The organism is Polynucleobacter sp. AP-Titi-500A-B4 (assembly GCF_018688095.1).
Taxonomy (GTDB): domain Bacteria; phylum Pseudomonadota; class Gammaproteobacteria; order Burkholderiales; family Burkholderiaceae; genus Polynucleobacter.
This window is the reverse complement of record NZ_CP061311.1, coordinates 894232-1009574: the sequence shown is the minus strand read 5'-3', so window position 1 is coordinate 1009574 and position 115343 is coordinate 894232. Positions and strand designations below refer to the sequence as shown.

110 protein-coding genes, 8 tRNA genes and 1 riboswitch (2 of these 119 only partly in view) are annotated in these 115343 nt (G+C 45.9%); of the genes, 47 read left to right on the top strand and 71 right to left on the bottom strand.

The window, feature by feature from the left end; genetic code table 11:
* Positions 1 to 21: the 5' end (the start) of a YdiU family protein gene (locus FD968_RS05235; protein ID WP_215367812.1), read on the bottom strand. 1446 nt of this gene lie to the left of the window's left edge; only the first 21 of its 1467 coding nucleotides appear in the window; it begins with the start codon at positions 19 to 21; the stop codon falls past the left edge of the window.
* A 56-nt stretch (positions 22 to 77) separates the two neighbouring features.
* On the opposite strand from FD968_RS05235, the gene FD968_RS05230 reads away from it, so the two are divergent.
* Positions 78 to 560 (top strand): PaaI family thioesterase, encoded by a 483-nt coding sequence (locus FD968_RS05230; RefSeq protein ID WP_215367810.1) that lies wholly within the window; start codon positions 78 to 80, stop codon positions 558 to 560.
* 18 nt (positions 561 to 578) lie between these two features.
* Here the strand turns inward: FD968_RS05230 and FD968_RS05225 are convergent, their stop codons facing one another.
* Together FD968_RS05225 and FD968_RS05220 are read right to left on the bottom strand one after the other, a co-directional pair.
* The gene (locus tag FD968_RS05225; protein ID WP_215367809.1) at positions 579 to 1436 is read right to left on the bottom strand and encodes an NRDE family protein; all 858 of its coding nucleotides are present in this window, start codon (positions 1434 to 1436) and stop codon (positions 579 to 581) included.
* Between the two features lie 18 nt (positions 1437 to 1454).
* Positions 1455 to 2453, bottom strand: a complete 999-nt coding sequence (locus FD968_RS05220) for a folate-binding protein YgfZ (RefSeq protein ID WP_215367807.1) — start codon at positions 2451 to 2453, stop codon at positions 1455 to 1457.
* A gap of 20 nt (positions 2454 to 2473) precedes the next feature.
* Here FD968_RS05220 and mltG point away from each other — a divergent pair, with 20 nt between their 5' ends.
* The 6 genes from mltG to FD968_RS05190 all read left to right on the top strand — a co-directional run bounded on the left by mltG (position 2474) and on the right by FD968_RS05190 (position 7466).
* The gene (gene mltG, locus FD968_RS05215; RefSeq protein WP_215367805.1) at positions 2474 to 3541 is read left to right on the top strand and encodes an endolytic transglycosylase MltG; all 1068 of its coding nucleotides are present in this window, start codon (positions 2474 to 2476) and stop codon (positions 3539 to 3541) included.
* Position 3542: 1 nt separating this feature from the next.
* A complete protein-coding gene (tmk, locus tag FD968_RS05210) occupies positions 3543 to 4181 on the top strand; it encodes a dTMP kinase (protein ID WP_215367803.1) in 639 nt (212 codons plus the stop codon).
* The gene (locus FD968_RS05205; protein ID WP_251367653.1) at positions 4182 to 5324 is read left to right on the top strand and encodes a DNA polymerase III subunit delta'; all 1143 of its coding nucleotides are present in this window, start codon (positions 4182 to 4184) and stop codon (positions 5322 to 5324) included. It abuts the gene before it with no gap.
* A gap of 54 nt (positions 5325 to 5378) precedes the next feature.
* The gene (locus FD968_RS05200; RefSeq protein WP_215367801.1) at positions 5379 to 6170 is read left to right on the top strand and encodes a TatD family hydrolase; all 792 of its coding nucleotides are present in this window, start codon (positions 5379 to 5381) and stop codon (positions 6168 to 6170) included.
* Positions 6170 to 6871, top strand: coding sequence for an ankyrin repeat domain-containing protein (locus FD968_RS05195; RefSeq protein WP_215367799.1), 702 nt, complete (start codon positions 6170 to 6172; stop codon positions 6869 to 6871). Before FD968_RS05200 ends, FD968_RS05195 begins: the two co-directional genes overlap by 1 nt.
* Before the next feature lie 73 nt (positions 6872 to 6944).
* Positions 6945 to 7466: an ion channel gene (locus FD968_RS05190; protein WP_215367797.1), complete on the top strand. Its 522-nt coding sequence runs from the start codon at positions 6945 to 6947 to the stop codon at positions 7464 to 7466.
* On the opposite strand, the gene FD968_RS05185 is transcribed toward FD968_RS05190, so the two are convergent.
* The 5 genes from FD968_RS05185 to hyi form a co-directional block, all read right to left on the bottom strand.
* Positions 7463 to 8455, bottom strand: a complete 993-nt coding sequence (locus FD968_RS05185) for a DUF3108 domain-containing protein (RefSeq protein ID WP_251367652.1) — start codon at positions 8453 to 8455, stop codon at positions 7463 to 7465. The two genes, FD968_RS05190 and FD968_RS05185, sit on opposite strands and share 4 nt — an antisense overlap.
* 11 nt (positions 8456 to 8466) lie before the next feature.
* A complete protein-coding gene (locus FD968_RS05180; RefSeq protein WP_371817749.1) occupies positions 8467 to 9036 on the bottom strand; it encodes an HNH endonuclease in 570 nt (189 codons plus the stop codon).
* Between the two features lie 87 nt (positions 9037 to 9123).
* Entirely contained in the window at positions 9124 to 9711 is a 588-nt protein-coding gene (locus FD968_RS05175; protein ID WP_215367795.1) for a YqiA/YcfP family alpha/beta fold hydrolase, read from the bottom strand.
* Between the two features lie 13 nt (positions 9712 to 9724).
* Positions 9725 to 10624, bottom strand: a complete 900-nt coding sequence (gene glxR / locus FD968_RS05170; RefSeq protein ID WP_371817748.1) for a 2-hydroxy-3-oxopropionate reductase — start codon at positions 10622 to 10624, stop codon at positions 9725 to 9727.
* Between the two features lie 24 nt (positions 10625 to 10648).
* Positions 10649 to 11428: a hydroxypyruvate isomerase gene (gene hyi / locus FD968_RS05165; protein WP_215367793.1), complete on the bottom strand. Its 780-nt coding sequence runs from the start codon at positions 11426 to 11428 to the stop codon at positions 10649 to 10651.
* Between the two features lie 152 nt (positions 11429 to 11580).
* Between hyi and FD968_RS05160 the strand changes: the two genes are divergently transcribed.
* Together FD968_RS05160 and FD968_RS05155 are read left to right on the top strand one after the other, a co-directional pair.
* Positions 11581 to 12186: a hypothetical protein gene (locus tag FD968_RS05160; protein ID WP_215367791.1), complete on the top strand. Its 606-nt coding sequence runs from the start codon at positions 11581 to 11583 to the stop codon at positions 12184 to 12186.
* Positions 12187 to 12195: 9 nt separating this feature from the next.
* A complete protein-coding gene (locus FD968_RS05155; protein WP_215367789.1) occupies positions 12196 to 13029 on the top strand; it encodes a M48 family metallopeptidase in 834 nt (277 codons plus the stop codon).
* Between the two features lie 60 nt (positions 13030 to 13089).
* Here FD968_RS05155 and FD968_RS05150 read toward each other — a convergent pair.
* The 4 genes from FD968_RS05150 to gltX form a co-directional block, all read right to left on the bottom strand.
* Positions 13090 to 13166, bottom strand: a tRNA-Asp gene (locus FD968_RS05150).
* 42 nt (positions 13167 to 13208) lie between these two features.
* Positions 13209 to 13284 (bottom strand) — tRNA-Glu (locus tag FD968_RS05145).
* 34 nt (positions 13285 to 13318) lie between these two features.
* A tRNA-Ala gene (locus FD968_RS05140) sits at positions 13319 to 13394 on the bottom strand.
* Positions 13395 to 13472: 78 nt separating this feature from the next.
* A complete protein-coding gene (gene gltX, locus FD968_RS05135) occupies positions 13473 to 14870 on the bottom strand; it encodes a glutamate--tRNA ligase (protein WP_215367787.1) in 1398 nt (465 codons plus the stop codon).
* 64 nt (positions 14871 to 14934) lie between these two features.
* Here gltX and FD968_RS05130 point away from each other — a divergent pair, with 64 nt between their 5' ends.
* Entirely contained in the window at positions 14935 to 15900 is a 966-nt protein-coding gene (locus FD968_RS05130) for an Hsp33 family molecular chaperone HslO (RefSeq protein ID WP_215367785.1), read from the top strand.
* A 3-nt stretch (positions 15901 to 15903) separates the two neighbouring features.
* Here FD968_RS05130 and ftsB read toward each other — a convergent pair whose 3' ends face one another.
* The 4 genes from ftsB to FD968_RS05110 are packed head-to-tail and all read right to left on the bottom strand — an operon-like array spanning position 15904 to position 20104.
* Positions 15904 to 16209, bottom strand: a complete 306-nt coding sequence (gene ftsB, locus FD968_RS05125) for a cell division protein FtsB (RefSeq protein ID WP_215367783.1) — start codon at positions 16207 to 16209, stop codon at positions 15904 to 15906.
* A gap of 14 nt (positions 16210 to 16223) precedes the next feature.
* On the bottom strand, positions 16224 to 17510 hold the full coding sequence (gene eno, locus FD968_RS05120; RefSeq protein WP_215367782.1) for a phosphopyruvate hydratase: 1287 nt from the start codon (positions 17508 to 17510) through the stop codon (positions 16224 to 16226).
* A gap of 59 nt (positions 17511 to 17569) precedes the next feature.
* Entirely contained in the window at positions 17570 to 18433 is an 864-nt protein-coding gene (kdsA, locus tag FD968_RS05115) for a 3-deoxy-8-phosphooctulonate synthase (protein WP_215367780.1), read from the bottom strand.
* 9 nt (positions 18434 to 18442) lie between these two features.
* On the bottom strand, positions 18443 to 20104 hold the full coding sequence (locus FD968_RS05110) for a CTP synthase (RefSeq protein ID WP_215367778.1): 1662 nt from the start codon (positions 20102 to 20104) through the stop codon (positions 18443 to 18445).
* Between the two features lie 94 nt (positions 20105 to 20198).
* On the opposite strand from FD968_RS05110, the gene FD968_RS05105 reads away from it, so the two are divergent.
* Both FD968_RS05105 and FD968_RS05100 read left to right on the top strand, forming a co-directional pair.
* On the top strand, positions 20199 to 20405 hold the full coding sequence (locus FD968_RS05105; RefSeq protein ID WP_371817747.1) for a superinfection immunity protein: 207 nt from the start codon (positions 20199 to 20201) through the stop codon (positions 20403 to 20405).
* A 190-nt stretch (positions 20406 to 20595) separates the two neighbouring features.
* On the top strand, positions 20596 to 23181 hold the full coding sequence (locus FD968_RS05100) for a bifunctional aconitate hydratase 2/2-methylisocitrate dehydratase (RefSeq protein WP_215367776.1): 2586 nt from the start codon (positions 20596 to 20598) through the stop codon (positions 23179 to 23181).
* An 83-nt stretch (positions 23182 to 23264) separates the two neighbouring features.
* Here the strand turns inward: FD968_RS05100 and FD968_RS05095 are convergent, their stop codons facing one another.
* From FD968_RS05095 to FD968_RS05085, 3 genes are read right to left on the bottom strand one after another with little or no spacing between them, the layout of a single operon-like run.
* Positions 23265 to 24029 (bottom strand): spermidine synthase, encoded by a 765-nt coding sequence (locus FD968_RS05095; RefSeq protein ID WP_251367651.1) that lies wholly within the window; start codon positions 24027 to 24029, stop codon positions 23265 to 23267.
* Positions 24030 to 24039: 10 nt separating this feature from the next.
* Positions 24040 to 28077 (bottom strand): phosphoribosylformylglycinamidine synthase, encoded by a 4038-nt coding sequence (purL, locus tag FD968_RS05090; protein WP_215367774.1) that lies wholly within the window; start codon positions 28075 to 28077, stop codon positions 24040 to 24042.
* 21 nt (positions 28078 to 28098) lie between these two features.
* The gene (locus FD968_RS05085) at positions 28099 to 28767 is read right to left on the bottom strand and encodes an ABC transporter ATP-binding protein (RefSeq protein WP_371817756.1); all 669 of its coding nucleotides are present in this window, start codon (positions 28765 to 28767) and stop codon (positions 28099 to 28101) included.
* Between the two features lie 8 nt (positions 28768 to 28775).
* On the opposite strand from FD968_RS05085, the gene FD968_RS05080 reads away from it, so the two are divergent.
* Complete coding sequence (locus FD968_RS05080) at positions 28776 to 29435, top strand: arylesterase (RefSeq protein ID WP_215367770.1); 660 nt, start codon at positions 28776 to 28778, stop codon at positions 29433 to 29435.
* A gap of 9 nt (positions 29436 to 29444) precedes the next feature.
* Here the strand turns inward: FD968_RS05080 and FD968_RS05075 are convergent, their stop codons facing one another.
* The 9 genes from FD968_RS05075 to ispD all read right to left on the bottom strand — a co-directional run bounded on the left by FD968_RS05075 (position 29445) and on the right by ispD (position 38722).
* Complete coding sequence (locus tag FD968_RS05075) at positions 29445 to 30908, bottom strand: peptidylprolyl isomerase (protein ID WP_215367768.1); 1464 nt, start codon at positions 30906 to 30908, stop codon at positions 29445 to 29447.
* A gap of 120 nt (positions 30909 to 31028) precedes the next feature.
* A tRNA-Val gene (locus tag FD968_RS05070) sits at positions 31029 to 31104 on the bottom strand.
* 116 nt (positions 31105 to 31220) lie between these two features.
* Complete coding sequence (gene lon, locus FD968_RS05065) at positions 31221 to 33653, bottom strand: endopeptidase La (protein WP_215367766.1); 2433 nt, start codon at positions 33651 to 33653, stop codon at positions 31221 to 31223.
* 190 nt (positions 33654 to 33843) lie between these two features.
* A complete protein-coding gene (gene clpX / locus FD968_RS05060; protein WP_215367764.1) occupies positions 33844 to 35202 on the bottom strand; it encodes an ATP-dependent Clp protease ATP-binding subunit ClpX in 1359 nt (452 codons plus the stop codon).
* 33 nt (positions 35203 to 35235) lie between these two features.
* Positions 35236 to 35865 carry an ATP-dependent Clp endopeptidase proteolytic subunit ClpP gene (gene clpP / locus FD968_RS05055; RefSeq protein ID WP_215367762.1) on the bottom strand — a complete coding sequence of 210 codons (630 nt, stop codon included), beginning with the start codon at positions 35863 to 35865 and terminating at the stop codon, positions 35236 to 35238.
* Between the two features lie 32 nt (positions 35866 to 35897).
* Entirely contained in the window at positions 35898 to 37235 is a 1338-nt protein-coding gene (tig, locus tag FD968_RS05050; protein ID WP_215367760.1) for a trigger factor, read from the bottom strand.
* A 57-nt stretch (positions 37236 to 37292) separates the two neighbouring features.
* Positions 37293 to 37379: transfer RNA gene (locus FD968_RS05045), tRNA-Leu, on the bottom strand.
* A gap of 79 nt (positions 37380 to 37458) precedes the next feature.
* Entirely contained in the window at positions 37459 to 37962 is a 504-nt protein-coding gene (gene ispF / locus FD968_RS05040; RefSeq protein ID WP_215367758.1) for a 2-C-methyl-D-erythritol 2,4-cyclodiphosphate synthase, read from the bottom strand.
* 10 nt (positions 37963 to 37972) lie between these two features.
* Positions 37973 to 38722, bottom strand: a complete 750-nt coding sequence (gene ispD / locus FD968_RS05035; protein WP_215367756.1) for a 2-C-methyl-D-erythritol 4-phosphate cytidylyltransferase — start codon at positions 38720 to 38722, stop codon at positions 37973 to 37975.
* 23 nt (positions 38723 to 38745) lie between these two features.
* Between ispD and mfd the strand changes: the two genes are divergently transcribed.
* A complete protein-coding gene (gene mfd / locus FD968_RS05030) occupies positions 38746 to 42288 on the top strand; it encodes a transcription-repair coupling factor (RefSeq protein WP_215367754.1) in 3543 nt (1180 codons plus the stop codon).
* Between the two features lie 32 nt (positions 42289 to 42320).
* Positions 42321 to 43229, top strand: coding sequence for a phosphoserine phosphatase SerB (gene serB, locus FD968_RS05025; protein WP_215367752.1), 909 nt, complete (start codon positions 42321 to 42323; stop codon positions 43227 to 43229).
* A gap of 5 nt (positions 43230 to 43234) precedes the next feature.
* Here the strand turns inward: serB and FD968_RS05020 are convergent, their stop codons facing one another.
* The 7 genes from FD968_RS05020 to FD968_RS04990 all read right to left on the bottom strand — a co-directional run bounded on the left by FD968_RS05020 (position 43235) and on the right by FD968_RS04990 (position 50878).
* Positions 43235 to 44419 carry an acetyl-CoA C-acyltransferase family protein gene (locus FD968_RS05020; protein WP_215367750.1) on the bottom strand — a complete coding sequence of 395 codons (1185 nt, stop codon included), beginning with the start codon at positions 44417 to 44419 and terminating at the stop codon, positions 43235 to 43237.
* 80 nt (positions 44420 to 44499) lie between these two features.
* Positions 44500 to 45858 carry a 30S ribosomal protein S12 methylthiotransferase RimO gene (gene rimO, locus FD968_RS05015; protein ID WP_215367749.1) on the bottom strand — a complete coding sequence of 453 codons (1359 nt, stop codon included), beginning with the start codon at positions 45856 to 45858 and terminating at the stop codon, positions 44500 to 44502.
* Positions 45859 to 45860: 2 nt separating this feature from the next.
* Positions 45861 to 46421, bottom strand: coding sequence for a polyhydroxyalkanoate synthesis repressor PhaR (gene phaR, locus FD968_RS05010; RefSeq protein ID WP_215367747.1), 561 nt, complete (start codon positions 46419 to 46421; stop codon positions 45861 to 45863).
* Positions 46422 to 46539: 118 nt separating this feature from the next.
* A complete protein-coding gene (locus FD968_RS05005) occupies positions 46540 to 47280 on the bottom strand; it encodes a 3-ketoacyl-ACP reductase (RefSeq protein ID WP_215297202.1) in 741 nt (246 codons plus the stop codon).
* A gap of 50 nt (positions 47281 to 47330) precedes the next feature.
* Positions 47331 to 48953: a class I poly(R)-hydroxyalkanoic acid synthase gene (gene phaC / locus FD968_RS05000; RefSeq protein WP_215367745.1), complete on the bottom strand. Its 1623-nt coding sequence runs from the start codon at positions 48951 to 48953 to the stop codon at positions 47331 to 47333.
* Positions 48954 to 49071: 118 nt separating this feature from the next.
* A complete protein-coding gene (pgeF, locus tag FD968_RS04995; protein ID WP_215367743.1) occupies positions 49072 to 49842 on the bottom strand; it encodes a peptidoglycan editing factor PgeF in 771 nt (256 codons plus the stop codon).
* The gene (locus FD968_RS04990; protein ID WP_251367650.1) at positions 49835 to 50878 is read right to left on the bottom strand and encodes an RluA family pseudouridine synthase; all 1044 of its coding nucleotides are present in this window, start codon (positions 50876 to 50878) and stop codon (positions 49835 to 49837) included. The genes pgeF and FD968_RS04990 overlap by 8 nt, the downstream gene beginning before the upstream one ends.
* A 20-nt stretch (positions 50879 to 50898) precedes the next feature.
* Between FD968_RS04990 and FD968_RS04985 the strand changes: the two genes are divergently transcribed.
* Positions 50899 to 51786, top strand: a complete 888-nt coding sequence (locus tag FD968_RS04985) for an outer membrane protein assembly factor BamD (protein WP_215367741.1) — start codon at positions 50899 to 50901, stop codon at positions 51784 to 51786.
* Positions 51787 to 51856: 70 nt separating this feature from the next.
* On the opposite strand, the gene alr is transcribed toward FD968_RS04985, so the two are convergent.
* Positions 51857 to 52957: an alanine racemase gene (gene alr / locus FD968_RS04980; protein WP_215368037.1), complete on the bottom strand. Its 1101-nt coding sequence runs from the start codon at positions 52955 to 52957 to the stop codon at positions 51857 to 51859.
* A gap of 74 nt (positions 52958 to 53031) precedes the next feature.
* Between alr and lplT the strand changes: the two genes are divergently transcribed.
* Positions 53032 to 54351, top strand: a complete 1320-nt coding sequence (gene lplT / locus FD968_RS04975; protein WP_215367739.1) for a lysophospholipid transporter LplT — start codon at positions 53032 to 53034, stop codon at positions 54349 to 54351.
* 13 nt (positions 54352 to 54364) lie between these two features.
* Here lplT and FD968_RS04970 read toward each other — a convergent pair whose 3' ends face one another.
* The 8 genes from FD968_RS04970 to scpA are packed head-to-tail and all read right to left on the bottom strand — an operon-like array spanning position 54365 to position 63489.
* Positions 54365 to 54886, bottom strand: a complete 522-nt coding sequence (locus FD968_RS04970; protein ID WP_215367737.1) for a DNA polymerase III subunit psi — start codon at positions 54884 to 54886, stop codon at positions 54365 to 54367.
* Positions 54883 to 55410 (bottom strand): ribosomal protein S18-alanine N-acetyltransferase, encoded by a 528-nt coding sequence (gene rimI / locus FD968_RS04965; protein ID WP_215367735.1) that lies wholly within the window; start codon positions 55408 to 55410, stop codon positions 54883 to 54885. The genes FD968_RS04970 and rimI overlap by 4 nt, the downstream gene beginning before the upstream one ends.
* The gene (tsaB, locus tag FD968_RS04960) at positions 55410 to 56141 is read right to left on the bottom strand and encodes a tRNA (adenosine(37)-N6)-threonylcarbamoyltransferase complex dimerization subunit type 1 TsaB (protein WP_251367649.1); all 732 of its coding nucleotides are present in this window, start codon (positions 56139 to 56141) and stop codon (positions 55410 to 55412) included. The genes rimI and tsaB overlap by 1 nt, the downstream gene beginning before the upstream one ends.
* A 38-nt stretch (positions 56142 to 56179) precedes the next feature.
* Entirely contained in the window at positions 56180 to 56647 is a 468-nt protein-coding gene (locus FD968_RS04955; protein WP_215367734.1) for a VOC family protein, read from the bottom strand.
* Positions 56648 to 56662: 15 nt separating this feature from the next.
* On the bottom strand, positions 56663 to 58699 hold the full coding sequence (accC, locus tag FD968_RS04950; protein WP_251367648.1) for an acetyl-CoA carboxylase biotin carboxylase subunit: 2037 nt from the start codon (positions 58697 to 58699) through the stop codon (positions 56663 to 56665).
* Positions 58700 to 58714: 15 nt separating this feature from the next.
* A complete protein-coding gene (locus FD968_RS04945) occupies positions 58715 to 60247 on the bottom strand; it encodes an acyl-CoA carboxylase subunit beta (protein WP_215367732.1) in 1533 nt (510 codons plus the stop codon).
* 10 nt (positions 60248 to 60257) lie between these two features.
* Positions 60258 to 61283, bottom strand: a complete 1026-nt coding sequence (gene meaB, locus FD968_RS04940) for a methylmalonyl Co-A mutase-associated GTPase MeaB (RefSeq protein ID WP_215367730.1) — start codon at positions 61281 to 61283, stop codon at positions 60258 to 60260.
* A 22-nt stretch (positions 61284 to 61305) separates the two neighbouring features.
* Positions 61306 to 63489, bottom strand: coding sequence for a methylmalonyl-CoA mutase (scpA, locus tag FD968_RS04935; protein ID WP_215367728.1), 2184 nt, complete (start codon positions 63487 to 63489; stop codon positions 61306 to 61308).
* A 94-nt stretch (positions 63490 to 63583) separates the two neighbouring features.
* Here scpA and FD968_RS04930 point away from each other — a divergent pair, with 94 nt between their 5' ends.
* Positions 63584 to 64222, top strand: coding sequence for a GntR family transcriptional regulator (locus tag FD968_RS04930; protein ID WP_215367726.1), 639 nt, complete (start codon positions 63584 to 63586; stop codon positions 64220 to 64222).
* Between the two features lie 85 nt (positions 64223 to 64307).
* On the opposite strand, the gene FD968_RS04925 is transcribed toward FD968_RS04930, so the two are convergent.
* Positions 64308 to 64661: a cytochrome c gene (locus tag FD968_RS04925; RefSeq protein WP_215367724.1), complete on the bottom strand. Its 354-nt coding sequence runs from the start codon at positions 64659 to 64661 to the stop codon at positions 64308 to 64310.
* Between the two features lie 13 nt (positions 64662 to 64674).
* A complete protein-coding gene (locus FD968_RS04920; protein WP_251367647.1) occupies positions 64675 to 65040 on the bottom strand; it encodes a cytochrome c in 366 nt (121 codons plus the stop codon).
* Positions 65041 to 65212: 172 nt separating this feature from the next.
* Here FD968_RS04920 and FD968_RS04915 point away from each other — a divergent pair, with 172 nt between their 5' ends.
* The 3 genes from FD968_RS04915 to FD968_RS04905 are packed head-to-tail and all read left to right on the top strand — an operon-like array spanning position 65213 to position 67796.
* Positions 65213 to 66094 carry a MoxR family ATPase gene (locus tag FD968_RS04915; protein ID WP_215367722.1) on the top strand — a complete coding sequence of 294 codons (882 nt, stop codon included), beginning with the start codon at positions 65213 to 65215 and terminating at the stop codon, positions 66092 to 66094.
* A gap of 19 nt (positions 66095 to 66113) precedes the next feature.
* Entirely contained in the window at positions 66114 to 67289 is a 1176-nt protein-coding gene (locus FD968_RS04910) for a VWA domain-containing protein (protein ID WP_215367720.1), read from the top strand.
* Between the two features lie 51 nt (positions 67290 to 67340).
* Complete coding sequence (locus FD968_RS04905) at positions 67341 to 67796, top strand: RidA family protein (RefSeq protein WP_215367718.1); 456 nt, start codon at positions 67341 to 67343, stop codon at positions 67794 to 67796.
* Here the strand turns inward: FD968_RS04905 and FD968_RS04900 are convergent.
* Positions 67793 to 68434, bottom strand: coding sequence for an NTP transferase domain-containing protein (locus FD968_RS04900; RefSeq protein WP_215367717.1), 642 nt, complete (start codon positions 68432 to 68434; stop codon positions 67793 to 67795). The genes FD968_RS04905 and FD968_RS04900 overlap by 4 nt on opposite strands.
* Before the next feature lie 62 nt (positions 68435 to 68496).
* Here FD968_RS04900 and FD968_RS04895 point away from each other — a divergent pair, with 62 nt between their 5' ends.
* On the top strand, positions 68497 to 69456 hold the full coding sequence (locus tag FD968_RS04895; RefSeq protein ID WP_215367714.1) for an XdhC family protein: 960 nt from the start codon (positions 68497 to 68499) through the stop codon (positions 69454 to 69456).
* An 8-nt stretch (positions 69457 to 69464) separates the two neighbouring features.
* Here FD968_RS04895 and parC read toward each other — a convergent pair whose 3' ends face one another.
* Entirely contained in the window at positions 69465 to 71759 is a 2295-nt protein-coding gene (gene parC, locus FD968_RS04890) for a DNA topoisomerase IV subunit A (protein ID WP_215368029.1), read from the bottom strand.
* A gap of 167 nt (positions 71760 to 71926) precedes the next feature.
* On the bottom strand, positions 71927 to 73915 hold the full coding sequence (locus FD968_RS04885) for a DNA topoisomerase IV subunit B (protein WP_215367712.1): 1989 nt from the start codon (positions 73913 to 73915) through the stop codon (positions 71927 to 71929).
* A gap of 79 nt (positions 73916 to 73994) precedes the next feature.
* On the opposite strand from FD968_RS04885, the gene FD968_RS04880 reads away from it, so the two are divergent.
* The 9 genes from FD968_RS04880 to thiE all read left to right on the top strand — a co-directional run bounded on the left by FD968_RS04880 (position 73995) and on the right by thiE (position 83063).
* Positions 73995 to 75215, top strand: a complete 1221-nt coding sequence (locus tag FD968_RS04880) for a CaiB/BaiF CoA-transferase family protein (RefSeq protein ID WP_215367710.1) — start codon at positions 73995 to 73997, stop codon at positions 75213 to 75215.
* Positions 75216 to 75241: 26 nt separating this feature from the next.
* Complete coding sequence (locus FD968_RS04875) at positions 75242 to 76441, top strand: MFS transporter (RefSeq protein ID WP_215367708.1); 1200 nt, start codon at positions 75242 to 75244, stop codon at positions 76439 to 76441.
* A 223-nt stretch (positions 76442 to 76664) separates the two neighbouring features.
* A tRNA-Arg gene (locus FD968_RS04870) sits at positions 76665 to 76739 on the top strand.
* A 216-nt stretch (positions 76740 to 76955) separates the two neighbouring features.
* On the top strand, positions 76956 to 77789 hold the full coding sequence (locus FD968_RS04865; RefSeq protein WP_215367706.1) for an NUDIX hydrolase family protein: 834 nt from the start codon (positions 76956 to 76958) through the stop codon (positions 77787 to 77789).
* A 75-nt stretch (positions 77790 to 77864) separates the two neighbouring features.
* A riboswitch (TPP riboswitch) is annotated at positions 77865 to 77973 on the top strand.
* Positions 77974 to 78010: 37 nt separating this feature from the next.
* The gene (gene thiC, locus FD968_RS04860) at positions 78011 to 79951 is read left to right on the top strand and encodes a phosphomethylpyrimidine synthase ThiC (RefSeq protein ID WP_251367646.1); all 1941 of its coding nucleotides are present in this window, start codon (positions 78011 to 78013) and stop codon (positions 79949 to 79951) included.
* Between the two features lie 6 nt (positions 79952 to 79957).
* Positions 79958 to 81103, top strand: a complete 1146-nt coding sequence (locus FD968_RS04855; protein WP_215367704.1) for an FAD-dependent oxidoreductase — start codon at positions 79958 to 79960, stop codon at positions 81101 to 81103.
* Positions 81094 to 81291: a sulfur carrier protein ThiS gene (gene thiS, locus FD968_RS04850; RefSeq protein WP_215367702.1), complete on the top strand. Its 198-nt coding sequence runs from the start codon at positions 81094 to 81096 to the stop codon at positions 81289 to 81291. Before FD968_RS04855 ends, thiS begins: the two co-directional genes overlap by 10 nt.
* A 16-nt stretch (positions 81292 to 81307) precedes the next feature.
* Complete coding sequence (locus FD968_RS04845) at positions 81308 to 82126, top strand: thiazole synthase (RefSeq protein WP_371817746.1); 819 nt, start codon at positions 81308 to 81310, stop codon at positions 82124 to 82126.
* 10 nt (positions 82127 to 82136) lie between these two features.
* On the top strand, positions 82137 to 83063 hold the full coding sequence (thiE, locus tag FD968_RS04840) for a thiamine phosphate synthase (protein ID WP_215367700.1): 927 nt from the start codon (positions 82137 to 82139) through the stop codon (positions 83061 to 83063).
* Here thiE and FD968_RS04835 read toward each other — a convergent pair.
* Both FD968_RS04835 and thiD read right to left on the bottom strand, forming a co-directional pair.
* Positions 83060 to 83398 carry a hypothetical protein gene (locus FD968_RS04835; RefSeq protein WP_215367698.1) on the bottom strand — a complete coding sequence of 113 codons (339 nt, stop codon included), beginning with the start codon at positions 83396 to 83398 and terminating at the stop codon, positions 83060 to 83062. The genes thiE and FD968_RS04835 overlap by 4 nt on opposite strands.
* A gap of 131 nt (positions 83399 to 83529) precedes the next feature.
* Positions 83530 to 84411, bottom strand: a complete 882-nt coding sequence (gene thiD / locus FD968_RS04830) for a bifunctional hydroxymethylpyrimidine kinase/phosphomethylpyrimidine kinase (RefSeq protein ID WP_215367696.1) — start codon at positions 84409 to 84411, stop codon at positions 83530 to 83532.
* Positions 84412 to 84432: 21 nt separating this feature from the next.
* On the opposite strand from thiD, the gene FD968_RS04825 reads away from it, so the two are divergent.
* Positions 84433 to 84508: transfer RNA gene (locus tag FD968_RS04825), tRNA-Asn, on the top strand.
* Between the two features lie 667 nt (positions 84509 to 85175).
* Positions 85176 to 86150 carry a tripartite tricarboxylate transporter substrate binding protein gene (locus FD968_RS04820; RefSeq protein ID WP_251367673.1) on the top strand — a complete coding sequence of 325 codons (975 nt, stop codon included), beginning with the start codon at positions 85176 to 85178 and terminating at the stop codon, positions 86148 to 86150.
* An 81-nt stretch (positions 86151 to 86231) separates the two neighbouring features.
* On the opposite strand, the gene FD968_RS04815 is transcribed toward FD968_RS04820, so the two are convergent.
* The gene (locus FD968_RS04815) at positions 86232 to 87890 is read right to left on the bottom strand and encodes a thiamine pyrophosphate-binding protein (protein ID WP_215367692.1); all 1659 of its coding nucleotides are present in this window, start codon (positions 87888 to 87890) and stop codon (positions 86232 to 86234) included.
* Positions 87891 to 88068: 178 nt separating this feature from the next.
* Between FD968_RS04815 and FD968_RS04810 the strand changes: the two genes are divergently transcribed.
* The 5 genes from FD968_RS04810 (at position 88069) to FD968_RS04790 (ending at position 93641) form a co-directional block, all read left to right on the top strand.
* Positions 88069 to 88938, top strand: coding sequence for a fumarylacetoacetate hydrolase family protein (locus FD968_RS04810; protein ID WP_251367645.1), 870 nt, complete (start codon positions 88069 to 88071; stop codon positions 88936 to 88938).
* Between the two features lie 102 nt (positions 88939 to 89040).
* Positions 89041 to 90360: a U32 family peptidase gene (locus FD968_RS04805; RefSeq protein WP_371817745.1), complete on the top strand. Its 1320-nt coding sequence runs from the start codon at positions 89041 to 89043 to the stop codon at positions 90358 to 90360.
* Between the two features lie 12 nt (positions 90361 to 90372).
* The gene (locus tag FD968_RS04800; RefSeq protein ID WP_215367690.1) at positions 90373 to 90909 is read left to right on the top strand and encodes a hypothetical protein; all 537 of its coding nucleotides are present in this window, start codon (positions 90373 to 90375) and stop codon (positions 90907 to 90909) included.
* Complete coding sequence (locus FD968_RS04795; RefSeq protein ID WP_215367688.1) at positions 90866 to 91825, top strand: transporter; 960 nt, start codon at positions 90866 to 90868, stop codon at positions 91823 to 91825. Before FD968_RS04800 ends, FD968_RS04795 begins: the two co-directional genes overlap by 44 nt.
* A gap of 67 nt (positions 91826 to 91892) precedes the next feature.
* Positions 91893 to 93641: an IlvD/Edd family dehydratase gene (locus FD968_RS04790; RefSeq protein WP_215367686.1), complete on the top strand. Its 1749-nt coding sequence runs from the start codon at positions 91893 to 91895 to the stop codon at positions 93639 to 93641.
* Between the two features lie 6 nt (positions 93642 to 93647).
* Here the strand turns inward: FD968_RS04790 and FD968_RS04785 are convergent, their stop codons facing one another.
* Complete coding sequence (locus tag FD968_RS04785) at positions 93648 to 95312, bottom strand: AMP-binding protein (protein WP_215368019.1); 1665 nt, start codon at positions 95310 to 95312, stop codon at positions 93648 to 93650.
* 23 nt (positions 95313 to 95335) lie between these two features.
* Positions 95336 to 95902, bottom strand: coding sequence for a 5'-methylthioadenosine nucleosidase (locus tag FD968_RS04780; RefSeq protein ID WP_371817744.1), 567 nt, complete (start codon positions 95900 to 95902; stop codon positions 95336 to 95338).
* A 2-nt stretch (positions 95903 to 95904) separates the two neighbouring features.
* On the opposite strand from FD968_RS04780, the gene FD968_RS04775 reads away from it, so the two are divergent.
* Positions 95905 to 96423: an adenine phosphoribosyltransferase gene (locus tag FD968_RS04775; protein ID WP_215367684.1), complete on the top strand. Its 519-nt coding sequence runs from the start codon at positions 95905 to 95907 to the stop codon at positions 96421 to 96423.
* 18 nt (positions 96424 to 96441) lie between these two features.
* Here the strand turns inward: FD968_RS04775 and FD968_RS04770 are convergent, their stop codons facing one another.
* Genes FD968_RS04770 through FD968_RS04750 form a run of 5 tightly spaced genes read right to left on the bottom strand, consistent with a single transcriptional unit; the run spans position 96442 to position 98236 of the window.
* A complete protein-coding gene (locus FD968_RS04770; protein WP_215367682.1) occupies positions 96442 to 96723 on the bottom strand; it encodes a YqjK-like family protein in 282 nt (93 codons plus the stop codon).
* A 4-nt stretch (positions 96724 to 96727) separates the two neighbouring features.
* Positions 96728 to 97096, bottom strand: coding sequence for a phage holin family protein (locus tag FD968_RS04765; RefSeq protein ID WP_215367680.1), 369 nt, complete (start codon positions 97094 to 97096; stop codon positions 96728 to 96730).
* 6 nt (positions 97097 to 97102) lie between these two features.
* Positions 97103 to 97441, bottom strand: a complete 339-nt coding sequence (locus FD968_RS04760; protein WP_215367678.1) for a YqjD family protein — start codon at positions 97439 to 97441, stop codon at positions 97103 to 97105.
* Positions 97442 to 97470: 29 nt separating this feature from the next.
* Positions 97471 to 97932, bottom strand: coding sequence for a Smr/MutS family protein (locus tag FD968_RS04755; RefSeq protein ID WP_215367676.1), 462 nt, complete (start codon positions 97930 to 97932; stop codon positions 97471 to 97473).
* 7 nt (positions 97933 to 97939) lie between these two features.
* Complete coding sequence (locus FD968_RS04750) at positions 97940 to 98236, bottom strand: hypothetical protein (protein ID WP_215367674.1); 297 nt, start codon at positions 98234 to 98236, stop codon at positions 97940 to 97942.
* 377 nt (positions 98237 to 98613) lie between these two features.
* Here FD968_RS04750 and FD968_RS04745 point away from each other — a divergent pair, with 377 nt between their 5' ends.
* Positions 98614 to 99150, top strand: coding sequence for a hypothetical protein (locus tag FD968_RS04745; RefSeq protein ID WP_215367672.1), 537 nt, complete (start codon positions 98614 to 98616; stop codon positions 99148 to 99150).
* 98 nt (positions 99151 to 99248) lie between these two features.
* Here FD968_RS04745 and FD968_RS04740 read toward each other — a convergent pair whose 3' ends face one another.
* The 7 genes from FD968_RS04740 to cysS form a co-directional block, all read right to left on the bottom strand.
* Complete coding sequence (locus FD968_RS04740) at positions 99249 to 99821, bottom strand: phasin family protein (protein WP_215367670.1); 573 nt, start codon at positions 99819 to 99821, stop codon at positions 99249 to 99251.
* A gap of 201 nt (positions 99822 to 100022) precedes the next feature.
* Positions 100023 to 100117, bottom strand: a tRNA-Ser gene (locus FD968_RS04735).
* Between the two features lie 88 nt (positions 100118 to 100205).
* The gene (locus FD968_RS04730; RefSeq protein ID WP_215367668.1) at positions 100206 to 101456 is read right to left on the bottom strand and encodes an aspartate kinase; all 1251 of its coding nucleotides are present in this window, start codon (positions 101454 to 101456) and stop codon (positions 100206 to 100208) included.
* A 76-nt stretch (positions 101457 to 101532) separates the two neighbouring features.
* The gene (gene tilS / locus FD968_RS04725) at positions 101533 to 102834 is read right to left on the bottom strand and encodes a tRNA lysidine(34) synthetase TilS (RefSeq protein WP_215367666.1); all 1302 of its coding nucleotides are present in this window, start codon (positions 102832 to 102834) and stop codon (positions 101533 to 101535) included.
* A complete protein-coding gene (locus FD968_RS04720; protein WP_215367664.1) occupies positions 102800 to 103771 on the bottom strand; it encodes an acetyl-CoA carboxylase carboxyltransferase subunit alpha in 972 nt (323 codons plus the stop codon). Before FD968_RS04720 ends, tilS begins: the two co-directional genes overlap by 35 nt.
* Positions 103772 to 103780: 9 nt before the next feature.
* A complete protein-coding gene (locus tag FD968_RS04715; RefSeq protein WP_251367644.1) occupies positions 103781 to 104437 on the bottom strand; it encodes a DNA-3-methyladenine glycosylase in 657 nt (218 codons plus the stop codon).
* Positions 104437 to 105858 carry a cysteine--tRNA ligase gene (gene cysS, locus FD968_RS04710; RefSeq protein WP_215367662.1) on the bottom strand — a complete coding sequence of 474 codons (1422 nt, stop codon included), beginning with the start codon at positions 105856 to 105858 and terminating at the stop codon, positions 104437 to 104439. Before cysS ends, FD968_RS04715 begins: the two co-directional genes overlap by 1 nt.
* 60 nt (positions 105859 to 105918) lie before the next feature.
* Between cysS and FD968_RS04705 the strand changes: the two genes are divergently transcribed.
* From FD968_RS04705 to FD968_RS04695, 3 genes are read left to right on the top strand one after another with little or no spacing between them, the layout of a single operon-like run.
* Complete coding sequence (locus FD968_RS04705; protein WP_251367643.1) at positions 105919 to 106755, top strand: tetratricopeptide repeat protein; 837 nt, start codon at positions 105919 to 105921, stop codon at positions 106753 to 106755.
* Between the two features lie 4 nt (positions 106756 to 106759).
* Complete coding sequence (locus FD968_RS04700) at positions 106760 to 107263, top strand: peptidylprolyl isomerase (protein ID WP_215367660.1); 504 nt, start codon at positions 106760 to 106762, stop codon at positions 107261 to 107263.
* Positions 107260 to 108048, top strand: coding sequence for a UDP-2,3-diacylglucosamine diphosphatase (locus FD968_RS04695; protein WP_215367658.1), 789 nt, complete (start codon positions 107260 to 107262; stop codon positions 108046 to 108048). The genes FD968_RS04700 and FD968_RS04695 overlap by 4 nt, the downstream gene beginning before the upstream one ends.
* On the opposite strand, the gene FD968_RS04690 is transcribed toward FD968_RS04695, so the two are convergent.
* Complete coding sequence (locus FD968_RS04690) at positions 108045 to 108833, bottom strand: inositol monophosphatase family protein (RefSeq protein WP_215367656.1); 789 nt, start codon at positions 108831 to 108833, stop codon at positions 108045 to 108047. The genes FD968_RS04695 and FD968_RS04690 overlap by 4 nt on opposite strands.
* 130 nt (positions 108834 to 108963) lie before the next feature.
* On the opposite strand from FD968_RS04690, the gene FD968_RS04685 reads away from it, so the two are divergent.
* Positions 108964 to 109710, top strand: a complete 747-nt coding sequence (locus FD968_RS04685) for an RNA methyltransferase (RefSeq protein WP_215367655.1) — start codon at positions 108964 to 108966, stop codon at positions 109708 to 109710.
* 23 nt (positions 109711 to 109733) lie between these two features.
* Positions 109734 to 110492 carry a serine O-acetyltransferase gene (gene cysE, locus FD968_RS04680; protein ID WP_215367653.1) on the top strand — a complete coding sequence of 253 codons (759 nt, stop codon included), beginning with the start codon at positions 109734 to 109736 and terminating at the stop codon, positions 110490 to 110492.
* Between the two features lie 11 nt (positions 110493 to 110503).
* On the opposite strand, the gene FD968_RS04675 is transcribed toward cysE, so the two are convergent.
* Positions 110504 to 111127 (bottom strand): peptidylprolyl isomerase, encoded by a 624-nt coding sequence (locus tag FD968_RS04675; RefSeq protein ID WP_215368011.1) that lies wholly within the window; start codon positions 111125 to 111127, stop codon positions 110504 to 110506.
* A gap of 160 nt (positions 111128 to 111287) precedes the next feature.
* Here FD968_RS04675 and FD968_RS04670 point away from each other — a divergent pair, with 160 nt between their 5' ends.
* The gene (locus tag FD968_RS04670; RefSeq protein WP_251367642.1) at positions 111288 to 112412 is read left to right on the top strand and encodes a cupin domain-containing protein; all 1125 of its coding nucleotides are present in this window, start codon (positions 111288 to 111290) and stop codon (positions 112410 to 112412) included.
* Positions 112413 to 112521: 109 nt separating this feature from the next.
* A complete protein-coding gene (locus FD968_RS04665; protein ID WP_215367649.1) occupies positions 112522 to 112701 on the top strand; it encodes a hypothetical protein in 180 nt (59 codons plus the stop codon).
* Between the two features lie 91 nt (positions 112702 to 112792).
* On the opposite strand, the gene bamC is transcribed toward FD968_RS04665, so the two are convergent.
* The 3 genes from bamC to FD968_RS04650 form a co-directional block, all read right to left on the bottom strand.
* Entirely contained in the window at positions 112793 to 113938 is a 1146-nt protein-coding gene (gene bamC, locus FD968_RS04660; protein ID WP_215367647.1) for an outer membrane protein assembly factor BamC, read from the bottom strand.
* Positions 113935 to 114807: a 4-hydroxy-tetrahydrodipicolinate synthase gene (gene dapA, locus FD968_RS04655; RefSeq protein ID WP_215368009.1), complete on the bottom strand. Its 873-nt coding sequence runs from the start codon at positions 114805 to 114807 to the stop codon at positions 113935 to 113937. The genes bamC and dapA overlap by 4 nt, the downstream gene beginning before the upstream one ends.
* A 110-nt stretch (positions 114808 to 114917) precedes the next feature.
* Positions 114918 to 115343, bottom strand: the 3' portion of a protein-coding gene (locus FD968_RS04650; RefSeq protein WP_215368007.1) for a bifunctional 2-polyprenyl-6-hydroxyphenol methylase/3-demethylubiquinol 3-O-methyltransferase UbiG. It continues 96 nt past the right edge of the window; the window shows 426 of its 522 coding nt (coding positions 97-522); its start codon lies off the right edge, out of view; it ends in the stop codon at positions 114918 to 114920.

Genomic DNA, 115343 nt, shown 5'->3' with positions numbered 1-115343 from the left:
GCCGCTTAAGGTAAAGGACATGGGGCTTATTCTAGGTGTATTCCCAAAATGGCGCTGAAGCCTCTAAAATCGCCTTTATGAACAAACAAGTCCAAATTAATCCGCAAACTCAGTTAGCCAATTTAGGCGAAGAATTAAATGTCCCTTTTCTAAAACTATTAGGCGTTCGCTTTTTAAGTGCCGAAATGGGTAAGGGAGAAATCTTATTGGCACTTAAGCCTGAGCACACCAATACTTGGGCCGTAGCGCACGGCGGTGTGTTATTGACCTTAATGGATGTAGCAATGGCTGTTGCCGCAAGGTCTGGAGATCCGAGTGATCGAAGTGTCGTCACGATTGAGCTGAAAAATAACTTTATGCAAGCAGCCAATGGTGTCTTACGTGTAAAGGCGGATACTGTTCGTAGAACGGCGACTATGGCTTTCTGTGAAGCCAAGCTATATAACGACCAAGGTGAGATCTGCTGTATGGCTACAGGTACATTCCAATTCATCAAACGTTTGCCAACACGTGATGCTAGTGGTGAGCGAGTTGTGAACGAAGACCTTCGTTCAAAGTAAACATCAATTCAGCTAGATTTATACCGAAAGATTTGAGCCTGGCGCAGTACTGAGTGCGCCAGTAATGACATCGTGCCCAACTGCACCAGTGGCATCAAAGCGACGCTCTACCATTTCAAAGTTTCCATCCTTGCGAACTCTGAGTACCGTACTGGAGCGCGTGCCATAAGAGGGCGTCTTAATGAAAGCAGGGGAAAGGGCTTTTTCCCATTCACGGCTAACACCAGTATTGGGTAATTCATGGTCGCTCGCATGATGTGTATCAGCCAAGACCTTAAGGTATTGATCGGCACTCTTCAATTGCCCATGATCCATTGCTAATACTTGAGCAAACGCTGCTATTCGATGATTCACCTTGGGCCAAGGAGTATCCAACATAGCATTCGAAAGCCCATAAACGCCAGGATCAAGAGGTTGGTGTGGAAAGACTTTGCGAGGGCGGATATTTTGACCCATCATCATGCGATTGCTAACCCAATGCATTTCAGCATTCGCAGGATCACTTAGATCTGCCATTAATAAATTAAAGCCGTTGTAATGGTTAAAGCTTTTGGAGTTCTCCTGCATAAACTCAGCAGGCTTATCTTTGCTGGTGAGATACTTTAAAGATAGTTCACCCCGCGTTCTGGCATCCGGATTTTTTTCGCTAGGTGCCCGAACATTTGTTAACGCCGCAAACTTTCCGGTTTTGGTAAACCCAAGCCAAGTACCTGGACTCCCTAAAACATCAGCCCGATCTCTTCCGGCTAAAACATGGGGGTGTTCTGGCCAATACGCAATGCCTGCAGTATCACGCTCATAGAATTCATCACGATTTGCCGCAACTACCAATGAGTAGTCGGGGTGTGAGTTCCATGCAAAAAGAATGAGGCACATGAATTGGGTAGCGGGTAATTAGATTTCGATTAATGGGTATGGCAATGAATCTATTTTTAACACAGGTCCCTGCACACTTCCTAGACGTATTTCCCCATGTTCGAGCACGTCCAATTTGCACTCCACCTGGAGATCGATTCTGCCTTGCTCTAGAGGGCTTTCAGCCGATAAAACGACCATGCCCGCAGGTTGGCTAGGGTCCTGACTGTGAAATAACTCTACGCCGGACTGCGTTGACTCCTCTGTAAAAGTGCCGTCAGAAAGGTGGGCCAAAAATAGACGTCTTTTAATGGCGCCACGATACTGACTGCGAGCCACAATTTCTTGCCCTGGATAACAGCCTTTTTTGAAATCTACCCCTGCAACAGATTCAAAATTAATCATTTGCGGAACAAATTGCTCTTGCGTTGCCAACACGATCCTTGGAATCGCACTTAAAACTTCCAAGTGATTCCAAGATCTAAATGCAGCATTGTCTAATGTTGTATCTGTTTTTTCTTGTGCAATCAAGATACGACTAAAGGATCGACCATTAGCGAGGACATCTGGCAATCGCAATCCTATTTGTGATTCATTGATAGCAAATGAATCCATTGATTCGCTCGATCCAAAGTAGCCAGAAACATTCCATATCTCTGATGCATCGGTCACCTTAACCTTAGAACGTAATACATACATCGATAAACGTTTAGCGGTGCTAGCGGCAATGTCTTTGGAAATGAATAAAGCAAATCGATCATCGGCAGCTGAGTCTCTTGGAATTAATGCACCCCATGCGCTCGCCAGTAATCGACCCTTAGGACTACAGTAGCCTAATAATCGAACCGATCCATAGGATTGGGCAATCTGAGGGGCTACCGTTCGGTTTAGGCCAAGAACAGAATTGGTGAGTTGATTTTGCAGAAAACTGGCGGCATCTGGCCCTTCAACAAAAATTAAGCCCCATTGTGGGAGTAGGCTAAGCCCAGTAGGGGCTATTTGTCCTTCAATTTGCGTGTTTTGATTAGTCTGTGTCATCTCCCTTTTATCATAGCCTGATGCGCAGAAAAATTCAGGGAAGATCCTTTTTTAGCAAGAAAAAGACTTGGGGTCTTCGCCTGCGTTCCTACTTCCTTGCTTTCATTGGTTTATTGATATTGATTTATGGCGGCATTTTTATATGGCCGGCTGTACCGAGCCATACCAATACTCAAGACACCCTTGTCTATAAAGTTAAAGTTGCGCCGCAATCTGGCTTAAGCAGTATTGCCCAGCAATTACAAGAGCAAGGGCTATCAACCCCAGTCTTGCCGTTTCAGATAAGTGCTCGAGCATTATTTGTCGGCTCAAAGTTAAAGCCTGGAACGTATCTACTACCAACCGGCGCAAGTCTAGGAAAAATTCTGCTACAGATTGCACGTGGCGATCGGGTTCGAGAAAGCATCGCCATTATTCCTGGCATGACCATATGGCAACTTAGAGCCCTAGTCGATTCGCATCCAGCATTGATTCATCAAACCAAAGGAATTAGTTCAAAAGCCTTATTGCAAAGTTTGAACTTAAATTATCCCGGTGATGAGGGCCTATTTTTTCCAGATACCTATGTTTTTGATCCCGATGAGCCCGACATCAATATTTATCGACGCGCCTCTTTAGCAATGCAAAAGCAACTCTCACAAGCGTGGGAGCAAAAGAGCGCTGGTTCACCCCTAAAGACTCCGTATGAGCTCCTGATTTTGTCCTCCATCATTGAAAAAGAAACAGGGCGGCGAAGCGATCGAGGAATGGTTGCTGCAGTATTTCTGAATCGCCTTCATAAAGGCATGATGCTGCAGACAGATCCGACCATTATTTATGGAATAGGCCCGCGATTTGACGGAAATTTGCGGAAGGCAGACCTTCGCAAAGATAGTCCCTACAATACCTATATGCATAAAGGATTGCCACCGACACCGATTGCCATGCCCAGCAAAGAATCATTGCTCGCCGCCGTTCATCCGACCCAAAGTAATGCTTTGTATTTTGTAGCGAAAGGTGATGGCACAAGCCATTTTTCACAAACCTTAAGCGAACATGAGTCTGCCGTAGATCGTTACCAACGAAAACTCACACCCAAATCCAATTAATATGACCGCTACACTCCCAGGATATTTCATTAGCTTTGAAGGTATTGATGGTGCCGGTAAGAGCACGCATATCGATGCTTTCTGCAAACTCATGCAAGAGCGTTACCCCAATCGGGAAGTGGTCGTGACTCGTGAGCCAGGCGGCACGCCACTAGGCGAACAATTGCGCGCGCTACTGCTTGATGCGCCCATGAATCTCGAAACTGAAGCCTTGTTGATGTTTGCAGCCCGCCGCGAACATATTGCACAAGTGATCGAGCCAGCCCTGCAAGCGGGCAAGATTGTGATCTCAGATCGATTCACTGATGCCAGTTTTGCTTATCAAGGTGGTGGCCGCGGCCTGAGCATTGCTAAATTAAATGCGCTTGAGCAATGGGTGCAAGGACGTAATGATGGCTCATTATTGCAGCCCAACTTAACCATCCTGTTTGACTTACCGGGTGAAGTTGCCGAAGCGCGTCGCTCTAAAGTCAGAGCCCCTGATAAATTTGAAAAAATGGATCTCCATTTCTTTGAGAAAGTTCGCCAAGAATATCTTCGTCGCGCGAAGGAAGCTCCACAACGCTTTCACTTGGTTGATGCCACCAAAACTCCAGATGCCATCTGGAACGGATTGCAGTCATTGAAGATTAATCTGTAAATGAGTGACTTGATGCTTCCAATGCAGCAAGAAAGCCAAATAGCGCCTTGGCTGCAACCTTTATGGGAAGGCCTGAATTTTCAGAAATTTCCCAATGCTATTTTGTTGCACGGTCAATCGGGTATTGGTAAGTTTGCCTTTGCAGTTGAGCTGGCTAAAGCACTCTTATGTGAATCGAGTCAGGGCAATAAACCTTGCAATCAATGCGAGGCTTGTCATTGGTTTAATACCGGCAATCATCCAGACTTTATCGCCCTGGTTCCGGAGACGCACCGTAAACTCCTGCCGCAGGCCGACTATGAGGCAGATGAAGCACCGAAAAAAGGTAGAGCAGCACGCGATGACTCAGATGGCGAGTCAAGCGAGAAAAAAGAAAAGAAAAATATTTCTATTGAGGAAACACGCAGCGCGATCGAGAGTCTCTCAATCGGGTCGCACCGTGGCGGCAATCGTGTGATCCTCATTTACCCATTAGAAATGCTGCGATCGGATTCAGCGAATACCTTGCTAAAGTCTCTAGAAGAACCGCCTGCCAATACTATTTTCATTCTTTTGGCTGATCGGGTTGATCGTGTCTTGCCGACCATTCGCTCTCGCTGCCGCTTATTGATAGCGCCTCGCCCAAATCGCACAGAAGGCCTAGCTTGGTTAAAAGATCAACTGCCTAAGATTTCTGGGTATAAGGTCAATGAAGCTGATATTGAAACTATTTATGACGAGCAGGGTGGGGCACCATATTCAGTTTTGGACTCCCTAACCGCCCGTCACAATAAAGACGATAAAGATGAATTAACCATTGCTATCGCTGCTTCAAGGCTCTTATTGCAATCTATGGCGCAGGGCGTTCGTATTCCTTGGCTTGAAGCGGCAGAAAAGACGCATAAAGCACAATATTCATTCTTGTTGGCTACCATGCAACGTTGGGCATCTGATCTTCAGCTTGTTGCGCAAGGCGGCACTCCACGATATTACCCAAAACATATTGCGACCTTGAAGGGCTTAGCGCAAGGCGCTAGACCTTTGAAGCTGCATCAATTTTGGAAATCCCTAGTACAGGCACGACGCTCTGAAAATCATCCTTTAGCAAGTCGAGTTCAGCTAGAGGCACTACTTTCTCAATATCAGCAGGTATTTGAAGGCTAGTTCCTGGCCCGCCATAAGAGCATCGAGTTTGCTCAGGCAGACTAAAATGTAGCTATGTTCATTGATTCTCACTGCCACCTCGATTTTCCTGAGTTTCAAGCTCGCCTTCCAGAAGTCTTGGCTAATATGAAAGCAGCCAATGTCAGTCATGCACTCTGTGTATCGGTAGATCTTCCAGATTTCCCTAATGTCTTAAAACTCGCCCAGGATCATGCCCATCTATATGCTTCAGTCGGGGTTCATCCTGATTATGAGGACACGCCAGAGCCAACTATGGATTTCCTGGTGGATACAGCTAAAAAGTATTCTAAGATTGTTGCGATCGGTGAAACCGGTTTGGATTATTACCGCATGGGTGATCGCAGCTACGAATCTATGGAATGGCAAAGAGAGCGGTTTAGAATCCACATTAGGGCAGCCCTGTTAGCTAAAAAGCCGTTGATTATCCATACTCGATCAGCATCAGAGGACACCATCAAAATCCTGAAAGAAGAGGGTGCTGAAGGGATTGGAGGGGTGATGCATTGCTTTACTGAAAGCTTGGATGTAGCTCGCCAGGCAATGGAGATGGGTTTTTATATTTCCTTTTCAGGGATCGTTACTTTCAAAAGTGCCAAGGATCTACAAGAGACCTGCAAACAAGTTCCCTTAGATCGCATGCTGATAGAAACAGATTCCCCATATCTAGCTCCCATTCCATATCGAGGTAAGACTAATGAGCCGGCCTGGGTTTCTAAAGTAGGTGAATTTATTGCCAATCTCAAGGGTGTTTCTCTAGATCAGTTAGCTCATAGTACATCCAATAACTTTTACCAATGTTTTCAGATAGATAGAAAAACTAATTAATGTTAAATATCAAAATTAGGTCAGTAGCCTTTTTAGTGCTTGCCAGCACTGGAATGGCTTGTTTTGGCCAAACTGAGTCTCAAATAGCCAATTTCACAAAAGCCGCCAAATTTGATGATATTTCGGAGGTTAAAGCCCTAATAGCTGCTGGTGTAAGCCCAAATGCCGTGGATTCGAAGGGCGATCCGATGCTCGTCATTGCCATTCGTGACAAGTCTACAAAGGTGACTGAGTTTCTACTGAAGGATAAAAAGACCGATGTTGATTTATCCAATAATTTTGGTGAAACCCCCTTAATGCTAGCCTCTATAGAGGGTGATTTGCCGGTTGTAAAGACCTTGGTACTTCAAAATAAGGCCAAAGTGGACCATATCGGCTGGACTCCTTTGCATTACGCATGTGCTAAGGGCCAACTACAGGTTGCTCAATTTTTAGTCACTAATGGTGCCATTATTGACTCTCGTGGTCCTAATGGCAGCACACCTTTAATGATGGCAGCTCAATCTGGCAATGAGGAGTTAATCAAGTTCTTACTGGACAAAGGAGCTGACCTTCGTATGCGCAATACCAATGGATTTTCAGCAATTGATATTGCAGAGATCTACCAAAAGCCATGGATAGTAGAAGGACTCACATCACGCTGGCAGCGCCTTTATAAAGAGCCATATCCTGGGCCTACCAAGTTCAAAACGACATCCTGATATAGCTTAATTGCGTATAATCATTATTATGTCAAATAAGATATTCTTGTAAGAAACTCCAGAACCTATAGCCATGTTTAGCTTCCTCCACAACGCAGACCTTCCTAGCTTTGCTACCCTATTTAATGAAATCAATACAGATATGGGCAATGGCCAAATCTGGATCATGGTGGTATCTGCCTGCCTCATGTTGGCTCTTCACGCAGTTGCAGTTCTAGGTATAGCAGGAGCTTTTCACTGGATCGACGACGTGATGACAAGGCGTCGTATTTTTGGTGCTAGCTTTCTGTCTTACTTTATTGCCATTTTGCTAGTCATTGCCATCCATTTGGGTGAAATCGTAATCTGGGCGTATATCTGCGTAGCCTTAAAAGTATTCCCTACCAATCCACAAACCTTTTACTTTGCCGGTGAAATGTATACAACTGTTGGCTATGGCGACTACACGCTGGCTGAAAAATGGCGAATCTTGCCCATCATCATCTCTTTTTCAGGAATCTTCGCCGTTTCTATGTCTGGCGCAGCGCTCTACACCATGATGGGCGCCTTGCTTGGTCATAACAATCAAAACCCTAAACCTGGATCCGGCTCCTAAAGACCCATCGTAGACGGTATAGGGTTCTTTTGCCTAAATACCAACTCCAGTACACGACCATTCGCTTCTAGTGAGCGTATGCGTCCTGGTAGCCATTCAAGATCTTTGGCAAGCCAGATATCTACCTGGCGCTTATATGGATCATTTTCTCTTTGCATCAAGGCGTAATGACGATTAATAGTCTTGCCTAGACTTGGAATGTCCTCGTTAAATGCCTCACCATAGCTCTTAAAGTGCCAATTTTCTAGAGTGTTGTAATCCACAACCGGAATCAAGCGAATGCTACCTGCTTCATCTATCTTGCTATCGCTACCATTTAGCAGCGAGGCCAATTGGAACATTAAGCTAAAGCGGTCCTGGGTTCCGGGAACGATTGTTGGAGTGAAATCAGGCTTCTCCGAAAAGTACATCTGCCCTCCTCCCTTTGCATCACGATCAAATCTTGAATAACGAGGAGTCCTGGTACCGCGTTGCGACCAATAAATAATGGGGGCAATTCCATAGCCATCTACTGTTCCTCTGGATTCAAAAACAAATGGGCCAACAAAGGCATAAGGAATGTTGATATAGAGGCGATAGGAATTACCTTCGACAATCCAATCAATTTCTGCTGTTTGGTATTTCTGACCATCGACATATGCGTCGTAATACAAAATTCCAGAACCTGGTAATTTGAAAGCTACACCCTGCTGGTTAAAGCCACCCGATTGATTTCCAGGGTTAGAGCTTTTATCATCGGCGAGGCTATTAGACGTTTCTTCCTGAATGGGTTTTTTGATTGGCGCTTTAGCCATTTGAATTTTTTGTGGCGGCTCAGCTTTAAGCTCAGTTTTGATGATCAAGTCTTCTGCTATTTCTGGCGAACTGCCAAACGAAAAGAATGGCATACCGAAAAATAGCAGTAGATGACCCAACACTGAAAGCAAAACTGCAATGAAAATAATCCGCAACGGATAGGTGCGGATTGTTGGCTTCAAACGCAGCTGCACTAATTCATGTCTCAGGAAAAGCCCTCGAGCAGGCGGCTATTTTTAGGAAGATTGGCGGCTAAAAAATCCATCTGATCAGCCAATATATTACGGCCTTTCAGAATCATGTCTTCGTAAAGACTTGGCATGTAAGGTGTATACAGAAGACCCATGCCAGCTTGCTCTGGGGTACGGTTGCCTTTGCGCTGATTACAGGGGCGACAAGAGATCACTAGATTCATCCAAGAATATTGACCGCCACGACTATTGGGAATAATGTGCTCAGCCTCTGCATGATTTTCATGAATTGCATCACCACAATATGCACATAGACCACGATCACGTTTAAATAGTTTGTGCTTTGTGATGACTGGTACAACGTCAAATAAATTGATCTTTGACGTACCTTTTATCGCAATGATGGAGTGAAGCTCAATGACTGACTGTAATCCACTGGCGCGTGAGATACCGCCGCGCATTTTCATGATGGGATCACCTAGCGTCCATAAAACACTACTATCGGCGTAATGCTTAGTCGCTTCTTCTGCGTTAACCCAACCCTGGGGAATTCCACCTGCGTCTAATTTCAAGATGCTCAGCACAAACTCTCCTTTCTAGACCGGAACAATTAGGCACGGTCGTTTAGAACATCTTACAGAAGAAGTGGCATGCAATCAATAAAGGGCTTATTAGTGGGAAATGAACTCCATGACTTTTGGCAGGTGATCTGTATAGTCAGCAATTCCATGGTCGCTACCTTCCAGAACAAGGTGCTTGGCACCAGGATAGAAGCTGACCATTTCACGCCAATCCAAAAGCTCATCACCTTTAGCTGCTATTAAGAAATAGCGGGATGGATTGGATATTTTCTCAACCTGTAGCGCTTTGAGCTCATCAATATATTCAGGACGAAAATCAAATGGCTCATCGTTATCGTAAGCAGTCATCATCCCAACATGCGGGGCAAGCTCACGAGCAGCTCGCACCGCAGGATTTAAAGCAACTGCCTTGCAGCCATATTTTTCAGCTAGATAGTTTGTATAGAAACCGCCAAGAGATGAGCCAATCACCACAACACGATCTGCTTTTGCTTGATCAATATGCGCAGTGACCATATCCATACTGGCTTTTGGGGAGGCTAACAACTGTGGGCAATACCATTCGATAGGGTTATCGACAGTTGATAGGGCTTTAATCGCCTCGCCAGTCATCACAGCTTTGCTAGAACGTGGTGACGAGCGAAATCCGTGCAGATAAACCAACAGGGTTGAAGGCATAATCGATGAAGTCTTAAGCCTTCTGCCCTATTTCAAAATTAGCCAATTTCTCCAGAGCGCGCACCATTGCGGAGTGATCCCAGGCCTTGCCACCATGAGCTGAGCAGGCATTAAATAGCTCCTGTGCATTAGCAGTATTTGGTAGTGAAACACCGAGAGCGCGTGCACTATTCAGTGCTAGATTTAAATCCTTTTGATGCAATTCAATGCGGAAGCCTGGATCAAAGGTCCGCTTGACCATGCGCTCACCATGCACCTCAAGAATTTTTGACCCTGCAAAACCACCCATGAGTGCTTGTCGAACTTTCGCCGGATCTGCGCCTGCTTTAGAAGCAAATAAGAGTGCCTCAGCAACCGCTTCAATATTTAAGGCAACAATAATTTGGTTGGCAACTTTAGCCGTCTGACCATCACCATTTCCACCAACTAAGTTAATGTTCTTACCCATTAATTCGAAAACAGGTTTCACTTTATTGAATACAGACTCATCACCACCAACCATGATCGATAGTGTTGCATTCTTAGCGCCTACTTCACCACCTGATACTGGAGCATCTAGGTAATCACAGCCTAAATCATTAATCTTTTTAGCGAACTCTTTTGTAGCAATTGGTGATATGGAACTCATATCAACAACCACTTTGCCTTTAGATAAGCCCGAAGCGATACCGTTGTCACCAAATAGAACCTTCTCAACGTCTGGGGTATCGGGAACCATGGTAAAAATAATGTCCGCGTTTTCAGCAACTTCGCGAGGACTTTTACATTGAGTCGCTTTCGAGTTTGCAAGGTCTGCAGGCACCTTACTGCGGGTGGTGATAAATACTTGGTGTCCTGCATTGACAAGATGTCCAGCCATGGGGGCTCCCATAATGCCTAGACCAACAAATCCTAGTTTTAATTGATTGCTCATAATGTCTCCGATATAAATTGTGTTTTATGAATTAAGCTGTTTGATCCAACCAAGACCTGCCTCAGTGCTACTAGCAGGCTTGTATTCGCAGCCGATCCAGCCTTGATAGCCAATGCGATCAAGAAAGTTGAATAAGTAAGCGTAATTGATTTCACCAGTACCAGGCTCATTACGTCCTGGATTGTCAGCGAGCTGAATATGTCCGATTTTGGATAAATTCTTTTCAATGGTATTTGCCAGCTCCCCTTCCATGCGTTGGGCATGGTAGATGTCATATTGAATCAATAGATTGCTAGCACCCACCTCTGCCAAGACTTCGCCGGCTTGTTTCGTTGTACTAAGAAAGAATCCTGGAATATCGAAAGTATTGATAGGCTCAATCAATAGATTGAGATTTGCTTTTTTAAGCTCAGCAGCGGCAAAACGAAGGTTTTCTACAAAGGTTGCATGAAGTACTTTCTGATCAACCCCTTCAGGAGTTTTGCCAGCCAAACAATTGAGTTGTTGAACGCCCAGAACTTTGGCGTACTCAATTGCTTTTGTAACTCCGTTACGAAATTCATCTACGCGATCAGGATGACAAGCAATACCACGCTCTCCAGCATCCCAGTCACCCGCTGGCAAGTTATGTAAAACCAGTTTGAGCTGGTTCCGTTCTAATAACTCTTTAATCTCTGTTGCAGAAAATGCGTAAGGAAAAAGGAACTCAACAGCCTTAAAACCTGCCTTGCTTGCCCTTTCAAAGCGCTCTAAAAATGGAGCCTCAGTAAATAGCATGGTTAAGTTAGCAGCAAATTGTGGCATCGCAAACCTTTGAAAGGAATAAGAATGAAGGAATAATCTTAACAAAGAAGCGAGTTTTCTTCTTGAATGACTTAGAGGCTCATTTAGAGGCTAAATATCGATAAAAGTAGGCTAATATTGAATTTAGATACATTTATCCAATAAGGAAAACAATGAATACCAACATTCTCAAGATCTCCCTGGCCCTTGCAACCAGCGTAGCGTTCTCAAGCACTATTTTTGCTCAATCTAGCGCCAACTCTGCAGGAAGCAAGCCAATGGTGATTGATGCTGCTGTAGTGGATAACAGCTACCTTCTTTACGAAGGCAACGTTTTAAAGACCGATAAAAAAACTCGCACCATTACATTCAAAAATAATGAAGGTGAGTCAAAGTTTGTTGCCGGACCAGAGATTAAAAATTTCGATCAAATTAAAAAAGGTGATCGTCTGAGCGTTACCTACCAATTGGCTGTAGCAATTGAGCTAATTAAAACGAAGAGCGATGGTGTTCGTAGCAAAGTAGAAACCAACACAGTGACTACTTCTAAGGCCAATGAAAAGCCTGCTGAAACTATTTCAAACAAAACAACCATTATTGCGGATATCGTGGAAGTAAATCGTGAGAAGAAGCTGGTCTCTGTCAAGGGTCCAAGTGGCAAGATTACTACCGTGACCGTCAAGAACCCTGCCCTGCTTGCTGATGTCAATGTTGGGGAACAAGTCAAAGTGATTTATTACGATGCAATGGCTGCTTCTATTACATCTCCAAAAAAATAAGAGTAGTTAATGCAGTTACTGGCAGTATGTTTTAAGGTAGTTACTACCCTCACGCTTACGACCCTCCTCTTGGCCTGCGCTAATACCACCAGGTCAGGGGCGGTAGGTGTCAATCGATCACAGTTCCTGGTAGTTTCAGCATCTGAAGTCGATCGCTTGTCTGCGATTAGCTACAACGAGCAGAATCAAAAAGCCAAAGAAAAAAATATCCTCATTACTTCAGGGCCTGAGTACGATCGTCTCAAGGCAATCTCTAATCGTCTCATTTCTCAGACGGGAGTCTTTCGTGATGACGCTCGTCAGTGGAACTGGCAACTAGTATTAATTAACGCACCAATCTTAAATGCCACTTGTGCACCAGGCGGAAAGATCACTTTTTATACAGGATTAATTGAACAACTCAATCTTACTGATGATGAAATTGCAGCCATCATGGGGCATGAAATTGCACATGCATTACGTGAGCATGGTCGGGAGCGACTTTCACAAGCTATGGCGCAAAGTGCAGTCACAAATATTGCTTTAGCAGCAGCAGGCGGCTATGGATCAGCTATCAGCGCGGCCAATCAAGCAGCACAATATGTCTTAGTGCTTCCTAACTCCAGACAAAACGAATCAGAAGCTGACGCTATTGGCGTTGAGCTAGCAGCTAGAGCTGGATATAACCCTCAGGCTGCGATCACTGTTTGGCAGAAAATGAATAAGGCGACACAAGGAAAAGGTACGTTTGAGTTTCTATCGACCCATCCATCTGGAGATACCAGAATTGAACAGCTTTCAGAGCTGATGCCAGCGGTTCAGCCTTTATATATGGCCGCACCCAAACCAAAAGCTAGCAAGTAAGTTACATCATTTTCTGAAAATAAAAATGCCTCCGATTAAGGAGGCATTTTTAATGGAATTTGGCGGAACGGACGGGACTCGAACCCGCGACCCTCTGCGTGACAGGCAGATATTCTAACCAACTGAACTACCGCTCCAAATTACAACCAATAAAACGACTACAACTACCAAAAAAAATTTGGCGTCCCCAGGGGGATTCGAACCCCCGTACTCACCGTGAAAGGGTGATGTCCTAGGCCTCTAGACGATGGGGACCTGGACTACTACAAACTACTTTGTCATGAATACTTGGTGGAGATAAGCGGGATCGAACCGCTGACCTCTTGCATGCCATGCAAGCGCTCTCCCAGCTGAGCTATACCCCCGAAATCTCGCAATAAAACCACAAGACACTCAAAACAATCCAAGATTTTAGCCTATTTTTGTGCATCTGCGCAAATTGGCTATTGGACCACCTTGGAGAGCCTGTTTACAGCCTCTTCTTTACCCAAAACCACTAGTACAGAATCGATAGCGGGAGTCTGAGTTGTCGCAAATAGTGCGTAACGAACCGGCATTGCTAAGGCAGGCATTTTGAGTTGATGATTAGCCAGAACTTGCTTAAATGCAGCGCTATACCCTTCCTTACTAGGCTGAGCATTTTCGATGGCTGCAATCAAATCTTTTAACGCAGGAACAACAGTCGCAGGAATATTTTCAGAGATTTGTTGCGCACTTAATTGTGGTGCTGGCAAATAGAATAATTTAGAGCCTTCAGCAATTTCAATTAAGGTGTTGGCACGATCTTTTAATAATGCAACGACTTGTGTAAAGTCTGGACCACTTTCTGTGTCAATACCCAATTCGTGTGCAAATGGTTTTGTTGCTTGCGCCAACTTGGCCGGGTCTGCATTTTGAATGTATTGATGGTTAAGCCAAAGTAATTTTTCTGGATTATGTTGAGCTGGTGAACGGCCTAAGCTATCTAAGTCAAACCAATTCACAAATTGTTCTTTGGTAAATACCTCTGCATCACCATGTGACCAACCCAAACGGGCCAAGTAATTCAAGATGGCTTCAGGTAGGTAACCTGCTTTTTGATAATCGCGCACACTCATGGCGCCATTGCGTTTACTCATCTTCTCACCAGAGTCATTTAAGACTGTTGGTAGATGGGCATAGACCGGGGGTGTGCCGCCCAGGGCTTTCATAATGTTAATTTGGCGTGGAGTATTGTTGACATGATCATCGCCACGAATGACGTGGGTAATCTTCATGTCCAAATCATCCACAACTACACAAAAGTTATAGGTCGGCGTGCCATCTGGTCTTGCAATGACTAAGTCATCCAACTCGTCATTAGAAATTTCAATTTGCCCTTTTACGGCATCTTCCCAAATAACTGAACCACCAATTGGATTCTTAAACCGAATAACTGGTAATACTCCTTCAGGAACAGCTGGTAAGGTTTTGCCTTGTTCTGGTCTCCACATACCGTTATAACGAGGCTTTTCTTTATTGGCCATCTGCTGATCACGAAGTTTATTAAGTTCCTCTTCGCTCATATAACAGGGGTAGGCTATTCCAGACTCCAGCATTTGTTTGATCACCTCACGATAGCGATCAATGCGCTGCATTTGGTAGATGGGTCCCTCATCAATATCCATACCCAACCACGCCATACCCTCAATGATGACATCCACAGCCTCTTGTGTAGAGCGTTCTAAATCAGTGTCTTCTATGCGAAGTATGAAATCGCCTTTATTGTGGCGTGCAAAGGCCCATGGGTAGAGAGCGCTGCGAAGGTTTCCCAGATGAATAAAGCCCGTGGGACTAGGGGCGAAACGTGTACGAATATGCATAAACCGTATTATCTCAGGTCAGCCAAAATGACACCAAATTCAAAAAACGTGGATACTTTCATTTATGAATGAATTGCTTGTATTTATGTGTGATGGCGCCCCGGTCCGCGGGGAAATAGTCTCGATTGGAACAGCCTGGCGGGCCGTTTTAGAGCGTCGAAATGACCCTCCGGCGGTACGTCGCATCTTGGGTGATTTTGTGGGTGCCGCAACCCTACTCAGCGCAAGCCTAAAGTTTGATGGCACTCTGATCATCCAGGCTCAAAGTAAGGGCCCTATTCAACTGCTAGTGGTTGAATGCAAGTCTGATCTCTCAATGCGTGCGACGGTAAAGCTCTCGGTGGACCCATCTGAAATTTCAGCCGATGCCGCTTTAGGCGATCTATTAGATGCCAGTAATTCCGGCAGGCTTGTCATTACACTGGATCCAGCGGATCGGGAGCCAGGTCAACCACCTTATCAAGGTATTGTTGCCCTTCAGGAACATCGAGGCAATGTGATTCAACCGGTGTCTAGTGCAGCCGAGGCCATTGCTCTGTATATGCAAAATTCTGAGCAACTAGATACTCGTATATGGCTTAGCTCTAACGACACTCATATCGGCGGCCTTTTATTGCAACGACTTCCTAATTCAGGAGGTCATGCCCATCTAGATCCACAAGTAGCAGCTGAAGGTTGGTCGCGCATTCAAACCTTAGGCGAAACCATTACTGATGAAGAACTATTAACCCTACCTCCAGACACCATCTTGCGACGTTTATTCCTTGAGGAGTCAGCCGAGAATGGCGTGAGAAGCTTCCCTGCCAGACCTATTCGCTTTGCTTGCCGATGCTCTCGCACAAAAGTTGCTGATGTCTTGAGAATGTTGGGCGAAGAGGAAGTGCAAAGTATTCTGGCCGAACAAGGTGCTGTAGAAACCATCTGCGACTTCTGCGCAAAACCATACCGCTTTGATGCGGTTGATTGTCTGCAAGTCTTTAAAACGGATTTATTGAGTGACGCTACTAGACCACCATCTAGGGGTCACTGAGATTTATTGCTTAGTAGCCTGAGCTGCTGGTGCTTTATCTGCTGGCAATATTTGTACAAAAAATTCGCCTTCTTTAATTAAGCCATGCTCAACACGAGCACGTTCTTCAATCGCGCGTGTACCATCTTTTAAATCTTTAACATCGCCCGCAAGCTTTGCGTTCCGTAAAGCCAAGAGGCTATTTTTAGCCTCTTGAAGCTCTACCTGCTTTTCCATTTCATATACCTTGAGCCATCCACCCTTCCCCAGCCAAAGTGGGTACTGGATTGCGATGAGCAATACCAGCATAGAGTAGATGACGATCCGCATAGAGGACGTGGCTCTTAACGTTTCAAGTTATAGAAAACAGACTTGCCTGGATAGCTTGCTACATCACCCAAATCTTCTTCAATGCGCAAGAGTTGATTGTATTTAGCAATACGGTCAGAACGTGACAAGGAGCCAGTCTTAATTTGTCCAGCATTGGTGCCAACGGCAATATCAGCAATAGTGCTATCTTCTGTTTCGCCAGAGCGATGAGAAATCACTGCTGTGTAGTTAGCACGCTTAGCCATCTCAATCGCAGCAAACGTCTCTGTCAAAGTACCAATCTGGTTGATCTTGATCAGAATGGAATTGGCGATACCCTTCTCAATACCTTCCTTAAGGATACGAGTATTGGTTACAAAGAGATCATCACCCACTAGCTGAATCTTTTTACCTAATTTCTTGGTGATATCAGCCCATCCATCCCAGTCACTTTCGTGCATACCATCTTCAATTGAAACAATGGGGAACTGATCAGCCAAGTTACCGAGATAGTCAGAGAACTCGCTTGAGCTCAATTGAAGACCCTCTCCTGATAAATGATATTTACCATCTTTATAGAACTCGCTAGCTGCACAATCTAAGGCCAAGAGGACATCTTCGCCAGCTTGATAACCAGCACCTTCAATGGCCTTCATAATCGTTTGCAAGCACTCTTGGTTACTCTTAAAGTTTGGTGCAAATCCACCTTCATCGCCAACGGTGGTTGGCATACCTTGGGCGCCAATGATCTTTTTGAGCTCATGGAAAATTTCAGCACCGCAACGTAAGGCATCACGGAAGTTTTCTGCACCAACTGGCATCACCATAAATTCTTGGATGTCTAGGCTATTGTTAGCATGTGCACCGCCATTAACAATATTCATCATTGGAACCGGTAATTGCATACCACCAGAACCGCCAAAATAACGATAGAGAGGCAGGCCAGCTTCTTCAGCAGCCGCTCTTGCTACCGCCATGGAAACCGCTAGAGTTGCATTTGCACCAAGGCGCGCTTTGTTATGTGTGCCATCTAAATCGATGAGTGTGTGATCTAAGAAGGCTTGTTCGCTAGCATCTAAACCTAGAATAGTTTCTGCAATCTCAACATTAATATTTTGAACCGCTTTCAGTACGCCTTTACCCAAGTAACGAGATTTATCTCCGTCACGCAGTTCAATCGCTTCACGCGAACCTGTAGACGCTCCTGATGGAACCGCTGCACGACCCATTACACCAGACTCGAGTAAAACATCGCACTCTACTGTTGGGTTGCCGCGTGAATCCAGAATTTCTCTACCGATGATGTCAACAATGGCGCTCATGCACCTTCTCCTTAAAACAAGATGAAATGGGATGTATTAATTGAATTAACAAAAATCAATTACTGAAAACTATTTTCTAAAAAAGGGCCTGTGGATTTCACAACCGTATCGATTGCGACCAAAGATTCCAATAACTCACTCATGCGATTGAGTGGCACCGCATTAGGGCCGTCAGATAGGGCATTAGCAGGATCAGGATGCGTCTCCATAAAGAGCCCGCTGATACCAACCGCTATTGCAGCACGAGCCAAAACGGGCACAAACTCTCGTTGACCACCGCTGGAGCTACCTTGACCGCCTGGCAATTGCACTGAGTGAGTTGCATCAAATACCACTGGTGCATTTGACTCACGCAAGATAGCTAGGCTGCGCATATCGGATACAAGATTGTTATATCCAAATGAAGCACCACGCTCACAGACCATAAATTGATCTGGAAGATTTTTTTCTGCTGCCGCAGCCCTGGCCTTCTCAATCACATTCAGCATCTCATGTGGCGAGAGAAACTGACCTTTTTTAAAGTTCACTGGCTTGCCACTCTGAGCGCAAGCACGAATAAAGTCTGTCTGTCTGCATAAGAATGCAGGTGTTTGCAAAACATCTACAACGCTTGCGACCGCGGCTATCTCAGTGATGTCATGCACATCTGTCAATACGGAAACGCCAACTTGCTTTTTAACCTTAGCCAGAATTTCCAGACCCTTATCCATACCAAGGCCGCGGAATGATGTTCCAGATGAACGATTGGCTTTATCAAATGAGGATTTATAAATAAAAGGAATCTTTAAGGCAGAGGTAATTTCTTTAAGCTCACCTGCAATATCAATCGCAGATTGCTCAGACTCGATAACGCATGGGCCGGCAATTAAGAAGAAGCGCTGATCTAGACCAGCATTAAAACCACAAAGCTTAAATGTGCTCATAGCTTCCTCTTAGGCGACCTGTTTTAATGCAGCATTTTGATGCGCAAGCGCTGCATTGATAAAGGCCGAGAACAATGGGTGGCCATCACGCGGGGTAGAAGTAAATTCTGGGTGAAACTGCACGCCAAAGAACCAAGGATGCATTGATTCTGGCAGCTCCATCATTTCAGGCAAGGACTCATTTGGAGTTCTTGCAGAAATAATTAAGCCTGATTGCTCAAGTTTCGGCACATAAATATTATTAACCTCATAACGATGGCGATGACGTTCATTTACTTCAGTGCCATAAATACGATTAGCTAAAGTATTCGCCTTCACTGGGCAGCGCTGTGAACCTAGACGCATTGTTCCGCCCATATCAGAATCATTTGTGCGCTTTTCTACACGCCCTTCTCTATCTAACCACTCGGTGATTAGGGCTACAACAGGACTATCAGTTTCTGGATCAAATTCAGTGCTATTAGCTTTAGAAATATTAGCTACATGTCGAGCAAACTCGATAACAGCTAATTGCATTCCCAAGCAAATGCCTAAATAAGGAACTTGATTCTCGCGCGCATAACGAATAGCAGCAATTTTTCCTTCTGTACCGCGTTTGCCAAAACCGCCAGGAACCAAAATCGCATCAAGCTTCTTAAGGCAATCAACGCCGTCTTTTTCAATCACTTCAGAATCGATGTAATTAATATTGACGCGGGTATGGGTATGGATTCCTGCGTGACGCAAGGCTTCAATCAGGGATTTATAGGATTCCGTTAACTCAACATACTTACCAACCATGCCGATCGTCACTTCGTGTTTAGGGTTCGCTAATTCATAAACTAACTTCGCCCAAACAGAAAGATCTGCAGGTTTTGCATTGATTTGTAATTCACGACAGATCAAATCATCCATGCCCTGTGCATGAAGCATTTCTGGAATCTTGTAAATCGTGTCAACGTCCCATACAGAAATCACTGCTTCTTCACGAACATTCGAGAACAAAGAAATCTTCGCACGTTCATCATCCGGAATAGGACGATCAGCGCGACAAAGCAATACTGTTGGCATGATGCCAATCTCGCGTAGCTTTTGAACCGAGTGCTGAGTGGGTTTTGTTTTTAACTCCCCTGCACTGCTAATGAAAGGCACCAAAGTCAAATGAACAAAGGCGCAGCTATGAACAGGCAAGCGCAGACTCATCTGCCTTGCTGCCTCTAAAAATGGTAGGGATTCGATATCACCTACTGTACCGCCAATTTCACAAATCGCAATATCTGCTTTGCCATCATGGCTTGCTTTTGCACCACGCTCTACAAAGGCTTGAATCTCATTTGTAATATGCGGAATGACCTGAACTGTTTTACCGAGGTATTCGCCACGACGTTCTTTGCTAATCACTGACTCATAAATTTGGCCAGTAGTAAAGTTATTGCTCTTGCGCATCTTCGCTGATACGAAACGCTCATAGTGACCCAAGTCCAAATCCGTTTCCGCACCGTCTTCGGTTACGAAAACTTCTCCATGCTGGAGTGGGCTCATAGTGCCCGGGTCAACGTTGATATAGGGATCTAATTTTAGGAGGGTGACTTTCAGGCCGCGGGATTCAAGAATCGCGGCAAGCGAGGCAGCTGCGATTCCTTTCCCTAAAGAAGAAACCACACCACCAGTGACAAAAACGTATTTGGTCATCGCTTAAGCTCTGTTGGAAAAAGTAATTATAACGATAGCCAATGCTAGTTTTGGAATTTTAAAATGGGTAATATGGTCATTTAGCCCACCCTAAATGCTCTATTTACAGCTTATGCGCCTGCTATTTGCCATATTAATTACCCTTTTATCGCTCTTTTACTTCCTGCCTTTTGCAATTGCTTTCCATAAAAAGCGTGCCAATACTGGAGCAATTTTTGCCCTAAACCTATTTTTAGGATGGTCTTTAATCGGTTGGGTGATTGCCTTGGTTTGGGCGCTTAAGGAAGAACGTGTAATTTAGGCATTTTTGAGTGCTTTTCGTCTGTTATTTAGGTGAAAAATCCATTTTTTTGATAATTTGCCAGACCACCATAAATCCTTAGGGTTTAAACTCTTATATAAGACTTAAATTACTCACTATAATTGAGGTAATCGGGTGAAAATGCCCGTTTGGCCTTTCTATTGAACACTTTTACCTCATAGGAAACACAATGTTAGAAGCCTATAACGCACAAGTTGCTGAAAGAGCAGCTCTTGGCATTCCAGCCCTCCCCTTGACCAAGGATCAAACTGCTGAATTAGTAAAGCTACTTAAAAACCCACCTGCGGGTAAAGAGGCTGAGTTAGTAGATCTCATTACTCATCGTGTTCCTGCTGGTGTTGATGATGCCGCCAAGGTAAAAGCAGAATTTTTAGATGCCGTTGCAAAGGGTACAGAAAAATCTCCTTTGATTTCTCGCATCAAGGCAACTGAATTATTGGGCACCATGCTCGGTGGTTACAACATCAAACCGTTAGTAGAGCTTTTATCCGATGCCGAATGTGGCACAGTTGCTGCAGAAGCACTCAAGAAAACTCTCCTCATGTTTGACTACTTTAATGACGTGCAAGAGCTTGCTGAAAAAGGCAATGCCAACGCTAAAGCAGTCATGAAGAGCTGGGCTGACGCCGAGTGGTTTACTAGTCGCCCCGCTGTTCCAGAGAGTATGAAGCTCACCGTCTTTAAAGTCACTGGCGAAACTAATACTGATGACCTCTCACCTGCACCCGATGCTTGGAGTCGTCCAGATATTCCATTGCATGCAACGATCATGCTCAAGAATCCACGTCCAGGCATTGAGCCTGATGAGTCTGGCGTTCGGGGTCCAATGAAGCAAATTGCCGCGCTCCAGAAAAAAGGCAATCAAATTGCCTATGTTGGCGACGTAGTGGGTACAGGATCATCTCGTAAGTCAGCGACCAACTCCGTTCTCTGGTGGACTGGCCAAGATATTCCATTCGTTCCAAACAAGCGTTTTGGTGGCGTTTGCCTTGGTGGCAATATTGCCCCGATCTTCTTCAACACCATGGAAGATTCTGGTGCACTCCCGATCGAATTAGATGTATCGCAAATGAATATGGGTGATGAGATTGAACTTCGCCCATACGAAGGCAAGGTATTTAAAAATGGTCAAGAAATCACGACTTTCGCCCTCAAATCCCCGGTAATCTTGGATGAAGTGCGTGCCGGTGGTCGTATTCCGCTGATCGTAGGTCGTGGCTTATCCGCAAAGGCGCGTGCTGCCCTTGGCTTGCCAGCATCTACAGAATTCCGCCTTCCAGTCAGCCCTCCTGATAACAAAAAAGGGTTCAGCTTGGCGCAAAAAATGGTTGGACGCGCCTGTGGCTTACCAGAAGGTCAAGGCGTACGCCCTGGTACTTATTGCGAACCACGTATGACGACTGTTGGTTCACAAGACACCACTGGTCCAATGACGCGTGATGAATTGAAAGACTTAGCTTGCTTAGGCTTCTCATCTGACTTGGTCATGCAGTCTTTCTGCCATACCTCCGCCTATCCAAAACCAGTCGACATTCGCACTCAACATGAATTACCGCCATTTATGACCAATCGTGGTGGCGTTGCTTTACGTCCAGGTGATGGCGTAATTCACAGCTGGTTAAATCGTTTACTCCTGCCAGATACCTGCGGTACTGGTGGCGATAGCCACACTCGCTTCCCAATTGGTATTTCCTTCCCCGCTGGTTCTGGCTTAGTTGCTTTTGCTGCTGCTACAGGAGTCATGCCATTAGATATGCCTGAGTCTGTATTGGTGCGCTTCAAAGGCAAGATGCAGCCTGGTATCACCTTGCGAGACCTAGTCAATGCGATTCCTTTGTATGCGATCAAAAAAGGTTTGTTAACGGTTGAGAAACAAGGCAAAAAGAATATTTTCTCTGGCCGCATTCTAGAAATCGAAGGTCTGCCTGATCTAAAAGTTGAACAAGCATTTGAGTTATCCGATGCATCTGCTGAGCGCTCTGCTGGCGGCTGTACTGTTCACCTCAACAAAGAACCCATCATTGAGTACATGCAATCGAACATCACTTTGATGAAGTGGATGATTGCCAATGGCTATGAAGATAAGCGTACTCTTGGACGCCGCATTAAAGCGATGGAAGCTTGGATTGCAAACCCACAATTGCTCAAAGCTGATGCCAATGCAGACTATGCAGAAATCATCGAAATCAATATCGATGAAATCAAAGAACCAATCCTTGCATGCCCTAACGATCCAGATGATGTCAAAGTATTGTCTGAAGTTGCTGGTGATAAGATTGATGAAGTCTTTATCGGTTCTTGCATGACCAACATTGGTCACTTCCGTGCAGCTGGTCAAGTATTGCAAGGTAAGAAAGATATGCCAACCCGCTTATGGGTCGCACCCCCAACCAAGATGGACGCCATGATCTTGATGGAGGAAGGCTACTACGGTATGTTAGGTGCAGCTGGTGCTCGCATGGAGAGTCCAGGCTGTTCTTTGTGTATGGGTAACCAAGCTCAGATCCGTAAGGGCTCCACAGCGGTATCAACCTCAACACGTAACTTCCCTAACCGCTTGGGTATTGATACCCGAGTGTATTTAGCTTCTGCTGAGTTAGCCTCTGTAGCAGCGCTCTTGGGTCGCCTGCCGACTCCTGCCGAGTATTTGGAACAAGTGAAAGCGCTTGATGCCAAGGCTGGTGATGTCTATAAATACATGAGCTTTGACAAGATCAAGTCATTTAGTGACGTTGCCGATACTGTAGCGGTGTAATTAGTAATGCTTCCAACCTAGCAATAGCTTCGGAAATAAAAAAGGCGATCAATCGATCGCCTTTTTCTTTTGCGCTAAATCTGTTAAATCGAGAGTTTATTTTCTTGTCTAGCATTTTCACGGCTAATTCCGGAGACCCATTTACTGGTTGGCAATCCAGTTTTTTCCATGATGAGTTTGGCACGTTTGGATACATCCTTCCATTCAGCCTCCAATTTAGGTCCCTTGAAAGCGATCGCCACAACATTGCAGTCATGAGACTCTGGAAACAATAAAACACGATTATCAAATGCTTCGCAAATGTTCTTAAGGTTGATATCGAAGCTTTTGTGACGGGAAAATAAGTTAACCGTCATGACGCCAGGAGCCTTCAGGATATCAAAGCAGCCTTTATAAAAATCTAAGGAGCTAGCAGCAGGCCCATCGCAAATAGCGTCATATAGATCTACTTGGACGGCATCAAATTGATTCTGGTATTTCTTGGACTGAACAAATGTCTTGGCATCTGCTTGAAAGGTTTCTAATCTACGATCATCATCGGCCATAAAGAACATCGATCTTGCAGCAACGATCACTGCGGGATTGAGCTCGACAACCGTTGTTTTGACTGCTGGGCAATAGCGATGCTGAAACTTAGCTAAGGCACCAGTTCCCAGACCTAGCTGAGCAATCTTCATACCAGGCTTAGTCTCTAAAAATAATAGCCAAGCCATCATCTGCTGGTTGTATTCCAGGTAAATCTCATCGGGATCCCGAATACGCATAGCCCCTTGAATGAGTTCGGTCCCAAAATGCAGATAGCGAATTCCACCGCTCTCTGAAAAGGTAACCGGCTCCATCAACATCATTGATTAGAAATTATTTGGCCCAGCGGCGAGCGTTGCGGAACAAGCGCAACCATGGGCTAGCACCATCAGGGGTTTGCAACCACTCTGTAGGGCACCAACTCATTTGCGCTGCTCTAAAGACGCGCTCAGGGTGAGGCATCATCACTGTAAAGCGGCCATCTGAGGTAGTTACGCCTGTTAAACCTCCTGGAGAACCGTTCGGATTCATTGGATAGGTTTCCGTTGGATTACCTTGGTGGTCTACAAAACGTAAGACTGCCAAACCTTGCTGAGTAATTTGCTCTAGCTTGCCCTGTTGACTAAAGTTTGCGAAGCCTTCGCCATGTGCAATAGCGATTGGTAATTGACTGCCTTCCATACCTTGAGTAAAGATGGAAGGCGAAGCAAGTACTTCCGCCATCACTAGACGGGCTTCGTATTGTTCGGATTGATTGCGAGTAAATTTAGGCCAAGCTTCTGCGCCGGGAATAATGCCTGCAAGATTACTCATCATCTGGCAACCATTGCAAACACCCAGAGCAAAGCTATCTTGACGATTAAAAAAGCTTGAGAATTGATCACGCAATTGCTGGTTGAACAAAATGGTTTTTGCCCAACCTTCGCCGGCACCAAGAACATCTCCGTAACTAAATCCGCCGCAGGCAATCAGGCCGCGGAAATCATCGAGCTTAGCTTTGCCGCTCAATAGGTCAGACATATGCACATCATAGCTGTCAAACCCAGCCCAATTGACCGCATAAGCCATTTCAACATGGGAGTTAACGCCCTGCTCGCGCAAAATGGCAACCTTTGGTCTAGCGTTCTTAGCAATAAATGGTGCAGCTACATCTTCAGCAAGATCAAAAGTGAGTTTTGGCGACATGCCCGGATCAGATAGATTATCAAGCAAGGCAAATTCAGAATCAGCGCACGCTGGGTTATCGCGTAAACGGGCTATTTGATAGCTGGTATTGGTCCACATCCTTTGCAGGACTTCACGAGGCTCTGCAAAAATATTCTTAGCATCACGCCAGATCTCAATGCGTCCATTGGTATTCGGCTTACCAATAACGTGGCTATATGCACTTAGACCCAATTTACGCAAAATAGCAAATACGGTATCACGGTCTTCTCTGCGTACTTGTATGACTGCACCTAGTTCCTCATTAAATAAGGCGCGCATCGTTTGCTCGTGGCGACGTCCAGATACTTGCTGGGCCCAATTCTTCGCATCACCATAATCTGGCTCTTGGCCGGGATCCACAGCAATCATATCGACATTAATTGAGATGCCTGTATGGGATGCAAAGGCCATTTCTGCTACGCAAGCCAATAAGCCGCCATCAGAGCGATCGTGATAAGCAAGCAATTTATTTTCTTTGCGTAATTCAATAATGGCAGCGGCCAGTGACTTCAGATCTTCTGGGTGATCTAAGTCCGGCGCGGATTTGCCAGATTGATTAAGAACTTGAGCCAAAATACTTCCAGCCATACGGTTTTTACCGCGACCCAAGTCAATCAAAATTAACTCGGTTTCTATGGATGAGCCATCTTGGTTTTTGAGTATTAGCAATGGCGTAGACGTTTTGCGAACATCTTGCACAGAAGCAAACGCAGAGATGATGAGTGAGACTGGTGCAACAACCTTCTTTGCTTCATTGCCATCACGCCATTCAGTTGCCATTGATAAAGAATCTTTGCCAACGGGAATAGATATTCCCAAAGCGGGACATAACTCCATGCCAACTGCTTTAACTGAGTCATATAGTTTGGCATCTTCACCTGGCGCACCACAAGCTGCCATCCAGTTTGCGGATAATTTAACGTCCTCAAGTCGTCGAATATCCGCTGCTAATAAATTGGTTAGCGCCTCACCAACAGCCATACGCGCTGCTGCTGGCGCATCAATCACTGCCAATGGCGTTCTTTCGCCCATGGCCATCACTTCGCCACGGTAACCTTTGTAATCCATGAGAGTAACTGCACAGTCTGCAACTGGCACTTGCCATGGACCAACAAATTGATCTCGAGCATTCAGGCCACCAACGGTTCTATCACCAATTGTGATTAAGAATGATTTACTAGCAACAGTTGGTTGTTGCAGTACCCAAGCGATTGATTGTGCAAGATCGGCATCAGTAACATCAAGTTCAGTAAATTCCTGTGCTACACGTTTCACATCACGATGCATGCGTGGTGGTTTACCTAGCAGGACTTCCATCGGCATATCAATAGGCAAGGCTGCATCTATGCCATCTTTTTGCTTTGAATCAACTAATTGCAGTTGACGCTCAGTAGTCGCCTCACCAACAACAGCAAAAGGGCAACGTTCCCGTTCGCAGAATGATTTGAATAGGTCGAGGTCCTTAGCTTCAATCGCTAATACATAGCGCTCTTGAGACTCGTTACACCAGATCTCAGCAGGACTCATGCCACTCTCTTCAAGAGGAACGCTACGGAGTTTGAACTTAGCACCTAGACCAGCACCATCAGCTAATTCAGGGAAGGCGTTAGATAAGCCGCCTGCACCAACGTCATGAATAGAGACAATCGGATTGTTTTCCCCTAATGCGCGGCACGCATTGATCACTTCCTGCGCACGACGCTCCATTTCAGGATTGCCACGTTGCACAGAATCAAAATCTAGATCCGCAGTATTGGTACCAGTAGCGACTGAACTGCCTGTGGCACCACCCATACCGATACGCATACCAGGACCACCTAACTGAATTAAGAGGTGACCCGATTGAATGGCTTTTTTAGCAGTATGAATAGAGTCAATGCTACCGATACCGCCAGCAATCATGATGGGCTTGTGATAACCACGACGAGTTCCATTAAGCGTTTGTTCAAATACTCTGAAGTAGCCGCCTAAGATTGGGCGACCAAACTCATTGTTAAACGCAGCGCCACCAAGTGGGCCATCCATCATGATTTGCAAGGGGGTAGCAATCCGTTCAGGCTTGCCGTATTTCTCACTCTCCCATGGGAGATCCGTACCAGGAATATTCAGATTGGAGACTGAGAAGCCAGTTAAGCCTGCTTTAGGACGACCACCCACCCCGGTGGCACCCTCATCCCGAATCTCGCCACCCGCACCAGTAGAAGCGCCAGGAAACGGAGCAATAGCTGTTGGGTGGTTATGAGTCTCCACCTTCATCAAGGTGTGCACTAAACGCGTATCTTTTTTGTAATGATGATCAGCGCCTTGGGGCACCCAAGTTTCAGACTCACAACCCACCATGACGGCTGAGTTATCAGAATAAGCAACTATCGTGCCTTCTGGCTGGAGTTGGTGGGTGTTGCGAATCATTGCAAACAATGAATGCTCTTGATCATCTCCATCAATTGTCCAACTCGAGTTGAAGATCTTGTGGCGGCAATGCTCACTATTGGCTTGCGCAAACATGATCAGCTCGACATCACTTGGGTTACGCTTTAATCGAATAAAGTTTTCGGTTAAATAAGTGACCTCATCATCAGAAAGAGCAAGGCCCAACTCTTGATTGGCCTTATCTAGGGCGGACCTCCCCTCTGAAAGAACGGGGATGCGGCTTAAAGGACGATCGTCCAATATCTGATAGAGGGCATTGGCTGCATCAACAGAATCAATCACTGCTTCAGTCATACGATCATGAACTGCAGCCAAAACCAACTGCAATTGTTCTGGGCTTAAAACTTTTTTACTCTTCCAAGCAAACTGAACACCACGCTCAATTCGCAAAACTTGCAAACCACATTGCTGAGCAATATCAGTTGCTTTACTTGCCCATGGTGAAACTGTCCCAAGGCGTGGAATCACAATCACTCCGTGAATATCACCTGACCCTTTGCCAAACCAAGATTTACCTTGGCTAATTTTTGAATGGTAGGGTTGGCCGTAAGTTAAGAGACTGGCAAGCACTTCTTGGCTTTGAGGGCTCAATTGCCCTTCTGACCAAATGAAATGAAGATACTGCGCTTCAATAGATTCAAGCTCAATACCTTGAGCTGCTAAAGAGGCTAAAAGTCGTTGTTGACGAAACGGAGAAAGCGCATCAGCGCCAGGCAAAAATTGGAAAAAAGACATTCCTAGATTATAAGGTTTTGCCTACAGCAGGCGCCCACCCTGGAGGTGCAACTGGCGCTGGCATCGGCTGGCCAAGGCGGGATCATGGGTAACCAATATCAGGGTAGATTGACTGGCCTGGTTCAACTCAAAAAGGAGCTGAATGACCCTCTCCCCACTGCCCTCATCTAGGCTGCCTGTAGGCTCATCAGCAAAGAGGAGATTAGGTTTAGCAATAAAGGCTCTAGCAAGAGCAACACGTTGCTGCTCCCCGCCAGACAGCGTTTTAGGAAAGTGATTCAGGCGGTCTTGTAAGCCTACCTTTTGTAGCCACGCTACCGCCTCTTCCTTAGCATCCTTGCGGCCGCTCATTTGTGCAGGCAGCAAGACATTCTCTAGGGCGGTTAGATGGGATAGCAACTGAAAGGACTGAAATACAAAACTCACATGAGCAGCACGTAGTCTTGCCCTACCATCCTCGTCCAGCGTATTGAGATCCTGTCCCATTAGCTGAACATTTCCGGAGCTTGGTAAATCCAGTCCTGCCAACAAACCCAAGAGGGTACTTTTTCCAGATCCTGAAGCCCCAGTAATCGCTACGCTTTCACCTTGCGATATATCAAAGCAAATATCGTGCAAAATGGTCAAAGCGCCATCGCTCGATAACACTTGTTTTCCAAGATGATTGGCGCTTAATACTGTTGTTGGAATACTCATAAATGAATCAAAGTTGGTGGAGCTGCAAAAAAAGGCAATTACTGTCGATAGGCTTATTTTGCCTGTTAATCCCCTTTGCCACAGCAATCTATGCCAATCCTGTGATCTTGGTGATGGGGGATAGCCTTTCAGCTGAGTATGGGCTACCTAAAGGCTCTGGCTGGGTAAAGCAACTTGAGAGTCAATTGCAAAAGCAGTCCAGCCCTTGGTCGGTCTTTAATGCCAGCATCAGCGGGGAAACCACATCAGGGGGTCTTACTCGCCTCCCTGCCCTTCTGGAATCCAAAAAACCGGGGATCGTATTGTTAGAGCTTGGAGCGAATGATGCCTTGCGCGGCTTATCCATAGAACAAACTCAAAACAACTTGCAAAAAATGATTGTGATGAGCAAACAATCAGGTGCAAAAGTTTTACTTTTGGGTATGCAAATCCCACCAAATTATGGCCAGCAGTACACCAGGCAGTTTAAAGATCTTTATCCAAGACTTGCTGCGCAAGAAGGTATAGAACTATTGCCCTTCTTTATGGCGGGGGTTGCATCCAATAAAGAGTTATTTCAGGCGGACAATATCCATCCAAATGTCACCGCGCAATCCATACTCTTTAAAAACGTATGGGGCGCTATGGCCCCATATCAGACCCTACTCAAACAATCCCAGTAGGGTTGCTAATTAGCTCCCAGCGCCAGAAGATGGTGGTTTAAGTGGGTTAATCACCTTTACACCAGCCGTATCACGCCAGTAAGACATAAAACCAGCGAACTCCGATTGAGCCGCCAATGCTTGAATTTGTTGTGCCTGAGCTTTATGAACCTTAGCATCGACTCCTGTTGGCTGACGAACTTGATCAACGCGATACAGAGTCGCGCCTACGCCCGGGTTGCTAACTGAAATAATCGCAGGAAATTTATCAGGATTAATTGACATCACATCATCGAGTGCCGGTCCAAGCAAATTTGTAGGTTTATTGCGTGATACCCAAATCGGACTGGCAAAGCCAGCTGCACTCTTAGGCTCTTTTTCAAGAGCGGCATATTTTTCTGCTGCTGCAGCAACTGCTAATTTCTCTGCGGCACGCTGACTAACCTGACGTTTGACTTCGGTAGCAACTTCTTTGTATGGCAAAATTTGTGCCGGATGAAAAGTGACTACACGAGCTGAAACAAAAACGCCAGGAGCAGTTTGAACTGCTTCGGTATTGCGCTTATTCTTTAATGCCTCATCACCAAACAGAGATTGCACTACTTTTGGATTGGCCAAAGGATGATCTCTAGAAACACCCGCCACCCCAGAGCGAGTTAAGCCTTTTTGCGTTTGAATTGATAGCTTCAACTTATCAGCAGCAGGTTTTAGGCTATCCGCTTGGTCATAGGTCATATTGGCAAATTGATCAGCCTTCTCACTAAATACTTTGGAATCTTCCTTGGGATCCGCCTTGAGGACAATATATTCAACATCAACAAACTCAGGGCTTTCAAATAATTTGGCATTTGCGTTGTAAAACGCTTGTAACTCTTCCTGGCTAGGATTTACCTTGCTCAAATAGTCCTTGGCATTAAAGGTCAATGATTGAACTTGACGCTCGGTTTCATAGAGCGTAGAAACGATTTCAGACAATTTCGGTGTGCCGATTTCTGTACGTGCAACAGAATTCACTAACTGACCGATCTTTAAATCAAAAGCCTGGCTTGCATAAAACTGTTCTTCGTTCAAACCATTACTAGCAAGGAGTTGCTTAAAGCGAGCATCATCAAAGCTGCCGTCCTGACGATATAAAGCGCGAATCTGTGGAATGCCCTGCAAACTTTTTATTAATGATTCTTTACCAACTTGTAAGCGTAAGTTGGTAACAGCAAAACCGAGAATGCGCTGTTGAAGCAATTCATTCAAGATGGCTTGTCTAAATTGCAAGCTCTGGGCAATTTGCAAATTACCGCCTACGCGCTCTGCCTGACGCTTAGCCGCATTTTCAACCTCTTGCGCAGTAATGGGTTTGCCATTGACCTTAATAAGATCGGTCTCTTTATCCATAAAACTGGAATAACTTGAGATACCAAACATGGCAAATGATGGAACAATAAATAGCATCAGCACAAGCTGAAGTAATTTTTGATGCTTACGGACAATATCAAACATGAATAAGTTCGCTAGTAAAGTTTAGTAAAAAATCGCGGATAACGCGGGAACAATACGAGTTTACTAGGCGGAGGAGTTTTTATTCAGAAAGCCAAGAAAAGGCTAGAGATAGTGAATATTTGGTGGGCGCTGAGAGGCTCGAACTCCCGACATTCTGCGTGTAAGGCAGACGCTCTACCAACTGAGCTAAGCGCCCCAAAATATTACAGGTGAGATTGTAACCTAAGCACGACTTTCTTGATCAAAACCCGTCAAAACCACCCTGATTTACAGGATAGCTTTGACGAGAATCAGCGCTCTAGCCCAATCGAATTAGTGCTTTAGAACATCCCCCGAGGAAACGCTTCCGCTAGCTTTGCTTGCTTCTGTCGCCTTCTTAGCCAACTCCTCAGGAGTTGGATCAGGCAAAGACTCAGGCATGCGCTCCAAAGCAAGCTCCAGTACTTTATCAATCCAGCGTACAGGCACGATCTCAATAGCATTCTTGACGTTGTCTGGAATATCAATCAAATCCTTAACGTTTTCTTCCGGAATTAAAGCTAGCTTGATACCGCCGCGATGGGCAGCCAAGAGCTTCTCTTTCAGTCCGCCGATAGGAAGGACTTCTCCACGCAAAGTAATCTCACCCGTCATCGCAACATCAGAGCGAATCGGAATTCCAGTGAAGACCGATACCAATGCAGTGGTGATGGCAATACCTGCAGAAGGACCATCTTTCGGTGTTGCACCATCTGGGAAGTGAATATGGATATCCTTCTTCTCAAATGCTTCATCTGTAATACCAAGACGTTTTGCCCTTGAACGTACCACGGTACGCGCAGCCTCTACCGACTCTTTCATCACATCACCGATAGAGCCTGTCCGGGTAATCACACCCTTACCAGGCATAGTTGCCGCTTCAATAGTGAGCAAATCTCCGCCAACCTCAGTCCATGCCAAGCCTGTGACCTGACCGACTTGATTCTCTTTACCAGCCAAACCAAAGTCATACATGCGTACAGATAAGAACTTCTCCAAGTTATCCGCATTAACAACTACCGGCGCAGCTTCTTTCTTCAAGAGCAAGAGCTTAACCACCTTACGGCAAATCTTGCTGATTTCTCTTTCTAAGGAGCGCACACCAGCCTCGCGGGTGTAGTAGCGAATCATATTGCGGACAGCGCTCTCTTCTATCTTGAGCTCATCCTTTTTCAAGCCATTGTTCTTGATTTGTTTTGGAATCAAATAATTGACGGCAATACTAGTCTTTTCATCCTCGGTATAACCTGCCAAGCGAATAATTTCGAGACGATCCAACAAAGGACCGGGAATATTCAAAGAGTTTGAGGTAGCAACAAACATCACATCGGATAGATCAAAATCGACCTCAACATAATGATCTTGGAAGGTATGATTCTGCTCGGGATCTAAGACCTCCAACAGTGCGCTAGCAGGATCTCCTCGGAAATCCATACCCATCTTATCTACCTCGTCCAAGAGGAACAATGGATTACGTACACCCACCTTAGTGAGGCTGGTCAAAATCTTGCCAGGCATTGAACCAATATAGGTACGACGGTGACCACGAATCTCAGATTCATCACGAACGCCACCCAAGGCCATCCGCACAAACTTGCGATTGGTTGCTCGCGCGATAGATTGACCCAAAGAGGTCTTACCAACACCAGGAGGGCCAACCAAACATAGGATTGGAGCCTTCACGCGATCAACACGTTGTTGAACTGCGAGGTACTCCAAAATACGTTCTTTTACTTTATCTAAACCATAGTGATCTTCATCTAAAACTTTTTCAGCATTAGTCAGATCGTTATTGATCTTGGTCTTTTTCTTCCACGGCAAATTGACCAAGGTGTCGATGAAATTACGGATCACTGTAGCCTCAGCTGACATTGGTGACATCAACTTGAGTTTCTTCAATTCAGATTCTGCTTTTTTCAAAGCTTCCTTAGGCATACGAGCTGCTTTGATGCGTTTCTCGAGCTCCTCGAGATCGGCACCCTCTTCACCCTCACCCAATTCTTTTTGAATCGCCTTTACTTGTTCATTCAAGTAGTACTCGCGCTGACTCTTCTCCATCTGACGCTTGACACGCCCCCGAATGCGTTTTTCCACTTGCAAAATATCGATCTCGCTCTCGAGATCGGCCAAGAGACTTTCCAAACGCTGCACAACATCAGTCATCTCAAGCAAGCGCTGTTTCTGCTCTAGCTTGACAGGCAAGTGTGCGCAGATCGTATCAGCCAAACGACTTGGATCATCAATCCCGCCAAGGGATGACAGAATTTCTTGAGGAACCTTTTTATTCAGTTTTACGTACTGATCAAACTGAGCCATGATGGCGCGACGCAGTGCTTCCGTTTCATGAGCATCAATCGCATTCAATGCAGTGGGCGTGGCTTCGCAATTGAAATAACCAAGGCTATCTTCAATCTGACTAACCTCAGCTCGCTGTACACCTTCAACCAAAACCTTAACAGTGCCATCCGGCAATTTGAGCATTTGCAAAATATTGGCAATGCAACCGACCTCATAGAGATCCTCAATTCCAGGCTCATCTTTTGCAGCGGTTTTTTGGGCAACCAATAGGACGTTCTTACCGGTTTCCATTGCAGCTTCAAGCGCCTTAATGGACTTTGGGCGACCCACAAACAGGGGAATCACCATATGAGGGAAGACAACTACGTCCCGCAATGGGAGTAACGGTAGTTGAATCGGTTCAGAGGGTAGTAATAAGTGGCCAGGCATAGGGCAATTCCTCCAAAGTAATCAATCCTCAAGTCTCTTTATCTAGTGTCATTAAAAGCAGTAACCACTAAATACAGACATTATTCTTGAGTAGCATACTACCTATATGGGTAGCGCTTTGAGAAATTCAAGGGGAAAAAGTGCAAAAAAGGGGCAAAAATGCCCCAAAAATAGCGAAAACCCTAAGAATTTAAGCTTTTTTGCTCAAATCTGACTGGTCTAGATCCTGTTTGTATACCAAAAGAGGTTTGCCACCGTCTGCAATGCTTGATTCGTCGATAACAACCTTTTGCACATTCTTAAGCGATGGCAAGTCATACATCACATCCATTAAAGAACCTTCCAGGATGGATCTCAGACCACGAGCGCCAGTTTTACGAGCGATAGCCTTCTTGGCGATTGCTGACAGCGCCTCACGACGCACTTCAAGCTCAGAACCTTCCATAGTCAGCAGTGCTTGATATTGCTTTACCAATGCATTCTTAGGTTCGGTCAGAATTTGAATTAAAGCCTCTTCATCCAATTGAGCCAGTGTAGCTACTACAGGTAAGCGACCAATCAATTCTGGAATTAAGCCAAACTTAATTAAATCTTCTGGCTCAACTTCAACGAGCAAATCACTAACACCGCGATCATCTTTACCTGGAACAACTGCATTAAAACCAATGCCGGTTTTCGCAGTACGTTGTTGAATGACTTTTTCTAAGCCATCAAAAGCGCCGCCACAAATAAATAGGATATTCGTAGTATCGACCTGCAAGAAATCTTGATTAGGGTGCTTACGACCGCCCTGTGGAGGCACAGAGGCCATCGTTCCTTCAACCAACTTCAGCAAAGCCTGTTGAACACCTTCGCCAGAGACGTCGCGAGTAATCGAAGGATTATCTGATTTACGAGAAATCTTATCGATCTCGTCGATATATACAATTCCGCGCTGAGCTTTTTCTACGTTGTAATCACAGGCTTGTAACAGCTTTTGAATAATATTCTCTACGTCTTCACCAACATAACCGGCTTCGGTCAATGTCGTAGCATCAGCCATTACAAATGGCACATCGAGCATGCGAGCCAATGTTTGCGCTAGTAATGTTTTACCTGAGCCAGTTGGTCCGATAAGCAAAATGTTGCTCTTTGCTAATTCAACGCCATCAACAATTGCTTTAGCTGGGGCTTTAGATTCTTTTTTATCCAAAGCATCAACAGGCTTGCCATCCTTGTCTAACTTCTCTTTTTTAGGTTTTGGTAAATACTGTAAACGTTTGTAATGGTTATAAACCGCGACCGCTAAGGTCTTCTTGGCATGATCCTGGCCAATCACATACTGATCTAGGTTTTCACGGATCTGGTGTGGTGTTGGCAGAGAATCATCACCCTCTTCCTTAGGAAGCTTAGCAATTTCCTCTTGAATAATGTCAGTACAAAGATCGATACACTCATCGCAAATAAAAACAGATGGGCCTGCAATCAGCTTTTTCACTTCATGCTGACTCTTACCGCAGAAAGAGCAATACAGAACTTTATCGCTTGAGTTGGTAGTGGTATCGCTCAATATATTGACTCAATAATGAATTAGATGATGTGCTTAAGGACGCTTTTCGATGACTTTGTCGATCAAACCGTAATCACGAGCTTGATCAGCAGACATAAAGTTATCGCGATCAGTGTCTTTGGCAATGGTTTCAATCGATTGGCCAGTACGATCAGCCAAGATCTTATTGAGACGCTCACGCAAATACAAAATCTCACGGGCTTGAATTTCAATATCAGAAGCCTGTCCACGAGCACCGCCCAATGGTTGATGAATCATGACGCGAGAATTTGGCAAGGCATAACGCTTATCTTTTTCACCGGCACATAATAGGAATGCGCCCATACTTGCAGCCATACCCATGCACAAGGTACTCACGTTTGGCTTGATAAATTGCATGGTGTCGTAGATCGCTAAACCAGCTGAGACAGATCCACCTGGTGAGTTGATATACAAAGAAATATCTTTATCTGGGTTTTCACTCTCAAGGAAGAGTAACTGAGCGATGACTAGGTTGGCTGTTTGGTCATTCACTTCACCAACCAAGAACACCACACGCTCCCGTAAAAGACGAGAATAAATATCGTAGGCGCGCTCACCACGTCCAGAGGTCTCGATGACCATCGGCACCAAACCCAATCCTTTAGGTTCTAAATCTTCAGATTGAAAATGGTTCTGGATCATGTTGAGGCCCTTTTAAATGAATAAATGACGACTTAGTTTAGCTTGCTTAACTCTTCAAAGCTAATTGCTTTATCGCTTACCTTGGCTAAAGAAGTGAAATGCTTGATTACATTGTCTTCTAATACCAAGTTTTCGATGTCTTTGAGGCGGCTTGGGTTGCTATAGAACCAACGTACGACTTCTTTTGGATCCTCATAGGTCGCAGCCTGCTCATCAATTTCAGCCTTAATTTGATCGGCTGTAGCTGCAAGGTTATTTTGCTTTACCAAGTCACCCAAGATCAGACCGAGGCGAACACGTTTCATCGCTTGTTCAGCAAAGATTTCTGCTGGAATTGGGGCATCTTTAGCATTTGGTACGCCGCGTTGCATTAGGTCTTGACGTGCGCCTTCAACCAAACGCTCTTGCTCTGAGGCAACTAATGATTTTGGAACATCCAACTCACATAACTCATTGAGCTTATCCATCACTTCGCTTTTTAGCAATGAAGTGATGCGACGCTTTACTTCACGATCTAGATTCTGTTTTACTTCTTCGCGCATCTTAGCAACACCACCTTCAGTAACGCCCAAAGAGAGTGCAAATGCATCGTCAACTGCAGGCAAGTGAGCCCAGTTAACAGACTTCACTGTAATGGTGAACTCAGCAGTTTTACCAGCTACATCTTTGCCATGGTAATCGGCTGGGAAACTTAATGGGAATGACTTGCTTTCGCCAGCCTTCAAGCCCAAAGTTGCAGCCTCGAATTCTGGAAGCATGCGGCCTTCGCCTAATACATATTCGAAGTTCTCCGCTTTACCACCAGCAAACTCAACGCCATCAATCTTGCCTACAAAGTCAATCACAACTTGATCGCCAGCCTGAGCAGCAGTATTGGCACCTCCATCACCGTGGGCACCAGCTTCACCACGTGGGTGGTAATGAACTTGCTGTTTGCGTAATACGTCGAGTGCACGATCAATCTCAGCTTCGCCAATATCGGTTGTGTACTTAGTCACTTCAGCTTTGCTGAAATCACCAATCTTCACTTCGGGCAGCACTTCAAAAAATGCATCAAACACAATCTTGTCTGCATCGAGTTCGCTCTTAGGCTCAAGACGTGGCTGACCAGCTAACTTAATGCCCTCTTTTTGGCTTTGCTCATAAAAGAGTTCAGAGGCTTTATCAAATTGGAGTTCGAAATCCACTTGCATGCCGTATTGTTTTTCAACCATATTCTTCGGCACCTTGCCTGGACGGAAGCCGGCCATTTTCATGGTCTTACCAACTTTCGCCAAACGAGCTTCACGCGCTTTTGCCAAATCGGCACGAGCGAATTCCAAAGTCATTTTGCGATCTAACGAACCTAAATTTTCTATCTGCACAGCCATTCTCGTCTCTTAATTGAAGATCTGGAAATGTGAAGTCCAAGCCAAGTAGCAATCTTGTGGTGCGAGGAGGGGGACTCGAACCCCCACACCATTTCTGGCGTCAGGACCTAAACCTGGTGCGTCTACCAATTTCGCCATCCTCGCGATATCCGCAAACACTGCCAAGCCTAGACTTCACTCTAAAGACCATAATTCTACAATGCTTAGGGTTTTAGAGGGTCTTTTAGGCCTTATAGAGCAAAGCTACAGCATGGACCGCTACGCCCTCACCCCGCCCCAAATGGCCCAGGGATTCATTGGTTTTTGCTTTAAGGTTGACATGACTTGGGGTCACTGCTAAATCAGCGGCAATATTCTTGACCATTTCAGGCAAAAAGTCGGCCAATTTAGGTTTCTGGCAAATGATGGTGGCATCCACATTTCCCACGTGATAACCAGCAGCCTGAACCTTCTGTAGGGCCGCTCGAAGCAAAATGCGGCTATCCATGTCCTTAAATTGAGGATCTGTATCTGGAAATAATTGGCCAATATCGTTTAAGCCAGCAGCACCCAGCAATGCATCAGTAAGTGCATGCAATAAAGCATCAGCATCAGAGTGTCCAAGTAAGCCCTTTTCGTATGGAACGTGAACACCGCCTAGAACTAATTTGCGATCTGCAACTAGGGCATGGACGTCATAACCTTGACCGATACGGAACTGTGGAATGTGAGGACTAGATTGTGTCATATAGAGATCTTTAAGAATGGCTACTGCGTAATAGCAATTGCATTAGCTCCCAATCGGCGGGGTGTGTGACTTTGAAGTTACGGGTAGCCCCTTCGACAAGTAGCGGCTTAACGCCAGACAACTCCATCGCACTGGCTTCATCAGTGACATCCGCTTCTAGCCTAAGGGCATCCTCTAGGGCATTGTGCAATTTTTTAAGCCCAAACATCTGAGGTGTCTGTGCTTGCCAAAGGTGTTCACGAGGAATCGTTTTTTCTACATGCGGTATATTGCCCGCGATGACAGAGTCTAGATCTGCTTCTTTTAAGGTATCAGCAAGCGGAACAGCCAATAAGCCCCCCGAATCTGAATTGTGAACGGCGGTAATGAGTTTCTCAATGAGTGCTGGAGTAATGCCAGGTCGTGCGGCATCATGAACAAGAACCCAATCATCCGTTGATAAGCCCGACTTCAATAAAGCACTCAAAGTATTGCGAACCGTCTCTTGGCGAGTAGGCCCACCAGTCGGTAGAAAGTGAATAGGCTTACTTCCCTTGGCAAGACTCTTGAGTATGGGGTTATCAATAAAACCTGGGGAAACACCAACCCAAATGGATTCGATTTGGGGAGATTGCATAAACGCTTCGAGAGCAAATGCCAGCATCGGCTTGCCTGCCAACTGCTGAAATTGCTTTGGTAGCTCTCCGCCCAGGCGTGAGCCAGTGCCTGCCGTTGGCAAAAGTGCATGACATTTCACGATAGATTGATTTGCTGAGCCCATGCCTGATTCTATAATGAGCCTAGATGTCTGATGCATTAAATCTAGCACCCCCCATACCCGCTCCACGGGCTGGGCAGCGCTTTACCTTTTCGGGGCTAGTTGGATCGGCAGATGCGGCGCTTTTGGCTCAATCCGCCCTACGCTACCGCAATGATTTCTCAGTAATGGTGGTTTTCTGTGCCCAAGCGCAAGAGGCCCAAAGACTCGTCGAAGAAATCCCCGCTTTTGCACCACAACTCAAAGTGCGCTTACTTCCGGATTGGGAAATCCTTCCTTATGATCATTTTTCCCCTCACCAGGATTTGGTCTCAGAAAGATTGGCGACACTCTATGAGTTACTTAATGGAAGTTGCGACATTGTGTTGGTTCCGGTCACCACCGCCTTACAACGCTTGGGACCACCGCAATTTTTATCAGGCCATACCTTTTTCTTTAGACAAGGTGACAAGCTCAATGAAGCAGCCTTACGACTACAGTTACAACAAGCAGGATACGATCCTGTAAGCGCTGTGATGCGTCCTGGTGAATACAGTATTCGTGGCGGGCTGATTGATTTATTCCCGATGGGCTCAAGCTTGCCTTATCGTCTTGATCTGTTTGGCGATGAGATTGAACAAATTAGATCATTTGATCCCGATACACAGCGCAGTCTTTACCCCGTTAAAGAGGTGCGCTTACTGCCGGGTCATGAGTTCCCCTTTAATGATGAGGCACGCACTGCCTTTAGAGGTCGTTGGCGCGAGGTATTTGAAGGTGACCCAACCCGATGCTCTATCTATAAAGACGCTAATCTTGGAATTCCTAGTGCTGGCATCGAGTCTTACCTGCCATTGTTCTTTGAAGAACAATCCAAGCTCTTTGATTACTTCCCCAGATCTGGTGACCCTGTTTGGCTGGTCAGTATAGGTAATGCAGAAGAAGCTATACGTAGCTTTTGGAAAGATACCCTGTCGCGTTATGAGTTTCTCAAACACGATCTAGATCGGCCCATTCTTCCCCCAAAGGAATTATTCCTCGATGTAGATGAATTTTTTACTACTGCTAAACCGTATGCACGCCTCATTTTAGAAAATGAAGTTAACGAAGCAAAGCAATTTTTTCCAGTTCCAGACATTGCCGTTCATCGTCGTGACGTCGATCCGATTTCTCGCCTGCGTAAGGTAGTTTCTCAAGAGAAATTACGCGTTCTCATATGTAGTGATAGTGCAGGCCGTAAAGAATCGATCCGCCAACTGCTTGAGGAAAGCAATGCTATTGCTGGTCAAGACGGCAAGCCGCTATATCAACTCCAGCCAGAGGGCTTCGAAGGCATTGCTGATTTCGTAAAAAGCGATGCCCTATTTGGACTGGTGACCGCCCCACTATTTAATGGCTTCTTATGGGAAGCAGAAAACTTACTGGTTCTAACAGAGGCAGAACTATTCACCTCAACCGCAAGACAAAGACGCAAAAGCAAGGGATCTGAGAGTGCCGATCCAGACATGCTCTTTAAGGACTTGTCTGAGCTCAAGATTGGTGACCCTGTAGTTCATGCGGAGCATGGCATAGGTCGTTATCAAGGCTTAGTCTTATTAAATGTAGCTCCACCAAAAGAAGCCCCCATCTTTGAAGAGTTTTTGCATTTGCAATATGCAGGTCAAGCAACTTTATATGTGCCTGTGCAACAACTACAGATGGTTACTCGTTATGCAGGATCAGATCCTGACTCGGCACCATTACATCAATTAGGTTCAGGTCAGTGGGATAAGGCTAAACGCAAGGCAGCACAACAAATCCGTGACACGGCAGCAGAGCTACTAGGTCTTTATGCTGCTAGAGCGATTCGCAAAGGTCATGCATTTGAGTTCTCAGCCCATGACTATGCGGCATTTGCCGAGAGCTTTGGCTTTGAAGAAACGCCGGATCAGGCAAACGCAATTGCAGCGGTAATCGGGGATATGACGAGTGGCACACCAATGGATCGCTTGGTCTGTGGTGATGTTGGTTTTGGAAAGACTGAAGTTGCCTTACGTGCCAGCTTTGTCGCCGTCATGGGTGGTAAGCAAGTTGCTATTCTTGCGCCAACCACTCTACTTGCCGAGCAACATGTGGCCACTTGGAAAGATCGCTTTGCTGATTGGCCTGTGCGTATTGTTGAGTTATCGCGTTTTAAAACCACCAAAGAAATTAATGCGGCACTTGAGGCGATTGCCAAAGGTGAAGCAGACATCATTATTGGTACCCACAAATTACTTTCGAAAGAAACGCAATTTGCCAATCTAGGTTTGGTCATAGTTGATGAGGAGCACCGCTTTGGCGTTCGTCAAAAAGATGCACTGAAGGCTTTGCGTGCCGAGGTTGATATCCTGACCTTAACGGCTACTCCCATCCCAAGAACACTGGGTATGGCCATGGAGGGATTAAGAGAGTTTTCCATTATTGCTACGGCTCCGCAAAAGCGTCTAGCCATTAAGACCTTTGTCCGCCGTGAAGGAGATGGTGTTATTCGAGAAGCCGTGCTGCGTGAAATTAAACGTGGCGGCCAGGTCTACTTCTTACATAACGAAGTAGAGACAATTCAGAATCGTAAACATGCCTTACAGGAACTGATACCCGAGGCGCGCATTAGTGTTGCACATGGTCAAATGCATGAGCGTGAACTTGAATCTGTCATGCGAGAGTTTGTGACCCAACGCACGAATATTCTTTTATGTACGACCATTATTGAGACTGGCATTGATGTGCCAACTGCCAATACTATCATCATGCATCGTGCTGATAAATTTGGTTTGGCGCAATTACATCAATTGCGTGGCCGCGTAGGCCGCTCCCATCATCAGGCTTACGCTTACTTATTAGTGCCAGATCCTGAGGCTCTCAGTAAGCAAGCTCAATTACGTCTGAATGCAATCCAGGCTATGGAAGAACTAGGCTCAGGATTCTATTTGGCAATGCATGATTTAGAGATTCGGGGTGCGGGCGAAGTTCTGGGCGACAAACAATCTGGTGAAATTCATGAGATTGGCTTTCAGCTATATACCGAGATGCTCAATCGGGCAGTCAAAGCGTTGCGCAGTGGTAAAGAGCCAGATCTGCTATCGCCTTTACAGGCCACCACCGATGTCAACTTAGGTGTTCCTGCCCTGCTACCTGAGGATTACTGTCCGGATGTTCACGAGCGTTTGTCCTTGTACAAACGCTTTGCAGGCTGCAATGATTTTTCTGAGCTAATGGGCCTAAGAGAAGAGCTAGTCGATCGCTTTGGTGATCTACCTGATCAAGCCAAATCCTTTTATGAAACCCATCGCCTCCGTTTGGAGATGGTGGGTTTTGGCATTAAGAAAATTGATGCAAGCCCTGCATCTATCCAAATTCAATTTATCCCCAATCCACCGATTGATCCCATGAAGATCATTCAGCTCATTCAATCCTCAAAGCATATTCAGCTCAATGGTCAAGATAAGCTCAAGGTTCTCCCGCAAAAAGAACGAGAATTTGAGAAGCTTGAACAACGCTTAGATACCATTAGGCAGGTTTTACGCCGCTTAAATGAGTCTGCTGTTCTCAACACTGCCAAAGTGAGCTGATTGCTTCTTGATCCATCGGCTATTATTTAGTTATGCTCGCAGACCAAAAGCAACCATCTCACCAAACCCTTGTCGCCCTATCTCGTGAACCAATTTCTGAGAAACTGGTTTTCGAGCTCAAAGATCGCGCATTGCAGTATGGCGCTACATTGCACACCATTGGTGGACAACTAAGCAATGGTACATATCAATCCGAGCGCTGGGACTGCAGTCAACATCTAGATACCGCTCAGAGAGAATCATTACGGTCAATTGCTAGCGGCTACAGAACGGATCTTTGCTTTTTGAAAGCAGGCCTAATTTCACAGGACATTCGTGTTTTGGCAATGGATATGGATTCCACACTAATTAATATTGAATGTATTGATGAGATTGCAGACTTCACAGGCAAAAAAGCCGCTGTTGCGGAAATTACTGAGGCCACTATGCGTGGTGAGATTAAAGATTTTAAAGAAAGCTTGCGTAGACGCGTTGCGCTTTTAGAGGGCGTTCATGCCGACGCATTGGAATCAGTCTATCGCGAACGTTTGCGACCCAATCCGGGAGCAATCGAGCTTCTAGCGGGTGCCAATGAGCGAGGACTCTACACCCTACTAGTCTCTGGTGGCTTTACTTTCTTTACTGAAAAGTTACGACAGCAGCTAGGCTTTAAGCAAACTCAAGCCAATACACTAGAAATCATTGACGGCAAACTCACCGGTAAGGTTCTGGGGGATATTGTCGATGGCGCCGCTAAGGCAGCCTATTTAGATGAAGCATGTCGAATCCTCAATTGCACCAAAGCTAGCTCTATCACCATGGGTGATGGCGCTAATGACTTAATCATGATGAATGACTCGGGAATTAGCGTTGCCTATAGAGCCAAACCCGTCGTTAAAGAAAAAGCCGACGCGGCTTTTGACCATGTCGGCTTGGATGCTGCTTTACAGCTAATTGCTTAATATATTTACATGCGCTCGAAAATAGTCGCGATACCTTGACCACCACCAATACACATTGTTACCAACGCATATTTGCCTTGAACACGTTGTAATTCATGAATTGCTTTAGTAGCAATCGCGGCACCTGAACATCCAATAGGGTGACCCAAAGCAATTGCGCCGCCATTCACGTTCGTTTTTGCTGGATCTAAGCCGAGACCTTTAGTCACCGCCAAAGCCTGGGCTGCGAACGCTTCATTCGACTCAATCACATCCATTTGATCTAATTTGAGGCCAGCACGCTCTAAAGCAAGCTTGGTCGCAGGAATTGGACCTTCACCCATGATGTGGTTTGGAACACCTGCTACTGCATAAGACACCAAGCGTGCGATTGGCTTGTGGCCAGCCTTCTTCGCAGTTTCAGCATCAGCCAAAACAAAGAATGCTGCACCATCATTAATACCAGAAGCATTACCAGCCGTTACTGAGCCACCCTCTTTTTTGAATACAGCCTTCATCTTGCCAAGCGTTTCCATGGTGGTATCAGGCTTGCAATGCTCATCGGTATCAAACACGATATCACCCTTGCGAGACTTGATCGTAATAGGCACTATCTGAGATTTGAAGCGACCCTCTTTAATAGCATTCGCAGCACGACGGTGTGATTCCACTGCCAATGCATCTTGCTCTTCACGAGTCAGCTTCCATTTTTCAACAAGGTTTTCAGCTGTAACGCCCATATGACCAACGCCAAATGGATCTGTCAACACAGCCACCATTAAATCAAGCATCTTAGTGTCACCCATGCGAGCACCGCTGCGCATTGCTGGAGAGCCATACATACCGCGGGACATCACTTCCACGCCACCGCCAACGCCGTAATCACAATCACCCAACATAATCTGCTGGGCAGTAGTCACAATTGCCTGCAAGCCAGAGCTGCACAAACGGTTTAATGCCATCGCCACAGACTCCATTGGCAGACCTGCTTGAATCGCCGCTACACGAGCAACGTATGCATAACGACTATCTGTTGGAATCGTGTTTCCAACAGTAACGTAATTAATCAAGGCAGGATCCACACCAGAGCGAGCTACCGCTTCTTTCATGACAATTCCGCCAAGTTCAGAAGGCTCAAAGCTACTCAATGAACCATTAAAGGCACCAATTGCGGAACGTACTGCACTTAAGACAACGACATCACGACTCATAACAATCCCCTTAGCTATGCCCAAAATTTGAGCAGAATTTGCACTTACTTATGACACAAACAGTATTTTTATAACACTCTTCAAGTTTCGGCTATTAGGTCATGCCCTTGGGAGCTAATGACCGTTGCGCGAATGATTTCTCCCGCCCGATAGCGTTTAGAAGGCTTGCTTGGGGGCAAAACCCTCACTAAACCATCAATTTCAGGGGCATCACCAATACTCCGACCGATTCCACCGGATTCATCGACCCGATCAATGATGACCTGAATCCGCTTGCCCACCTTATTGGTGAGACGCTTAATGGATATATCTTCTGCTTTAGCCATGAATCTGGCTTTGCGCTCTTCACGAATACTCTCAGGAACTGGGTTATCCAACTGATTCGCTAATGCACCATCTACCGGTGAATAAGCAAAACATCCTGCACGATCAATTTGAGCCTCATCCAAGAAATTGAGCAAGTATTCAAATTCCGCTTCAGTCTCCCCGGGGAATCCGGCGATGAAGGTGCTACGAATAACCAAATCAGGACATGCTTTGCGCCATGCCAAGATGCGCTCTAAGTTTTTCTCGCCACTGGCTGGACGCTTCATTCTTTTCAAAACATCCGGGTGAGCATGCTGCAAGGGGATGTCGAGATAAGGCAAAACACCATATCCATGCTCTGAGAATTCAGCCATTAGCGGCAGTATGTCATCCACATGAGGATAGGGATAAACATAATGCAGTCTTACCCAAGCCTGATGCTCTCGCGCGATTTGATTTAACGCATTTACCAAGTCAAACATTCTGGTTTTAATGGGCTTACCATCCCAAAACCCAGTGCGATATTGAATATCAACACCATAGGCGCTGGTGTCTTGTGACACCACTAACAATTCTTTTACGCCAGATTCAAAGAGGCGTTTAGCTTCTAACAAAACTTCGCCGATAGGTCGCGAAACCAGATCACCGCGCATACTCGGGATGATGCAAAAGGTACAGCGATGGTTACAGCCTTCAGAAATTTTGAGGTACGCATAATGCTTGGGCGTGAGCTTCACACCAGCAGGCGGCACCAAATCCGTAAATGGGTCATGCGGTTTAGGCAGATGCAAATGGATCGCCTGCATCACTTCATCAGTAGCGTGAGGGCCCGTAACCGCAAGGACCTTAGGGTGAATACTTTGGATCAGGTCACTACCATCGGCATTCTTACGAGCGCCCAAGCAACCTGTCACAATCACCTTGCCGTTTTCTGCGAGCGCTTCACCAATAGCGGAAAGACTCTCTTCTACCGCCGAATCAATAAAGCCACAGGTATTGACAACAACGAGGTCAGCACCAGAATAATCTTTGGCTGTCTCATAACCTTCAGCGCTCAGTTGCGTAAGGATGAGTTCAGAATCAACTAAAGCCTTGGGGCACCCCAAGGAGACAAAACCGATTTTTGCAGCCACAACTATTCTTTTTCAGTTTTATTAGGCTGTGGTGTAAATGGAAAGCTGCCAAACATATTGTGCGAGCCTTGCATCTGCTCTTGCATCTTAACGAACAAGTCTTTGCTTTGTTCCATATAGTTACCCATCAAGCCTTGCATCAGTGGGTTCTGTAGGTTGAGCATTTGCGACCAAGCTTCTGGAGTGCTGCCTGCACCCAAGCCTTTAGTTTGGTCGCCCAACTTGTTATGAATATCAACAAAAGACTGCATAGTCTTTTCAAGATAATTGCCCATCAAGCCTTGCATAGAGTTTCCGTAGAAACGAATGATTTGCGAAAGCATTTGGGTTGAAAATACTGGTGCGCCACCAGCCTCTTCTTCCAGAATAATTTGCAGCAAAATATTGCGCGTGAGATCTTCATCCGTTTTGGCATCGACGACCTTGAAATTTTCGCTGGTCATGACTAAACCCTTGATGTCAGCCAAAGTGACATACGTACTAGTCTGAGTATCGTAGAGACGACGATTAGGGTACTTCTTGATTAGCCGATCTTCACCAGCTCGTTTAGTACGGGTAGCCATTTTTATCCTTACGGTTTACTGCAACGCAACATCAGCATAGTTTATCTCTAGTTTGACCAAAAGGTAAATAAGCCGTGTTGCGCCCCAACAAAACTACGAATGCTCCGTTTTGGCTTATTTAGCCGGTATGGATACCACCATTTAAGGAGAAGTCTGCTCCAGTTGCATATCCACCATCTTCTGAAGCAATCCAGCAGCAAATGGAAGCAATCTCATCTGGCGTACCCAAACGCTTCACTGGAATGCCAGCAACAATCTTTTCCAAAACATCCTCACGGATAGCTTTCACCATGTCAGTACCAATATAGCCCGGGGAAACCGTGTTTACTGTTACGCCTTTGGTGGCAACTTCTTGAGCCAAAGCCATTGTGAAACCATGCAGACCTGCTTTTGCAGTGGAATAGTTACATTGACCAAACTGACCTTTTTGACCATTTACAGAAGAGATATTGATAATTCGACCCCAGTTGTTGTCAACCATGCCGTCAATCACCTGCTTGGTAACGTTGAACAAGGAGTTCAAATTGGTATCGATCACCGCTTTCCATGCATCAGGAGTCATTTTGCGGAAAACGCTATCGCGCGTAATACCTGCGTTGTTCACCAAAACATCTACACGACCAACTTCAGCTTTAACCTTTTCAAAGGCAGCAACCGTACTATCCCAATCAGAAACGTTACCTTCTGAGGCAATAAAGTCATAACCTAGGGCTTTTTGCTCGCCAATCCAGCGATCCTTACGTGGTGAGTTTGGGCCACAACCCGCGATTACCTTAAATCCATCTTTTGCCAGACGTTGGCAAATAGCAGTACCAATACCACCCATACCACCAGTTACGTATGCGACTTTTTGAGACATTACTTTCCCCTTGTAAAAAACCTTCGTTAATTATTAATCTTGTAATTTTGCTAGGCTGCTTTTTCTTTCACATAAACACCTGGTGCAGCTTCCATCTTTTTGTACTTAGCATTACCAAAAGTAGTGCTCGCTGGTTTTTGTTCGCCACCGAATTGCCCAAGCCATTTGGTGTAGTTAGGCCACCAACTTCCAGGAATTTGCTTCGCATCTTCGAGCCACTCTGCTGCGGTAGGAGCAATCTTGTTGTTCTCAAAGTAATAACGCTTATTTTTTGCAGGCGGATTAATCACGCCAGCAATATGTCCGGATGCACCTAATACAAAGCGATTCTTTCCTTTGAGGATATGAGTCGACTCATACGCAGATTGCCAAGGAACAATATGATCCTCTTGGGATGCATACAAATAGGCGGGACACTTGATCTTGCCTAAATCAACCTTCTCACCACAAATCTTGACCTTACCAGGCTTAATCAAATCATTTTGTAAATAAGTGTGGCGCAAATACCAGCAATACATATTGCCCGGTAAATTGGTTGAATCGCCATTCCAATACAACAAGTCAAATGGAGGCGGAGAATTACCCTTGAGATAATTTTCGACTACATAGTTCCAAACCAAATCGTTAGGACGCAAGAATGAGAATGTGTTTCCTAAGTCCAAGCCAGACATCATGCCGTATTTACCACCCTTGCCGCCGATGGTGTTCTCGCGCATCTCGACCATGCCTTCATCAATGAAGACATCCAATATTCCAGTATTGGTAAAGTCGAGCAAGGTAGTAAATAAGGTGAGGCTGGCAGCTGGATGTTCATCGCGCGCAGCCAATACCGCTAAGGCCGAAGTGGTTAGGGTTCCGCCAACGCAGAAACCAAGAATGTTGATTTGTTTAGACTCACTGATCTCTTTAACAACGTCGATAGCCTTGATAACGCCTTTACCTACATAGTCATCCCAACTTACTTCCGCCATCGATGCATCGGGATTCTTCCAGGAAACCAAGAACACCGTGTGGCCTTGAGCAACCATATGACTTACCACTGAGTTATCAGGCTGCAAATCCAGGATGTAGTACTTATTAATACAGGGTGGCACCATCAAGTAAGGACGCTCAAAAACTGTTTCCGTTAATGGCGTGTACTGAATAAGTTCAAACAGCTCATTGCGAAACACCACATGACCTTCTGTAGTAGCAATGTTTTTACCCACCTCAAAAGCACTCTCGTCTGTAATCGAGACTTTGCCTTTTTTCATATCGCCAAGAAGGTTCACAATCCCCTTTTGAATCGATTGGCCTTGGGTGCTGATAATGTTTTCTAAAACCTCGGGGTTGGTAGCAATGAAGTTGGATGGTGATAGCGCATCAATCATTTGCTCAGTTGTGAACAAAATTTTCTGACGGGTCTTTTCATCAGTCTCTACTGCTTGAGCTAAAGACATTAAATGTTTAGAGTTCAGCAGATATGTAGCGGCAATCACTTTGCTCCATGAGGAATGCCAAGCTTTTCCAGCAAAACGACGATCCTTTACTTCAATCGCCTCAGGATTAGTAGCAATATGAGCAAGCTCTGCAAAGTATTCTTTTTGGATTTCAGCTAAACGCTCTTGCGGAATTAGCGCCATATGGTGCGGCGCCAAAGAAGGCGTTGCACCGGGATTCATGCCTGCAAACATAGTAGTCTCATTAAATTAGTAAAGCCATTCTCCATCCATAAAGCCCATAGGGTTATACGCAATAACCCTAGCTGTATGGCCAATATAGTAGTAACCCTCACCCAAAGGGTGATGAATTCTAGAGCGAATTCGCCTCTGATATCCAGATCAGACTAGCAAACCTACCTGTTTCCCCATCCCGACGATAAGAGAAAAATTGCTCAGCTTGCGTGAACGTACAGTAGTGCCCGCCAAAAATTTGATTCACGCCCACCGCTGAAAGTCTGCTGCGTGCTAATAAGTAAATATTGGCTAAGTATTTCCCGGATTTGCCAGTAATGGGAATGAAGGCCTGCTCAGGATAGGGCAACCCAAAATTCTGAAAAGCATCAACAACATCTTGTCCTACTTCAAAGATCTGAGGACCGATAGCAGGACCAAGCCAAGCCATGATGGGATCGCCCTCACCGTAGTTCGCAAGAATCCTCATCTCTGCCACCGTGTTCTCCAAAACGCCAGCACAAAGTCCTCTCCAGCCAGCATGTGCTGCACCGATAACCGTTCCCTTTGTATTAGCCAATAACACCGGCAAACAATCTGCGGTCATGATCGCTAAAACTTCATTAGGCTTATTGGTGACAATTGCATCCGCTTCAAGCAATCGCTTAGTAGGCTTGCTCACGTTGACGCCGTGTACTTGCTTCAACCAAACTGGCTCACTTGGTAAACAACTTCTTAATAGTGCTCTATTTGCCAATACGCTTTCAGGCAAATCAGCAACATGATCGCCAAGATTAAGTGAATCATAAGGGGCTACGCTAACCCCACCGTTCCGTGTAGTCACTAAGGTCTGAATGGAAGTTGGAGCACCCCACTCTGGCTTTAGAAATGCACCACTTACATTAGCCATGCGTGCGCTCGTTGTGTATTGAGGCCAACACCACTGACTCTTGCGGCAAATCCGCTTCAGACATACCTACTAGAGGCAATAAAGCCATGAGATCCTGAGGTGGCAAACGAAACCAGCTCACAAGCTCTTGACTTACCGGGTGTTGCAGACTCAAAGCAAAGGCATGTAATGCCTGGCGCTCAAATGGTAAATTCTTTGCGACACCTGGGGTTTTCTTGCGATAAACCGGATCACCCAATAAAGGATAGCCGAGTGATTCAAGGTGAACTCGAATCTGATGAGTGCGGCCTGTTTCCAAACGACATTCTAGTAAAGCCACTGGCGACTCTTGAAAAGTGGATTTCGCTAAACGTCTAAATAATGTCGCCGCAGGTTTACCTTGCGGACTACCGGCAGCCATTTTGAGACGATCACGTTGATCTCGACCTACCGATGCCAGCACCTTACCTTGACTGGGCGCTTCACCCCAAACCCAAGATAGATATCTTCTGCCTACTGTTCTATCTTGCAATTGCCTGACGAGTGATGTTTGAGCATGCGCAGTTCGCGCTACTACCATCAATCCCGACGTGTCTTTATCCAATCGATGAACGATACCTGCCCGAGGCAAGGATTTCAGCTCAGGGTATTTATATAGCAAGCCATTTAATAGAGTCCCAGACCAGTTACCTGCTGCTGGATGAACCACCAATCCTGGCGGTTTATTGATCACAATAATGGAATCATCCTCATAAACCACATCCAATGGGATGTTTTCAGGGCTAAAGGCAAATTGCTCGGGCATTTCTTGTGGAAACACCTTAATACTCTCTCCGCCTCTCAGTAAATAACGTGCTTTAGTGACTTTGCCATCGACCATTACCGCTCCAGCCTCGACCCAGGTCTTGAGACGATTTCGGGAATAATCTGGCAAAGACCCTGCTAGCACCTTGTCTAGGCGTTCGCCGGCCATCTCCATGGGAATTTCCAGGGAGATGAAATCCTCTTCATCGATATAATCAACAGGATTCGAATCAGGAGTTTGCGGCAATGCCACGCTTAAAGAGCCTTTCAGTTATGTCCGACGTAATATCAGACGCCAGTTTAAGGCTTGCTGGGTCATCCGCCCCTCAAAAATGCATTTCCCGAATTAGTCTGGGTTCAATCGCCCTGCTTTTATCCTGTATTTGCGCTCTATTACTCGTCAGCGGGTGCGCTGGTAGTGATGGCCAAAAGGACGATACCGATATATGGTCAGAATCCAAGCTTTACTCTGAAGGAACCGATAAGTTAAATGATGGCGACTTTGCAAAGTGCGGCAAATACTTTGAAAAACTTGAAGCACGTTTTCCATTTGGTCCTTATTCACAACAAGCACAAATTAATGCTGCTTACTGCTACTGGAAAGCGCAAGAGCAAACTCAAGCTCTTGTAGCAATTGATCGGTTTATTAAATTACATCAAGGTAGCCCAACCTTAGACTATGCCTACTATCTCAAAGGCCTTATTACCTTCAATGATGACTTAGGTTGGCTCGGTAAATTTACTGGTCAAGATTTAAGCGAACGTGATCCTAAGGCTGCTAAAGAAGCATTTGAATCGTTCAAAACAGTCGTTGAGCGTTTTCCTAACAGCAAATACGCACCAGACTCCTTAGATCGTATGCGTTATATCGTGAACTCGCTTGCTGAAGCCGATGTGATCGTGGCACGTTTCTACTACCAACGCGGCGCCTATTTGGCCTCTGCAAACCGTGCCCAGCTCGTCATTCGTGACTACGATCGCGCCCCAGCAGTTGAGGAGGCGCTTTACATCCTGATGAAATCCTATGAAAAATTGGGTATGACTCAATTAAGCAATGACACTGCGCGGGTATTCAAGCTGAACTTCCCAGATAGTCAAATGTTAGAAACTGGTCAGCGAGTTAAGAAGGAACGTAAGTGGTGGCAGATCTGGAATCAGTAGGCTCATTTAAATGCGAGCCAATCAATTTATAAAAAATCCTCTACTAAAGAGGATTTTTTATTTTGGGCGATCAAATAATTTTTACAGGCACCCTGGGTGCTACAGCGCAGAGTAATTCATATCCAATCGTGTTACTCATTTGCGCAACTTGATCTACCGGCACCTTATCACCCCAGAGCTCAACAACACTTCCAATTTTGGCATGCGGAGCATTGCGTAAATCTACCGTCAACATATCCATCGATACTCGTCCAACTAGTGGGCAGATAATTCCACTTCCAACTTTATCGCTATCACCAACCCACACTGGTGTGCCATCTTTTGCATGTCGTGGATAACCGTCTGCATAACCGCAAGCAACAATACCTACGCGCATCGGCTCAGGCGCTTCATAACGACCACCGTAACCTATCCGATCACCCGCTTGTAATTCTTGTATGTCAATAATCTCGCTATGCAACTGCATGACCGCCTGAAGATGCGCATGTTCAATATCGGCATATAGACCGGTTGGTGAGGCACCATAAAGCATGATGCCTGGGCGCACCCAATCGCCCAAGGCATTGCGATGCCAAAGAATTGCAGCAGAATTTGCTAAAGAAGTCGGGCCATCTAATCCTTCAATAGTTTGATTAAATAATTCTTGTTGAGCATCAACTGTAGGCTTGCGATCCATTTGATCGGCATTGGCAAAATGGGTCATGTGATGCAAGCGATAACCCGCTGAGTGCAATCGATGAAAAGCGGTTCTATAGGCCTCAGGTTTTAATCCCAGGCGATTCATACCAGTATTCATTTTAAGAAAAACACTAATGGGCTTGTGGACTTTATCCGCATAGCGCTCAAGCCACTCAATCTGCGTTTCGCAATGGACCACCAAGTCACAATGGAGCTCTTGAGCAAGATCGATTTCATTTTCATGAAATAAGCCCTCTAGTAGCAAAATACGCCCCTGCCAACCATGCTCCCTTAAGCAAACCGCATCCTGAATATCTAAAAGCGCAAAACCGTCAGTCGACTCAAGCCCTTTCAGTACAGCATCAAAAGTATGGCCGTATGCCCTTGCCTTAATAACAGACCAAATTTTTGACTCAGGCGCAAGCTCCCGAACACGGTTTAAGTTATGCTGAAAGGCCTGTGTATGAATAGATGCCAAAATTGGTCTATTAATCAAACTATTAGCCGAAGCACCCATTTCTACCCCTCCTTTCATGCTTTAATTGTATTAATGACTAGATTGTACGAATGAACCGTAGTTTTTACATCATTATGGCGGCGCAATTTTTTTCGTCGCTTGCTGATAACGCCCTCCTGATAGCGGCAATTGCCCTCTTGGCTCAGCTTCACGCTCCGGCCTGGATGACCCCTTTGCTCAAATTATTCTTCGTATTGTCCTATGTAGTGCTGGCTGCCTTTGTGGGTGCCTTTGCAGACTCCCGCCCAAAAGGCAATGTCATGTTCATTACTAACACCATCAAGTTTATTGGTTGTGTAGCTATGCTCTTTGGTGGGCACCCTTTGCTCTCGTATGCAATCGTAGGCCTTGGCGCTGCCGCCTACTCTCCTGCAAAGTATGGCATCTTGACTGAGTTACTCCCTCCAGAGAAATTAGTCGCTGCCAATGGCTGGATTGAGGGACTGACCGTTGGATCAATTATTTTAGGCACCGTGCTGGGCGGGGTCTTAATTAGCAGCACCGTCTCTCAGAGCCTCCTGGCTCTCGATGTGCCTAGTTTAGATACTGGTATCGATACACCTGCAGAGTCAGCAATCATGATCATCATGATGATTTATGTCATTGCAGCCCTCATTAACTTAAAGATTCCAGATACTGGCGCTCGCTATGTATCCCAGAAAACCAATCCGATTGAATTGGTCAAAGACTTTGCTGTTTGCTTCAGAACTCTGTGGGATGACCGTTTAGGTCAAATCTCTTTAGCGGTTACTACCTTGTTTTGGGGTGCTGGTGCAACCTTGCAGTTCATCGTGATTAAGTGGGCGCAAGTCGCCCTACATATGAACCTCTCACAGGGCGCTATTTTGCAGGCCATCTCTGCCGTAGGTGTTGCTGGAGGAGCCGTCTGGGCAGCTTGGCGCGTACCTCTTCGTAAGTCCCTGAATGTTCTACCTTACGGTATTGCCATGGGATTAGTTGTCTGTGTCATGGCAATCTATAACTCCGATATGTTGCCCAATACACCATTGCTTGCCATTGGCAAAATGCAGGTCACCTTGAATCTATTGCCTGCTTATATCCTTCTAATCTTGGTAGGTTGGTTGGCCGGGTATTTTGTGGTGCCTATGAATGCGCTACTCCAGCATCGTGGCCACGTATTGATGTCTGCTGGTCACTCTATTGCCGTACAGAACTTTAATGAAAATATTTCTGTATTGGGGATGTTAGCAATTTACTCACTACTGATTTGGCTGGATGCTCCTATTCAAGCAGTCATTATTGGCTTTGGTGTAACCGTGAGCATCATCATGTGGTTAGTCATCAAACGCCATGCCCGCAACCAAGCCGAGTATGACTCTATGCACCTCATCGGTGAGCATAAGCACTAAAACCGTATTGGGTTTAAATATTCTGTAGAACTGATTTAGCCAGCAAGAGATCTTGCCAGAGCGAGGCCTTTTCTGTCGACTTGGTAACAAGTTGGGCTAAATCGAATGTGGCTACAACTGGAATCTCATCGTCATTGCCAGTATTTAAGGCTAAGATTGTTTCGCGCAATTGAGGTAGCGGATCACGTTCACCAGTAATTTTTTGAGCTGCGGGACCACCAAATGCCAAGGCTACTACTGGCATACCATTTTCTGGCAATATAAGTTTTGCTAAATTGTCATTTGGACTCTTCCATGACCACTCGTTTCCAGCCAGACCCAAAACACGAATGACATTCTGGAATAACACTTGGGCATCACCTTGCGGTGGATTGCCGAAGAACCACCAATGTGCTCTTGGAGTCTTTTCAACTGAAGCAGAAGCATTCTCAGAAACTTGAGGCTGGCTAGCTTGGGCAAGCTCAGCAGAACGATCCCGCGAGGTCCATTCAGTGATGCCCATTTCTTTAAGAAAGCTTGAATGCGTATTGGTCATGGCTCTAGCTTAATCGATTTAGCCATCACGATCGCATCTTCACGATTTCCTGTTTGTGCACTGGCAGGATAGTAATTTTTACGTACCCCAATTTGCTCGTAGCCAAGCTTTTGATATAAAGTGACCGCAGAATCATTCGAGGGTCTCACTTCAAGAATGATCCGAGGTATTTTTTGTTGCGCAGCCACACCTTCAATTGCCGCCATCATACGAGACCCCAATCCCAGCTGACGTAATTTAGGGGCGACCGTAATGTTTAACAGATGCAGCTCATCAACAGCTGGGTAGAGAATGCAATACGCCCATAGGACTTGCGAATCAAGATAACTACCTGGCATTGCCTGTGCTTGATTCACTTGTGGTCTGATGCAATACGCCCAATGACCTGCGGCTAAGGAGTCCGAAAAGTTACCTTTGGTCCAAGGGTGAATATGAGAGATCGATTCAATAGCCAATACTTCATCTAAATCTGCCACCTGCATCGGCATGAATGACAACTCAGTGCCAACTTCTTGTGCGCTCATTACAGTGCACCCTTTTGAAAGACAATTCCACGTTCATCCGTCGTTAAAGCTACTTTATTACGCACATAGAGTGGCTCTAATTGGGCAACAGGAATGTGCCGACCAGCCTGATACATCTCCCGCGCTACATCTAAGATGCCTAGCGCTGAGATTGAGATTACTGAATCCAGCGCTGCACTTGGTAAAGAATTTTTGGTAAATAGACGATCGCCAAAGACCTGAACAGCACTGCCAGCAAGATATTGAATATTCGTTAAATCAATCGCCTCTGGCTTGGATAGATGAATATCACCTATACGCTTTGCCAACAGTTGATTGGCCTGTATTTCATATCGAGCCCAATAGATTTCATCCATTCGCGCATCTACGGCAATGACAAAATGTTGTGGTTTGATTTTTGCAAAGCCTGCTGTTTTCATAGCTTGCGCCGCAATCGCATCCAAACTGGCAACCGGCAAGACAGGGAGGTTTGCAGCAGTTGCAAGACCCTGGACCGCGGCTACCCCTAAGCGGACTCCAGTGAATGCGCCAGGGCCGATCCCTACTGCTATGGCATCAAGCCTATCAAGTTCTAGATTGGCCTTATCTAATAAATCTTCAATCCAAGGCAATAAGAGTTGGCTAGCGCCCGCCGACACAGCTTCATGTCGGAGTACAGGCACTGCATCACCTAAAGATAAAGCCACCGAACACCACGCTGAGGAGGTATCGATGGCCAATAATCGCGTCAATTCACACTCGCTCTATTGGGTTCTGTTCAAAACCCAAATTATGAACGCAATCCTGCAATGACCTCAGGAGGCGCCTGAACAAGCTCGATTAAGACGCCCTCGCCACTGATTGGAAACTCATCGTTACCCTTGGGGTGAACAAAAGTGATGTCGTGGCCACCTGCGCCTCTGCGGATACCACCTGGAGCAAACCGTAAGCCATTGGCAGAGAGCCATTCAACTGCCTTAGGAAGATCATCCACCCACAATCCGATGTGATTGAGGGGTGTTTGATGAACTGCAGGCTTTTTCTCAATATCAAAGGGCTGCATGAGGTCTACTTCAATCTCATGTGCACCTGATCCGATCGCGCAAATATCTTCATCTACGTTCTCGCGCTCTGAGACAAAAGTACTTTTGTATTCGAAGCCTAATAAATCGACCCAAAGCTTTTTTAGACGATCCTTATTTTCACCGCCGATAGCGATTTGCTGAATACCAAGAATTTTGAATGGCTTAGCTGTCATAACTTTTCACCTGTGTTATTCAAAACGAATGATAAGTTGATCAACTGCCAAGCTATCGCCCTCTTTAGCGCAGATCTCAGAAACAACACCATCCTGAGCAGCAGAGATGGTGTTTTCCATCTTCATCGCCTCAATCGAGGCAAGCTTTTGACCGGCAGTCACTGCATCACCAAGCTTGACGGCAATCTTTGTCAGTAAACCAGGCATTGGAGACATCACTAACTTAGAAGTATCGGGTGGAAGCTTGACTGGCATACGACGTTGTAGCTCTGCACCTAAGGGGCTCAGAACCATGCACTCATAATGCGCGCCATCAAGCACTAAATACAAACGAACACCCTTACGCTCTACTTGCGCAGTAATTTTGCTAGTGCGATTGATGGTTGCATGTAAGGCTAGCTGACCGGGGCGCCAGTCACTTTCAATGTCATAACGACTAACGCCATCGGCATCATCGATGTAGACGGAATAAATACCGTCTTTTAATTCAATGCGTACGGGCTCTTCATAGGGATCATTCATTGAGCCTGTTTTTTTGCCAGTCACTACAACAAACTTCTTGGCAATCACCATCTCATGTCCAGCCAATTGGCCATCAATCATTTTGATGTGTTCAAGATAGCGATAACGCATAAATGCCGCTAAAGCAGCAAGGCGCTTTGGATCTGCAGGCTGTACAGAGTCTTTTTTAAATCCTTCTGGATATTCCTCTGCAATGAAGCCTGTCGTGAAATCACCGTTTACAAAGCGGGGATGTTGCAACAGCGCAGCTTGAAATGGAATATTGGAATGAATGCCGCGAATAACAAAGTCATTTAAGGCAGAGCGCATCTTCTCGATGGCCTCAGTACGATCCTTGCCATGTACGATTAATTTCGCAATCATGGAGTCGTAGTACATCGGTATCTCACCACCTTCGTACACGCCTGTATCAACCCTCACGCCATTGACAGATTCTGGTGGACGATATTTCACAAGGCGACCAGTGGATGGCAAGAAGTTACGGAATGGATCATCTGCATTAATACGGCACTCCATCGACCAGCCATCTAACTTCACATCTTCTTGCTTGAATGCCAGTTTTTCGCCAGCAGCCACACGAATCATCTGCTCAACCAGATCTAAACCTGTAATACTTTCAGTTACAGGGTGTTCAACCTGCAAACGGGTATTCATCTCCAAGAAATAGAACGACTTATCTTTACCAACGACGAACTCCACAGTACCAGCAGATTGGTAATTCACAGCCTTCGCTAAGGCAACTGCTTGTTCACCCATTGCCTTACGAGTAGCTGGATCAATAAATGGAGATGGTGCCTCTTCAATCACTTTTTGGTGACGACGCTGAATTGAGCAATCGCGCTCATTCAGATACACCACATTGCCATGAGAGTCGCCTAAAACCTGAATCTCAATATGACGTGGTCCTTCAACGAATTTTTCAATGAAAATACGATCATCACCAAAGCTGTTCATCGCCTCAGTTTTGCAGGCAGCAAAACCTTCGGCAGCCTCTTTGTCATTAAAAGCAACGCGCAAGCCTTTACCACCCCCGCCAGCTGAAGCTTTAATCATTACTGGATAACCAATGCCCTGAGCAATTTTTACGGCTTCATCAGTGGTATCAATCGCTTCGTTGTAACCAGGAATAGTGTTGACCTTCGCTTCTAAAGCAAGTTTCTTGGAGGCGATCTTGTCACCCATTGCTGCAATAGATTGGTGTTTAGGGCCAATAAAGACAATGCCTTCTTCTTCACAACGCTTGGCAAATTGCTCATTCTCGGACAAGAAACCATAGCCTGGGTGAACCGCTTCAGCGCCAGTATCTTTACAGGCAGCAATGATGCGATCCATCACTAAATAGGACTCACGTGAAGGTGCCGGTCCAATGCAAATCGCTTCGTCAGCCATTTGTACGTGTCGCGCCTCTTTATCAGCCTCCGAATAAACCGCAACCGTCTTAATGCCCATCTTTTTAGCGGTTTTCATGACTCGGCAAGCAATCTCGCCGCGATTAGCAATCAAAATTTTCTTAAACATTTTCGTAGTCATCTTTTATCAGCGCCTTTACAGAGGAATGTTGCCGTGTTTACGCGCAGGATTCTTCAAATCTTTATCTTTGAGCATGGCTAGTGAGCGAGCAATTCGTTTGCGAGTCTCATGGGGAAGAATGACATCGTCGATATAGCCACGACGCCCTGCCACAAATGGGTTAGCAAACTTGGCCTTGTACTCCGCTTCACGAGCAGTAATTTTTGCTGGATCTGATTTTTCTTCGCGGAAAATAATCTCTACCGCACCCTTAGGGCCCATTACCGCAATCTCTGCCGAAGGCCATGCGAAGTTAACGTCACCACGCAAGTGTTTAGAAGCCATCACGTCATAAGCTCCACCGTAGGCTTTACGGGTTATCAAAGTTACTTTAGGAACCGTGCAATCAGCGTAGGCGTAGAGTAATTTAGCGCCATGCTTAATAATGCCGCCATATTCCTGGGCGGTTCCCGGCATAAAGCCTGGCACATCAACCAAGGTCACTACTGGAATATTGAAGGCGTCACAAAAACGCACGAATCTTGCTGCCTTAATAGATGCTTTGATATCCAAACAACCTGCTAAGACTAGAGGTTGATTTGCAACGATGCCAATGGAGCGGCCTTCCATGCGGGCAAAGCCAATCACGATGTTCTTTGCGTAGTCTGGTTGAAGCTCAAAGAATTCGCCATCATCCACAATCTTCTCAATCAACTCTTTCATATCGTAAGGTTGATTTGGGTTGGAAGGAACCAAGGTATCCAAGGAGAAATCTGGTTCTTCAGTACGGTTTGCACCTTTAATGAGAGGCGGTTTTTCGCGATTCGATAAAGGCAAGTAGTTAAAGAAGCGTCGCAACATCATGATCGCATCAACATCATTATCAAATGCGAGGTCACAAACCCCAGAAACGGTGGAGTGTGTTACTGCACCGCCCAACTCTTCAGAAGTGACATCTTCGTGAGTCACGGTCTTCACTACCTCAGGACCAGTCACGAACATGTATGAGCTGTCTTTCACCATAAAGATGAAGTCGGTTAGGGCTGGAGAGTAGACGGCACCGCCAGCAGATGGCCCCATGATCAATGAAATCTGAGGAATCACACCAGAGGCTGTTACGTTGCGCTGGAAAATCTCCGCATAGCCACCCAAGGAAGCAACACCCTCCTGAATACGTGCACCGCCTGAGTCATTTAAACCAATCACTGGGGCGCCAACTTTAAGTGCTTGATCCATGATCTTGCAAATCTTTTCAGCGTGAGCCTCTGATAATGAGCCGCCAAGAACAGTAAAGTCTTGCGAGAACACAAAAACTAAGCGGCCATTAATCATTCCGTAGCCGGTCACTACGCCATCGCCTGGCACAGTTTGATCAGCCATTCCAAAGTCATGACAACGATGTTCAACGAACATATCCCACTCTTCAAAAGTGCCAGCATCCAGCAAGAGCTCGATACGCTCACGGGCAGTTAATTTGCCTTTGGCGTGCTGAGCCTGAATCCGCTTTTGGCCGCCACCTAAGCGTGCAAGCTCGCGCTTTGCTTCCAGTTGTTGAATGATTTCCTTCATTACCTACTCCTTAGAAAAATTCATGTCCCATGGACTCCAATAAACGTCTTGCGGCTACTGAAGGTGCCATGGTTCCCTGATTTACTTGTGCAATTAAGCTGGGTAGAAGCGCTTGAACCGCTTCGTTACTGCGAAATGCGTTTTTTAGACCTGCATCAATACGATCCCACATCCAAGCACCAGCCTGCTGCTTGCGACGCGAATCAAATTTGCCATTGGCTCTTTGCAGTTTTTCAAAATGGGAGACCTTGTCCCATAGCTCAGGAACGCCCTTGCCTTCCAAGGCACTCAATGTCATTACGGTAGGGTGCCAAAAGTCTTCATCATGCGATGCATGCTCAGGATTACCCTGAAATCCTAACAAGCGCAATGAGCTGGTGATAAAGAGTTGTGCCCGCATTGCTGCATCCGGATCAAGATCTACTTTATTAATCACAATCAGGTCAGCAATCTCCATGACCCCTTTTTTGATTGCTTGCAAATCATCACCCGCATTAGGCAATTGCAGTAGCAAGAACATATCTGTCATGCCTGCTACCGCAATCTCGCTCTGTCCTACGCCGACCGTTTCAACGATGATGATGTCAAACCCAGCAGCCTCTGCAACCAGCATTGCTTCACGGGTTTTTTCAGCAACGCCACCAAGCGTCAGAGATGATGGGCTAGGTCTAATAAAGGCATTCTCTAAAACGGATAAGCGTTCCATACGGGTTTTGTCACCCAGAATAGAGCCGCCCGACAGGCTGGAGGATGGGTCGATTGCTAGAACAGCAACTCGATGCCCTTTATCAATTAAATAAAGTCCCAGCGTTTCGATGAGAGTGGATTTGCCTACCCCTGGAACGCCAGAGACCCCCAAGCGAAAGGACTTGCCTGTTTTTGGCAGGAGTGTGTTGAGCACTTCATCAGCACGCTTACGGTGATCTAAGCGAGTAGATTCAAGCAAAGTAATAACCTTCGCCAATGCGCGTCGCTGCTTTAGCGATGGCGCACCAGTGAGGTCACTTACTAAAGCAAGATCAGTGGCTTCGAGCATGCTCAACTGTCCCTTAGGTTTACTAAACCGGCTTTACGGATTTACGAATTTGCTCAAGCACATCCTTAGCTGATGCTGGGATTGGAGTGCCTGGTCCATAAATACCCTTAACACCTGCTTCATACAGGAACTCATAATCTTGTCTAGGAATCACGCCACCCACAAACACGATGATGTCATCAGAGCCTTGTTTCTTGAGCTCGGCGATGATCGCTGGCACTAAGGTTTTATGACCAGCCGCTAAGGTCGATACACCCAAAGCATGAACGTCATTCTCAATCGCCTGACGCGCGCACTCTTCTGGTGTCTGGAACAAGGGTCCAATATCGACGTCAAAGCCTAAGTCGGCATAGGCTGTGGCTACTACCTTAGCGCCACGATCATGTCCATCCTGACCAAGTTTGGCAATCATCACACGTGGGCGACGGCCAAATTCTTTAGCAAAGTCAGCGATCTCTGTTTGTAATTTTGCCCAGCCTTCAGCTGAGTCATAAGCGGCTGCATACACTCCGGTCACCTTTTGAGTATCGGCGCGATGGCGCCCGTAAACTTTTTCTAATGCATCAGAAACTTCACCTACAGTTGCCCGCAAACGAATTGCGTTTACAGATAACTCTAGTAAATTGCCAGAGCCATCTTCAGCAGCTTTGCTTAAAGCCTCTAATGCAGCCTCTACTTTTTTACTGTCGCGCTTAGCCCTGATCTCTTTGAGACGGGCAACTTGACCTTCACGAACCTTGTCGTTATCAATCATCAATACATCGACGAGATCTTCTTTTCCAAGTTTGTATTTATTGACACCAACAATCACATCGGAACCTGAGTCAATCTTGGCTTGTTTCTCAGCGGCAGCTGCTTCAATCTTGAGCTTAGCCCAGCCACTTTCCACCGCCTTTGTCATGCCACCCATGGCATCAACTTCTTGAATGATTTCCCAGGCCTTATCAGCCATCTCTTGAGTTAGGTTCTCCATCATGTAAGAACCAGCCCAAGGATCGATCACGCTAGTGATATGGGTTTCTTCCTGGAGAATTAATTGGGTATTACGAGCAATACGGCTTGAGAACTCTGAAGGCAAGGCAATGGCTTCATCTAGAGAATTGGTATGCAAGGATTGCGTGCCACCAAAGACCGCTGCCATCGCTTCAACGGTAGTTCTCACTACGTTGTTATAGGGGTCTTGCTCGGTTAATGACCAGCCAGATGTTTGGCAGTGCGTACGCAACATTAAAGACTTTGGATTTTTTGGCTCAAAGGATTTCATGATGCGCCACCACAGCAAACGTGCCGCACGCAATTTAGCAACCTCTAGATAGAAGTTCATACCAATGGCAAAAAAGAATGAAAGACGACCAGCAAAGCCATCCACATCCAGGCCTTTAGCAAGTGCCGTTTTGACGTATTCCTTACCGTCAGCCAAAGTGAAAGCCAATTCCAATACTTGGTTAGCGCCAGCCTCTTGCATGTGATAACCCGATATCGAAATCGAATTAAATTTCGGCATATGTTGCGCGGTGTACTCAATGATGTCACCAATGATGCGCATCGATGGTTCTGGCGGATAAATATAGGTATTGCGCACCATGAACTCTTTGAGAATATCGTTTTGAATCGTTCCCGATAAGAGTTCTTGTTTGACACCTTGTTCCTCACCAGCCACGATATAACCAGCCAATACAGGCAATACAGCGCCATTCATGGTCATGGATACAGAAACTTTATCCAATGGGATGCCATCAAACAAAATCTTCATGTCTTCAACAGAATCAATAGCAACGCCTGCCTTACCAACGTCACCCGTCACGCGTGGATGATCGGAGTCGTAACCGCGATGTGTAGCTAAGTCGAATGCAACAGAAACACCTTGGCCACCTGCTTCTAATGCTTTGCGATAAAAGGCATTTGACTCTTCTGCGGTTGAAAAACCTGCGTACTGTCGAATGGTCCATGGACGTACTGAGTACATCGTTGCCTGCGGTCCACGTACAAAAGGCTCGAAACCTGGCAATGTATCGGTGTAATTGAGGCCTTCAGTATCTGAAGATGTGTAAAGCGCCTTTAAATGAATTCCATCAGGAGTTTTCCAACCAAGCTTATCGACATCACCATTGGGTGCAGATTTCTGTGCCGACTTTTTCCAAGCTTCCAAGTTGGTCTCTGGAAATGATGGCCATGTACTAGATGGACTTTTCTTTTCTGAACTCACAAAGCACTCCCGTTAATTTTGTTGCATTGCATATAAGATTTTGTAATTCTGCTTGACTATTTAGAATTTGTCCAGCTATCATGTATTCATAATTATGAATACAAAACTGAATAATAGGCCATTGTATGAAGACGTCGCTGACCGTCTTCGGGAGCAAATATTTGCCAAACTCTTAGCGCCAGGAAGCTGGCTAGATGAGCAAAGCCTTGCGGAGCAATTTGGGATCAGTCGTACTCCAATGCGTGAAGCTATTAAGGTTTTAGCCTCTGAAGGCTTAGTCACCATCAAAATGCGTCGGGGAGCCTATGTTACCGAGGTGGCCAGAAGGGACCTGGAGCAAATCTTCACCATTCTCTCCCTCCTTGAGGGTGAAGCGGCACGTGAAACAGCCTCTAAGGCAACTGAAGAAGAGTTAAACCAACTAGATTATTGGCATCACCGCCTAGAAAAAGCTGCCGCAGATCGAGATATTGAGCAATTCTTCGAAATAAATGGCAAATTTCATGAATTAATCCAAGAAATTGCCGGCAATCGCTGGATGAATGGTGTCATTGCTGATCTGCGTAAAGTACTTAAATTGCATCGCAAGGATTCTTTAACGAGCACTGGAAGACTCCAAAACTCACTTATTGAGCATCGTGAGATTCTGAATGCCCTTTTAAAAAGAGACCAAGCTGGTGCTGAAAGTGCCATGCGCAAACATTTGGCGAGAGGCTTAGAAGCTCTAAGATAAGGTAATTTATCCATAAAGAACAAAGGCTTAGAAGATTATTCTAAGCCTTTGTTTTAAATACAGCCAGAGTCCAACTCAAGCAGAGTTACTTCTTAATAACCAAGTTTCCTGGCAAGGAGGAGATGTAAGCAGCAATGTCTTGGAGATCAGCATCAGAGAATGCTTGAACTTGAGAGCTCATGATCGCGTTATTGCGTCCATACTGAGCATTCCCGTTGCCAACCTTGTATGCCTTCAATGCGTAGTAAAGGTAATCAGGATATTGACCAGCCAACTTTGGATAAACAGGCAGAATCGGTGCATTTAATCCAGCGCCATGGCAAGAAGCACAATTGGCTTTCTCAACTAGAGCTTGACCTTTATCTACGCTAGCGGCATTCGCCACGTTAACTAGACCAATGCTGGAAAGCAAAACTGCTGTTACTAGTGCAAATTTCATATACGTATCTCTATCACTTCAATGGGTTGTTAGGTGAGCTGGCAGTTTGCGCAGCGTAGTATTCGCCAATATCAGCCATGTCTTGGTCAGACAAGCTGCCTGCGATAGAACGCATCGTTGGATGCTTTCTGTTGCCCTTCTTGTATTCAGACAAAGAAGATGCGATGTAAGCCGCATTTTGGCCACCCAACTTAGGTACTCTATAAACCAATGGATAGTCAGCGCGGTATTCTGGGATGGAATGACAGCCAACACATAGCCAAACCTTGGCATTACCAGCTGCTGCACTGCCTTTAACTTCATCAGCCTGAGCATTAAAACCAGCAAATGCTAGACCAGCACAGACGAGCAATCGAGTAAGAATGGAGAGTTTTTTCATAGAATCGGTATTTACGAGTTTGATTTAAATCAATTTGCAAGAGTATAGCGGACAGACGCCCCCTTAACCATGATTTAGCCATTCCTGAGCGGAAAATCAATAGAAATACTGAAGATTTAGCGCTATTTCCCTATACTTGAAAGTCCAATAAAAGCCATTTTGATTGCCTCTCATGACCAAGTCGATAAACCCATCCTCCACTCAAAATCCCAACCGTTTTGATGGCAGTCAAAGCTATGTTGCGACCGAGGACCTGAAACTAGCAGTCAACGCAGCCATAGCGCTACAACGACCTCTGCTGATTAAGGGCGAGCCAGGAACTGGCAAAACGATGTTGGCCGAAGAAGTGGCTGCTGCCCTCAAGATGCCTCTCTTGCAGTGGCATATTAAGTCCACCACCAAAGCTCAGCAAGGCTTATATGAATACGATGCCGTGAGTCGCTTGCGTGATTCACAACTGGGCGATGAGAAAGTCAAAGACATCCGCAACTACATTGTGAAAGGTGTTTTGTGGCAAGCCTTCGAGGCAAATGAACCCACGGTTTTGCTGATCGATGAAATCGACAAGGCTGATATTGAGTTTCCAAATGATCTTTTACGAGAGATTGATCGCATGGAGTTTTATGTTTATGAAACTCGCGAGTTGATTAAAGCCAAGCATCGTCCTCTGGTCATCATCACCTCGAATAATGAAAAAGAGTTGCCAGACGCCTTCTTGCGTCGCTGCTTCTTTCATTACATCACCTTCCCTGATGCTCAAACAATGCAAAGTATTGTGGATGTGCACCACCCCAATATTAAGCAGGATCTTTTAGAATCTGCCCTCAAAGCCTTCTACCAAATCCGCTCACTACCAGGCCTCAAGAAAAAGCCTTCGACTTCCGAGCTGATTGACTGGCTTAAGCTCTTGTTAGCAGAAGATATACCCCCTGAGGCACTTTTTAGCCAAGATGAAAAGATTGTGGTTCCGCCACTGCATGGCGCCTTACTGAAAAATGAGCAAGATGTTCATTTATTTGAACGCCTAGTGATGATGAATCGCAATCATCGCTAATCACCCTTAGATCGATTCGATGTTGATTCAATTCTTTCTGAATCTGAAAGAGGCTAAGGTGCCTGTTTCTGTAAGAGAGTTTTTGACTCTATTAGAGGCACTCAAGTCTGGTGTCATCAATCCATCTATCGATGAGTTTTATCAACTTTCTAGAATGACTCTAGTCAAAGATGAGCAGCATTTTGATCGCTTTGATCAGGTATTTGGTAGTTACTTCAAAGGTGTTGAGCAAATCATTGCTCTCTCTCCTGACATTCCGATGGACTGGCTGGAGAAAAAACTACAGCGGGTTTTGACTGATGAAGAAAAAGCGGCGCTTCAGAAATTAGGCGGCCCAGAAGCCCTGAAGAAGCGTCTTGAAGAGTTACTCAAAGAACAAAAAGAATGGCACGGTGGTGGCAATAAGTGGATTGGGGCTGGCGGGTCTTCGCCCTTTGGACACAGCGGCTATCACCCAGAGGGCATTCGGATTGGTGGAGAAAGTGCTGGTAATCGTACCGCTATTAAAGTCTGGGAAGCCAGAGAATTTAAGGATTACGACAGTGATCTTGCTTTGGGAACGCGCAATATTAAAGTTGCCTTGCGCCGACTGCGTCGCTTTGCCCGCGAAGGATCAGATTTAGAGCTAGATTTAGACAAGACCATTCATTCGACTGCTGCCAATGCTGGCATGCTTGATATTCAAATGCGGCCTGAGCGTCACAACCAGGTCAAAGTTTTGCTGTTAATGGATGTTGGCGGTTCGATGGATGACCATATCAAGCAAATTGGAGAACTGTTCTCGGCAGCTAAAGCAGAGTTTAAGCATCTAGAGTATTACTACTTTCATAATTGTGTTTATGAAAATCTTTGGCAAAGTAATCGTCGTCGTAGAGATCAAGTGACCTCTACACAAGACATCATTAATAAATACGGTTCTGACTACAAGCTCATTTTCGTAGGCGATGCCACCATGTCTCCTTATGAAATCCTGAGCCCCAATGGGTCGGTTGAGTACAACAATCAGGAGGCTGGAGCTGTTTGGATCAACCGCCTATTAGATCACTTCCCTCACTTCGCCTGGCTTAACCCCGAACCCGAATCCATTTGGGAATATCGACAATCGATCGATATCATGAAAAATCTCCTGAAGGATCGTATGTATCCAGTAAGCTTAAATGGCCTAGAGAGCGCTATGCGTCAGTTGTCAAAGTAATATGCCAGTAAGATTCTTCTATTCACTTTTTTACATTGATTGATATCGATTATGAGCACTATTAGCGATCGCCTTAAAAGCCTTGGCATTGATTTACCTCCACCAGGTCCTCCAGCAGCCGCGTATGTCATGGCCGCGACTACTGGTAACACCGTTTTCTTATCCGGTCACATTGCAAAACGTGATGGCAAGCCCTGGGTTGGAAAATTGGGTAAAGACATGGATACAGAAACGGGCAAAGCTGCTGCTCGCTCAATTGCGATTGATTTAATCTCTACATTACAAAACCATCTTGGCTCACTCGACAAAGTCAAGCGCATTGTGAAAGTCATGGGCTTAGTGAACTCTACAAGTGAATACACAGAGCAGCACCTCGTGATCAATGGTTGCTCTGAATTGCTATTTGAAGTCTTTGGTGATTGCGGTAAACATGCCCGTAGCGCCTTTGGCGTTGCGCAAATACCCCTGGGTGCCTGCGTTGAAATTGAACTGATCGCTGAGATTTAATTCCGCGTAATGCCGAATTTCTGGATGTCTGCCTCAGTATCGACATCCAGAATATATACAGGATTGTCAGTCTCATAAACTTTAATTAACTCGGGATGCTGATCCATAAAGGTACGACAGGCCATTCCAGGTTTAGACAAAATAGTTTCTATTGCCTTTTTAGAAAACAGAACAGGGTTGCCACGTTGCCCATTCACTTGGGGCATCACCATTTGTTCAAGAGAATTACGCCGGTCAAATTCGTTCAGTAAAGCATGAAGCTCTTGAGCACCCACATTGGGCTGATCACTTAAACAAACTGCAAGCACATCAAAATCACTTTTGAGACTCTCCAACGCCAGTCGTACTGATGAGCCCTGACCCTGATCTGGATTGAGATTTTGAATCACAATAACTGGAGTTTTTAGTTGTTTAACAAGACTTGAGAGTTCGGATTCAATTGCTTGTGCATGAAAACCCGTCACCACCAGAAATTCCACCGGATCAATAGCATCTACCGATAGGCAGAAGGCCTCTAATAGACTTTTCCCATCCTTGCGGAGCAAAGCCTTAGGAATGGAGCCCATGCGACTTCCCTCGCCGGCCGCCAAGAGGACGATTGCCAGTCTAGGATTGGTAGATTTACCTGCTGCACTCATTAAGGTGATAATAATTAAGAAAACAAACTAACTACGAAAAAATAAAATATAAAAGACATTAAATGAATAGTACCGATTTAAGTGTTCTCAAATCTGCGGTGAGTTGGCTAAAAGCTGGCCACCCCGTTGCTATTGCCACCGTAGTCCAAACGTGGGGCTCTGCACCCCGCCCTGTAGGCTCATGGCTAGCGATTCGTCAAGATGGTCAAGTGGCAGGCTCAGTATCAGGCGGTTGCGTAGAGGATGACTTAATTAGTCGTGTCCAAACTGAAATCCTGACGCGCAATACCCCTGAAATGGTTGTATATGGCGTCAGCCAAGAAGAAGCAGCAAGATTTGGACTTCCCTGTGGCGGTACTTTACGCTTACTCGTGGAGCCTAAACCAGAGTTAGCCGTTTTAGAAAAACTGCTAGATGGCATCTCTTCACATCAAGTTACAAGACGTACTGTAAATATCGCTAGCGGTAAATCCATTTTGCAGGATGGTAATCGGAACGATGAATTTAGTTGCACCGATACCGAGATGTGCACGACTTACGGTCCTCGTTGGCGCATGGTCATCATTGGGGCCGGTCAACTATCTTTGTACACCGCAGACTTTGCGCTGGCCTCTGACTTTGAAGTGATTGTGATTGATCCTCGCGAAGAGTACGCAGAAGGACTGAATCGTGAAGACCTGACGTTTATCAAAGGTATGCCAGATGATGTCTTGCTGGAGATTGGCGTTGACCCACACACTTCGGTAGTTGCCCTGACGCACGATCCAAAGCTAGACGATATGGCACTGATGGAGGCGCTTAAGTCCCCCGCCTTTTATGTTGGTGCTTTAGGCAGTCGCAAGAACACCCAGAAACGTAAAGAGCGTTTATTAGAGTTTGATGTTACTCAGGAAGAGGTAGAGCGCTTGCATGGGCCCGTTGGCCTTTACATTGGAGCGCTCACCCCACCAGAAATCGCTGTATCGATTCTGGCGGAAGTGATTGCCGTTAAATACGGTATTGCGATTCCAAAGAAAACTTAGCTGGCTTTTTAATTTGCCTTGAGCTTGCCATCTTTAAGGCGCGGCTCCACAAAGTGACCTTTACGTGCGCGGTTACCTGCAAAAGACTTCAAGGTTTTTGCATCTAAACTTAATTCTGTAGGTTTGCCTGCACGCCCCGCTCCTGAGTACGTTGCACCATTCGGTCCAACTGCAATAGCCGATGCCATGAATTCTTTGTCATCTAAGCCCATCAAGATCACGCCTTTACCACCCGTTGGTAAACGCTTGAGCTCATCTAATGGGAACACGAGTAACTTAGAAGCTCCCGACAGACAAGCAACTTGTTTCATGCCCACTTGAACTTTGCATGCGCCTAAAGGGGCATCACCAGGTACTTTGGCATCAATCGTAATAAATGATTTGCCCGCCTTGTTACGTGTACTCATATCGGCAACATTTGCCAAAAATCCATAACCAGCCTTGGTGGATAGGAGGACTAAATCATCTGCTTGGCCCGCGTAATAAGCCACCATTTGTGAGCCAGGAGCCAGATTAACGAAGCTCGTCAAGGGCGATCCGTCTCCGCGCGCACCTGGCAACTCACTAACAGGAACGGTATAAACACGGCCGTCACTGCCAAAGCCTTGTATAACATCTACTGTACGAACCTCGAAGGTTTCATAGAGGGCGTCACCCGCCTTGAAGCTAAATTGAGTAGCATCATGCTCGTGACCCTGACGCACTCGTACCCAGCCTTTTTGCGAAACAATGACCGTCACTGGCTCATCAATCACTTTGGTTTCTGCAATGGCGCGCTTGTCTTCCTGAATCAGAGTGCGGCGATCATCACCAAAGTCTTTGATATCGGACTCAATTTCTTTAATGATGCGTTTACGTAATACAGCATCACTTTGCAATAAACCTTCTAAGTCATCACGCTCAGATTTAAGCTCTTTGAGCTCTTGCTCAATCTTGATTCCCTCAAGGCGAGCTAACTGACGCAAGCGAATATCAAGAATGTCTTCAGCCTGGCGATCTGTGAGTTTGAACTCTTTGATTAAATCGGCTTTAGGCTCATCACTATTGCGAATAATCTTGATAACCTTATCAATATTGAGGAGAACGGTTAGGCGCCCTTCCAAAATATGCATGCGGTCTTTCACTTTTCCGAGTCGGAACTGAGTACGACGGGTAACTGTAGCGACCCTAAATTCAATCCACTCAGAAATAATCTCTTTCAAACCCTTTTGACGTGGACGACCGTCATTACCAATCATTACCAAGTTCATTGGGGCATTGGATTCAAGCGAGGTATGCGCCAATAAGAGGTTTACAAACTCATTGACATCAATATTTTTGCTCTTAGGCTCGAACACCAAACGAACAGCAGCGTCTTTACTAGACTCATCACGCACGCCATCGAGCACGTTCAAGATGGTGGATTTGAGATTGTTTTGCTCTGGCGTTAAGGTCTTCTTGCCAACCTTTACTTTAGGATTGGTAATCTCTTCAATTTCTTGCAAGACACGCTGTGATGATGCAGATGGTGGCAATTCATTGACCACTACTTGCCATTGACCACGTGCCAGCTCCTCTACGGACCAACGGGCACGTACCTTAACGCTGCCACGACCAGTTTCGTAAATCTGCGCGATTTCTGCTGCCGAGGAAATGATTTGTCCGCCACCTGGATAGTCCGGTCCAGGCATGATGTCTAATAAATCTGCCGTAGAGAGTTTTGGGGACTTCATCAACGCGATTGCTGCAGACGCGACTTCACGAAGATTGTGCGAAGGAATTTCAGTAGCCATACCCACGGCAATACCAGAAGCGCCATTTAACAATACAAATGGTAAGCGTGCTGGCAATAACTTCGGCTCTTGAAAAGAACCATCGTAGTTTGGGGCAAAGTCGACTGTGCCCTCATCGATTTCACTTAAGAGTAAGCTAGCAATTTTGGTTAAGCGTGCCTCGGTGTAACGCATTGCTGCTGCACCATCACCATCTCGGGAACCGAAGTTGCCTTGACCATCAATTAGTGGATAGCGCAGTGAGAAGCTCTGAGCTAGACGGACTAAAGCATCATAAGCAGATTGATCTCCATGCGGATGAAACTTGCCCAATACATCACCAACCACACGAGCGCTCTTCACTGGCTTAGCATCAGCACGTAAGCCCATTTCACTCATTGAGAACAATATGCGGCGCTGTACTGGCTTTTGACCATCAGATACATCAGGGAGTGCACGACCTTTGACAACACTAATGGCGTAATCCAAATAGGCGCGCTCTGCATACACTGCCAGCGTTAGGCTGTCTTTATTGTCTTCGTTTAAATCCATGGTCTTTGGATCATGGGGATCTTTTGGACCATTCGGGCCGCTTACATTCTTTGCAACTTTTGCTGGAACCTCGTCGACTTCAACAATCTCCATCTCCTCAACCGGAGAAGAAAATAAATCAGCCTGCTCAGCTACTGGCTTCTTGCCAGATGTCTTTTTCGTAGCCATTAAATGTCCGCCTCTACTTCATTGCCACGCTCTTCAAGCCAATCACGACGTGCCCCAGACTCGGATTTACCCATCAACATGTCCATGGTTTTAAAAGTTTCATCTTCAGTCCATGTGCCTAAGGTTACCGGTAGCAAACGACGTGTATCGGGATTGAGCGTGGTATCCCACAATTGTTCTGCACTCATCTCGCCAAGACCTTTAAAGCGAGAGATTTGCCATGCGGATTCTTTGACGCCATCTTTACGCAACTTATCTTCAATCGCTTGTAGTTCACTAGCATCCAGTGCATAAATTTTTTGCGCTGGTTTTTTTCCACGCGCTGGGGCGTCCACTCTAAACAGTGGTGGACGAGAGATATGTACATGACCCAATTCAATGAGTTTTGGGAAATGTTTATAGAACAGCGTGAGGAGCAAAACCTGAATATGTGCACCATCAACGTCTGCATCGGACAAGATACACACTTTGCCGTAGCGTAAATTCGATAAGTCAGGGCTGTCGTTGGGTCCATGCGGGTCGACGCCAATGGCCACGGCAATGTCATGCACCTCATTATTGGCAAACAAACGGTCGCGCTCTGCCTCCCAAGTGTTCAAAACCTTGCCGCGCAGGGGCAAAATCGCCTGATATTCCTTATTACGACCCATTTTGGCTGAGCCACCAGCAGAATCACCCTCAACCAAGAAGATCTCATTCTGAGCGATATCTTCGCTTTCGCAATCCGTGAGCTTTCCAGGAAGAACTGCTACTCCAGAAGATTTTTTCTTCTCCACTTTTTGACCAGCACGTGTTCTTGCTTGCGCTTGCTTAATCACCAAGTCCGCTAATTTGCGACCATAGTCCACGTGTTGATTGAGCCAAAGCTCTAACGCTGATTTTGCATAGCCAGATACTAAGCGCACTGCATCTCGAGAGTTCAGTCGCTCTTTAATCTGACCTTGGAACTGTGGGTCTAATACTTTGGCCGATAAGATAAAAGAAGCGCGTGCAAAAACATCTTCGGGCATCAGCTTCACGCCTTTAGGCTGTAATGCGTGCATTTCAATGAAACCTTTAACCGCATTAAAGAGACCTTCGCGTAATCCACTTTCATGCGTTCCACCAGCAGGTGTTGGAATTAAATTCACATAGCTCTCGCGCACTGGTGCGCCATCTTCTGTCCAGCTCACGACCCAAGCTGCGCCCTCGCCCTCAGCAAAAGAATCCTCCTCACCAGTACCAGTTGCGTATTGCTCTCCTTCAAATGGTGGGATGACCTCTGGGCCATGTCCTGCTTGGGCAATTGCCTCATTGAGGTAGCCACGCAAACCTTGAGCATATTGCCAAGTTTGACTGTCACCAGATTTCTCTTGAATTAGGGTAACTTTGACGCCTGGTAATAGAACGGCTTTCGATCTGAGCAGACGAATGAGATCAGCCATTGGAATCGCAGAGCTATCGAAATACTTTCCATCAGGCCATGCGCGTACACGCGTGCCATGTGACTTATCTTCTTTAGAAGAAGGTTTCGTTTTGAGTTTTTCAATTACCTTACCATCGGCAAAAGTCAAAGTGGAAACCTGGCCATCACGCCAAACAGTCACTTCCAATCGTTTTGAGAGGGCATTGGTAACGGAAACGCCAACACCATGCAAGCCGCCAGAGAATGCATAAGCACCACCAGTACCTTTTTCAAATTTGCCGCCTGCATGAAGCTGTGTAAATACGATTTCAACTACGGGCAATTTCTCAGTAGGATGCATCCCAACCGGGATACCTCGACCATCATCTTCTACGCTGACGCTACCGTCTGTGTGCAAAGTGACAATGATTTGCTTACCGAATCCACCTAGCGCTTCATCTGAAGCGTTATCCAAGACCTCCTGGATGATATGAAGGGGATTATCGGTTCGGGTGTACATCCCAGGCCGCTGACGGACTGGTTCTAGTCCTTTTAGGACCTGAATCGACGATTCGCTGTATTCAGAAGTTTTACGGGTAGCCATGCGCGCAAATTGTAGTCATGTCTGAGTCTAAGGCGAAACTTTTCCCGAATTCCCCTGTCATCCATGCCAAAATTGGGGCATGGGAGCCTTAAGTCATATTCGCGTTTTAGACCTCAGCCGCGTGCTTGCAGGTCCTTGGTGTGCTCAGAATCTTGCTGATTTGGGTGCAGATGTCATCAAAGTCGAGCGCCCAGGCGCCGGAGACGACACCCGCCATTGGGGCCCTCCCTTTGCCAAAGACGCCAACGGCCATGAAACTGATGAATCTGCCTACTTTATTTGCATCAACCGAAATAAGCGCTCCATTACGGTAGATATCAGCAAACCTGAAGGCCAAGAGATCATTCGCCAATTAGCGGCTGAATCTGATGTCGTCATCGAAAACTACAAAGTGGGTGACTTGGCTAAATATGGTCTCGATTACGAAAGCCTGAAAAAGATTAAGCCTGATGTGATCTATTGCTCCATTACAGGTTTTGGTCAGACTGGCCCCTATGCACATCGACCTGGTTATGACTTCATCATTCAAGGTATTGGTGGTTTCATGAGTGTGACCGGTGAGGCAGATGATTTTGAGGGTGCTAGCCCTCAAAAGTCTGGTGTTGCCATTGCCGATATCTTTACCGGTATGTATGCGTCTACCGCGATCCTTGCAGCAGTGGTTCATCGCGATCACACTGGCGAAGGTCAATACATCGATATGTCTTTGCTAGACACGCAAATTGCCGTGATGGCCAACATCTCCAGCGCTTACTTAACCTCCGGTGAGGTTCCGCGTCGTTGGGGTAATGCATCACCCATCATCGTTCCCTACCAAACCTTCCCTACATCCGATGGCTGGATGATTGTTGCAGCCGGCAACGATGGGCAGTATCGACATTTTGTGACGGCAGGTGGCGAAGAACATCTAGCAGATAATCCGCTTTACCTCACGAATCCTTTGCGAGTCCAGCATCGCAAAAAACTGGTTCCCTTGCTTGAGGCAATGACTCGCAAGAAAACCAAAGGTGAATGGATTGCACTACTGGAGCAAGCCAATGTTCCATGCGGCCCAATCAATAACTTCAAAGAAGTATTTGAGAATGAACAAGTGATTTCCAGAAATGTACAAATTAATGTTCCGCATCCAACAGTAGGAACCATGAAATTAGTGGCTAGCCCCATGAGGCTTTCTAAAACGCCTACAGAAGTACGTATGGCGCCACCGACTTTGGGCCAACATACTCAGGAAGTGCTCCATGAGCGCCTGCATTTAAATGATGAGGCGATTGCGGAGTTGCGTAAAAAAGGAATTGTTTAGTGGCTAGCCCTAAAGCCTCTCTCACCATGAAACAAGTCCTTATTTATGGTGGACTCATGGTCACCCTCTCCATGGGTATTCGGCATGGCTTTGGTTTATTCAATTTGCCCATCACCATGGCCAATGGCTGGGGTCGTGAAACCTTTGCTTTAACCATTGCATTGCAAAATCTGATATGGGGAGCAGTACAACCGATTACTGGTGCATTAGCAGATCGCTATGGGGCATTCAAAATCATGGTTGCTGGTGGCCTGTTGTATGCACTCGGCTTAGCGGGTATGGCCATTTCTACAGACGCACTCAATTTCACGATTGCTGGGGGTTTACTCATTGGTCTCGCCCAAACCGCTACGACCTATAGCGTGGTTTATGGAATCCTAGGTCGCAATGTTCCTGCTGATAAACGGGTCTGGGCAATGGGCATTGCTGCAGCCGCTGGTTCATTTGGTCAATTCCTCATGATTCCAGCCGAGCAAGGATTGCTCAGTGCCTTTGGTGCGCAAGATGCACTCTTAATGTTGGCATTGATGGCCAGCCTCATGATTCCCACCGCATTTATGTTGCGAGAGAAAAATTTTGTTCATAACCATAATCTGGGTGATCAAACAATCAAAGAGGCTCTGAAAGAGGCCGTTGCCAATCCGAGCTTCCAATTATTGACCTTGGGTTATTTTGTATGCGGTTTTCAGGTGGTATTTATTGCCGTCCATTTAGCACCCTACCTTAAAGATCTCTCTTCTGTTTACCCATCTGTAGGTGCGCCTGCTGTCGCTACAACTGCCCTCGCCCTGATTGGTTTATTTAATATCTTTGGCACCTACAGCTCCGGTTATCTTGGGCAGCGCTTTCCGAAGCGGTATTTACTTTCCAGCATCTATTTAGGTCGCGCATTTGCAATTACCGCCTTTTTGTTAATACCACCCAGCCCAATGAGTACCTACCTATTTGCTGCCGTGATGGGCTTTCTTTGGTTATCTACTATTCCATTAACCAACGGCATTGTGGCGCAAATCTTTGGAGTTAAATATTTAACAATGCTTTCGGGATTGGTATTCTTCTCGCACCAGCTAGGTAGTTTTTGTGGTGCATTCTTGGGCGGCTACTTATTTGATCGCACAGGCTCTTATTTAATTGTTTGGGAAATCGCAATTGGCTTAGGCGTTTTTGCCTGCTTGGTAAACCTTCCCGTAAAAGAACGTGCCATTACTAGAGTTGCCAATGCTTAAGCAAGGCAGCATATCGATTTGGAAGTGGGTAATATACGGATGCGCATTACTGGTGCTGCTCCTGATTTTTTCTGCGTACTTTGCACCCGATATGATGGTTGCCATTACTAATCAAGTGTGGGCACTTTGTGGCTGGTAATACGTCCAATAAACATTTATCAATTGCAATGCAATCAGGTTTTCCCCAACATTATTTAGAGTACATTGGGGGAAAGTTTTACCTCTCGCCGTAGCACAATGGATAGTGCACATGCCTCCTAAGCGTGGGATACAGGTTCGATTCCTGTCGGCGGGACCATCAAATGAAACAGAGTTATCCACAGGCAATGTGGATAAATCCACAAAAGTTTTCGTAAGTCGTGGATTTGTATAGACTGATCTGGCTTGCTTAAATAATCAGCACTATTTGCCTCCTGATTCTTGCATCCAGAAAAAAATATTTCTCCACCAGCTTGTGTTAAGCGTCATTGACAATGGTCTGCGCATTCGTTCAAGTTCCCTTACACTCCCATGCATGACCGCCTTATCTACCAGCACTATCGCCGCCCTTGAGGAAATGCTCCAAAATACAGCGCGTTCAGCTCCCTCTGATTACATGCCGATTTATTTTGCTCGCGGCAATGGTGAAGAGCAGACTATTGGGCAATTAAATCCAGACTTTATTCCCTACCTCCAAGAATCTCTCAAGAAGCAATCTGTATCCTTGATTTCAATGGATCATGATCGTCTCACCATTCATCTGGGAAAGCCGATTGATTTGTCGGCGAGCTTGAATCAATTAGCAAATTTCTTGCGCTTAGGTGGTTTTATTCCAGGATGGCGCAATGAAGAGTTTGCTTGGGTAGATCAAAATGGGCACATGTACTTTCGCTTAGAGCGTGCTGCCTTTCGCACGTTTGGATTTCGTAGTATGGCAACCCATATCAACGGCTACACCAAAGCCAATTCAATTTGGTTGGGTCGACGTAGTGAGAACAAACCCACCGATCCAGGTAAGTTAGACAACCTTGCTGCAGGTGGAATTACCGCTGATGAAACCCCCTGGGTTTGTGCCAAACGTGAATTATGGGAAGAAGCTGGCGTACCAGCCCAGATTGCAGACGAAATCGAGCCCGTTGGTCGCATTCATATGCGCAGACCTATTCCAGGCCGAGGCTTTCATGATGAGCAGCTCTATATTTACGACCTAGAGCTAGCCCATAACTTCATTCCCACGAACCATGATGGGGAAGTGAGTGGTTTTATTGAGGTTTCTTATGCAGAAGCCGCTGCCCGAATTCTGGCTGATGAATTCACGAGCGATGCAGCTTTTGTAACGGCAGACTTCCTTTTGCGGCGCAATAAGTGAGCTTTTAAGCCTAGTCTGAGCGGTCTTGATTGGCGTCGTGCGTCAAAGTCTCTTTTCGTGGTTAAATCTCAATTAAGGATGAAACAGGGGTGCCCTTTAGAGCGGTTTTAGCTCGAAGGCGCTGAGAAAGACCCTAGAACCCGATCCAGGTAATGCTGGCGTGGGGAGTTACATCAGACCGACACCCGGTTTCGTCCATCTAAAACAGTTAGGAGATGGACATGAGCACAGGCAACCCAAAAACCACCAAACATGAAATTCCAAGCCTCAAAAGCTTAGAGCGCGACTTCGGGCAAAAATTTGCCTATCCTGCTTCAACAAAAACCTATCTGCAAGGTTCTCGTGCAGATATCAAAGCACCGATTCGCATGATTGAACAATTACCAACCCGCGTTGGCGAAGAGTTGGTTGCTAATCCACCAGTTCCTGTATACGACACTTCAGGCCCTTATAGCGATCCTGAAATTGTGATCAATCTTGAAAAAGGTTTGCCAAGATTACGCGAGACCTGGATTAAAGAACGTAATGACACTGAGCAACTTCCTGGTCCAAGCTCTGAGTACGGAGTTGCGCGCTCTAAAGATGAAGCAACTCAAAGCTTACGCTTTGCCCACATCAGCGCACCACGCGTTGCTAAAGCTGGTCAGAACGTTAGCCAAATGTATTACGCCCGCAAAGGCATCGTGACTCCTGAGATGGAATATGTTGCTTTGCGTGAATCCATGGGTTTAGAGCAACTGCGCAAGGATCCCGCTTATAAGCAATTACTCAAGCAGCATCCTGGCAAAGGCTATGGCGCCAATCTGCCAGACATCGTGACTGGTGAATTCGTTCGCTCAGAAATTGCTGCGGGTCGCGCCATTATTCCTGCCAATATCAATCACCCTGAACTTGAGCCCATGATCATTGGTCGCAACTTCCGCGTCAAGATCAATGGCAACCTAGGGAACTCTGCTGTGACTTCTTCCATCAATGAAGAAGTGGAGAAAATGGTTTGGTCCATTCGTTGGGGTGCTGACACCATCATGGATCTGTCTACTGGTAAACACATTCATGAAACTCGTGAGTGGATCATACGTAACTCACCAGTTCCGATTGGTACAGTTCCGATTTATCAAGCATTAGATAAAACCGGCGGCATTGCAGAAGACCTCACCTGGGAAATGTTCCGCGATACTTTGATTGAACAAGCAGAACAAGGCGTCGATTACTTCACTATTCATGCGGGTGTGTTACTTCGCTACGTACCATTAACAGCGGATCGTATTACCGGCATCGTGTCACGCGGCGGTTCCATCATGGCGAAATGGTGCCTGGCTCATCACAAAGAGAACTTCCTCTACACCAAATTTGATGAGATTTGCGAAATTATGAAAGCGTATGACGTCTCCTTTAGTTTAGGTGATGGCCTTCGTCCTGGCTGTATCGCTGACTCTAATGATGCTGCTCAGTTTGGTGAACTCCACACTTTGGGCGAATTAACTGCCAAGGCATGGAAGCATGATGTGCAAGTGATGATTGAAGGCCCTGGTCACGTTCCAATGCAGCGCATTGAAGAGAATATGACTGAAGAGCTGAAGCACTGTTTAGAGGCTCCGTTCTATACCCTTGGACCATTGATTACAGATATCGCTCCAGGATATGACCACATCACCAGCGGCATCGGTGCAGCACAAATTGGTTGGTATGGCACAGCAATGCTTTGCTATGTCACACCAAAAGAGCATTTAGGCCTACCAGATAAAGAAGATGTGCGCGAAGGCATCATCACCTACAAGATTGCAGCCCATGGCGCTGACCTTGCAAAAGGTCTTCCTGGTGCTCAAGTGCGTGATAACGCCCTTTCTAAGGCGCGCTTCGAGTTCCGCTGGGAAGATCAATTTAATCTTGGTTTAGATCCTGAGCGTGCGCGTGAATATCATGATGCAACCTTGCCAGCTGAAGGCGCCAAGATTGCACACTTCTGCTCTATGTGCGGTCCAAAGTTCTGCTCAATGAAAATCACTCAAGAAGTACGTGACTATGCAGCGACATTGGATGCTGATGGCAATCCTAAGCAAGGCTCTAAAGTGATTCCGATTGCTGAAGTGACAGAGGCTACTAAGGGCATGGAAGAAATGTCAGCTGAGTTCCGCAAACGCGGTAGCGAGATTTATCAGTAAATTGTCATGACTCAAGCGTCACGCATCCACAGCAAATACGCCATCGTCGGCGCCGGCCTCATGGGTCGGCTGCTAGCGGTCGCACTTGCCCAGCGTGGAGCCCAGGTCGATATCTTTGATCAGGGCAACTCCGATGGTAGCGGTGCCGCAGCTCGCATTGCTGCTGCGATGCTGGCACCATTGGCTGAATCTGCTATTACTGAAGATTCTGTAGTGCGTATGGGTATTCATAGCTTACCCCGCTGGAAACAACTCATTGGGGGACTATCAACCCCGGTATTTTTTCAGCAAGATGGAACCTTGATTTTGTGGCACAGACAAGATGCCAGTGAAGCCGAGCGTTTTACCAACCATCTGGAAAAGAATTGTCTTCACAATCCTCAGCTAACGCTTCCACAAAAATTGGATAGCATGCAGTTACGGGAAATTGAACCAGGTGTGGCAGAACGTTTTATGCAGGGTTTGTTTTTGCCCAACGAAGGTCAACTTGATAATCGCCAATTACTCGATGCGTTATTGCAGGAGCTCAATGTACTCAAGGTGAACTGTCTATGGAATAAGGAGGTTGATCCTGAGAAATTACGTAAAGATAGTCAATATCAATGTGTGATTGATTGCCGTGGCAATGGTGCTAAAGAAGTTTGGGCATCCTCTATCAATAGTTTGCGAGGTGTTCGTGGTGAAGTTGTGCGCCTTTATGCGCCTGAGGTCAAATTACGTAGACCTACTCGCTTGATTCATCCTCGCTACCCTATTTACATCGCCCCTAAAGAGAATGACGTCTACGTTGTTGGTGCCACTGAGATTGAATCTGACGATCTTTCAGAGATGAGTGTTCGTTCTGCCATGGAATTGTTGAGTGCGGTCTATACCGTACATAGTGGCTTTGCCGAGGCACGCATCTTAGAGATGGCCACGCAATGTCGCCCTACGCTAAAAAATAACTTGCCAGAAATTCGTATTCAAAAGGATAAAGGCTTAGCGGATTTATTGATGATCAACGGTCTTTATCGCCATGGATTCATGATTTCTCCAGCTGTCCTCGACTCCACCCTAGAGCTTCTAGAAAGCGGTCAAAGCAACACCGCATTGGAATTGGGTTTGAGCATAACCAGCAATACCAGCAATCATGAGGCAAGTGTATGCGCGTAATTGTCAATCAAATTGAATATGAACTTCCAAATCAAAGCATGATTTCAGATGCACTGTCTTTGATTAATGCAAAGCCACCTTATGCAGTTGCTGTAAATTTGAACTTTGTACCCAAGACTCAATATGATCAATTCACCCTAAACGAGAATGATCAAATTGAAGTGATCGCCCCAGTCACTGGCGGCTAATACCTTTAAACCATTTATGACCGCACCATTGCCAAACAATCTCAATAGCGCTGATGCTCTCGTTTTATACGGAGAGAGTTTTGCTAGTCGCTTGCTATTGGGCACCTCTCGCTATCCTTCCCCTCAGATTCTTGAAAATGCAGTAGAGACAGCTAATCCAGCGATGATCACGGTCAGCCTGCGTCGCCAAGGCACCAGCACTACAGAAGCACATAGCGGCTTTTGGGACCTCCTCAAAAAAATGGCGGTGCCTGTTTTACCAAACACTGCAGGTTGTCACAGTCCGCAAGAAGTGATCACTACTGCCCATATGGCGCGCGAGGTATTTGAGAGTGACTGGATTAAGTTAGAACTGATCGGTGATGATTACACCTTACAACCCGATACTTTGCGCTTAGTGCAAACAGCAGAGACACTCATCAAAGATGGTTTTAAAGTATTGCCATACTGCACAGAAGATTTAATCTTGTGCCAACGTTTAGTTGATGTCGGCTGCCAAGCAGTCATGCCTTGGGCTGCACCGATTGGCACTGGTCAAGGGCCACTCAATCCCTATGCGATGAAGTTATTACGCGATCGCATCAAAGTACCCCTGATTGTTGATGCCGGCCTAGGCCTTCCCTCCCACGCTTGCACTGTAATGGAATGGGGCTTTGATGGCGTTCTTCTCAATACCGCAGTGGCGCTGTCTAATGACCCTGTAGCCATGGCTAAGTCATTTGCAATGGCAGTAGATGCTGGTCGTACCGCTTACCTCTCAGGTGCCATGAAACCTCAAGAGTCAGCCCAAGCTAGCACTCCTTTGGTTGGCACTCCCTTTTGGCATCAAGCTTAAGGATAAGCCAATGAGTCTCATACGCGACCTTGCAGATCAAATTATTCAAGCCCATCGCACCGATGATCTTTGTATTCCATTGCCACAATATTCAATGAGTCTTCAACCGCCACGGATTGATAACGAAGCTGCAACTGATCTTTACGAACTCGCTGGCGCTCTTGCTGCTATTGAGATGGGCTTTATCGAATCTGATGCCAAAGTCTTAGGCAAGGCATGGTCCCGGATGACTTTGCATGACGGCGGCTTCAATCCATTTAAATGGCCAAGCAGGCCAGAGCAGTTTGATTTACTGCCCTGGACTCGCAATATGAATCCCAATGCGTTCAAGGAATGCCCAAAGCACTTAGGCCTTTATGGCGTGATGCCTGATGCTGATTGGGTAAAACGCATGGTAGATGCAGAGATTCCAACGGTGCAACTACGCTTTAAGTCGGAAGATCGCTACAAAATCCGCAAACAAATCAAAGAATCGGTGAAAGCGGTTGAGGGTAGTAAAACCCTCCTCTTTATCAACGACTACTGGGATGAAGCAATAGATGCGCAGGCTTATGGAGTGCATTTAGGTCAAGAAGATTTAGAAACGGCTGACTTTGAAAAGATTCGAGCAGCGGGATTACGCTTAGGCATCAGCACTCATGGTTATGCAGAGCTGACCATTGCAGATCGTTATTGCCCTAGCTACATTGCGATGGGTGCCGTATTCCCCACCAATCTCAAGAAGATGCCAACAGCCCCGCAAGGCCTTGGAAGACTGTATCAATACGCAAAGTTAATGAGTCACTATCCATTAGTTGCCATTGGCGGCATTGATCAAGATAGCATTCGCGCCGTGGCTAAGAGTGGTGTTGGCTCAGTCGCAGTGGTGAGAGCCCTCACTCAAGCCAAGGATCCTAAGGCCGCAGTGAAGCATTTACAAGAACTAATGCAGGCTTAGTTTTTAAAACTGCTTAGTAAATCAGAAATTTCTTTAAGCCATGACAAGCCGTGCTTTGTTGGCAATAATAATTTACGCCTTCCGTCATGCTGACAGGTTTCCGTCTTAATCATTTTCTTGATGATCAAGCCCTTCATGATGGAATGAAGAGTTGCTTGAGAAGCAATTTCATTTAGCAAGATCAGATCTAATACAGCAAATTCAACGCGCTCTACATAGGCTCGTAATACAGCCTCAAGCGCTAATAATTCTTTGCTGTCAGCAATCTTGTAACGCTTGTTCACTTTATGCGCTAACTTTGAAAATTGCAGGTAGTTTGGGGAGATCTTGGACATACAACCATCCTATTCCCTCTATGGGGAATAGACTAGCAATATCGAAACTAAGTTTTAGATGCAATTTTTAAAAACAATTGTGCGCAAAACTCATGCGCATAGGTTTTCAATAAATAGGAAACAAATAGTCCTTAATAGCTATCTTCTTTTGGCAAAGCGGTTGGGTAGAAATCATGCATATGCCATAGCGGACCCGGTCCCTCGCCAATACTAAGGAAGCGCCCCGCTTCCAGTCCAGCTTCTACATAAGCAATTGCTTTAGCAACTGAGTGAGATAGGTCATGACCACCCGCTAAGTAAGTGGCAATCGCTGAAGCAAGCGAACAGCCGGTACCATGAGTATTAGCAGTATTAACACGATAGTGTTTGAACTCTTTCGATTGAACGACCTCAAGACCATCTTCAATCGTGCGCCACATTAAGTAATCAGTGATTTGTGTATGCGTTGCATCAAGATGACCGCCTTTAATCAATACAGCTTGAGGTCCCATATCGAGCAATTCTTGTGCAGCAGATTTGAAATCATTCGGGCTAGTAAGGTCGCGACCCAACAATAAAGATGCTTCATCTAAGTTTGGCGTAACCAGGGTTGCTATTGGAAACAACTCGGCAATGATCGCCTGGGCAGTATCATCACCGCCCAAACTGGCACCTGATGTAGCACGCAGCACTGGGTCCAAAACAATTCTTTTGACACCATGTTTGCGCAGTGCTTTGGCTACTGTGCGAACGATTTCTGGGCTTGCCAACATACCAATCTTGACAATATCGGCGCCGATGTCCAATAAAACTGCATCGATTTGAGCTTCGACAACATCTAGATCAACGTCCTGTATACGCGTGACCCCCAGTGTATTTTGAGCAGTAATCGCCGTGATCACAGACATCCCAAAGCCGCCAAGGGCTGTAATGACCTTGAGGTCAGCTTGAAGCCCCGCCCCACCACCACTGTCAGAGCCAGCAATGGTCAGTACTTTGGGGATCTGTACGGATGTAGGAAGTAGTGATCGCATCTTGCTATAATATCGGCTTATTCCTCGATAGCTCAGTCGGTAGAGCGCCGGACTGTTAATCCGTAGGTCCCTGGTTCGAGCCCAGGTCGAGGAGCCAAATTAAAACCCTGTAAGCCCATAAAGCTACAGGGTTTTTTCTTTGGCAGGAAAGTGCATCAATTTGGAGAATTCATCAGAAATTGGCAATTATTTGGAATAGGGAAAAATTAGATTAAATGTATTGAAAACCTCATGTAAGATGAAATTCAAACAATCTTACCTAAGATTAAAAATGATAAGTGCATACACTTTTATCTGCCTTTTCCTCATCTTTGGCGCAAGCTTTGGTTTTGCCACTTACTCAAAACGACACTTATTTAGTGAAGGGCCTCAGAAGGCAAAGGACTCTGATCAAACCTCACCTCTAGATGGTCGTATTTTTTGGATTATGGTTTGTACCCCACTCTGGCCAATTATGGTCATCACGGGAATCAATACGGCCTGGATCATCTACAAGCGTAAACAGAAATCTCAAAAGTAATGCTCAAATGAAAAAACGCTCAAAGGTGGTTTTGAGGCTTCTTGGTGCCCCAGGATGAGCGGTCAAATATGTGAGGGTCTGTAGAGATTTAGGCCCTTTTTCATATTTAGCCCCTCTATTTGCCCTCTTGTGCTTAAATTGAACTATTAAAAATCATCGCCAGAATGATTCTAATAAACAGGAGATAGCAATGATTCAAAGTGGTTTATTTAAAGCACTTATCCGCTTAATTCAATTTTTCGTCATGGTGGCGGCCTTATTTGGTGGCGCACAAGTTTCTTTTGCGCAATCCGATTACCCGAATAAGCCAATACGCTTCATTGTCCCTTTTCCTGCAGGTGGCGCAACGGACAATATTGCTAGGCCACTTCAAAATGAGCTCCTTAATACAGCCAAGTGGAATGTCGTGATCGACAATAAGCCAGGCGCAGGTGGCAATATTGGTGCTGAGATTGTTTCTAAATCCGCTCCTGATGGCTATACCTGGCTCATGGCATCCGTGGGAACCCATGGCATTAACTTACCTCTCTACACTCAAGGTGGCGGCAAATTACCATTTGATCCTATTAAGGATTTCACGCCTATTACCTTAGTGGCTGAGTTACCTAATGTATTGGTGCTGAATCCAGAGTTCGCCGCTAAGAACAACATTAATAGCGTGAATGATTTGATTGCATATGCTAAAGCCAATCCAGGCAAGGTCAATATGGCCTCTAGCGGTAATGGCACTTCAATCCACATGGCTGGCGAACTCTTTAAGTCGATGACCAAAACCTATATGGTTCACCTGCCATATAAAGGAAGCCCTCCAGCAGTTACCGATTTAATGGCAGGTAACGTTGACATCATGTTTGATAACCTACCTTCTTCAATTAATTACATTCGTGCTGGCCGTCTAAAAGCATTGGCAGTAACCAGTGCTAAACGCTCCCCAGCATTTCCAGATCTACCAACCATTGCAGAAGCGGCGAACTTACCCGGCTATGAAGCAACTTCTTGGTTTGGCGTGGTTGGTCCTGCGAATATGCCCGCCGATATTTTGAATAAAGACAGCGCTACTTTGATGGCTGCAATCAACAGTCCCTCAGTCAGAGAAAAGTATCTTGCTATGGGCGCTCAACCAGTTGGTAATACTCCCGCTCAGTTTTCAACTTTCATTAGAAATGAAATCACTAAGTGGACTAAGGTTGTAAAAGACTCTGGAGCAAAAGTAGATTAACTTTCTGGCCTTCTTAAGGAAAAGAGGAGCGATGCTCCTCTTTTTTATTGTCTTTTTTTTCTCACCCTATCAATTTGTCTTTTACTTTCCCAATTGAGATAGCAGTTTGCTTGGTGAAATCACTTCTTGATCGAGCACGATTTCAATTAAAGCGCCCTTCTTGCTTGCCAGTGCTTTTGCAAATGCAGGGGCAAATTCTTCGGTTTTGCTAATTCTGAAGCCAGGCATTCCAAAGCTATCTGCAAACTTCACAAAATCTGGATTGGTTAAGCCAGTAGCAATTACGCGCGAGTTAAATTCTCTTTCTTGATGCATGCGTATCGTTCCCAGCATGCTGTTATTAACGACAAACACGATTGGATAAGCCTCATAACGCGCAGCCGTTGCCAATTCTTGGCAATTCATCATGAAATCACCATCACCACAAACTGCAATAGCAACTTTTTCAGGGCTGGCAATCTTGGCCGCAATTGCTGCTGGTAGACCGTAGCCCATAGAACCGTTCGCAGGCGCCAACTGCGTTTTATATGGTCCATAGGGATAAAAGCGATGGACCCAGGTTGCAAAATTACCAGCGCCATTCGTGATAATGGCATCACGTGGGATTGACCCGGGAAGAGAGCTCATGATGTAGGCCAATTGCATATCACCAGGCACCGTCACTGGACTTGAGAAAGCCAAATACTCAGCATGCGCTGCCTTCATGGCTTCGGGGTTATAGCTCGTATCCATTTGTACGGAATTCAATGCCGTGCAGAAATGTTCTGGGCTGCAATTGAGGGCAAAGTCAGGACGATATACACGACCCAACTCTTCTGATCCTGAGAGCACATGAATTAAGGTGCCTTTAGTCTGCGGAACACTCAATATGCTGTAACCCGCTGTGGTCATCTCACCTAAGCGTTCACCAATGACTAAAAGAACATCTGCCTCTTGAATGCGTTTCACTAAGGCTGGGTTCGCGCCAATCCCTAAATCTCCAGCAAATGCAGGATCTAGGTTATCAATGACATCTTGAGAGCGAAAACTGGTAGCTACCGGCACACCCTCTTTGTTAGCCCAACTTCGCAAGGCTTCACAAGCAGCACCATTCCAATTGCCCCCACCGGCAATAATCATCGGCTTTTGAGCAGCAGCAAATGCGCGCATGGCCTGATGAAATACATTGCCATCCAAACCTGGCTGAATAATGTGTGCCGGCTTAACAGGCTTTTCTTGTCCAGCCATATAGAGCACGTCTTCTGGTAAAGCTAAAACTACCGGACCCTTACGTCCTGCTTGCGCCACATGAAAGGCATGAGAAACAAATTCATCAATGCGATCTACGCGATCAATACTGCCTACCCACTTTGCACATTCAGAATACATACGGCGATAGTCAATTTCTTGAAACGCTTCACGTTCGACCATATCAGTGCCAACTTGTCCGACTAACAAGACCATCGGGGTTGAATCTTGATAAGCGGTATGCATACCAATCATGGCATTGGATGCACCTGGCCCACGCGTGACCATCAATACACCAGGCTGTCCAGTCAACTTTGCATAGGCTTCAGCCATATAAGCTGCACCGCCTTCTTGCCGGCAGGTAATGAAGCGAAACTTGGGATGATCTACCAGACCATTTAATAAAGGCAGAAAACTCTCACCAGGAACACCAAAAGCAATCTCTACACCCTGTCTTACCAATGCATTTGCCAGAATCTGGCCGCCATTAAGCGACTGGCTTGGTGTCTCCATGATGTTTTTATACTTTCTTATTAGTGGTGATCTTCATGAGTTCCTAACGGAAAGTTATCACACTTTAATGGACCATGGCGCTGAGAAGCTCTCATACGGCCGCCCTTTAGGCTGATTAAGACTGACATATACTTCGGGAACTGGCTATAAATAAACCAATCAAATTGGAGACATTGTTATGAGGCTATTTGGCTTTAAGGGTCCGAATGGATATGAGGGGGTTGGCGCTCTCACAAAAGGCAGCTCAGATACCTATATTGATTTGAGTGCGACAGACCCACAAATTCCTAATCATTTGCAAGACATGATTATCTCTAAAGAAATGATGGATCGAGCTGCAAAAGCTATTAGCAATCCCAATGCCGTTACCGGAAAAATGAGTGGAATTACTTTCAAGGTGCCAATTGAAAGACCAGGAAAAATTGTATGCATGGGTCTGAACTACGCTGACCATGCAAAAGAAGGCGGGAATGCAAGACCTGAGTACCCGAGTTTTTTTATGCGTGGGCCGAGCTCAATGACTGCACATTTGAGCCCTATCGTGCGACCCAAGGTTTCTGACAAACTGGATTACGAAGCTGAGTTAGCTTTTATTGTTGGTAAAAAAGCGCGCAATCTCACCTTAGACAACGCCTTAGATTGTGTCGCTGGTTACAGCATCTTTAACGATGGCAGTATTCGCGACTATCAACGTAAAACAACCCAGTGGACTATTGGTAAGAATTTTGATCAAACCGGTGCATTTGGTCCATGGCTAGTGACACCTGACGAACTTCCAGTTGGATGCCACGGACTCAATATTCAGTCACGCTTAAATGGTCAAGTGATGCAAAACGCCAACACTAAAGATTTTCTTTGGGGCATTGCAGAGACCATTGTTCTTATTACTGAGTGCATGACTTTAGAGCCTGGTGATGTCGTGATTACCGGGACCCCTGCTGGCGTTGGTTACGCTAGAACGCCTCCTGTTTTCATGAAACCTGGTGATATCTGTGAGATTGAAATCGAATCGATTGGCATCTTACGCAACACCATAGCTGACGAATAAATTACCCAGCATTTGAAATACCCCCTAAATTAGGCTGATTCGACCTAATTTAGGGGGATTGATCTATAAGCAAATGGGTAAAGCAGGCATTAAAATAGCCCCATGATGAAAATGCCTGAACTCCTAGCCCCTGCGGGTAGCCTGCAAATGCTCGAAACTGCTTTTGATTTTGGAGCAGATGCTATCTATGCTGGTCAGCCTCGTTATTCCTTGCGTGTTCGCAATAATGACTTCGGAAAAATGGAAGTTCTCAAACAAGGCATTGATACTGCACACGATTTGGGTAAGAAGTTTTATCTAGTTTCCAACTTGCTGCCACACGGCGGCAAAACCCGCACTTATATTCGGGATATGTCACCTGTGGTGGCGCTTAAACCCGATGCTCTCATCATGTCTGATCCAGGTTTGATCATGATGGCCAGAGAAGCGTGGCCTGATATGCCAATTCATTTATCAGTACAAGCCAATACTGTTAATGGTGCCTCCGCTAAGTTTTGGCGCTCAGTTGGTATCAGCAGAGTAATTCTTTCACGTGAACTGTCTTTTGATGAAATTGAAGAAGTTCGTCAAGACTGTCCGGAAATGGAACTTGAAGTATTTGTACACGGCGCCTTATGTATTGCCTATTCTGGACGCTGCCTGCTGTCTGGCTATATGTCTCACCGTGATTCCAACCAGGGTGCTTGCACCAATGCCTGCCGTTGGGATTACAAAGTTAAACCAGGGCAGCAAACTTCTAGTGGTGATGTTGTTTTACTTCAAGAGGCTCGTCGTCCAGATGAATTGATGCCGATGGAAGAGGATGAGCACGGCACCTACATCATGAACTCGAAAGACTTACGTGCTGTTGAGCATATCGAAAGACTCACTAAGATGGGTGTTGACTCTTTCAAGATTGAAGGGCGCACTAAGTCCCCTTATTATGTATCACGCACCGTCCAAGCCTATCGTTCAGCGATTGATGACGCAGTTGCTGGCAGACCCTTCGACACAAGCTTGCTAGGCAACCTCGAGGGTCTAGCGAATCGTGGTTATACCGATGGCTTTTATGAACGTCATCATGACAAGGAATACCAGCTCTATATGCGCGGCTACTCCCTTTCCGGTAGAAGTCTCTATGTTGGCGAAACCTTGGAGCTCGATCAAGTCAATGGTCGAGTCAAGGTAGATGTCAAAAATCGTTTCTCCGTAGGTGATAAGCTCGAAGTCATTGAACCTCAAGGCAATCAAGATCTTGTTCTCGATGCTATGTGGAATATGGCTGGTGAGTCAATTACTGTTGCCCCAGGATCAGGTCACTTTGTTTGGATCAAGTGTCCACTAAAAGGCAAGAAAGCCTATATTGCACGCTACACCAATGAACCCGCCCCAGCAGAAGCCGCAGGTGCTTGCTCTAACGGTGAATCTTGTTGTAATGCTTAACACTGAATTTTTATGACTACTCCTACTGCTCCACAGGTAAGGCACAACTTCAAGCAGGGATTGATAGAAGAAGTGAAAAAGGCAATGTCGCTTTCTATCTATTTTGGAGTATGGTTCTGTTCGCTGACTTTTTTAGCTGTTACAGCGCTTCATGAACGCCCTATTCCACTAACCCCTTTTGGGCTGGCGCTCGTAAAGGGGGCGATCTCTGCAAAATTTATGTTGATTGGCCAAGCCATCTACCCTATTAAAGTTAGTAAGCATCATGGCATTTTGAGATCACTAGTTACGCAGTCTTTCTTTTATCTTGTCATCGTGCTGGCACTCAACTATCTCGAGGCGGGAATAGATGGTGCCATCCATGGAAAAAACTTTTTCGTGTCTATGACAGCCTTTGGCCAAGCTGATCCGCTGCATGTACTGGCCATGGCGATTGTTTATTGGTTAATCGTATGGCCATATCTGATTTTCACAGCTACCGTCATGATCATGGGCAAAGAAAACATTGTCACTCTACTTTTTGGCACCAGAAATTCATCTGGAAATTGATTTGATGATGCGGCAATCCTTTGTCCGCTTATTGGGATTATTGGCAGGTCGCCTTTATCTGATTTTCGCCCTCGCCATTTCCCTGGGCTGTCTATCTGTTCAAGCACAAGAAATTGAAGCGCGCGCCTATTCGAATGCGCCGATTGGCATGAATTTTATTACTGGTGGATTGGCACAAGCCAAAAGCGGGTCATACACTCTCAATACTCAAGCGATTAGTCTGACGCACGTTCTCGAAGTTGCTGGCCAATCTGGAAGATTGACCCTAGTTCTGCCCTATTCAGAATTAACGGGCACAGGACAAGTTGGCGGCCAAGCTATTAATGCTTCTGCCGAGGGTCTTTCAGATCCCATCATAAAAGCTTCGGTCAATCTCTATGGGGCACCTGCACTTTCGAATAGTGAGTTCAAGAACTATCAACAAGATCTCATCATTGGGGCAAGTATTGCTGCCACTATTCCATGGGGTGAGTACAACAGCAATCAAATGATTAATGTCGGTGCAAATCGATCTTTGATCCAACCAGCAATGGGACTCTCTCAAGCAGTAGGCCCTTGGAGACTAGAGCTTGCAGGCATGGCAACGATTTACACCAGCAATACTAGCTATCTGGGTAGCAATACCCTTTCTCAAAACCCGATCTACTCTGGTGAGACTCATGTTATTTATTACTTCCCCAATACCGCATGGATTTCTGCAGATGCCACTTATTTCACTGGTGGGCAAACTTATATTAATGGCAACCCAATTAATGGTGTCCAAGAAAATTGGCGATTTGGTAGCACCCTCTCTTATCCAATCGATAAACAGAACTCCATACGCCTCACTGGCAGCAAAGGGGTTTACTCACGTACCGACACAAGCTACAACGCCGTTGGCATTTCCTGGCAATATCGCTGGGGTGGCAACCCCTAGGTAATACCTCACTCAAATAGCTACAATGGGCAAAATAGCCTTTTAATTATTTACCTTTGAGACAAACATGAGTTCCAAGCCAAAAGACAGCAAAATCCCATCTGAGACAGGTCTGCGTAAAGGCCTCACAAGTTACGGCGACAAAGGCTTCTCATTATTTTTGCGCAAAGCATTTATCAAAGGCGCTGGCTATACCAATAGCGCTTTAGATCGCCCAGTCATTGGCATCATTAATACTGGTAGCGCCTATAACCCATGCCACGGCAATATGCCTCAACTATTAGAAGCAGTAAAGCGTGGCGTGATGTTAGCTGGTGGACTGCCCATGGAATTTCCCACAATCTCCATTCATGAAAGCTTTGCTGCACCAACGAGCATGTATCTGCGCAACCTGATGTCTATGGATACTGAAGAGATGCTGCGCGCACAGCCTATGGATGCGGTGGTGATGATTGGTGGCTGCGATAAGACGGTACCCGCCCAAATGATGGGCGCTGCTTCAGCAGGTTTACCCGCCATTCAATTAATTACCGGCTCGATGCTGACTGGCTCACATCGCAGTGAACGCGTTGGTGCGTGCACCGACTGTCGCCGCTATTGGGGTAAGTTCCGTGCTGGGGAGATTGATGAGATAGAAAAAGATGAAGTAAATGATCAATTGGTTGCCAGCGTAGGGACTTGTTCTGTAATGGGTACTGCTAGCACTATGGCCTGCATCTCTGAGGCTCTTGGCATGACGGTACCAGGAGGCGCAACACCCCCTGCTGTTACGGCAGATCGTATTCGGGTTGCAGAAGAAACAGGTGCTTGTGCTGTACAGATGGCAAAAGATGGTTTGACCATTGACAAAATTTTGACTGCCGATGCTTTTGAAAACGCCATGCGAGTTTTACTAGCGATTGGCGGATCTACCAACGGCATCGTTCACTTGGCAGCAATTGCTGGAAGAATGGGTCTGGAGATTGATCTTGATGCGCTCGACAAAATGGGTAATGAAACCCCAGTCTTGGTTGACCTTAAACCATCGGGTGATCATTACATGGAAAATTTCCATGATGCTGGCGGCATGACTACACTTTTACGTGAGTTAAAGCCCCTACTAAAGCTCAACACCATGACCGTTACTGGAAGGACCTTGGGGGAAGAGATTGATGCAGGCCCGCCTAGCTTTAAACAAGATGTCGTTCGTAAAATTGATAACCCAATTTATCCACGCGGTAGCATTGCAGTACTGCATGGCAACCTTGCACCTGGCGGCGCCATCATCAAGCAATCTGCAGCTGATGAAAAACTGATGGAACATGAGGGTCGTGCAGTTGTTTTTGAAAATTCTGAAGACCTAGCCAACAGAATTGATAGTCCAGATTTAGATGTCACCGCCGATGACATTATCGTTCTCAAAAATATTGGCCCTAAGGGTGCGCCAGGAATGCCTGAAGCTGGCTACATTCCGATCCCAATGAAGCTGGCTCGTGCTGGCGTAAAGGATATCGTGCGCATCTCTGATGGTCGCATGAGCGGCACCGCCTTTGGCACGATCGTGCTGCACGTGACCCCTGAGTCCGCTATTGGTGGCCCCTTAGCCCATGTTCGTAATGGTGATCGTATTCGTCTAAGCGTCAAGAATCGTGAGATCAGCCTACTGATTTCTGATGAAGAGCTAGCTCAGCGTGCAAAAGAGAATCCAATTACTCCGCCTACCGCTGAACGTGGCTATAAGAAGCTTTTCCTCGACACCGTGACTCAAGCAGATAAAGGCGTGGACTTTGATTTCTTAAGGGCAGCCAAGATGGTAGGCAAAACTCCAAGTAAGTAAAGCAGCTCAGAGATTTCTGAGTTCGCGCCGCAGAATTTTCCCAACATTGGACTTGGGGAGTTCATGTATAAACACCACCTTTCTTGGACGCTTGTAACTTGTGAGATGTTCTTTGCAATACTGCAAAACGTCAGCTTCAGTCGTATGGTGATTTGATTTAACGACGTAAGCTTTGACGATCTCACCTAGCTTACGATGTGGCACACCTATCACTGCACATTCTTTAATGCCAGGCATTTGTGACAGGACATCTTCCACGTCATTTGGAAATACCTTAAATCCAGCAACGACGATCATGTCTTTCTTACGATCAACGATCTGTATGTAACCATCATTGGTAACTAAGCCAATATCACCCGACTTAAAGTAGCCATCAGCAGTCATACAATGGGCCGTTTCTTCTGGCTTATTCCAGTAGCCCGCCATCACTTGCGGCCCTTTAATGCAGATTTCTCCTGCAGTGCCTTGAGGCAGCTCCACTTCATCATCATCCAGTATCGCAACATCAGTGCTTGGCAGGGGTACACCAATGTGGCCAGTGAAATGCTTTTCTAGAGGGCTGTTTACACACACCACAGGAGATGTTTCTGATAAACCATATCCCTGAGCAATTGGGGAACCTGTTAAAGCCTGCCAGTGATCAGCCGTTTTCTTATGGACAGCCATACCACCACCAATTGTGACTAGTAAATTAGGAAGTTTGACCTTTTTAAATTCGGGGCGATGGATCAATGCATGAAACAGTGTATTGACACCGGGGAAAATATTAATCTTAGGATGTTTGGCGAGCAGTTTAATAAAGCCATCGATGTCTCTTGGGTTTGCCACCAGTATTAACAAGGCGCCTTTAGCAATGCCCAAAAGAGCGCAAGCAGTCAGAGCAAAGATATGCGTCATGGGCAAGGCACATAAGAAATGGAGTTGCTGATCTTGACGATGCTTAAGACCAGGATTTAACCAAGACTCAATCTGCATCACATTCGAAAGAATGTTGCGGTGGAGCAATACAGCACCCTTAGAGGTTCCTGTAGTTCCACCGGTGTATTGCAAGAATGCAATGTCGTCCAAACCGATCTCGGGCTTCTGAAATGAATGCTGACTGCCAATACTTAATGCTTGTTTGAATTTGGTATGAATAACATCCCATGGCGGCACGATCTTCTTGATATTTCGGGCAACCCAATTGACAAGAAGGCCTTTGAGACCTAACAACTCTCCAGGACTGCTGACAATCACCTTCTTTAAGGAAACTTGTTGCGCGATCTGCTCATAAGTGCTGGCAAAGTTTTCCATGAGGACCAATACACTTGCGCCACTATCTAATAATTGAGCCTCTAACTCTCGAGAGGTATACAGCGGATTAATATTCACCACGACATAGCCTGCTCGCAATGTCCCGAGCATAGCAACAAGATACTCAATCACATTTGGGTACATGAGTGCTACCCGAGCACCCTTCTCTAAGCCCAATGTTTGTAAATAAGAGGCGAAGTCTTTTGAGAGGCGATCAAGTTGACGATAAGTAAAAAACACACCCATAGACTCGACCACTTTACGGTTAGCAAAGCGATCAAAACATTCCTCTAAAAAGTCTGTTAAGGATGCATGGGAAGGAGCGCCAATTTCCTGCGGAACGCCTGCAGGATAGTTCTTTAGCCAAGGGTTTTGGATGCTCATGTGTTTATGTGAATGTGCTAACTTAATATTTGCTTGAGTCTATCGATAAATAGCTCTTGGCCATGATTCACTTTTTCTTGCCAATCGTTGCCGGAGTTCTCATTAGCATCATCAGTGATGTATTTGAAGGACTGCCATGGAATCTGGTGTTGGTGGGCTACGGCTGCAATTGCGAATAGCTCCATATCCACCACATCAATCCCCTGACTGTGTAGCCAAGGATCCTTCGCAGTCACAAAGCTATCTCCAGTACCGCATAAAAATTGACCTGAGGATAAATACTCGGAAGGTTTATTGCAAAACGGGGTTTGACCGCGGGGAGCCAGCGGCTCAGTATTCATATCACGCTGAATTACCCTTCCAATATCCAATAAGCCATGCAGCTCAGGATTAACCTTCCCAACAGTACCAAAATTGATGATTCGCTCAGGCGCATAGTGATGAATTGCCTGAATACAGCTTATCGTTGCATTAATCTTACCGATACCGGAGTAAACGATTTCGACACCCGCAGGAAGAGCATCGCGCTTGAGCTCGCTATCTAATGCGGTAATAATGAGGTAACTCGTTTTCATGTCTGCCATATATGAATTTATTAGATTATCTACCCGGTGTACCCGACTTTCCGAAACCTGGAATTCTCTTTAGGGATATCTCCCCATTGCTCGCAAACCCAGTAGCCTTCAAAGAAGCTATTGCGAAACTCTATGAACTGGCCCAATCGTTTGACTATACCCATATTTTAGGCATTGAATCCCGCGGCTTTATCTTTGGGGCCGCCTTGGCACATCATGCACATAAGGGCCTTGCCCTGGCCAGAAAACCCAATAAGCTACCCTTAGCTAGCCATCGTGAGTTTTATGGGCTTGAGTACGGACAAGATTCCTTAGAGATTCAGAAATCAACCCTGCCTAATAATGCCCAGGTTCTATTGCTTGATGATGTTTTGGCTACTGGTGGAACACTCATTGCAGCTGATAAATTGTTACGCAATGCGGGATTTACAGTGTGCGGCGCCATCACCTTATTAGAAATTGGCGCGCTCAATGGCAGCGCTATTCTCAATGAGCATGGTATTCCTAATAAATCGGTTTTGATTAGCTAGTACATTAGTCAGCTTCGACTAGACCAGCTTCTTGGCGCTTTTCAACAACTTCATAGCGCCCCAACCTACCGCCAATACCTTACTCGCTAATTTAGGCTTGTAATGAGCCAGGGCTGCAAAAGCACTGGTCCATAGTAATGGGTTATCTTTCAAGAAATGGATGGCATCCATGCCTTTATCCGCCCAGGAGAGCGGTTTTTCCCAGGGCTCAAAGTGTTGAGAAAATTCACGCCGCTCACGGGCTGATCTTTCTTGAAGCTCTTGACGACGAGCCTCCAGGGTTTTGAGTGTTGCGTCCATAACTTTACCGTGAGAGCTCTTCTTTATCTTTGGCCAATTCAGCAATCGATGCTTCGAATAGCTTGGGCATGCTCCTTAGGGATTGCATGATCACTAAGGCGAGAATTAAACCGATGGAGATAAACGCACCAGTCAATAAACTCAATGCCAGCATCCGATCAGATTCCCAGCTGTAAATGACGATGACCAAAGCCAGCATCACCAAGCCAAAGAATAGAAAAAATAATGCGCTCACAATCATCACCAATAGGCTGATAAATTTGCTTCTGGCAATTTGCACATCTACTGATAAAAGTTCTAAACGTGTTTGTGCTATCGATGCGCCAGTAGAGGCAAGATTTTTAATGGAGGAGAGTAAATTTTCTTGAGACATGCGAGCCTAGCGACGACGAATAAAAAGGCCAATCAATAAACCTAATCCTGCTGCAACCCCAACTGCCTCCCAGGGATTGCGGTGCACGAAATCATCAGCGCCTTCGGCGACTACTTTAGCCTTTTCAGTTAAAGTGCCTTCGAGATTGGAAAGGCTCACTTTTGCTCCTGAAAGAGTCTCAAGCGCCTTATTGCGAATAGAGCTAATTGTTTCGCTTGGATGGTCCTCAGTGGCTTTTATTAAAGCCTCAGCGTCTGCCATTAAGGATTTGAATTCGCCAATCAATTGATCTGCGCTAGAGGTGACAGCCTCTTGAGCCACTGCGTGTTCTGATTTTTTATTCATCCTATAACCTTCCTAGATATACGCCCATTCTAAGCACTTCTTCGAGTAGATCCCAGCAATAAGACTGTCATACCTGCATTGCCTGCCTTGAAGTGCTTTAAATACTGCTTTAAGCCTGGGCGTTGTTTCAATAATGCCTGGCATGCTTGGGTACCATAAGGCACTTGCTCACCGTAGTAATACTCTTCTATGCGATCTGCATAACGATTATTTTCCAGCGCTTCATGAATAGCCCATTTGATACGGCCACCCTCACCTGAAGATCCGTACCCATGAATCAAGATGATTGCCTTGATGCCAAGCTCGCTAGCCATCCGCAGATATTCGGTGAGCTGCTCTAACGCCTCCTCGACTGTGGGTAGGCCCCGCTTAATATTCAGCTCAACAGTATCCGTGCTTACATTTGGTAGAGATACAGATCCACAGTGTGGGCACTTACCAAATAAACCACGTACATTGCCACACTCAGGGCACTCAGCAATCTGAGTCATGAGACCCTTAAGAGCAATACTTCACTTCAAGCGCTCCAGCATCTGTAGATTTGTCATCAACCATTAAGTTGAGCTTCTTGTGCGCGATCTCTCTGTTTTCTGGAGTCTTGAGATGACGATCAATCAAGCTGGCTACGTCCTTACGAATTGAAGTGTTGCCATATTGCAAGCCCTTCAATGTAGAAACTGCCTCAGCAGAAATCTTGCACTGCTGAGTTACCAACGCAGATGAATCTGATGTGGTATTTGCATACGCAAATGCCGCTACAGAAATGGTTACAACTGCTAATAGAGTCTTCTTCATCTTAGTTCCTTATTTTGTGACCACATGTTGGGCAACAACCCAAATCTTTTGCCTTCGTTTTTCTGAGGGCGGCATACACACTGGATTCTGAAATCTTCATCTTTCTAGCGGCTTGAGCTGCGCTCATGCCCTTGCCTATCCACTCCAAGGCCTGATGTGTTTTCGGTATCTGTCTCTTCATTTCATCTCCCAGTCGACACACTATATCACAACTTCACAACTTGTGAAGTTGTGAAGTGTAGTAATTTCACTATGACAAACCCTAGGTTTGGGCCTCATTTGTCAATGCTTAGAAAATGAAGACGCGGCTCAGTTTTTGAATAAAGGCTCGGTTTTGGACGGACGATAGTATGATTTGGAGATCTAAGGAGCCATATATGTACCGTTTTGTATTGTTACTAGCCGTCAGCTTTGGGCTTATCGCCTGCGCCAACAACGATAAGAAAATCAGTTCATGGGAAGTGAATGATGTATATCAATCCACCATCGCCACCCCCAATGGCTCTGGTGGAAAAACATATGTAGGGCCATCTATCAACACGATGGATGAATCCAATACTTACGAGATGTTCAATCTGCGTAGCGAGATTTCACCGGCGGGAGCTAAAACTTATGAACTCCAGGTGCACCTCACTTATTTCATGCAAATGCGTAATTACGATTCCGCAACACTTCTCAATGGACCTGTAAGCACTTTCAAGGTGATTTCTAGAGAAGCTGGTCTATGTGAAGCTAGAGGCTGCATCTTTAAAGAACTGCTATCAATCCAGCTAACTGATGCATTTTTAAAAGAACGTATTAAAGATGGCTTTCAATTAAACCTTTCTTCAAAGGCTGGCATCAGCACGGTAGTCTATGTTCCACCCCAGTATCTCAAGGGCTACTTAAAAGCAGTTGACGGCACGAACTATTAACAGGCCTGAAGCATTGCTGCATATAGCTTAACACTGAGTGCCGAGAAATAAAAAACCGCCCGAAGGCGGTTTTTTATTGAAGCAAATAAGGCTAAAAATTAAGCAGCTTTACGTGCTTTTGCAGCTGGCTTAGCAACAGCGTATTGGCTTTGAATGTTAGCCAATGCAGCGTCAACACTTTTCTCAAAGTTTGCGAATGCATCAGTTGCTGTAGCGCGAACTTGGTCAAACTGTTGGAGTGAAGCATCAAATGCAGTTTTGAATGCAGATACAAATGCCTCAGAACCAGCAGGAACAGTCTTAGTAGCTTCTTTAACAAACTTAACTAAGTCATCACGTGCATCATCGATAGAAGCGTCAACAACTTGAGCAACTTCTTTGTTGCCGTTGCGTACAACTTTGCTAACTTTAGCTTGGTAAGCAGCAGCGTACTTAGCAGCTTCTTGAGCTGTTTCAGGCTGAGCTAATTTAGCTAATTGTTGTGGATCTTTAATAGCCAACAACTGTGAGCTTGCATCTTGTGCAGCAGACAATGCATCTTTAGCAGCAGCTTGGTTGATTTCTGCCAATTCTTGTGCACTTTCAACAGCAACTTGTGCCAAATGTTTAGCGTTTTCAACAGCTTTAGCTTGAGCTTGAGCGATTTGATCGTTTAATTGATTCTGGAACATGGTTAATCCTTTATTTAGTTAATGGTTACATAATTTATTGCGATGCACCATTGTAAGAAATATTTTGCTGTGATGCAACATTTATTTGTTGCAAAGCAATATAAACAGTATGGTTTTTGTCGTTTTTTTGCAAAATTGAATACATTTAGGCAACAAAAAACCCAGTAACTCATTGAATTTACTGGGTTTATTGAAAAGTACTGGCGGAGACGAGAGGATTCGAACCTCCGATCAGAGTTTTAGCCCCGATGCTCCCTTAGCAGGGGAGTGCCTTCGACCAGCTCGGCCACGTCTCCGTACTTTTTACTACCTTTTTACCGCTAATGCGCCCCACAGTTTAACGGATAACCATTTATGAGGGGCTTTGCTGCCCTTTTGATGGATTTACTTCTGATCGAGCTCAAACGCTTTATGTAAGGCGCGTACAGCCAACTCCATATATTTCTCATCAATCACGACAGATATCTTAATTTCGCTAGTGGAGATCATGAGGATGTTGATGCCCTCTTCTGACAATGTACGGAACATCTTGCTGGCAATGCCAACGTGAGAACGCATGCCAACACCCACCACTGAAACTTTAGAAACTTTAGGATCGCCTGAAATCTCTTTTGCTTCAATATGCGCTTGAACTTTGTTCTTCAAAATATCCAAGGCCTTTTGATAATCAGCACGAGGCACCGTGAAAGTGAAGTCTGTCTTACCTTCTACAGATTGATTTTGAATGATGATGTCCACATCAATATTGGCATCAGCGATCGGGCCAAGAATTTGATAGGCGATACCTGGGCGATCAGGAACTCCTAGAACGGTAATCTTCGCCTCATCACGCGCAAAGGCGATGCCGGAAATAACTGCGGCTTCCATAGTGCTATCCTCTTCAAATGTAATCAAAGTGCCTGACTTCATCTCTTGGTCTAAAGGCATCAATGGGTCTGTCAACGATGACAGAACACGGGTTTTAACTTTGTACTTACCTGCAAACTCAACTGAGCGGATCTGCAATACCTTGGAGCCGAGGCTAGCCATTTCCAGCATCTCTTCAAAGGTAATCTTGTCTAGGCGACGCGCATCTTCACAAACACGTGGATCGGTTGTATACACACCATCAACGTCGGTATAGATTAAACACTCATCTGCCTTTAATGCAGCAGCCATCGCAACAGCAGAAGTATCTGAGCCACCGCGACCTAAAGTCGTGATGTTTCCTTCTGGGTCTACCCCTTGGAAACCGGTGACCACTACTGCACGACCTGCATTGAGATCGTTCAGAATCTTTTTGTCGTCAATGCTCTTAATGCGCGCCTTGGTAAATGAAGAATCGGTATGGACGGTCACTTGCCAACCTGCGTAGCTAACCGCATCAATACCTTCACGCATGAGAGCTAAGGCAAGCAAGCCTGAGCTGACCTGCTCACCAGTAGAGGCAATTTGATCCAACTCACGTGGATTTGCTTCGGGATTAATTTCTTTTGCCAAACCAAGCAAGCGATTGGTTTCGCCTGACATGGCAGAAGGCACTACGACCACCTGGTGGCCAGCACGCATCCATTTAGCAACGCGTTTAGCAACATTCGCAATGCGCTCGACTGAGCCCATTGAGGTGCCACCATATTTATGAACGATAAGAGCCATAAAAACCGTCTGTTTAACTATCTGTAAAGGGCAATTGCTTACCCAAGGGTCTTAAAAGGGCCTATTTTACAGGGTTTTAAACCGACAAAGCCTGCTCTTGCCACTCGGGCCAAACTCGAGGCCCTGAAAGCACAAGGTGTGGATGACTAACACCTACACCTGCCACTGCAATCAGTTCATTGTCGACATATAGCAATGGCGCATTACGTTGCCACGGAGGAATATCAGCCTCCTGAAAAAGATTCTTTAAGGTTTTTCGGGGGCTATTGGGTTTAGTTTGAAGCTTTTCGGATCCTGACCGAGTTTTGTTGGTGATGCGCCCTTCTTTTTGAGCACTTTTCACCCAGGCGGCGGGTAATCCTGGTTTTTGACTACTTGGGGTAATCGCTTTAAAAACCCACTGACCCGAAGTGGGACTCACTACTTGTAATTGCCCACGCCAAAGCCGAATCACTTTGCCATCATGCATCCACTCCAGTTGCGCGTCCGCTTTAACAGCTACCAGATCACGCCACCAAGAATTCAGACGCTCTTGCGATGGCATAGCAAGTTCATTAGCTCTTAACCAATAACGTAATACATTATTGGCTGCAGCTTGATCTGAGTTATGCAAATTCAGCAGTCGTTTTAGATCAAGACCATCTTTTGTCAAAATAGCTTTTCCATCTTGAACAGCCAGACGATCCAATAATACTTGCGCCTCACTGAGTAAAGATGCGCTACGGGCTAAATTGGCAATTGCTTCTGGTTGAATCTTTTCCAGCTTTGGAATGATGTCTTTTCGAATTGCATTACGTCTGTATTTGCGATCTTGATTACTAAGATCTTCAATCCATTTGAGCTTGTGTTCTTTAGCATATGCCTCAAGCTCCGCTCTACCTTGATCTAGCAGTGGACGCCACAGCGTAATTGGCGTGGTGCCTGACTGAATGAACTTATTGGCTGGCATGCCCGATAGCCCTGCCACACCAGCACCGCGCAGAAGTTGCAATAGAACGGTTTCAGCCTGATCGTTTTGGTGATGGGCTAGCAGGAGATCTTCGACGCCATATTCTTCACAGAGATCGGCTAATGCCTCATAGCGCCCTGCTCTTGCTCTAGCTTCAGTATTGCCATCTTTTGTGTCTAGGTGAAGTAAACGAAAATCAAAATGAACTTTGTATTTCTGGGCGAGCTTTTCGCAAAAGATTAGCCAATCATCTGCAGGCTTTTGCAAACCATGATGAATGTGAAAAACAAAAATTTCAGTGTTCTTATTTTTGGCTTGCGATTTGCAAACGGTATCGAGCAAAACAACCGAATCGAGACCACCACTTAAGGCGACCGCAATTCGTTTTGCTGGCTTAAGGCTTGGCTGTGATTTCCTTGAACTTGCCATAACTCATTAGACGCTCATGGCGACGCTCAAGCAATGCATCAGTCTTCATGCCCTCAAAGGTTTTGATTGATTCAGCGAGGGATTTGCGCATATTGCTCATCATGACATCGTAATCACGATGCGCACCACCAATGGGCTCAGCCACAATCTTGTCGATTAAGCCAAGTGCTTTTAATCTTTGGGCAGTTAAGCCTAACTGCTCTGCAGCCTCGGAAGCCTTGTCTGCAGTCTTCCACAAGATGGAAGCGCAACCCTCTGGAGAAATCACAGAATACGTAGAGTTCTGCAACATCAGGACGATATCGCCCATCGCAATTGCCAAAGCTCCACCTGAGCCACCTTCACCAATAATGGTAGCGATGATGGGCACCTCAAGCTCGGCTTGAACATAAAGGTTGCGACCAATCGCTTCCGATTGATTGCGCTCTTCTGCATCGATACCTGGGAATGCGCCTGGCGTATCAACAAAGGTAAATACCGGAATACCAAACTTTTCTGCAAGGCGCATGAGGCGCATTGCTTTGCGATAACCCTCAGGACGACTCATGCCAAAGTTACGCAGTGCACGTTCTTTAGTATCGCGACCTTTTTGATGGCCAATCACCATACAAGGCTGATTATCAAAACGCGCTAGACCGCCAATGATGGATTGGTCATCTGCAAAAGTACGATCGCCATGAAGTTCGTGAAAGTCGGTAAATAAGGCGCCAACATAATCTAAGGTGTAAGGACGTTGTGGATGACGTGCAACTTGTGACACCTGCCAAGGTGTTAAGTTCGCATAGACATCTTTTGTGAGTTGAAGGCTTTTTTCAGATAGTGTTTTGATCTCATCGGAAATATCTACCGATGACTCATCTTGCACAAAACGGAGCTCTTCAATCTTTGACTCTAATTCAGCGATTTGTTGCTCAAAATCCAGGAAAGTCGTTTTCATAGTCTGATTTTAATATTCAACCGGGATCGGGTCGATACTTCTCCACATATACCAGGTGGCAACCGTGCGCCATGGGGCCCAATTGGCAGCCACTTCTCTCGCCTCATGACGGCTAACAGGCTCACCACTGAAGTAATTGAGGGAAATAGCCTTAATTAGACCAACATCATCTAGGGGCAGGATATTAGGGCGAACCATATTGAAAATGAGGAACATCTCTGCAGTCCAGCGCCCAATGCCACGAATCGAGCTTAATTCCTTGATGACACTCTCATCATCCATATCTTTCCATTGATTGGCGTGCAATCGACCAGAATCAAAGTGATCGGCTAGATCGCGGATGTATTCCACCTTACGACCAGACAATCCCGCAGCCCTCAACTCTTCGACGGTGAGCGCCAAGATATTTTTAGGGTTCACTTTTTTCTTGCTTGCGATGAGCACTCGATCCCAAACCGCTTGCGCAGCTGCTACCGAAATTTGTTGTCCAACAATTGCTCTAGCCAACGTTGTAAATGCATCACCGCGCGTCACCAAAAAACCGGTTCCATATTTGGGAATGAGTTTTTTCAAAATACGATCATGCTTCATCAGCTCACGACAAGCCTGTTCCCAATAGTCTGGGGCTACTTCTTTGAGCACGGAATCTTCTTTTGCTTTTGGCACTATGCTCTACGCCATTCAGTAATACCGCCTGGCTTGTCTTCCAAGACAACGCCCTGCTCTAGTAAAGTTTTTCGAATCAGATCCGCTTTAGCAAAATCTTTTGCTTGCTTAGCGGCAACCCGCGCAGCTATTTGCTCCTCGATTTGCTCAGGACCTAAACCACCCTGATCTTTGGAGCCAGCTTGCAAAAATGTGGTCGGATCCCTCTGCAAGAAATTGAGCGCACCACCCAAAGACTTGAGAACACTCGCAAGCATTTGCTTTTCATCGCCTTGAGCGCGGTTGACTTCACTTGCTAGATCGAATAACACAGCAATCGCCTCGGGCGTATTAAAGTCATCATTCATGGCATCAGCAAAGCGCTTAGCCCAGGGATTATTCGCGTCCAGAGGTGTATTGGCTAAGTTGGACGCCTGTGACAATGACGTATAAAGCCTGACCAAGCCAGCACGCGCCTCTTCCAATTGCGCATCACTGTAATTAATCGGGCTGCGGTAGTGGGCCTTGAGCATGAAAAAGCGTAGCACTTCAGGGTCAAAGCTTTTTAGGACATCCCGAATTAAGAAAAAATTACCCAATGATTTGGACATCTTCTCTTCATTGACCCGTATGTGGCCGTTGTGCATCCAGTAATTGACAAACGGTGCATCATCATCTTTGCGATTTTGTCCGTACAGTGCGCCTTCGCTTTGAGCGATCTCATTTTCGTGATGAGGGAACTGTAAGTCTGCCCCGCCACCATGAATATCAAAGTGCTCACCGAGTAAGTCACAGGACATGGCAGAGCACTCAATGTGCCAGCCTGGGCGACCTTCACCCCAAGGCGAGCTCCAGCGGGTATCCGCGGGTTCTTCAGCTTTTGCACTCTTCCACAACACAAAATCCAATGGATCGCGTTTACCACCACCCACTGCAACACGTTCACCAGCATTTAGCTCATCTAGAGACTTGCCAGAGAGTTGACCATAGCGTGGCAATAAACGAACTGCAAAATTCACATCCCCATCTTCTGCCTGATAAGCCAGCTCATTCTCAATGAGCCTACCAATCATGCCTTGCATTTGTGTAATGTAATCGGTTGCACGCGGCTCCTGATCTGGATGCATCAAACCCAACTCATCAGAGTCGGCATGCATGGCGTCAATAAAGCGATTGGTTAATGCGGCAATCGGCTCACCATTTTCCAGGGCGCGATTGATGATTTTGTCGTCAATGTCTGTGATATTGCGGACATAGAGAACCTCATAGCCACTAGCTCTAAGCCAGCGGACCACCATGTCAAATACGATCATGACCCTGGCATGGCCAATGTGGCAGAAATCGTAGACCGTCATGCCGCAGACATACATCTTCACCTTACCCGGTACGATGGGCTTAAAAACCTGTTTAGAACGGCTAAGAGTGTTATAGATTTGCAGCATAGGGCTATAAAGGTGAGGCAAGTAGCGCCAATTTGTTAGACTGAGCGCTGAGTATATCGAATGAGCCAGTTTTTCACCCCTTCCCTTATGTTTGCAACCCTCAAAGCACCGATCTCCACCCTTTTGACGACCTTTGCCATGGTCTCCAGCTTTTTGCTGATAACTGGGTGTAGCACCCCTGCCCAGCAACTGGCAAACGCAGAAATCGCTGCGGTGAATAAGCAGGAGGCAACTTCTCCTCAGGCCAAAACGCAAGCCTATTTAGGAAGCTATGGCCCGACAGATCCGCCAAGACTCACAACCGATTCTCCTTATGATCCACTCAACCCTGAATTATCAGAGACCGTTGGTGTGCCCTTTTTATCTTTCCTGATTATTGAACCGGATCCGGTCACCAAAAATGCGGTGCCGTCAGATGTAGAAAAATTGGTGAAAGCCCGCAAATATCAAGACGCGATTGATCTGATCAATACTCGCCTCAAAAAGACTCCGCAGAATGTACAGCTACGTTATGTGAAAGCGCGCTTACAAATTGAGTTACGAGATTTTGATGGCGCCAAGAAAACTTTAATTGAGATTACTCAGCAGTTTCCAGAATTACCAGAGCCGTATAACAACCTTGCAGCCATTGCAGCCAATCAAGGTAAATGGATCGAAGCGCGCGACTATTTAGAGCTTGCACTCAAGCTCAGGCCTAGCTACAGCACTGCCGCGGCTAACTTGGGTGAGGTGTATGTGCGACTGGGCGCCAAGGCTTATGAGGACGCAGCAGCCAATACCCAACTCAATCAACGCCTGTATGCCAATCGCGCTAAGTATCTGCTAAATCTCATCAAGCCTCAAACCAAAGGCCCCGCAAACACTAATCCATCCACTAACTCTCCAGAAGGTAAATAAAACAATGGCAAAGGTTCTTCTTAAAACCAATCAAGGCGATATCACCCTCACTCTTGACGCTGCTAAAGCTCCAAAGAGCGTTGCAAACTTTTTGCAATACGTTAAAAGTGGTCATTACGATGGCACGATCTTTCATCGCGTCATTAATAACTTCATGATTCAGGGTGGCGGCATGACTGCCGGCATGAAACAAAAGCCAACTGGCGCAGAAATTGAGAATGAGGCCAACAATGGTCTCAAGAATGAACGTGGCACGGTTGCCATGGCTCGCACCAGCGATCCACATTCTGCAACAGCGCAGTTTTTTATTAACGTAAATGACAATGACTTCCTAAACCATACCGCCCCAAATGCACAGGGCTGGGGCTATGCCGTATTTGGCAAAGTAACTGACGGCATGGATGTGGTGGATACAATTCGCAAAGTGAAGACTGGCAATTCTGGCTTTCATCAAGATGTACCAGCAGAAGATGTTGTGATTGAGAAGGCCTCCGTTCTCGAGGAATGATCCCGCAACACGCGAGCGCGCTGCTCATCTCAGACCTGCACCTCACGCCGTCAATGCCCTTGACGGCGCAGCGCTTTTTTGACTTCTGTGAAAAAGATGCCTCTCAGGTGGAAGCTGTTTTTATTCTGGGCGATCTTTTTGAATACTGGGTGGGTGATGATGCATCTGCACATTCCCCCTTTCAGCAAGAAGTGAAACGCGCCCTCGCTAGTCTTTCTAATAAGACCAAAACGTATTACATCCATGGCAACCGAGATTTTCTTGTGGGACCCACATTCTTAAAGAAGACTGGTATGACAGCGTTGGCTGACCCGTCTCTTGTGGACATTGCAGGTCAGCAATACTTATTGGCTCATGGTGATGCTTTATGTACAGCAGATGTGGGTTACCAAGTATTTCGCACATGGGTCAGAAAACCTTGGGTGCAAAAAATTTTCCTTAATCTACCTTTAGCATGGCGCCGCTCAATTGCAAACCAGTTGCGCAGTAATAGTCATTCACAATATCAGCGCAATGCTATGACATCTCCCGGTCTAAATCACATCAAAACGAATGTCACGCTAGAGGCATGTGCTGCAATACTGCGCAGTCATGCAAGCAATCAGTTAATCCATGGTCACACGCACTTACCTGCCCATCACCAAGAACGGTTGGGCGAGCAAACCTGGCAACGCTGGGTTTTATCTGACTGGGATTTAGATCATCCCGACGGCGCCAGACCAAGAGCGAATGCACTCTTGATCAACGCTCAAGGCGTACAAGCCCTCGATTTGATTAAAGCTTAAGAAACAGAATACTTAGACAGTATTTGCACCATTTGAGCATAAATACGTGGGTTTGCTGCCATGACTTCACCGCTCTTCAGAAAACCTTCTTCACCACGGTAGTTACCAATTAAGCCGCCAGCTTCTGTAATTAATAGGGCACCTGCTGCCATATCCCAAGGCTTGAGATCACTCTCAAAGAAACCATCGTAACGCCCTGCTGCAACGTATGCGAGATCCAAGGAAGCTGCGCCAGGGCGGCGTAAGCCAGCACACTGACGTGACATTTCTGCAAATACCTTGAGATATTTTTCGAGGTCTTGATCTTCACGATAAGGGAAGCCCGTACCAATTAATGAATTGGCTAGACGATCTTGCGAGCCAACGCGTAAACGACGGCGATCTAAATAGGCGCCTGCACCACGAGTTGCGGTGAATAATTCATCCCGAGTAGGGTCGTAAACAACTGCTTGCTGGGTTACACCATTCACTGCTAAAGCAATTGACACCGCGTATTGCGGAAAGCCATGAATAAAGTTGGTAGTGCCATCCAATGGATCAATGATCCATACGTTCTCTGCATCAGTATTGTGTTCGCCTGTTTCCTCAGCCAAAAATCCATGTGTTGGATAGGCTTCACTCAGGGTTTCGATGATGGCCGCTTCAGCGGCTTTGTCCACCTCAGTCACAAAATCATTGTGCTGTTTGCGATCAACCTGGAGACGCTCTAAGTTCAGAGAAGCGCGATTTATAACGGTTCCAGCACGACGGGCAGCCTTTACGGCCACATTTAACATGGGATGCATAGTATTGATGGACAAATTAAATAAGAACGAGCCTGTAATATTGCCCAAACTGCATGACAATACGAAGCTAATACCCTGATTCTAAACGATTTGCATATTGCACTTCTGACTCACTTTACCTAAGATGCCGATGAATATCGATCAAGCCCACCTCCTGCGCTGGGTTCTCGTGGAAACAAGCCACCCCGGCAACGTGGGTTCGGCGGCAAGAGCCCTCAAAACGATGGGCTTTGATGATCTTCGCTTGATCAACCCAAAAATACAGGCTATTGCCACTCAACCTGAAGCCATAGCCCTAGCCAGTGGCGCCCTTGACCTTCTTGAATCTTCACGGGAGTCAGAGTCTTTAGATAGCGCCGTAGAGGGTTGTTCGCTGGTTCTCGGACTCACTAGCCGTGATCGTGAGTTTGGCCCTCCAGCCTTAGACTGGGTGTCGGCTAGGAGGCTCATTACGCAAACGGTCCGTAATCAAGGTCAAGTTGCCCTCATTTTTGGGCCAGAGCGAACCGGCTTAGAAAACCATCACCTGTCCCTATGCACCCATCGGGTTTGGTTAGATGCCAATCCTGACTATCCATCCCTCAATCTTGCGCAAGCTCTCATGGTCTGCGCTTACACCCTAAGAGAGGCGCTATCAGAGGGTATTTCAAAGAATTCTATTGAGAATGGAGATTTATCTGACTTTGCTGATCCAGCAGCTGTTGTAGCCATGCTGGAACATTGGCGTGAGGGCTTAGAGGCAATTGGTTATTTAGATCCTGCCAATCCCAAGAAGCTCATGCCCCGCCTAGAGGCCTTATTTGCTCGCAGCCGACTGCGTAAGGAAGAAATCGACCTATTGCGTGGGATCGCAAAACAGATGCTCCTGAGAAAATAAGCCAGCCCCGTTAAAATCAAGCCATGTTTAATTCACTTTTCGACCAAGTCGACTCCATCATCGTTCGAGACCCCGCCGCAAGAAATCGTCTTGAGGTGATTACCTGTTACCAAGGTTTGCATGCAGTTTGGCTCCATCGCATCTCCCATTTTTTATGGAACTTGGGTTTGAAGTGGATTGCTCGCGTGCTCTCGATGGTGTCACGTTTCATTACTGGTATTGAAATTCATCCAGGCGCCAAGATTGGTCGTCGCGTATTTCTTGATCATGGTCTTGGCATTGTGATTGGCGAGACTACCGAGATTGGTGATGACTGCACTATCTATCAAGGTGTTACTTTAGGCGGCACATCGCTTTACAAGGGCGTTAAGCGTCACCCTACTCTTGGTAAAGGCGTAGTAGTCAGTGCTGGTGCAAAAGTACTTGGCGGCTTTACTGTTGGCGATGGTGCTCGTGTTGGATCAAATGCTGTGGTCTTAAAAGAAATCCCCCCCGGAGCAACTGCAGTAGGAATTCCAGCGCGCATCTTGCATCCGGATTTACCACAAAGTGCCGATAGCAAAACCAAAGAATACTTTTCTGCTTATGGCGTAACGCCGAATGTGGATGATCCAGTATCAATGGCACTTAAAGGTTTGATTGATGCCACGATCATGCAAGAAGCAAAGATTGCTCAACTTGAGCAGGCGCTTGCCAAGCTAAGCAATACGCCTTCTGATGCCGCTACTAGCAGTGATACCAAGCGCGACCTTGATGCCATTAAAGAATGGCTTAAAGAGTAATTAGGTGAAGATTAATGCAGGGTACGCGGTGCTTGGCCCTGCAAGCCTAAAGCCTTCTCGAGGAAATCTTCCTCATCATCTGCATCTTCATTGGGCATACCAAAGGTAAAGTTCTCACCACCCTCAGGATGACGATTTTCAATTTCATCTTCGGTGGCTGCGCGCACATCTTCTACCTGCACCCAGAAACGCAGAGCCATGCCTGCAAGAGGATGATTGCCATCTAATACCACTTGATTATCAGCAACATCAGTCACCGTGTAGATTAACGGCTCATCGTCAACATCATCAGATTCCTCCGCAGAAGCCAAAACCTCTTCAGATTCTTCATCAGCATCGGAATCAGGAACACCTTCAAATTGCATACCCACTTCTAAGGGTTCAGGGAAACGGGTGCGTGGCTCAATCTTGAGCAACTCTGGGTCGTACTCACCAAATGCCTCACTAGGCTCTAACTGAATGGTCGCTTCGTAGCCAACATCTTGACCATCTAGCAAAGACTCAATTTTGGGGAAAGTACCTTCATATCCACCGTGCAGGTATACCATCGGAGAATCTGGTTCCTCGATGACATTATTTTGTGCATCGGTTAATTTATATCGAAGGGATACGATAGTATTTTTTTCAATCTTCATGCGCAATTTGTCGTACATTCGTTTTTAATGAGTTAACACTAGCCTTTACTTTATGACTTCATTTTACTTGAGCAAGCCTTATCAACCGCCCCAGGCACCTCAAAACCTGCCTTTAAACGAGTCCTGGGCTCTTTTTGGGGGAATTAGCCCCGAACAGTTTATGAAGCGGTATTGGCATAAAAAGCCCTTGCTGATTCGAGGAGCCATTCCTGCCTTTGCACTTTCTGCCCAACAGCAGGAGCGCCTAGATAGCCCGATTTCTTTCGATCAGCTGGTCCAGTTTGCCAACCAAGATGAAGTGGAATCTCGCCTCATTCAATCAAAGCCTTGGCGTTTTGAGCAAGGACCCTTCCAGAAAAAATCCATCCCGAAAGTAGATAAACCAGATTGGACTTTATTACTGCAAGGGATGGAAGCGCATCACCCTGCTGCCGCAAAGATTTTGTCTTGGTTTCGGTTTACTCCAGATGCCCGCTTGGATGATCTGATGATTAGCGTAGCGGGTATTGGTGGTGGCGTCGGTCCACACTTTGACTCTTATGATGTGTTCTTGATTCAAATGTCTGGCAGAAGACAGTGGCGTATTTCCAAGCAAAAAGATTTAAGCCTTAACCCTAATCTACCACTGAAGATTTTGCAGAAGTTTCAATGCGAGCAAGAATGGGTTCTAGAGCCAGGCGATATGCTCTATTTGCCACCACATATTGCACATGATGGGGTTGCTTTAGATCCAGGCTGTCAAACCTGGTCAGTTGGATTTCGATCTCCTAGCCTTAGAGAATTACTACAAGAAGGTTTGTGGCGACTTGCTGAATCCTTAGAAGATATGCCGGAGTTAGAGCGTAAATTTGCGGACCCCAAGCAAGCTGCAACAGCAGCAGCCGAACAACTCCCAGAAGAGCTCATTAAGCAGTTGCATGAACAATTAGGGAAGTTGAAGTTAGATCGCATTGATGGCTTTTTACCCGGCATCACTGCCTACCTCTCTGAACCCAAACAACAGGCGTATTTTGATGGGCCCAAGAACCCTCTCAACCCTAACCAATTCCTCAAGACTTTGGCCAATAAAGTCCTTATTCCCAGCCCTCAAACCCGTATTTTGAGCCTTGGAAGGCAAGTTTTTTGCAACGGAGACAATGTCAGCAAAGGTCAAAAGGCGGATGTGACTTCAGCCTGGGGTACTTTGTCGGCCGCCAAAAGATTGCAAACCAAAAAGCTAAAAAATATCGGCAAAACAAGTCTTTATGAAGCCTATTGTGCTGGCTGGCTAATTTTCGAACACTAGGACAGGTGTGGCTATAATAATTACAGGAAACTACCTAGGGATTTGCCCTCGGTTCTTCCCACAACAATTATCGATAATTGGTGTTTAATTTTTTTAGAGGAAATTACAAATGAAGAAGTCACTCGTATTCGCTGCAATGTTAGCTATCGCTTTGGCCGCTTGCGGTAAAAAAGAAGAAGCAAAGCCTGCTGAAGCTCCTGCTGCTGCTCCTGCAGCTCCTGCTGCTGAAGCTCCTGCTGCTGCTCCTGCTGCCGCTCCAGCTGCTCCTGCTGCTGACGCTAAGAAGTAATCTTCTTCTTGAAGAAAAAAAGCCGCTGCAAGGCGGCTTTTTTATTGGGCTCAATTAGTATCTGAGCTTGTATTTTTTAAACTTTGATTAATTACTTGGTTAATTGCTCAGTCAGCAAGGTTAGCAACTGGAAGCCAGCCGGAGTATTTTCAGGCTTGCCATCAGCATCTTGAACGTAGACATTCGCAGAATTTTCTCCAGTGCTCTTCACAATAACTTGATATTTCTTAGCTTGAAGCTTTGAGTCGTCTTTGCTGCTAAAGAGATTAGAGAAAAAGCCTTTCGAATCACCTACATCCTTCGCATTTACATAGCGCACGAAATATACGCCCTGTGAGCGGTTGCGATCTTCCACCGTAAAGTTAGAGCGGTCTAGGGCTAAGCCTACATCACGCCAAGAACGATCAAAGCCAGCACTAAGTTCAATAAAGCCTTTGTTATTACCCTCTTGAACAAACTTCGCCTTAGGGGTCTTAGGACCCAAAGGAGCGGCAACCATTGCTTTGGCCTGTTCCTGAGTCATACCAAGGCGCTCCATCAAACGCGCCAAAAAGACAGCCTCTAACTCTGGGTCATTCGGTCTCGGAGTCCAAATAGTTGAAAGACAGGCGCCAGTAGTATCCGTCACACACTTTTCAATTGCACCGCGTTGTGTAATATAAATCTCGGTTTCACCAGGCTTAACAACCTCTAAGCGAGTTTTATATTTATCTCGCTCACCGGTATCGTATAGAGAATCAATTGCACCACCAATAGTCGAGCGAATCCAGTCTTGTGCAATTTTGGCGCGATTCTCCGCCCAGTCAGTTTCCATGATGCCTGTTGAAGGTGAATCAACAACTAACAAGAAACCATTCTCCTGCCAAAAATCTTTTACTTGTGGGTAAAGTTCTGGAGCTGGCTTTTCAACCACAAGCCACCTACGCTCACCATCTTTGGCGATACGCATACCTGGGATACCCGTCATCACATTGCTTCGCATTTGCGCTGATTTTTTAACAGCAGCGTTGTACTCAGACATGGTGGCCGTACCGTCTTGCACGATATAACGACGGTCAGCTTGAGCGGTAATTAAATCGGGTGGGTATGACAAGTTGGGGCCACGAACTGCACCAGAACTCTTATAGTCAACCGTATCACTGCTAGTAACTGATTTACAAGACGTTAAAGCTAGGGCAGCCGTTAACAACGCCAATACCGATAAGCATCGGCGAAATAGCAAAGACACATTCATCATAGTAAGTTAGCCTGTTTTAATGCTGCCTTCAATGGCTCTCTTAGTGAGGTACTCAAAGGGGTTAAGGGTAAGCGAATACCCGCGGTAATCTTGCCCATCTCATGAAGAGCCCATTTGACGGGAATTGGGTTGGCTTCAGTAAACATCGCTTTATGTACGGCGATCAATTGATATTGAATCTCACGCGCTCTTTTAACATCATCTGACATCGCTGCAACGCATAGCTCATGCATGAGGCGTGGCGCCACATTGGCGGTAACCGAAATATTGCCCTTGCCACCCATCAACATCAGCATTGCTGCAGTTAAATCATCACCAGAGAATACTGAAAAATCATGATGCCCGGCACGCTTCAGATCATTGATTAACAAAGTGCCACGCTCTAGGCTGCCAGTCGCATCTTTAATCCCGATCACACCGGGTACAGCGGCCAGACGGACCACAGTATCACCCGAAAGATCAGCAACAGTGCGTCCTGGTACGTTATATAAAATGACTGGGAGATCTACAGATTCAGCAATTTTTTTGAAGTGTGCATACATACCCTCTTGCGTTGGCTTGTTGTAGTAGGGAACTACTTGCAGACTGGCATCAGCGCCAACCTTTTTAGCAAATTCAGTAAGCTCAATGGCTTCTGCAGTAGAGTTTCCACCGGTGCCAGCAATTACTGGAATACGCCCTGCAAGATGTTCTACGGTTACACGAATCAGTTCGCAATGCTCTTCAACAGAAACCGTCGGTGATTCACCACTAGTGCCAACAATAACGATGCCATCCGTACCTTCAGATACATGCCAATCCAATAAAGATTTAAGACTGCCGAAATCTAAACTGCCATCGTCAAACATCGGCGTAACAATGGCTGGCATGCTGCCAGAAAGGGTCTTTTTACTACCTTTGGAATGAGCTGTATTTGTCACCGAATGTATACCGATTTTTAGCTGTCTTAACCCTGAAATTGTAACGGAATGCGCCTATTTCACCGTTCTTTTAAGGCACATAGGCGCTGAACCATGGCTGGTTTGGGTTCATCTACATAAAGATCCTCGTAGGCAAGGACTTTTAGGGCATGGCGAGCTGCTAAATTCAGTAATTCCCCAGGATTTAAGAGGAAATTCGGGTTGGACGGTTTGCCGAATTGGGCATTGCCTTGGGCGAAGGTTTCATAGATGAGAACCCCTCCTTTGGCCAGCATTTTGGGTAGTTGATCCCAATGGGGTCGATAAAGATAGTTTGTGACCACAATCCCACTAAATTCCAGTCCATCTAAAGGCCAGTCATCCAACTCTAAATTCGTCGCCTTACTTGTAATCAACGAATTTGTATTTTGTTCAATCAGACTCACATCTTGATCAACAGCTAAAACAGAATAGCCCAAATCAGCCAAGAAAATAGCGTGGCGACC

Coding starts and splice junctions, on each gene's coding strand:
- FD968_RS05230 (WP_215367810.1), top strand. CDS start 78: ATGAACAAACAAGTCCAAATTAATCCGCAAACTCAGTTAGCCAATTTA.
- FD968_RS05225 (WP_215367809.1), bottom strand. CDS start 1,436: ATGTGCCTCATTCTTTTTGCATGGAACTCACACCCCGACTACTCATTG.
- FD968_RS05220 (WP_215367807.1), bottom strand. CDS start 2,453: ATGACACAGACTAATCAAAACACGCAAATTGAAGGACAAATAGCCCCT.
- mltG (WP_215367805.1), top strand. CDS start 2,474: ATGCGCAGAAAAATTCAGGGAAGATCCTTTTTTAGCAAGAAAAAGACT.
- tmk (WP_215367803.1), top strand. CDS start 3,543: ATGACCGCTACACTCCCAGGATATTTCATTAGCTTTGAAGGTATTGAT.
- FD968_RS05205 (WP_251367653.1), top strand. CDS start 4,182: ATGAGTGACTTGATGCTTCCAATGCAGCAAGAAAGCCAAATAGCGCCT.
- FD968_RS05200 (WP_215367801.1), top strand. CDS start 5,379: ATGTTCATTGATTCTCACTGCCACCTCGATTTTCCTGAGTTTCAAGCT.
- FD968_RS05195 (WP_215367799.1), top strand. CDS start 6,170: ATGTTAAATATCAAAATTAGGTCAGTAGCCTTTTTAGTGCTTGCCAGC.
- FD968_RS05190 (WP_215367797.1), top strand. CDS start 6,945: ATGTTTAGCTTCCTCCACAACGCAGACCTTCCTAGCTTTGCTACCCTA.
- FD968_RS05175 (WP_215367795.1), bottom strand. CDS start 9,711: ATGCCTTCAACCCTGTTGGTTTATCTGCACGGATTTCGCTCGTCACCA.
- glxR (WP_371817748.1), bottom strand. CDS start 10,624: ATGAGCAATCAATTAAAACTAGGATTTGTTGGTCTAGGCATTATGGGA.
- hyi (WP_215367793.1), bottom strand. CDS start 11,428: ATGCCACAATTTGCTGCTAACTTAACCATGCTATTTACTGAGGCTCCA.
- FD968_RS05160 (WP_215367791.1), top strand. CDS start 11,581: ATGAATACCAACATTCTCAAGATCTCCCTGGCCCTTGCAACCAGCGTA.
- FD968_RS05155 (WP_215367789.1), top strand. CDS start 12,196: ATGCAGTTACTGGCAGTATGTTTTAAGGTAGTTACTACCCTCACGCTT.
- gltX (WP_215367787.1), bottom strand. CDS start 14,870: ATGCATATTCGTACACGTTTCGCCCCTAGTCCCACGGGCTTTATTCAT.
- FD968_RS05130 (WP_215367785.1), top strand. CDS start 14,935: ATGAATGAATTGCTTGTATTTATGTGTGATGGCGCCCCGGTCCGCGGG.
- ftsB (WP_215367783.1), bottom strand. CDS start 16,209: ATGCGGATCGTCATCTACTCTATGCTGGTATTGCTCATCGCAATCCAG.
- eno (WP_215367782.1), bottom strand. CDS start 17,510: ATGAGCGCCATTGTTGACATCATCGGTAGAGAAATTCTGGATTCACGC.
- kdsA (WP_215367780.1), bottom strand. CDS start 18,433: ATGAGCACATTTAAGCTTTGTGGTTTTAATGCTGGTCTAGATCAGCGC.
- FD968_RS05110 (WP_215367778.1), bottom strand. CDS start 20,104: ATGACCAAATACGTTTTTGTCACTGGTGGTGTGGTTTCTTCTTTAGGG.
- FD968_RS05105 (WP_371817747.1), top strand. CDS start 20,199: ATGCTCTATTTACAGCTTATGCGCCTGCTATTTGCCATATTAATTACC.
- FD968_RS05100 (WP_215367776.1), top strand. CDS start 20,596: ATGTTAGAAGCCTATAACGCACAAGTTGCTGAAAGAGCAGCTCTTGGC.
- FD968_RS05095 (WP_251367651.1), bottom strand. CDS start 24,029: ATGATGTTGATGGAGCCGGTTACCTTTTCAGAGAGCGGTGGAATTCGC.
- purL (WP_215367774.1), bottom strand. CDS start 28,077: ATGTCTTTTTTCCAATTTTTGCCTGGCGCTGATGCGCTTTCTCCGTTT.
- FD968_RS05080 (WP_215367770.1), top strand. CDS start 28,776: ATGAATCAAAGTTGGTGGAGCTGCAAAAAAAGGCAATTACTGTCGATA.
- FD968_RS05075 (WP_215367768.1), bottom strand. CDS start 30,908: ATGTTTGATATTGTCCGTAAGCATCAAAAATTACTTCAGCTTGTGCTG.
- lon (WP_215367766.1), bottom strand. CDS start 33,653: ATGCCTGGCCACTTATTACTACCCTCTGAACCGATTCAACTACCGTTA.
- clpP (WP_215367762.1), bottom strand. CDS start 35,865: ATGATCCAGAACCATTTTCAATCTGAAGATTTAGAACCTAAAGGATTG.
- tig (WP_215367760.1), bottom strand. CDS start 37,235: ATGGCTGTGCAGATAGAAAATTTAGGTTCGTTAGATCGCAAAATGACT.
- ispF (WP_215367758.1), bottom strand. CDS start 37,962: ATGACACAATCTAGTCCTCACATTCCACAGTTCCGTATCGGTCAAGGT.
- ispD (WP_215367756.1), bottom strand. CDS start 38,722: ATGGGCTCAGCAAATCAATCTATCGTGAAATGTCATGCACTTTTGCCA.
- mfd (WP_215367754.1), top strand. CDS start 38,746: ATGTCTGATGCATTAAATCTAGCACCCCCCATACCCGCTCCACGGGCT.
- serB (WP_215367752.1), top strand. CDS start 42,321: ATGCTCGCAGACCAAAAGCAACCATCTCACCAAACCCTTGTCGCCCTA.
- FD968_RS05020 (WP_215367750.1), bottom strand. CDS start 44,419: ATGAGTCGTGATGTCGTTGTCTTAAGTGCAGTACGTTCCGCAATTGGT.
- phaR (WP_215367747.1), bottom strand. CDS start 46,421: ATGGCTACCCGTACTAAACGAGCTGGTGAAGATCGGCTAATCAAGAAG.
- FD968_RS05005 (WP_215297202.1), bottom strand. CDS start 47,280: ATGTCTCAAAAAGTCGCATACGTAACTGGTGGTATGGGTGGTATTGGT.
- phaC (WP_215367745.1), bottom strand. CDS start 48,953: ATGTTTGCAGGCATGAATCCCGGTGCAACGCCTTCTTTGGCGCCGCAC.
- pgeF (WP_215367743.1), bottom strand. CDS start 49,842: ATGGCTAATGTAAGTGGTGCATTTCTAAAGCCAGAGTGGGGTGCTCCA.
- FD968_RS04985 (WP_215367741.1), top strand. CDS start 50,899: ATGTCCGACGTAATATCAGACGCCAGTTTAAGGCTTGCTGGGTCATCC.
- lplT (WP_215367739.1), top strand. CDS start 53,032: ATGAACCGTAGTTTTTACATCATTATGGCGGCGCAATTTTTTTCGTCG.
- FD968_RS04970 (WP_215367737.1), bottom strand. CDS start 54,886: ATGACCAATACGCATTCAAGCTTTCTTAAAGAAATGGGCATCACTGAA.
- rimI (WP_215367735.1), bottom strand. CDS start 55,410: ATGAGCGCACAAGAAGTTGGCACTGAGTTGTCATTCATGCCGATGCAG.
- FD968_RS04955 (WP_215367734.1), bottom strand. CDS start 56,647: ATGACAGCTAAGCCATTCAAAATTCTTGGTATTCAGCAAATCGCTATC.
- accC (WP_251367648.1), bottom strand. CDS start 58,699: ATGACTACGAAAATGTTTAAGAAAATTTTGATTGCTAATCGCGGCGAG.
- FD968_RS04945 (WP_215367732.1), bottom strand. CDS start 60,247: ATGAAGGAAATCATTCAACAACTGGAAGCAAAGCGCGAGCTTGCACGC.
- meaB (WP_215367730.1), bottom strand. CDS start 61,283: ATGCTCGAAGCCACTGATCTTGCTTTAGTAAGTGACCTCACTGGTGCG.
- FD968_RS04930 (WP_215367726.1), top strand. CDS start 63,584: ATGAATACAAAACTGAATAATAGGCCATTGTATGAAGACGTCGCTGAC.
- FD968_RS04925 (WP_215367724.1), bottom strand. CDS start 64,661: ATGAAATTTGCACTAGTAACAGCAGTTTTGCTTTCCAGCATTGGTCTA.
- FD968_RS04920 (WP_251367647.1), bottom strand. CDS start 65,040: ATGAAAAAACTCTCCATTCTTACTCGATTGCTCGTCTGTGCTGGTCTA.
- FD968_RS04915 (WP_215367722.1), top strand. CDS start 65,213: ATGACCAAGTCGATAAACCCATCCTCCACTCAAAATCCCAACCGTTTT.
- FD968_RS04910 (WP_215367720.1), top strand. CDS start 66,114: ATGTTGATTCAATTCTTTCTGAATCTGAAAGAGGCTAAGGTGCCTGTT.
- FD968_RS04905 (WP_215367718.1), top strand. CDS start 67,341: ATGAGCACTATTAGCGATCGCCTTAAAAGCCTTGGCATTGATTTACCT.
- FD968_RS04900 (WP_215367717.1), bottom strand. CDS start 68,434: ATGAGTGCAGCAGGTAAATCTACCAATCCTAGACTGGCAATCGTCCTC.
- FD968_RS04895 (WP_215367714.1), top strand. CDS start 68,497: ATGAATAGTACCGATTTAAGTGTTCTCAAATCTGCGGTGAGTTGGCTA.
- parC (WP_215368029.1), bottom strand. CDS start 71,759: ATGGATTTAAACGAAGACAATAAAGACAGCCTAACGCTGGCAGTGTAT.
- FD968_RS04885 (WP_215367712.1), bottom strand. CDS start 73,915: ATGGCTACCCGTAAAACTTCTGAATACAGCGAATCGTCGATTCAGGTC.
- FD968_RS04880 (WP_215367710.1), top strand. CDS start 73,995: ATGGGAGCCTTAAGTCATATTCGCGTTTTAGACCTCAGCCGCGTGCTT.
- FD968_RS04875 (WP_215367708.1), top strand. CDS start 75,242: ATGAAACAAGTCCTTATTTATGGTGGACTCATGGTCACCCTCTCCATG.
- FD968_RS04865 (WP_215367706.1), top strand. CDS start 76,956: ATGACCGCCTTATCTACCAGCACTATCGCCGCCCTTGAGGAAATGCTC.
- thiC (WP_251367646.1), top strand. CDS start 78,011: ATGAGCACAGGCAACCCAAAAACCACCAAACATGAAATTCCAAGCCTC.
- FD968_RS04855 (WP_215367704.1), top strand. CDS start 79,958: ATGACTCAAGCGTCACGCATCCACAGCAAATACGCCATCGTCGGCGCC.
- thiS (WP_215367702.1), top strand. CDS start 81,094: ATGCGCGTAATTGTCAATCAAATTGAATATGAACTTCCAAATCAAAGC.
- FD968_RS04845 (WP_371817746.1), top strand. CDS start 81,308: ATGACCGCACCATTGCCAAACAATCTCAATAGCGCTGATGCTCTCGTT.
- thiE (WP_215367700.1), top strand. CDS start 82,137: ATGAGTCTCATACGCGACCTTGCAGATCAAATTATTCAAGCCCATCGC.
- FD968_RS04835 (WP_215367698.1), bottom strand. CDS start 83,398: ATGTCCAAGATCTCCCCAAACTACCTGCAATTTTCAAAGTTAGCGCAT.
- thiD (WP_215367696.1), bottom strand. CDS start 84,411: ATGCGATCACTACTTCCTACATCCGTACAGATCCCCAAAGTACTGACC.
- FD968_RS04820 (WP_251367673.1), top strand. CDS start 85,176: ATGGTGGCGGCCTTATTTGGTGGCGCACAAGTTTCTTTTGCGCAATCC.
- FD968_RS04815 (WP_215367692.1), bottom strand. CDS start 87,890: ATGGAGACACCAAGCCAGTCGCTTAATGGCGGCCAGATTCTGGCAAAT.
- FD968_RS04810 (WP_251367645.1), top strand. CDS start 88,069: ATGAGGCTATTTGGCTTTAAGGGTCCGAATGGATATGAGGGGGTTGGC.
- FD968_RS04805 (WP_371817745.1), top strand. CDS start 89,041: ATGATGAAAATGCCTGAACTCCTAGCCCCTGCGGGTAGCCTGCAAATG.
- FD968_RS04800 (WP_215367690.1), top strand. CDS start 90,373: ATGACTACTCCTACTGCTCCACAGGTAAGGCACAACTTCAAGCAGGGA.
- FD968_RS04790 (WP_215367686.1), top strand. CDS start 91,893: ATGAGTTCCAAGCCAAAAGACAGCAAAATCCCATCTGAGACAGGTCTG.
- FD968_RS04780 (WP_371817744.1), bottom strand. CDS start 95,902: ATGGCAGACATGAAAACGAGTTACCTCATTATTACCGCATTAGATAGC.
- FD968_RS04775 (WP_215367684.1), top strand. CDS start 95,905: ATGAATTTATTAGATTATCTACCCGGTGTACCCGACTTTCCGAAACCT.
- FD968_RS04770 (WP_215367682.1), bottom strand. CDS start 96,723: ATGGACGCAACACTCAAAACCCTGGAGGCTCGTCGTCAAGAGCTTCAA.
- FD968_RS04765 (WP_215367680.1), bottom strand. CDS start 97,096: ATGTCTCAAGAAAATTTACTCTCCTCCATTAAAAATCTTGCCTCTACT.
- FD968_RS04760 (WP_215367678.1), bottom strand. CDS start 97,441: ATGAATAAAAAATCAGAACACGCAGTGGCTCAAGAGGCTGTCACCTCT.
- FD968_RS04755 (WP_215367676.1), bottom strand. CDS start 97,932: ATGACTCAGATTGCTGAGTGCCCTGAGTGTGGCAATGTACGTGGTTTA.
- FD968_RS04750 (WP_215367674.1), bottom strand. CDS start 98,236: ATGAAGAAGACTCTATTAGCAGTTGTAACCATTTCTGTAGCGGCATTT.
- FD968_RS04745 (WP_215367672.1), top strand. CDS start 98,614: ATGTACCGTTTTGTATTGTTACTAGCCGTCAGCTTTGGGCTTATCGCC.
- FD968_RS04740 (WP_215367670.1), bottom strand. CDS start 99,821: ATGTTCCAGAATCAATTAAACGATCAAATCGCTCAAGCTCAAGCTAAA.
- FD968_RS04730 (WP_215367668.1), bottom strand. CDS start 101,456: ATGGCTCTTATCGTTCATAAATATGGTGGCACCTCAATGGGCTCAGTC.
- tilS (WP_215367666.1), bottom strand. CDS start 102,834: ATGGCAAGTTCAAGGAAATCACAGCCAAGCCTTAAGCCAGCAAAACGA.
- FD968_RS04720 (WP_215367664.1), bottom strand. CDS start 103,771: ATGAAAACGACTTTCCTGGATTTTGAGCAACAAATCGCTGAATTAGAG.
- cysS (WP_215367662.1), bottom strand. CDS start 105,858: ATGCTGCAAATCTATAACACTCTTAGCCGTTCTAAACAGGTTTTTAAG.
- FD968_RS04705 (WP_251367643.1), top strand. CDS start 105,919: ATGAGCCAGTTTTTCACCCCTTCCCTTATGTTTGCAACCCTCAAAGCA.
- FD968_RS04700 (WP_215367660.1), top strand. CDS start 106,760: ATGGCAAAGGTTCTTCTTAAAACCAATCAAGGCGATATCACCCTCACT.
- FD968_RS04695 (WP_215367658.1), top strand. CDS start 107,260: ATGATCCCGCAACACGCGAGCGCGCTGCTCATCTCAGACCTGCACCTC.
- FD968_RS04690 (WP_215367656.1), bottom strand. CDS start 108,833: ATGCATCCCATGTTAAATGTGGCCGTAAAGGCTGCCCGTCGTGCTGGA.
- FD968_RS04685 (WP_215367655.1), top strand. CDS start 108,964: ATGAATATCGATCAAGCCCACCTCCTGCGCTGGGTTCTCGTGGAAACA.
- cysE (WP_215367653.1), top strand. CDS start 109,734: ATGTTTAATTCACTTTTCGACCAAGTCGACTCCATCATCGTTCGAGAC.
- FD968_RS04675 (WP_215368011.1), bottom strand. CDS start 111,127: ATGAAGATTGAAAAAAATACTATCGTATCCCTTCGATATAAATTAACC.
- FD968_RS04670 (WP_251367642.1), top strand. CDS start 111,288: ATGAAGCGGTATTGGCATAAAAAGCCCTTGCTGATTCGAGGAGCCATT.
- FD968_RS04665 (WP_215367649.1), top strand. CDS start 112,522: ATGAAGAAGTCACTCGTATTCGCTGCAATGTTAGCTATCGCTTTGGCC.
- bamC (WP_215367647.1), bottom strand. CDS start 113,938: ATGATGAATGTGTCTTTGCTATTTCGCCGATGCTTATCGGTATTGGCG.
- dapA (WP_215368009.1), bottom strand. CDS start 114,807: ATGCCAGCCATTGTTACGCCGATGTTTGACGATGGCAGTTTAGATTTC.